Consider the following 113,431-nt stretch of genomic DNA (forward strand, 5'->3'; position numbering starts at 1 on the left):
TCCTCGTTGGGGAACACGGCTACAGTCTTGGCGCCGAGCTCGTAGCCGGCGCGGAAGGCACGGATCGCGATTTCGCCGCGGTTGGCCACCAGAATCTTGGAAAACATACTTCTCCTGCATCATCGCGGGCGTATCGGTAAGTGCTCACAGTGTCTAAGACCGGCCTAGGCAAACACAAATCATTGTGGCCACCGTCACAGCATTATGCGTCACGTATGCCCCGGCGCGCACGGCAGCCGGCTGGGCGGGCAAAGCTTCCCGAGGATCTGCCGCCCCTCCACCCGATGAAACCGGAATCGACGGACCGTCAACATATGATGAAGGAGTGGGTGGCGCATGCTCGCCCCGGCTCCTTGGAACGCAGGAGCCGGCAGGACCCGTCCCGGCAACCGGCGTTAGGTATTGGTTTTTCTCGTGCAAGTAGTCAGCATCAGCAGCCTCAAAGGCGGTGTCGGCAAGACATCGGTGACCACCGGATTGGCGTCCGCAGCGATGGCCGCCGGCATCCCTACCCTCGTCGTCGACCTTGACCCGCACGCGGATGCGAGCACGGCCCTCGGAGTCCGGCCGGCGGAGCAGCTGGATATCGGCCGGATGCTCAAGGCACCCCGCCGCGCACGCCTGGCCGAGAACGTTGTTCCCAGCGGCTGGGTGGAACGGGCCGGAAGTAACGGCTCCTCCCCCGCCGGCTCTGCTGCGTCCGTCCTTGATGTGGCTGTCGGGTCCGCCTACACCGGCATCTACGACCGGCCGGATCTTGGCCGCCGCGACCTGCGCCGGCTCGCCGCGGTGCTGGCCGGAGCCAACGGCTACGAGCTGGTTCTCGTCGACTGCCCGCCGTCCCTCAACGGGCTCACCAGGATGGCATGGTCCGCGAGCGACAAGGTGACCCTGGTGGCAGAACCGGGGCTTTTCTCCGTTGCCGGCACAGAGCGCACGATGCGGGCGATCCAGCTGTTCCGGAAGGAATTCGCCCCGAACCTGTCCCCCGCGGGCATTGTTGCCAACCGGGTGCGCAGCGGTTCCGCCGAGCACGCCTTCAGGCTGTCCGAGATGCAGTCCATGTTCGGTGACCTGCTTCTCGCCCCGCACATTCCGGAACAGGCCAACTGGCAGCAGATCCAGGGTGCGGCCCACTCCATTCACCACTGGCCCGGCGACTCGGCCAAGAACACTGCCGCGCTCTTCGACGCACTGCTGGCGAACCTGCTGAAGACCACCGGCAGCGTCCGCAACCGCAGCCAGCGCTAGGCCAGCGTCCGGCGTCTCCGTCCGGGACAGACGGCAAAGGCCGCCTTCCGGGGGAAGGCGGCCTTTGCCGTGTGTCCGGGTTGTCCGGGGGGTCAGCCCGTCTTGCGGGTGGCCCGGCGCTTGCTGAGTTCGTCGTCGGGGAAGGACTGGACCGCGGCGTGTTCGCTGGGAAGCGCCGCGAGGCTGCCCTCCACTTCACGCCAGACCCGGCCCACGGCGATGCCGAAGACTCCCTGCCCGCCCTGGACAAGGTCGATGACCTCGTCAGCCGAAGTGCACTCGTAGACGCTGGCGCCGTCGCTCATAAGCGTGATCTGGGCCAGGTCCTCGACGCCACGCTCGCGCAGGTGTTCCACGGCCGTGCGGATCTGCTGGAGTGAGACGCCCGTGTCCAGGAGCCGCTTGACGACCTTGAGGACCAGGATGTCCCGGAAACCGTAGAGCCGCTGGGAGCCCGATCCGGCGGCACCGCGCACAGCGGGTTCCACGAGCCCGGTCCGGGCCCAGTAGTCCAGTTGGCGGTAGGTGATGCCGGCGGCCTTGCAAGCGGTGGGCCCGCGATAGCCTGCGTCTTCGTCCAGGACGGGAAGATCCTCGGTGAACAGCAGACCCTGGGCACCGCTGGCGGGTACGGCCACGCCGGCCGCCGGGGTCTGCTTAAGCTCGCCCGCTTCGCCTTTCGGACTCACGTGGATCCTCCTTGTCATGGCTCCCCGAGGGAAGTTGCAGCATCACCGGTCAGCTGACCGGCTGAGTTACCAACACACGGCGCAAAATTCATCCGTGTAATTAGGCCGGGCTGCACATTCCAGTGTGACTTGCGCGGCTGTTGTATGCAATGGGAACTTGTACCTCCGACGTTAGGCCCGCCGGAGCCCAAGGTCAAAGACGTTGGGCCTATTCGGGAGGCGTGTCGAAAGTTTCATCCTCGACTTTAACCTTAACGGAACCTTTTACCGGCTCAGCCGGCGAAGTCCTCGGGCTCGACGTCGTCGAGGAACTCCCGGAAGCGCCGCAGCTCGCCTTCTTCATCGACCGCCGGGCCGGGGTGCGTGTCCTCGCCCTCGTCGTGTTCGGTGATCCGGACACCGGCCTCGTCCATGACGGCGTCGGCGCACCAGATCCGGCATTTGGCGCGGAGCGCGAGGGCCAGCGCATCGGATGCCCGGGAGCTGACGGTGGTGCCGTTCTCGAACTGGAGCTGGCCGTAGAAGATGTTGTCCTCCACCGCCACGATGTTGACGCTGACGATGCTGTGCCCCAGGGACTCCACGACGTCCACCAGCAGGTCGTGGGTCATGGGCCGCGGCGGGACCACACCCTGCTGCGCCAAGGCGATGGCGCTGGCTTCCGGCGTGCCGATCCAGATCGGCACGTGGCGTTCCCCGTGGATCTCCTTGAGCAGGACCAGCGGCTGGTTGGACGGCAACTCGATCCGCACACCTACAATCTCCACCTCGATCATCAGATGTCCATTCTCGAAATGCGGTCCTGGACCAGGGCCCGGTGCAGCGAGAGGCACAGCTCGCTGAGTTCCCGCGCAGCCTCGGCGGCGCGGGCCTGGGAGGCGGCGTCCTTCCGTGAGGTCAGAGTGGCCACCGCACGCTCCACGAGCCCGAATTCGCGGTCTGCAGCTGCCTGGAAGGGCCGCAGGTGACGTGGTTCCAGGCCGTGGGTCTCCAACTGGACGCAGGCGCGCGCCACCTGGAGGGCATTTTCGTCGAACTTTCCGTTGACGTGCCCGATCAGGCCGTAGCTCAACAGGGACTCGAGCAGCGGAACACTGGCGCCGGACTCGGCGCGGAGCTGTTCCTCGCTCAGCCGCCGCACCCGGTTCTGCAGCTCGGCGGCCAGCTCCGCGGACACAATCCGCGGTGACACCGTGACGCCCTGGGGCAGGTTGTCCGGTCGTTCGCCGCGGTCGATCGCGTCAAGGTAGTCCTTGATGACCTTCAGCGGGAGGTACTGGTCGCGCTGGAGGGACAGCACGAAGCGCAGGCGCTCAACGTCGCTTTCCGCGTACTGCCGGTACCCGGCAGGTGTCCGCCGCGGATTGATGAGGCCCTTTTCCTCAAGGAACCTGATTTTGGACGCGGTCATGGTGGGGAAATCGTCACTCAGTTGAGCCAGGACTTCCCCGATGTTCAGGACCTGGGGTCCGCGCCGTTCCGCTTGTGCCATTGCCACAGGCAGCTACCCCGGAATCAGTCGTTGCCTGCTGCGCGGGCAGGGCTCAGGTAGAAGGTGAGGCGGAACTTCCCGATCTGCACTTCGTCGCCTGACTTCAGCTCCACACTGTCGACGCGGTCATGATTCACGTAAGTGCCGTTCAGGCTTCCGGTATCCACAACTTCGAAGCTGCGTGCCGTGCGGCGGAACTCGACATGGCGGCGTGAAACCGTGACGTCGTCGAGGAAAATGTCGGCGTCCGGGTGGCGGCCCGCCGTCGTGATATCCGAATCCAGCAGGAAGCGAGCGCCGCTGTTCGGCCCGGAGTGCGCGATCAGCAGGGCGGAGCCGAACGGCAGCGACTCGACGGCCGTCCGCTCGTCGGCGGAGACTTTCGGAGGGATGGTGGGTTCGTCGCGCACTGGGGTGAGGTTGATCGACGTGGTCTCCGAAGCTTTCACTCCACCCGCGCCGCGACGGTCACCTGTGGCCTTCCGTTCGTGCCCAAACATTGAATCCTCCTCATTCGTTGCAGGTGTCCCCCCTGCAAACAACGCATACCGTCCGGAAATGCCTGGCAGATCCGGTGCGGCCCCGGGCGGGCCGTCGAACGTATCGCAAACGGCCCGGCCCGTAGACCGTTTCCTTTAGCCTACCTGCTGTTCGTACTCCGACGCACTGAGCAGCGACTCGACGGCGTCGGGCTCGGCCAGCTTGATTTCAATCAGCCAGCCCTCGCCGTACGGATCCGAGTTGATCAGGGCCGAATCGGTATCCAGCGCCTCGTTCCGGGACACCACTTCGCCGGAGACGGGGGCGTAGATGTCGCTGACGCTCTTGGTGGATTCGACTTCGCCGACGACGTCGTTCGCCTTGATCGCGCTGCCCACCTCGGGCATCTGGGCGTAGACGACGTCCCCGAGGGCGTCCTGGGCAAAATCGGTGATGCCCACGCGCACGACTCCGTCGGCGTTCGGGGCCGAAACCCACTCGTGTTCTGCTGTGTAGGACAACTCTTCGGGAATGATGCTCATGACGGGCCTTTCATCGGGTCAATCACCAATGTCAACGGCGGCCATTCGAACTGCCCGCCGCTGAAAGTATAGGCAGATGCGGCCGGCGCCCGGGAGGACTCTGCCATGATGGTGCCATGACAGAACTTGCACAGGCAGCCGTTCTGACAAGAGACGCAGGCGGCCTCGACAGCAAAGCCGATAAGGGCTAGGCGATGCCCGAGCTTCCGGAAGTGGCGGCCCTGACGGACTTTCTCGACGAGCACCTGCGAGGAGCTGTGCTGACGAAGATCCAGATCGTCTCGTTCGCGGTACTCAAGACCGCGGATCCCCGCTTCGCCGAACTCGAGGGCAGGGCGGTCACCGGGGTCCGCCGCTTTGGCAAGTTCATCAGCCTGGAGGCGGATGGATTGCATTTTGTCTTCCATCTGGCGAGGGCCGGCTGGGTCCGCTTCACCGACACCCCCACGGACATCCAGCTGAAAATGGGTAAGGGACACATAGCGGCACGGCTGTCGTTCTCCAGCGCCACCGGTCAGCTCGGCCTGGATCTGACGGAGGCCGGCACGAAGAAAAGCCTCGCGGTCTATGTGGTCAGGGACCCCTACGACGTTCCCGGCATCGGGGCGCTTGGACCGGACCCGTTCAGCGCCGGGTTCGATGTCGACGCCCTGGCGGGGATCCTGGGTTCCAGCTCCCAGCAGGTGAAGGGCCTGCTGAGGAGCCAAAGCGTGATCGCCGGCATCGGGAACGCTTACAGCGACGAGATCCTGCACGCAGCCCGGACGTCACCTTTCGCCATCGCAAAGTCCCTGGACCGGGACGCGGTCCAGGGACTTTACGACGCGATCCACAACATCCTGGGGACGGCCCTGAAGGAAGCGCACGGCAAAGCGCCATCGGAACTCAAAGACGCCAAGCGCAGCCACATGAGGGTTCACGCCCGGACCGGCGAAGCCTGCCCGGTGTGCGGTGATACCGTCCGGGAGGTTTCATTTGCGGACACTGCCCTGCAGTACTGTCCGACCTGCCAGACCAAGGGAAAGATCCTGGCCGACCGCCGGACGTCGCGCTTCCTGAAATAACCGGCGCGCGAAGTCGCGGGTGCGCCTCCGCGACTCCGTGGGGAAACAGAAAACCCCGCCATTCCCTCTTCGGGAATGGCGGGGTTTTTGTGCTGGTCGGGCTGACAGGATTTGAACCTGCGACCCCTTGACCCCCAGTCAAGTGCGCTACCAAGCTGCGCTACAGCCCGTCAGTTCCGCCGTTCTCCGCGTCGATGCCATCCTCTTGTTATCCAAAGGATTTCATCTCTGCAGTCCGGCCGAACCACCTCCAAAAGCTTACACGATCCCGGAGGGTGCCTGTGACATTTTCAAAGCGTTACCGCCCCTGGTGTGTCGGAATTAACGCTTCTTGCCGCGCTTTTCGCGGACCCGCATGTTGACCTCGATCGGGGTGCCCTCGAAACCGAAGGTCTCACGGAGCCGGCGTGTGATGAAGCGGCGGTAGCCCGGGTCCAGGAAACCGGTGGTGAACAGGACGAACTTCGGCGGACGGCTGGAGGCCTGAGTGCCGAAGAGGATGCGGGGCTGCTTGCCGCCGCGGACCGGGTGCGGGTGCGCCGCGACCAGTTCGCCCAGGAAGGCGTTGAGGCGGCCGGTGGGGATGCGCTTGTCCCAGCTTTCCAGCGCGGTGTCCAGGGCCGGGACGAGCTTGTCCTTGTGCCAGCCGGTCAGCGCCGAAATGTTGACCCGCGGCGCCCACGCCACGTGGGCCAGGTCCTGCTCGATCTCACGCTCCAGGTAGGTGCGGCGTTCGTCGTCGAGCAGGTCCCACTTATTGAACGCGAGGACCAGTGCGCGGCCCGATTCGATGGCCAGCTGCAGGATGCGGACGTCCTGCTCGCTGAGCACCTCGTCCACGGCGAGCAGCACGACGGCGACCTCGGCCTTTTCGAGCGCACTCTGGGTACGCAGCGAGGCGTAGAAGTCTGCGCCCTGTGCCATGTGCTGGCGGCGGCGGATGCCGGCGGTGTCGACAAAGCGCCAGGTGCGGCCGCCGAGTTCAATGAACTCATCAACCGGGTCACGCGTGGTGCCGGCGGTGTTGTCCACCACCACACGCTCGGAGCCGGCCAGCTTGTTCAGCAGCGAGGACTTGCCGACGTTGGGCCGGCCGATCAGCGCGATGCGGCGCGGGCCGCCGGACCGCTCCAGGCCCTCAATCGTGGAGAACTCGGGCAGGGTGTCCATGACGTGGTCCAGCAGGTCGGCAACGCCGCGGCCGTGGAGCGCCGACACGGGGTACGGTTCGCCGAAGCCGAGGCCCCAGAGCGTGGCCGAGTCGGCTTCCTGCGCGAAGTCGTCCACCTTGTTGGCCACTATGATGACGGGCTTCTTGGACTTGCGCAGCATCTTCACGACGGCTTCGTCCGTGGCCGTGGCGCCGACCGCGGAGTCGACGACGAACAGCACGGCGTCGGCGAGTTCCACGGCCATCTCGGCCTGCTCGGCCACACGGGCGTGGATGCCGCGGGCATCGTGCTCCCACCCGCCGGTGTCGACGACCGTGAAGTTCCGGCCGTTCCAGGTGGCCGAGTACATGACCCGGTCGCGCGTAACGCCGGGGGTGTCTTCCACCACGGCTTCGCGGCGGCCGAGGATGCGGTTGACCAGGGTGGACTTGCCCACGTTGGGACGGCCGATGATGGCGAGGACGGGATCCAGCTTGACCGGACCCTCGAAGTCCTCGTCGTCGTAGCGGCCGCTCAGGAGGGCGGCGTCTTCCTCGTCGAGTTCGTAGTCGTCCAGGCCGGCCCGGAGGGAAGCCGCGCGGACCTCCGCTTCCTCATCGTCCAGCGCGGCAAGATGCTCAGCCACCTGGTCCGTGCCGGTGGGCGTGTATTCGTCTTCGCCGGCGCCAAAGTTGCCGGAGGTTTGAGTCGTATCGCTCATTGCACGTTCCTTAGGTGGTGATCTGCCGGCGTCCCGGCTACTGCTTCATGACGTTCTTGCGGGGAATCCGCGTCGGGCAAGGGCTGCCCGCTGCCGGTGATGGAATCCTGGACATGGCGTGCCAATGCGGCGCGGATCTCGGTTCCCGCCCTGTCCATTGAAACACGGCCGGTCTCGCCCGGTCGGCGGCTGACATTCAGGGCCCCGCCGAAGCTGACATGCAACTGCCGGCGCGGGCGGGGAACCGCATCCAGGTCCTCGCCGCTGATCCGGGTGCCGAGAATGGCCACGGGGACCACGGTGGCTCCGGCGCTCAGCGCGAGCCAGGCGACTCCGTTGTTGATGGCGGAGGCTTCGCCGCTCCCCCGGGTTCCTTCGGGGAGGATGCCGACGCAGCGACCGGCCTCGAGCACGCGCCGGGCTTTGTGCAGGGCGGCACGGTCACCCGCGCGGTCAACCGACAGCTGGCCCGAGGCGGTGAGCACCCGGCCCAGGAAGCCGGTGAACAGTTCCTTCTTGACCAGGATGTGCATCGGCCGGGGTGCGGCGCCGAACATGACCGGACCGTCCAGGAAACTGATGTGGTTCCCGGCGAAGATCACCGGTCCCGAGGCCGGGACGTTGGCCCGCCCCGTTACCGAGGTCCGGTAGACGACGTGGTCCAGGAGCCAGCCCACGGGCCGGCTCCAGCTTGTCGTCCACGCTCCCGGCAATGCCGGCTGCGGCTCAGTCACGGTTTGCTGACTTTGTGGTTGATAACCCGGTCCACGATGCCGAGGGCGGCGTCGACGGTCTGGGCGAAGTCCAGGTCCGAGGAGTCCAGGGTGACGACGCCGTCGGCGGCCTGCATGAAATTCACCACGGTGGAGTCCCTGGCGTCGCGCTGGGTCACCTGGGCGGCGAGCTGCTCGGCGTTCTGGCTGCCGCCCAGCTGGATTCCCCGGCGGCGGAGGCGCGCCTCCTCGCTCGCGGTGAGCAGCATCCGTACTTCGGCATGCGGCGCGACGACGGTGGTGATGTCCCGCCCCTCGACCACCATGCGGCGGTGGTGCAGTTCGATCAGTTCGCGCTGGCGGCGGATCAGTTCGGTGCGGGCACCGAGGGTGGTGGCCACGGCACTCACGGCCGCGGAGATCGCCGGCTCCCGGATGGCGAGCGTGACGTCGATGCCGCCGACGCGGACGTACTCGTCCTGCGGGCTCGTGCTGACCTCCAACGGAAGGTTCTCCGCCGCGGCCTCGACCGCGGCCCCGTCCGCCAGGTCCGTGCCGGAATCCAGGCAGAACCAGGTCAGGGCACGGTACATGGCGCCGGTGTCGAGATAGGCAAGCCTGAGCCGCCGCGCGACTTCCTTGCTGACGCTGGATTTGCCCGATCCGGACGGTCCGTCGATCGCCACGACAAGGCTTTTTCCGGGCCGGACAACGTCCACCGTTTCTATGATTTCCTGTGTCATTACTGAAGTACCCGCCATCCGCGGTCGTTGAGGGCTTCGATGAGGAGGTCATGCTTGTTGGGCAGGACGGAGATTTCCACCATGCCCACGTTCTGTCCCGAGGAGTGATCGAGGCGGAGATCTTCGAGGTTGACGCCAATCTCGCCGATCTCCGTGAGGAGCCGGGCGATCTGGCCCGGGGTGTCATCCACCAGGACCGTCAGCCAGGAGTACGCCTGCGGCGGTCCGCCGTGCTTGCCCGGAATCCGGGACTGCCCGGCGTTGCCTTCGCTGATCAGCTGGGCAAGGTCGAGCCGGGCACCGGGGGCGGTCGGGTTCTCCAGCGTGCCGATCAGGCGGTTGAGGTCTTCCCGGACCCCGTGCAGGATCCCGACGAGTTTGTCCGCGTTCGCGCCGAGGATCTGGACCCAGAGCGTGGGATCGCTCGCGGCGATGCGGGTCACGTCCCGCAGGCCGTTCCCCGCGAGGGACAGCGCGTGCAGGGGCGTGCCCTGCAGCCGGCTGGCCACGAGCGAGGACATGATCTGGGGCAGGTGGGAGACGAGCGCCACGGCCTCGTCGTGTTCTTCGGCGGAAAAGTCCGCCACGACGGCACCAAGATCCGTCGCGAGGGCCCGCGCAGCCTGCAGCGCCCCGGGCGAGGTTTCCGCAGAGGGGCAGAGGACCCAAGGCATGGAGGTGAACAGCTCGCCGCGGGCGGCTACCGGGCCGGACTTCTCCCGGCCTGCCATGGGATGGGTCCCGACAAAACGGGCGAGATCCGCCCCACGCCCGCGGAGCTCGGCCTGGATGTCCGCCTTGACGCTGGCGATGTCGACGACGGTCGCGTCCGGGTAGTCCTGAAGGGCCCGGGCCACGACATCCGCGGTGACATCCGGCGGGGCGGCAACCACTACGAGTTCAGGCTGTTCTGCGTCCAGGCGCGCCAACGGCAGGCCGGCGCCGATGTCGACGGCGACGGCCTGGTTCGTGGGCGAGGGATCGGAGAGGAACACGGACACGCCGCGGCCCCGGAGCCCCAGCCCGATGCTGGTGCCCAGCAGCCCGGTCCCAATGACCACTACCGGGCCATTCAGGTGGCCGCGGCCGTGGGTGCGGAAAGCGGACATGCCCTACAGCCCTACGGATGCCAGCAGGTGACCGACTTCCTGCTTGCCGAGGTTGCGGATGCTGCCCTGGCGCTGGTCGCCCAGGCCGATGGGCCCGACCTTGACGCGGACCAGGCGCAGGACCGGGAAGCCGACGGCGTCGAAGAGCCGCCGGACGATCCGGTTCTTGCCCGAGTGCAGGACGACCTCGATCAGCACATGGCCCGGAGTCGAGTCGACGAGCTTGAAGGAGTCCACCGAGGCGATGCCGTCCTCGAGTTCAACACCGGCCTTGAGCTCGGCGCCGATGCCCTGCGGGAACGGCCCCCGGACCTGCACGAGGTAGGTCTTCGGCACTTCGTAGGAGGGGTGCGTCAGGCGGTTGGCGAGTTCGCCGTCGTTCGTCAGCAGCAGCAGGCCCTCGGTGGCGACGTCGAGCCGGCCCACGTGGAAGAGCCGTTCACCGTGGCTGTTCCGGACGAAGTCGCTGATGCAGGGGCGGCCGTCCGGGTCTTCCATGGTGGAGACGACACCCTTGGGCTTGTTGAAGACCATGTAGACCATGTTCTCGTCCAGCTGGATGCGGAGACCGTCGACGTGGATCACGGCGGTCTTCGGATCGACGCGCACGCCGAGCTCGGTGACGACCTGGCCGTCGACCTCGACGCGGCCTTCGGCGATCATTTCCTCGCAGACGCGCCGCGACGCGACGCCGGCCGAAGCCATGACTTTCTGCAGGCGGGTGCCGTCCTGGTCGTGCAGTTCAGACTGGGGCACCTCGGCGCGGGGTCCGCGCTTGCGGGCTGGCCGGCGCACGGGGCCGAGGTTCTGGCCAAAGCGTTCGCTGCCGAAGGCACGGGCGCCGGCGGTCTTGGGTGCGCCGGTGCGCGGCTTGGGCTTGAGCGCCCCGGGGGTGCCGGGGTCCTTGCCGAAGCCGGGCTTGCGGGCGCCCGGCTTGCGGGCGGCTGCCTTGCCGGTAAAACCGCCGGGCTTCCGGTCGCCGGACTTCCAGTCGCCGGACGCGGGGCGGTCGGCGGGTGCGCCCCCGGGACCCTGCAGGTCCGGATCGATGAAGGCCTCTTCGCGCGGCTTCGGGTGCTTGAATGGGCGGTCTCCGCCGGCCTTGAAACCGGCTCCCCCGCTGCGGCTTGCGCCGCCCTGGGAATTACGGCCTGCGCCGCCTTGTGCAGGGCGTCCGGCGCCCTGTGCGCCGCGGCCGAAGCCTGGCGCATTTTGTCCGGCACTGTTTTTTCCAGCACTGTTGCGTCCCGAACCGCTACGTGGTGAACCCTGGCGTCCCGCCTGTGTCATGACCCGTCCTTCGTTGTGTTGACCGGCGCGGCTTGCCTCCCGACAATGCCCGCCAGTTCGGGCAAAATGCTTCTGCCCTCGTGGATACTCGTGCGCAGGCAGTGTTCCTGCCTACATTCTTCCTGCATCGTAAAACTCTTCGATGCCTTCGAGCCCCGGAAGATGAGGTGAAAGCTGCGGTAATTCCGCTACCGAGCCGATTCCCATGCGTTCCAGGAAATACGACGTCGTGCGGTACAGGATGGCTCCGGACTCGGGATCTGTTCCCGAATCCTCAATCAGCGCCCGCTGCGTCAGCGTCCGCACGACAGAGTCGACATTGACTCCTCGAATTGCAGACACCCGCGCCCTTGATACGGGTTGGCGGTAAGCGATGACGGCGAGCGTTTCGAGCGCCGCCTGCGTCAGCCTGGCTGTCTGTCCCTCCAGCACGAAACCGCCGACAATATCGGCGAATTCAGCCCGGGAATAGATCCGCCAGCCTCCGGCGATACTCCGCAATTCAAAACCCCGGGCGGTGGAGCTGAAACCGTTGCTGCTGGCTTCGTCCACATCCGGGGCATTAACAGTATAGCCGTCATACTCCCGCTGCAGATCCGCCAGCAGTCCTTCGACGACGTCGACCGTCAGATTCAGCCCCGCCGCCAGGCCGGTGGCGGTGGCCGGTTCATCGATCACCATCAGCACCGCCTCCAGCGCGGCGCGGGCGCCGCCCGGCAGGCTGTCGAGGTCCGGACCGTCGTCCTCGACTCCGGACCGTGGCGGCTCGTCACGGTCCGGCTCGAAAGGCGTGTTACTCAAGGCTGTTCCTCATATTCTTCACTCAGGTTCGCGCTGCTCCACGCCTGTGACCCGGCCGTCCAGTGGACGGTCAGGTCCCCCAGCGGCAGCAGCTGGTCGAAGGAAACCGCGCGGTCCCGGAACATCTCGAGCAGCGCCAGGAACCGCGCCACCACGACGAGGGAGGACTCGGCGTCGGCGATGAGCGCCCGGAACGTCAGCGGGTTGCCCAGCCGCAGGCGGCGGCCAAGCAGCTCGGCCTGCTCCTTGACGCTGACGGGGCTGCCGTGGAGGTGGGCCAGCCCCACCTCCGTCGGGGCGGCTTCCTTGGGCTTGAGTGCCGTCTCGGCCAGGGCGGCGAACTGTTGCGGGGTATGCCGCCAGACGAGTTCCGGCAGCAGCGCGGAGAAGTGTTCCTCGAGCGCAACCTGACGCGGAAACCGGCGGCCCTCGAGCTCGAGGGTGGAACCCATCAGGCCGGCGACCTGCTTAAAGGCCTTGTACTGCAGCAGCCGGGCGAAGAGCAGGTCGCGGGCTTCCAGCAGCGCGATGTCCTCCTCGTCCTCGACCTCGCCGGCGGGAAGCAACCGGGCCGCCTTGAGGTCCAGCAGGGTCGCGGCGATGACCAGGAATTCGCTGGCCTCGTCCAGGGCCCATTCCTCCCCCAGTGCCTGCAGGCCCTTGATGTACTTGATGAATTCATCGGTGACCGTGGACAGGGCCACTTCGGTGATGTCCAGCTGGTGCTTGGAAATCAGGCCCAGCAGGAGGTCGAAGGGGCCGGTGAAGTTGGCCAGCCGGACCTCAAACCCCGGCCTCTTGACCGCCGGGGCGCCGGCAGGGACCGGCGGCCCGGCCGGCACCTGCTGCCCGGCCGGAAGTTCCAGCTCCGCCGGCATCTCCAGCTCCGCCGTGGGAGCGCCCGACTCTGCCATGGACCTGACTAGGGCGCGCCGCCGCGCGAAATAAGCTCTTTGGCGAGGTTACGGTAGGCCTCGGCGCCGATGTGGTTGCCCGCGTAGCTGGTGATGGGCTCGGCGGCCACCGTGGCGTCGGCAAACTTGATGGAGCGTTTGATGACGGTCTCGAAAACCTTGTCGTCGAAAGCTTCCACGAGGCGGGAGATGACCTCGCGGCTGTGCAGGGTGCGGGCGTCGTACATCGTGGCGAGCACGCCGTCGACCTGCAGCCGCGGGTTCAGGCGGTCCTGGACCTTGTCGATGGTCTCGACGAGCAGCGCCACCGCGCGCAGGGCGAAGAATTCGCAGATCAGCGGAATGATGACGCCGTGGGCGGCCGTCAGCGCGTTGACGGTGAGCAGGCCGAGTGAGGGCTGGCAGTCGATCAGGACGACGTCGTAGTCGTCCTCGACTTTCTTCAGCGCCCGGTCCAGCACCTGTTCGCGGGCCACCTCATTGACCAGCTGGACCTCCGCGGCGGAGAGGTCGATGTTGGCCGGCAGCAGGTCCACGTTTTCGACGCCGGTCTTGTGGATGGCGTCGCGGATGTCGACCTTGCGGTCCATCAGGACGTTGTAGACCGTGAGATCGAGTTCATGGGGGTTGATGCCCAGGCCGGCGGACAATGCGCCCTGCGGGTCGAAGTCGACGAGCAGCACCCGGCGGCCGTATTCTGCCAGCGCGGCGGCGAGGTTGATGGTGGAAGTGGTCTTCCCCACCCCGCCCTTCTGGTTGACCATGGCGATAACCCGCGCAGGGCCGTGGGATGACAGCGGCGCTGGCTCCGGAAAGTCGCGGTGCGGGCGCCCGGTCGGGCCCATCACGGCGTCTTCCAGATCGAGTTCGGTGCCTTCCAGAGTTGCTGAACCCTGTTCGCTGCTCACGTATCTATCCACACTTTCGATGACGGTGATTGTCGTGCTTGATATTGCTGCCTGCTTTTATTCCTGCCCTGGGCTTCCAGCGCCGATCTTATTCCTCCCAAGGTTACAGCGCCCGACACGGTATTCAACGGACCTTGACAGCCGCCGTCATTTGAGCCTTGACCTTCTGGTTGAGGTCGAGGGTTGCCTCCGAGCTGTGACAAAACCGCCCGCACAGGGTGTCCTGTGCGGGCGGTTGTCCTGGGCGCCTGGGCGCTTGCCTTATGAGGGACTAAGCGTTGACCGAAACAGGCTGGGCCGGCTGGGCCGGGGTTTCGTTGACCTCGTGGTGGCCAGCGATCATGGTCTGCTCGTCGAACGGCTCTTCGCCGGACAGGACGCGGTCAACCTGCCCGCGGTCGACCTCCTTGACCCAGGTTCCGATCAGGAGGGTGGCCACAGCGTTGCCGGTGAAGTTGGTCAATGCGCGTGCTTCGGACATAAAGCGGTCGATCCCGACGATCATGCCTACTCCGCCGAGGAGCTCGGGCTTGTGTGCCTGAAGGCCGGCGGCCAGCGTGGCGAGGCCTGCACCGGTGACACCGGCTGCGCCCTTCGAGGCGATGATCATGAAGATCAGCAGGGATACCTGGGCGCCAAGATCCAGCGGGGTTCCCATGGCATTGGCCACGAACAGCGATGCCATGGTCAGGTAGATGGCGGTGCCGTCCAGGTTGAAGGAGTAACCGGTGGGTACGGTTACGCCGACGACCGGCTTGGACACGCCCAGGTGCTCCATCTTGGCGATCAGGCGGGGCAGTGCTGCCTCGGAAGAGGAGGTGGAGAAGATCAGGAGGTATTCACGGGCCAGGTACTTCATCAGCTTGAAGATGTTCACGCCGGTCACCACCTGCAGGAGGCCGCCGAGGATCACGACAATGAAGAGCGCGCACGTGATGTAGAAGGCGACCATGAGGGTGAACATGCTCACGATTGCCGCGACACCAGTGGCGCCGACAACAGCGGCGATGGCACCGAAGGCGCCCACCGGAGCAAGCCACATGATCATGATGAGGATCCTGAACACCACTGCCTGGCCGTGGCCGATGGCCTTGAGGACAGGAGCGCCCTGCGCACCCATCTTCTGGAGGGCGAAACCTACGAGGATTGCGGCGAGGAGCGTGGGCAGAACGGGAATGTCACCCGGAATGATGCCCAGGAGGAAGGCGACGGTGCTGTCTACTTCGGCCTTCTTGTTGGGGTCGTACGCCGCCAGCTTCAAACCTTCACCGGGGTGGATGAGGTTGCCTACGACCAGGCCGATGCCCAGGGCGAAGGTGGACATAAGCACAAAGTAGCCCAGGGCCATGCCTCCCACCTTGCCCACGGTGGCCGCCTTGGCGATGGAGCCAATGCCGAGGACGATGGTGCAGAAGATAATCGGCGCGATCATCATCTTGATGAGCTTGATGAAGCCGTCGCCGAGCGGTTTCATCGATTTGCCGACCTCGGGGAACAGCAGACCGACAAGGGCGCCCAGGATCACGGCGGCAATGACGGCAATGTAGAGGTAGTGGGATTTGTCCAGCCCCTTGCGGGCGGCCTTCACAGGCGCTGCTGACTCTCCTCGTTGAGAAGCCATGATGTGTCTCCTTAGGGATAATCTGGTAGGCGCTCCGGCTCAGTCTCTGGGCTCTTCGCGTCGGTCCGGTGTGATATCCATCATTAGGTACACCGTGACTTAGCTCACTGTTGCGTTCATATTGGTCATGGGAGGTACGGATGATCCGCCGCTGGAGTATCGCCCGCAGGCTGTTCGTGGCCAATCTGCTGATCGTGCTCGCCTTCACCGCCGTCGTGGGAACCGCCACGTTCACGGATGCCCGGGACCGCGCCTACGAGGAAGCGGGGCGGCGCATGGCGGGAGTGGCCGCCGCCGTCGCTGCGAATCCCCTGGTGCTCCAAGCGGCTGACGAGCCGGACCCGTCAGCGGTGCTGCAGCCGTATGCGCTTCAGGTTATGGCGGGAGCCGGTGCGGACTTCGTCACCATCATGGCGCCGGACAGGACCCGGTGGACGCACCCCCGGGATGAGGAACTCGGAAGACCGTACATCGGTGCAATCGACGCGGCGCTTCACGGCGAGGTGTTTACCGAAGTCACGGCTGGAACCCTGGGGCCGTCGGTGCGCACCATCGTGCCGGTCAAGGATGCGGGCGGCAATGTCAGGGCGCTGGTGGCCGCCGGTGTCACCGTGCGGACAGTTGATGTGGCCTTTTCCAGCCGGCTGCCGGCACTGCTTGCCATCGGGCTCGCGTTGCTGGTGGGCGGGTCCGTGGCGTCATGGCTGCTGGGCCGCTACCTCCGCAGGGTCACCAGGGGCTGGGGGCCGGAGCAGCTGGCGCAGCTCTTTGCCTACTACGAATCAGTCCTTCACTCCGTCCGCGAGGGGCTCATCCTGATCGACACAAAAGGGCGGGTGGTCATGTACAACGACCAGGCTGCTGAGTTGCTGGGGCTCGAGCCCCGGGGATCCGGTGATGATCCGTCCCAGCCGCCATCCCTGGCCGACCTCCCGCTGGCAGAGAGCCTGAAGGAGCTCTTTGAATCGGGGCGAACGGCCCACGACGAGATCCATCTGACAGGACCCCGGATCGTGGTGGTGAACCAGGGCCCGGCCCTCGGTCCGGACTCGCCCGGCGGCCGCCGTCCGGCACTGTTCGGTACGGTGGCCACCCTCCGTGACCGGACGGAGATTGAGTCCCTGGGCAGTGAACTTCAGACCATGAAGACGCTCTCGGATGCCCTCCGCGCGCAGACGCATGAGCATGCCAACCGGCTGCACACCATGGTGTCGCTGCTGGAGCTGGGCCGGACGCGCGAGGCCCTGGACTTCGCCACCAAGGATCTTGAGCTCAGCCAGAAGCTCACCGACGAGCTGATCAGCTCGGTTGACGAGCCGGTCCTCAGCGCCCTCATCATGGGCAAGGCTTCGGAAGCCAATGAACGGGGGGTGAAACTGACGCTGCGCACGGCGGGGTCCGCTTCCGTGGCAGGACTGGCAGTGCAGGACCTCGTCACCATCCTGGGTAACCTCCTGGACAACGCGATTGACGCCGCTGCCGACGGCCGGGCACCCAAGGAAGTGGAGCTGACGGTGGAGTCCGACGCCGAGGGCCTGGACATCACCGTCCGGGATTCCGGCTCGGGAGTTGACCCGGCAGCCGTGGAACATATCTTCAAACATGGATTCAGCACCAAAAAGTCCGGGGCTTTCGGACGCGGGGTAGGCCTGGCCCTCGTGCGGCAGGCTGTACAGCGCCTGGACGGTACCATGACCATCACCGGCACAGACGGGGCACAGTTCCATGTCTTCCTGCCGGCAATGGCGCCCGGAACCGACAAAGAGGAGCAGTACCAGTGAGCGACATCCGCGTCCTCGTCGTGGAGGACGAGCCAGTGGCGTCGGCGGCCCATGCTGCCTATGTGGGCCGGCTTGAGGGATTCGTGCTTGCGGGCACGGCGCCGGACGGCCAGTCGGCTCTGCGGCTGCTCACCGAGTTCGCGGCTTCCGGCGACCCGGTGGAACTTGTCCTTCTCGATATGAACCTCCCCGATCTCCACGGGCTGGACATCGCACGCCGGATGCGGGCGGCGGGACTCTTCGCGGACATCATCGCCATCACCGCCGTGCGGGAGCTGAACATCGTCCGCAGCGCGGTGGCAACGGGAGTGGTCCAGTACCTGATCAAGCCGTTCACCTACGCAACCTTCGCGGACAAACTCGCCAGTTACCGGCAGTTCCGGCAGCAACTGGCCTCGTCCGGTACCGGGGTCTCCGGGGCCGGTGCTTCCCAAAGCGACGTGGACCAGGCTTTTGCCAGCCTGCGGGCGCCGTCCGAGCTGCCGCTGCCCAAGGGCCTTGCCGTGTCCACGCTGGAATCCGTGCAGGACTTTCTGAAACTGCAGACCGGGGCGGTGTCCGCCAGCGAGGTGATGGAGGCGCTTGGCATGTCCCGCGTGACCGCCCGTCGCTACCTCGAGTACCTCGCCGACGCCGGAACGGTCTCGCGCACGGCGCGCTACGGCGCGCCCGGCCGGCCGGAGAACGAATACCGCTGGAACCGGCCGCCGTCGTAAGCCTCCTGCTCCCCCTACCACTTCTCCTGCTACCATCAGGCCGCCACCTCCCAGGGTTAGTCTCCGCGTGCGGCGGGGCGCAGGGTTCCGAGCAGCTGGTCAATCACCCCGGCGTCCTCGATGGTGGACGGCACCACGTAGTCGTCGCCGTCGGCTATCTGGCGCATGGTTTTGCGCAGGATCTTGCCCGAACGCGTTTTCGGGAGGGCCTCCACCACGGTGACGTGCTTGAAGTCCGCGACCGCCCCGATGTCCCGCCGGACCAGGGCGATGAGGTCCTTGACCAGGACGTCCTCGGGGACGTCCACCCCGGATTTGAGCACCACGTAGCCGCTGGGGCGCTGGCCCTTGAGCGGATCCGCGAGACCGATCACGGCGCATTCGGCCACCGCGGGATGCTGCCCGATGACCTGTTCCATCGCGCCGGTGGACAGCCGGTGTCCGGCCACGTTGATGATGTCGTCGGTGCGGCCCATGACAAAAACGTAGCCGTCCTCGTCCCGGTAGCCGGAGTCGCCCGTGGCGTAGTAGCCCTCGAATGCCTGCAGATAGGACGACACGTAGCGTTCGTCGTTGCGCCAGAGCGTCGTCAGCGTGCCCGGCGGCAGCGGCAGGCCCAGGACGATGTTGCCTTCCGTGCCGGCCTCGACGTCCCCACCCGCAGCGTCGACGATCGCGAGCCTGAAGCCGGGCATCGGCACGCTGGGCGAGCCGGCCTTGATCGGCAGCCCGCCAAAGCCGCGGGGGTTGGCGCAGATGGCCCAGCCGGTCTCGGTCTGCCACCAGTGGTCCACCACCGGAACATCGAGGACCCGGGCGGCCCAGTGGAAGGTGTCCGTGTCCAGACGCTCGCCGGCCGCGAACAGGGTCCGCAGGCTGGAGATGTCGTACTTTCCGAGCAGCTGCGCCTCCGGGTCGGCTTTCCGGATGGCCCGCAGCGCGGTGGGAGCGGTGAACAGCACGTTGACCTTGTGGTCCTGGATCACCCGCCAGAACGCCCCGGCGTCGGGGGTCCCCACCGGCTTTCCCTCGTACAGGACGGTGGTGGCCCCGGCCAGCAGCGGCCCGTAGACGATGTAGGAGTGGCCCACCACCCAGCCGACGTCGGAGGCCGTCCACATCACGTCCCCGGGCCGGATGCCGTACAGATTCTCCATTGTCCAGCTCAGCGCCACGGCATGGCCGCCGTTGTCCCGCACGACGCCCTTGGGGGCGCCGGTGGTTCCCGAGGTATAGAGGATGTAGAGCGGATCCGTCGCCTGGACCTCGACCGGGGCGGCGGACCGGGCTTCGGCCATCTCGGTGTCCCAGTCCAGCCAGCCGGTGTGCTCGGCCGCCGAGGAGGCAAACCCTTCCCGTGCCTTGACCAGTACCGGGGTCTTGGGCGTTCCGGCGAGGTCCAGGGCCTCGGCAACGGCGGGCAGGTACTCGATCCGCCGCGACGGCTCGAGGCCTCCGGATGCCGTCACGATTGCGGCGGGGGCTGCGTCCCAGATGCGGGCCGCCAGCTCCTTGGGCGCGAAGCCGCCGAAGACCACGGAGTGCACGGCGCCGAGCCGGGCGGTCGCCAGCATCGCGATTGCCGCCTCGGGGATCATCGGCATGTAGATTACGACGCGGTCGCCCTTGCCCACGCCGTGGCTGCGCAGGACGCCGGCAAAGCGGGCCACCAGGTCTGTGAGTTCGGCGTAGCTGAAGCGCTGCTGCTTGCCCAGCATGGCGGAGTCGTAGATCAGGGCGTCCTGGCCGCCGCGGCCCTCCTCGACATGGCGGTCCAGGGCGTTATAGGACGTGTTCAGCGTGCCGTCCGGAAACCAGCCGTAGAGGGGTGCCCGGCTGGAGTCGAGGGCCTGCCGCGGCGGCCTGGACCATGAAATCCTGCGCGCGGCTTCCAGCCAGAACTCGGAGGGCTGTTCCAGGCTGCGTTCGTAACTGTCCCGGTAGCTCTTGGTGACCATGAAATAAATCCCGTCCACGACGTTGTGATGCAGCTCATGGTAGCCCGGAGCCCTCGGGGAACACAAGGATTTGTGTATACATTGACAGTCGATGGAGGAGGATCTGGACGGCCTTTAGGCCACATTGCTGGGCAAAAGGACGAGCCGTGTATACACTGTTGGTGTTTCATCCCGCAGTCCACCCAACGAAGGAGCCAGGATGCGCGCCAGCGACAAGGCCTACGCGGCCCTTCGCGACGACATCATTGAATGGCGTCTCCTGCCCGGAACGGTGCTCGCCGAAGTGGAGCAGGCCGAGCGGCTCGGCGTCTCGCGCACCCCGTTGCGGGAGGCACTGAGCCGGCTCACCGCGGAGGGCCTGACGACGGCGGCGGGCGGCCGCGGCGTCGTCGTGACCGACATTTCGCTGGAGGACATCGATGAGCTGTTCGAACTTCGCGAGACTCTTGAGGGCAAGGCGGCGGCCCTGGCCGCCGAGCGTGGCGACCCCGCGACCTTCGAGCAGCTGCAGGCTGAACTGCTCCAGGCCCCGGGCCTGATCAGCGGCGAGGACCCGGCCCGGCACGATTACTACGGGCTCGTCGGGCGGCTGGACGCCGCCATCGACGCCGCGATCTCCAACTCCTACCTGGCCCAGGCGATGCGCAGCCTGCGCGTCCATCTGGTCCGGGTCCGCAGGCTGGCCGCCGACGACGCCGCCCGGCTCACCGCCGCCGCCGCCGAGCACGCCGCCATCGCGGAGGCGATTGCCGCCGGCAACCCCCGGCTGGCCGAGGCCGCCACCACGCTCCACCTGCACCGCAGTCTTTCCCACGTTAAAGCCACGCACGTACCTCACTAGAAGGAGCACCATGGTTAAGGAACACCACGTCCGCGTTTACAAGAGCGAGGAAAACCTGGGCCGCGAGGACCAGCTCGCCCACAAGATCGCCAGGGTGGCCGCCGATCCCGTGGCCGTGACCGACGAAGTCACCGACATGGTGATCAACCGGGTCATCGACAACGCCTCTGTGGCGATCGCTTCGCTGAACCGCGCGCCCATCGTCGCGGCGCGCGCCCAGGCACTGACCCACGGCCCCAGCACCGGCGGCGAAGGTTCCAAGGTCTTCGGCATCGACGAACGTGTCTCCCCCGAATGGGCCGCCTGGGCGAACGGCGTCGCGGTCCGTGAACTCGACTACCACGACACCTTCCTCGCCGCGGACTACTCCCACCCGGGCGACAACATCCCGCCGATCCTGGCCGTGGGCCAGCACCTCGGTTCCAGCGGCCAGGACCTGATCCGCGGCATCGCCACCGGCTACGAGATCCAGGTCAACCTGGTCAAGGCCATCTGCCTGCACAAGCACAAGATCGACCACGTCGCGCACCTCGGCCCCTCGGCCGCCGCCGGCATCGGCACCCTCCTCGGTCTCGACGTCGAGACCATTTTCCAGTCCGTCGGCCAGGCCCTGCACACAACCACGGCCACCCGGCAGTCCCGCAAGGGCGAGATCTCCACCTGGAAGGCCCACGCCCCTGCCTTCGCGGGCAAGATGGCCATCGAGTCCGCGGACCGGGCCATGCGCGGCCAGACCTCCCCGGTGCCGATCTACGAGGGCGAAGACGGCGTGATCGCGTGGATGTTGGACGGCCCGGACGCCTCTTACGTCGTGCCGCTGCCGGAAGCCGGCGAGGCCAAGCGCGCCATCCTGGACACGTATACCAAGGAGCACTCGGCCGAGTACCAGGCCCAGGCCTGGATCGACCTGGCCCGCAAGCTGCACGGCGAGCACCCGGAGGTCACCGACCCCGCCAACGTGAAGTCGGTCCTCATCAAGACGAGCCACCACACGCACTACGTGATCGGCTCCGGCGCCAACGATCCGCAGAAGTACAGCCCCACGGCCAGCCGCGAAACGCTGGATCACTCCATCCCGTACATCTTCACGGTCGCCCTGCAGGACGGCGCCTGGCACCACATCGATTCCTACGCCCCGAAGCGCGCGGCGCGCCCGGACACGGTGGAACTGTGGCACAAGGTCACCACGGTCGAGGATCCGGAATGGACCCGGCGCTACCACTCCCTGGACATCGACGAGAAGGCCTTCGGCGGTTCCGTGGAGATCACGCTGGCGGACGGCACGGTCATCACCGACCAGATCGCCGTCGCGGATGCCCACCCGCTGGGCGCCCGGCCGTTCGCGCGCGCGCAGTACGTCCACAAGTTCCGCACCCTGGCCGCGGGCCTCGTGGCGGAAGAAGAGATTGAGCGTTTCCTCGCGGCCGCGGCGCGCCTGCCCGAGCTGGCGGCCGGCGAACTGGACCAGCTCAACATCAAGGCGGCCGACGGCGTGATCGACCCCGCCGCCGCACCGAAGGGACTCTTCTGATGCTGTATTCAAAGACCACGCCGGAGCAGAAGCGGATCCGGTTCCGGGAGCTCCTGGCTTCCGGGACCATCCAGCAGTTTCCGGGCGCGTTCAACCCGCTCTCGGCGCGGCTGATCGAGGAGAAGGGCTTCGCCGGGGTGTACATCTCCGGCGCCGTCCTGGCCAACGACCTCGGCCTGCCGGACATCGGACTCACGACGCTGACCGAGGTCGCCACCCGGGCCGGACAGATCGCCCGGATGACCGATCTGCCCTGCATCGTCGACGCCGACACCGGCTTCGGCGAGCCGATGAATGTGGCCCGCAGCGTGCAGGAACTGGAGAACGCGGGCCTGGCCGGCTGCCACATTGAAGACCAGTTCAACCCGAAGCGCTGCGGCCACCTGGACGGCAAGAACGTCGTGGACCTGGACACCGCCACCAAGCGGATCCGTGCTGCGGCCGACGCCCGCCGGGACCCCAACTTCCTGATCATGGCACGCACCGACATCCGCGCCACCGACGGTCTGCAGGCCACCCAGGACCGGGCACGCGCCCTGGTGGAAGCGGGCGCGGACGCGATCTTCCCCGAGGCCATGAAGGACCTCAGCGAGTTCCGGGCGATCCGCGACGCCGTCGACGTGCCGATCCTGGCCAACATGACCGAATTCGGCCAGAGTGCCCTGTTTACGGTGGATGAGCTGGCCGGCGTCGGGGTCAACATGGTCATTTATCCGGTCACGCTGCTCCGTAGTGCCATGGGCGCTGCGGAGCGTACTCTGGAATCGATTAGGGCCGACGGAACGCAGGAAGCACAGGTTGGAAGCATGCTGACCCGTGCGCGTTTGTATGACCTCGTTGACTACGAGGCCTACAACCGCTTCGACACCGGGGTCTTCAATTTCCAGATCCCCGGCAAGTAAGCTCCACATGGAATTCCGGCCCCGGCCGGCACAACAGGCGACAGGAACGAAGGAGTTTCAGCATGGCTGAACAAGACATCAAAAAGGGCCTCGCCGGCGTCGTGGTGGACTACACCGCGGTTTCCAAGGTAAACCCGGACACCAACTCGCTGCTGTACCGGGGCTACCCGGTGCAGGAGCTGGCCGCCAGGTGCAGCTTCGAGGAAGTTGCCTACTTGCTGTGGAACGGCGAACTTCCCACCCCGGAGCAGCTGGCCGAGTTCACCGCACGGGAACGCGCCGGACGTGCCCTGGACCCGGTGGTCAAACAGGTCATCGACGCGCTGCCGACCACCTCGCACCCGATGGATGTCTGCCGGACGGCCGCTTCCGTGATGGGGGCCCGGCACCCGCTGGCCGAGGATTCCTCGCGGGAAGCCAACCTGGCCAAGGCCATTGATCTGTTCGCTGCGATGCCCGCGGTGGTGGCCTACGACCAGCGCCGCCGTCACGGCCAGGAGCTGGTGGAGCCCCGCGAGGACCTGGGTTACGACGCCAACTTCCTCTGGATGACGTTCGGTGAGGAACAGGTACCGGAAGTAGTCGACGCCTTCAATGTCTCGATGATTTTGTACGCTGAGCACTCCTTCAACGCCTCCACGTTCACGGCCCGGGTGATCACGTCCACGCTCTCGGACCTGCACTCGGCCGTGACCGGCGCCATCGGCGCACTGAAGGGTGCGCTGCACGGCGGAGCCAACGAGGCCGTCATGCATACCTTCGACGAGATCGGCATCCGCCCGGAGGAGTCACTGGACGAGGCAGCGACGCGGGCCAAGGCCTGGATGGAAGACGCCCTGGCCCAAAAGAAGAAGGTCATGGGCTTCGGCCACCGCGTCTACAAACACGGCGACTCCCGGGTGCCCACCATGAAAGCGGCCCTGGACAAGATGATTGCGCACTACGGCCGCCCTGAACTGCTGGGCCTGTACACCGGCCTGGAGTCGGCGATGGACGAGGCCAAGGCGATCAAGCCGAACCTGGATTATCCGACCGGTCCCACCTACCACCTGATGGGGTTCGACACCGCGACCTTCACTCCCCTGTTTGTCGCCAGCCGCATCACCGGCTGGACGGCGCACATCATGGAACAGCTCGATGCCAACTCGCTGATCCGTCCGCTGAGCGAATACAACGGCGTCGAGGAGCGGCACCTGCCCTAGTCCTTTTTTGATGCAGCGCACGACGGCGGGCCGGTCACCTTTCGCGAGGTGGCCGGCCCGCCTTTTCTGCCCTAACCTGCGCTGCCTTAGCCGGCTTTGATTTTCAGCGAGGTGATCATGCGCTTCGCGTTCAAGTACTCGGGGGTCTGCATGTAGGCCCTCGCCTCGTCCAGCGAGCGGAACGTTTTGGCGCCCATACGGTTACCGATCTCGCCGGCACCGCCGGCGTTGACCTGGACGGTGTCGGCAAAGGAGTACAGCGGCGACTCTGCCGGACCACTGACCACGTTGTAGAACATGCATGACTTTCCATCCTTGCCAGCCACGCTGCCCGTAATTCCATAGGAGGCGGTGACGCGGTCCGGTTCCTGGAGGGCACGGAAGGCAAACCTGGGTGTGATGGTATCGGCTGCCCCGGTGTTGTAGGGCAACGCCAGCTCCATTGAATCCAGAACGCTGTACGGAACCTCGCCTTCGCAGCGGCCTCCGAGCCCTGCGCCGGTCGGTCCGTAGTGCAGGGAGGCCAGCACTATTCCGGCCGCATCAGACACGTCGACATCGAGGGCCGTGGACCCGGCAGCGCCTGGCGGCGCCGCAACGCTCCACTCGGCAGGATAGTCGAAGCTGACTTTTCCATCGGCACTGGTGAAGGTCCGCCATTCTCCGGCAGGGGCTGCGGTCGTCGCCGAAGGGGCAGCAACCGCCGGCACGGAAACCGACGGCGCGGTGCTCGGCATCGGTGTGACCGTCAGCGACGCCGCAGCGGTTGGAGGCGTCACACGCCCGGCGCCGTCGGCCGGCGCGGGCACTGAGCCCAGGTTGCCGGCCGCCACGATACCGCCGGTCACCACGGCCGCAGCAACTGCCGCCAATGCGGCCACCCGCGGCCATCGACGGCGGGTGGCCGTCTCCGCGGAGGAGTCTTGCGTCATTCCGTCGTCACTGAAGACTCTTCCCGTGGCGTTGTCCTTGGTCGAAGCCATGCCCGTCCCCCAGTTCTGTGTGTGCGCTACCAGTCGTTCTTTCAATCCCGCCCGTGGTGTCCTGAGCTGCAGGATACCTGTGTGTTTCCGGCCGGCGGGGAACGGTTACATCCGCCCTGAAAGTCCTTCAATCGACGCCACGGTCTCGTTGTCATCGTTGAGGACAACGACGACGTCGTGGGCCTCGCCCGCCAGGGCGGCCGGCAGCCAGTGGGCTGCGTCCTGCCACATGCGGTGCAGGGGCAGGGCCGCGGTGTCGAACCATTGCGGGGTTATTTCGAGGCTTTCGGACGGCTCGCCCTGCCAGCGCCGGGTGGTGTAGAGACGGCAGTACATGTTCCATTCCGGCCGGGCCGGGAAGACGAACTCCACCACCCCCGCGTGGGCCAGGTCCTCCTGGCGTACGACGATGCCGGCTTCCTCCCAGACCTCCCGGCAGACGGCCTCCGCATCGGTCTCCCCCGCCTCGACGTGCCCGCCGATGCCGACGATCTTGCCCGTGCCAAAGCCCGTCCGCTTGAGTCCCAGCAGCACCTCGGTGGAGCCGGCGGCCTCCTCGCGGAGCAGGAAACAGAGGGTGACCGGTGTGGACTTCATGTGCTCCACCCTATTCCCCCGAACATCGGATGACTTGTTCCCGATGGCCAAGTGTCCCGTGAAGGGCCATTCCTTACACCGGCGAGCAAGATTATTCCCACGAGCGAGGATCCTCGCACGATGAGCGGCGGGACTGTAATTTAAACGGTGTAACTCCAGAGAATTAGGAGGTTGCCGTGACTGATGTGATTAGTGATGTGACTGCTGCGACGAGCATGGTTGCGCCGGCTCCGGCGGACGCGCTGGATGAGCAGTTGGTGCAGCAGCTGAGTGAGCGGGCGCGTGCGGAAGGCCTGCGGCTGACCGGTGAGGGCGGGCTGCTGTCCCGGCTGACGAAGATGGTCGTGGAATCGGCGCTGGAGGGCGAGATGGAGGACCATCTGGGCTACGCCCGGCACGATCCGGCTGGCAGGGACGGCGGGAACTCGCGGAACGGCACCCGGTCCAAGGAGCTGTTGACCGAGGCCGGTCCGGTGCAGATCGCGGTGCCGCGGGATCGGGACGGCTCGTTCACCCCGGAGCTGGTCAGGAAGCGGCAGCGCCGCCTGTCCGGGCTCGATGACCTGGTCATCTCGCTGTCCGCCAAGGGACTCACGCACGGGGAGATCTGCGCCCACCTGGCCGAGGTCTACGGCGCGGAGGTCTCCAAGCAGACGATCTCCACCATCACGGAGAAGGTCTTGGAGGGTTTGTCGGCCTGGCAGAGCCGGCCGCTGGATCCGGTCTATCCGGTGATCTTCATCGACGCGGTGAACGTGAAGATCCGCGACGGGCAGGTCACGAACCGGCCGATCTACGTGGCGCTGGCGGTGACCTGCGAGGGCACCCGTGACATCCTTGGGCTCTGGGCCGGCGAGCACGGTGACAGGGAGGGGGCGAAGTACTGGCTGCGGGTCCTGTCCGAGATCAAGAACCGCGGCACCCAGGACTGCCTGATTGTGGTCTGTGACGGGCTCAAGGGCCTGCCCGAGGCCATCGCCACCGTCTGGCCTCAGACGATCACCCAGACCTGCATTGTTCACCTTTTGCGCAACTCGTTCCGCTACGCGTCGAAGAAGGACTGGTCCGCGATCGCGAAGGACCTCAAGCCCGTCTACACGGCGGCGTCGGAATCCGATGCCCTGGACCGGTTCGTGGAGTTCAGCGAGAAGTGGGAAAAGCGCTACCCGGCGATCATCCGGCTCTGGACCAACGCCTGGGCCGAATTCGTGCCCTTCCTGCAGTTCGACCGCGAGATCCGCACGATCATCTGCACGACCAACGCCATAGAGAGCATCAACGCGCGCATCCGGCGAGCCGTGAATGCCCGCGGACACTTCCCCACGGAGCAGGCCGCGCTCAAATGCGTCTATCTGGCGGTCATGAGTCTGGACCCCACCGGGACGGGCCGACAACGCTGGTCCAACCGCTGGAAGGCTGCGCTCAATGCCTTCGAAGTCACCTTCGACGGACGCCTGTCCGCCGGCAAGAAATAAAATCAAAACCAGTTACACCGAAAACTTGACGCTGATACTGGAAGGGTCCGGGAATGCAGTGACCCGATACTTGACTGGCGGCCCCCTTCGGGGGACCTGTCCTTGACCTGATTTGTCCTGCGTTCCCGGGACCAGCCGTGGGCTCTGCCGGTTCATGACCTCATAGGAGCATGACCGATCCCATGACCAGTTGGCCCTGCCATGGTGCGCGTCCCTTCAGCGTCCTGTCTGCGGCCGACAGGGCCAACGGTGACAACCCGAACCGTTGCTTGGAAGGACACCATATGCCACACGCGAGAGCGGATGTCGACGCGGCCGGACGCGTCGCCGGGGTCGACACCCACACCGACACTCACACCCTTGCCATTCTCACCGAGAACGGCGCGGTGGTCTCCACCGCGACGTTCACGGCGGACAGCCGTGGCTATGCCGCGCTCATCGATGCCGTAGCCTCAGCCGGCCCCGTCCGGGGGATCGGTGTCGAGGGCACCAACTCCTACGGCGCCGGCCTGACCCGGGCCCTTCAGTCCGCCGGACACACCGTGCTGGAAGTCCTGCGCCCTACCCGGCAGGTGCGCCGGATGAATGGGAAATCAGATCCTGTCGACGCAGTCGAAGCTGCCCGTACGGTGCTTTCCGGCCGTGGCATCTCCATCCCGAAAGACACCAACACCGCCGCTGAATCCATCCGATTCCTGCTCGGCGCGCGGAAACGGTTCGTCTCCTCCATGACCTCGATCTCCAACGCCATTAAAGGGCTGCTGATCACCGCTCCAGAACCGGTCCGCGCCAGATACCGGGACCTGGACACGGACGCGCTGCTGCGCCGTCTGGCCAGTAGTCGTCCTGGATCCGATCTGGCCGGCCCTGAAGACGCCGCCGGGCTGGCCCTGAAGACGATGGCTTGCGCCCACCAGGAGCTCTCAGACCGCGTCGCCGGCATCGAGACGCAATTGCATGAACTCGTCCAGGCGCACCACCCAGCATTGCTGGATGTCTACGGCGTCGGGACCCTGGTCGCCGCGCAACTCGTCGTGACCGCGGGCGGCAACCCAGAGCGGATCCGCAACGAAGCGTCGTTCGCCGCGCTCTGCGGCGCCGCGCCAATCCCGGCGTCCTCCGGGCGCACCACCCGCCACCGGCTCAACCGTGGCGGCGACAGACAGGGTAACGCCGCCCTCCACCGCATCGCACTCGTCCGAATGCGCCACGACCCCAAAACCCGCGCCTACGTCGAGCGCCGCACACAGGATGGCAAGAGCAAGAAGGAAATCATCCGCTGCCTCAAAAGGGCCATCGTCCGAGAGATCTACCGCATCCTTACCAGCCCAGCAGTAAGGACGGTCCAAGCCGACCTCCGCGCCATTCGCACGAAAAAGAACATCACCCTCAGTCAAGTGGCCGTAGCCTTAAGCACGTGGCCCGCCCGGATCTCCGATATCGAGCGCAAAGCCCGGCCGCTGCCCGAACTCGCCGATCGCTACAGAAACTGGCTCGCCACCGCTTGACACACGATAGGAGCATCAGACCCTGAGCGGCCCCTTCGTCCAGCCGCGGGCGTGCCACCCACGTGGCGGGATTGGGGCTTGGGGATTGCCTTGCCGAAAAGGGTTGCTGTTGGTCGATCAGGCGCACTGGAGCAGGAAGCTCTTCGGCAAGGGTCACCGAGGGGCGCCGGCCAGACTGCATCGTCCGTATTTATTGCGGTGCCCGGCCGTGAATTGGTGCCGGGCTGTGAATTTGTGCCAGTCCGGGAAGGGGTCCCGGGGCAGTTCCGGTTCAGGATCGCGGCCGGGGTCCTGGCCGGGGTCCCGGCCGGGGTGCCCGGTGAGCGCCGGGTTCGGCTGATGGCCTGGATCCGGGCCGGGGTCCTGGCCGGGGTGCCCGGTGGGCGCCGGGTCCGGATGATGGCCTGGATCTGCGGGCAGGCCGTGGTCCGGGCCTGGGCCTGGGCCTGGGTCGGTGTCTGTGTCTGGGTCGGTGATCGGGATGTGGTGGGGCCAGTGGGGTGGTTCCCAGTCCTGGTGTTCGCTGGGGTAGTGCCGCCGTGACGGGGAGGTCCACCCGGGTGGGTTGTCTTTGCTGGCCCCGGTTGGTTTCCAGGCGGAGCCGTGTTTGAGGCGGTGGTGCCGGGGGCAAGGTTGGCCGAGGTTGGAGATGCCGGTGGTGCCTCCGTCGGCCCAGGCCAGGAGGTGGTCTGCTTCGTTGTCCAGGGAGTGGTTGTTGCAGCCGGGGAAGGGGCACCTGCCGTCGCGGAGGCGGAGCCATTGGCGCTGGGTCTTGTTGAGGCGGTAGCTGGTCCGTCCGATTTCCAGCGGGGCGCCGTCGCGGGGGTCGGTCAGGACGCGGTAGAAGGAGTCGGCGCCGTCGGTGATCAGGCGGCGGGCCATGGACGGCGGGATCGGCCCGTACCCGTCCAGGGTGGCTGGTTCCTCGGTGACGCCCAGGAGGGACAGGACCGGGACGGTGATCAGGACCTGCGCCCGCGGGGACGGCACACCCCCGCCCCCGGCAATACCGCCCCCGGCAATACCGCCCCCGGCCATGCCGCCGGCGCCGGTGCCGGTGCCGGTGCTGTGGCTGGTGAGGAGCCAGGTGGCGGTGATGTCGGCGCGGAGCTGGGAGAGGGGCCGGGCCTCGTGGGGGCCTTGGAGGGCGCGGGCGGCGGCGGTGGTCCGTTCCCAGATCCCGGCGGGCGTGTCGGCCGGGAGGTAGGCGGAGAGCCAGGCCATGCCGTCCCGGTCCGGGAGGAAGTCGACCCGCCGGTCCCCGGCGCTTGTGCTGTGGCGTTTTTCGATGCTGACCGGGTGGTGGCGTTCGCGCCAGGCGCGGGCCTTGGCGCGGAACCGGGCCGGCACGAGGTCACCGGCCGGGGCCCCGCGGGCGGGGTTTGAGGCGTCGGGGTCCAGGAAGTGCGCTTCCAGCGCGGCCGCTCCGTCCGGGTCCAGACCGGTGGTCTCCTCGACGATGATCCGGGCGTGCTGCCAGGAGATCGCTCCGGCCTGCAGGGCCGTCAGGGTCAGCGGCAGCGCCGTCATCAGTGCCTGGCATTCGGACAGGAGGGCACCGGCGGTCCGTTCACTGACGGTCAGGACACAGGCGACCTCAGCGACCAGGGCCATCTCCCGGACGGTGCATTCCCGCGGGGACGCCGCCGGTGACGCCAGGGCCCGGGTTGCCTGCACATATTCCGCAGCCAGCCGCACCTTCAGCGCCGCGGTCCGGGCTTCCAGCCGGGCCACCTCGGCGAGAGCGTCCAGGCAATCATCCGCCAGATCCCGCAGCGGATCGGCGTCGTGCAGGGAAACGACCCCAGGCGGATCCGGGCGGTCCGCGCCGGCACCGGTGCCGGCAGCAAGCACAGCAGCGGACGCGGCGACGGCCTCCAGGGCCTCCCTGCTTTCGACACTCCAGGCTGTTCCGCTGTCCACACTGCCAGCCTAAGAGGAGGCACCGACAATATTGATGGACACGGATTTGTTGCGGCGCTACCGGGCCCAGTGCGGCTTTTAGCGCAGCCCCTTGCTGGCGCAGCCCCTTTCTAGCCCAGCCCCTTTCTAGCCCAGCGCCCGGGGATGCGCGGCGGCGTAGATTTCCCGCAACGTGTCTGCCGTTACGAGGGTGTACACCTGCGTAGTTGTGACGGAGGCGTGGCCCAGCAGTTCCTGGACGACGCGGACGTCGGCGCCGCCTTCCAGCAGGTGGGTCGCAAACGAGTGCCGAAGGGTGTGCGGCGAGACGACCTTCGTGATGTTGGCCTTCTCGGCGGACGTCTTGAGGATGGTCCAGGCGCTTTGCCGGCTGATCCTGCCGCCGCGGGCGTTCAGGAACAACGCGGGAGTGCCCTTCCCTTTGGCCGCGAGCAACGGCCGGCCGCGGACCAGGTAGGCGTCCAGTGCCCTGGCCCCGAAGGACCCCAACGGGACCAGCCGCTCCTTGGAGCCCTTGCCGAACAGCCGGACGATTGCCGGCCCGGAGTCGGCGACGGCCTCCTCGCCCTGCAACGAGATATCGTCGACGTCGAGGCCGACGGCCTCGCTGATACGGGCGCCGGTGGAGTACAGGAACTCCAGCAGCGCCCGGTCACGCAGTCCCGTTGGGGTGTCCGTGCCGGCCGCCTCGAGGATCCTCGTGACTTCATCGACGCTGATGGCCTTGGGCAGGCGCTTGCCGGGCATGGGCGGGTGGACATCGCTGGCGGGATCCGTGCCGGTGACGCCTTCCAGCGCCCAGAACTTGTGCAGGCCGCGGACGGCGACGACGGTCCGCGCCGCGGATCGGATGCCGAGGGCGGATCCGCCGTCGGAACCGTCGGACAGCGCCTGCACGAAGGCCGTCACGTCGTGCCGGGTGATCTCGGCGGGATGCTTCCGGCCCGCCTGCGCGAGGTGTCTGGCGTAGCGCGCCAGGTCCCGCCGGTAGGCCGAGAGGGTGTTGGCAGCAAGGCCGCGCTCCACGCCCATATGTTGCAGGTAGTCCGTCATGGCACGGTCAACCGCGGTCAGGGGCCGGCCCGGGGCGTTGGCTGGCTTTTGCGGGGCGGCTGCTTCTGGCGGTGCGGCCTGTTCGTGCGGGGTGCTGTCCAGCGCGGCGGGCGGCTCCGTCGCCACCAGGTCCACCATCAGCGCTGGCTGGGGTGCGCGGTCCACGGCGCGTCGGCCGGGCGGAGTCCCTTGAAGTTGTCAGCGCGCGCCGCCGCGGCGGCGAGGATCCCGACGACGGCGGAGGGGTTGTGCAGGCGTCCCTCCAGCACCGAGGCGACGGCGTCATCGAGCGGCGTCCAATGCAGCTCGATCTCGGCTTCCTCGTCCGTGCGGACGTGCAGTTCGTGGCCGGGCACGTCACTCAGTCCGCGGGCCAGATAAATCCGGATGGCCTCGCTGGATGACCCGGGCGAATTGAAGAAGTCCACGAGGACATTCCACTCCGCCGCGACCAGGTCCGCTTCCTCCGCCAGTTCGCGCGCGGCTCCGGCGACAAAGTCCTCGCCCTCGACGTCGAGCAGTCCCGCCGGGATCTCCCAGAGGTCCATCCCGACGGGGTGGCGGTACTGCTTGAGCAGCAGCACTTCGCCGGCGTCGTTCATCGGCAGCACCGCCACCGCGCCGGGGTGCTCGATGTAATCGCGGACGAGCGCGTCGCCGTCGTCGTTGAGCTGGAAGGTGTCACGGACAACATCCCAGATCCGGCCTTCATAGACCGTCCGGGATGACAAAAGAGGGCGCGGGCTCGGCTGATCCGAAACCTGCCGTGCAGCTTGGGGGGTCTCGGACCTACCGGGCATCGCGCCGTCCTTCAAGTCAGTCGGGAGTTACTTGGACGCTACTGCCGATGTCGGCTTCGCAGCGGCAGGGGCATCCTTGGCGGAAGCTGCCGTTGCCGGGGCATCCTTGGCTGCAGCCCCCTGCGGGCCGTCGGCGCGCTTCTGGTGCACCAGGGCAGCCTTGACCAGCCCGGCGAACAGCGGGTGCGGCCGGGTCGGGCGGGAGCTGAGCTCCGGGTGCGCCTGGGTGGCAACGTAGTACGGGTGGACCTCGCGGGGAAGTTCCACGTACTCCACGAGCTTGCCGTCGGGTGATGTTCCGGAGAACACCAGGCCCTCCGCGGCGATCTGCTCGCGGTATTTGTTGTTGACCTCGTAGCGGTGGCGGTGGCGTTCGCTGACCACGGTGGCGCCGTAGGTCTCTGCCACAACCGAGCCCTCGTCAAGCTTGGCCTCGTACAGGCCCAGGCGCATGGTGCCCCCCAGGTCGCCCTTGCCCTCGACGATGTCCAGCTGCTCCTCCATGGTGGCAATCACCGGGTACTTGGAGTCCGGCTCGAACTCACTGGAGGAGGCGCCTTCGAGACCGACGACGTTGCGGGCGTACTCGATCACCATGCACTGCAGGCCAAGGCACAGGCCCAGGACCGGGAGCTTGGTTTCGCGGGCGTACTTGAGGGCTCCGAGCTTGCCTTCGAGGCCGCGGATACCGAAGCCGCCGGGAACACAGATCGCGTCCACGCCGTGCAGGGAGTTGACCGCGCCTTCACGGGTTTGGCATTCGTCCGAGGGGACCCAGCGGATCTTCACCTTGGTCTCGTTCGCGAACCCACCGGCGCGCAGCGCCTCGGTCACGGACAGGTAGGCGTCCGGCAGGTCGATGTACTTCCCGACCAGGGCCACCTCGACCTCGTGCTTGGGGTTGTGGACCGCTTCCAGGAGCTTGTCCCAGCTGGTCCAGTCAACGTCCTTGAAGGGAAGATCCAGGGCGCGGACGATGTAAGAGTCCAGGCCCTGGGAGTGCAGGGTCTTCGGGATGTCGTAGATGCTCGGGGCGTCGGGGCAGCCGATGACGGCGTCGATGTCGACGTCGCACATGCGGCCGATCTTATCGCGCATGGGCTGCGGGACGTCGCGGTCCGAACGGATCACGATCGCCTCGGGCTGGATGCCGATGGAGCGCAGCGCGGCTACGGAGTGCTGCGTCGGCTTGGTCTTCAGCTCCTGCGACGGGCCGATGTACGGCACGAGTGAAACGTGGAGGAAGAAGACGTTGCCGCGGCCGATGTCCTGGCGGACCTGGCGGGCGGACTCGAGGAACGGCTGCGACTCGATGTCGCCTACGGTGCCGCCGATCTCGGTGATGATGACGTCGGGCGCGTTCTTGCCCTCGGAGGGCAGCCGCATGCGGCGCTTGATTTCATCGGTGATGTGCGGGATGACCTGGACGGTGTCGCCGAGGTATTCGCCGCGGCGCTCCTTGGCGATGACCGTGGAGTACACCTGGCCGGTGGTGACGTTGGCCGAGCCTTCGAGGTTCTCGTCGAGGAAGCGCTCGTAGTGGCCGACGTCGAGGTCCGTCTCGGCGCCGTCGTCGGTCACGAAGACTTCGCCGTGCTGGAAGGGGTTCATCGTGCCCGGATCCACGTTCAGATAGGGATCGAGCTTTTGCATTGTTACAGACAAACCGCGTGCCCGCAGCAGGTGACCGAGGCTCGAAGCCGTCAGTCCTTTGCCGAGCGAGGACGCCACACCGCCGGTGACGAAGATGTGTTTGGTCGTCTTGGACGAACCCGGGAACCGGGAATTTACACGGGAATTTGATCGCTGCACCACGGAGTTTGAGCTTATCATCAATTCTGCCTTCCAGGGGGTCTGTTCGCGGGCAGCGGCTGTGATTGTCATCCCGGTTCCAGCCCGTCTTTGTAGAGTGTCAGGCCTGCTGCGGCAGGAGCCTGGCGTCGTCGAGGAGTTCCTGGGCGTGGGCCTGGGCTGATTCCGAATCCTCCTGGCCGGCAAGCATCCGCGCCAGCTCGCGGACGCGCTCGTCCGCATCCAGCAGCTGGACGTCGCTCGAGGTGAAGCCGGTCGCGGTGGCCCCGTCCGCGCCCCGCACAGAGGTCTTGGTGACGCGGATGTGCTGGTCCGCGAAGGCCGCGACCTGGGGCAGGTGCGTGACCACAAGGACCTGGACGTGCCGGGCCAGCATCGCCAGGCGCCGGCCGATCTCGACGGCGGCCCGGCCGCCGACGCCGGCGTCGACCTCGTCAAAGACGAAGGTCGGGACCGGATCCACCGCGGCAAGCACCACTTCGATGGCCAGCATCACCCGTGAAAGCTCACCGCCGGAGGCACCCTTGCCCAGCGGGCGGGCGGGGGCGCCGGCGTGCGGCTGGAGCAGGAAAGAGATGTCGTCGGCACCGAACGGGCCCAGCTGCTCGCCCGGGTCGACGTTGATGACGAGCGTCGCATCGGCCATCGCCAGCGCTTTCAGTTCCGCGCTGACCCGGCCGGACAGGTCCTTGGCGGCCTTCCTGCGGCTCTTGCTGATGGCGGCCGCCTGCTTGCGGAGCTCGGCTTCAGTGCGGGTGACGTCGGCGTCCAGCGCTTCGATCCGGGTCGAGTCGTCCTGCAGTTCCTCGTACCGGCCCCGCGCCTCCCCGGCCCAGACCAGCACCTCGTCGATGCTAGGTGCGTACTTGCGCACGAGTTTCGCCAGGGCGGCACGCCGGTCCTCGATTTCGGCGAGCCGTTCCGGGCCCTCCGTGTCGAGGGATGCCTGGTAGCTGGCCAGTTCGGTGGCGATGTCGTTGAGCAGGAAGCCGACCTCGGCCAGCCGCGCCGCCGCGGATCCCAGCTCCTCGTCGTGTTCTGCCACGTGCTCCAGGGTGCGCTTGGCGGCGTCGACGAGGGCGGTGGCGTCGCTGCCCTCGCCGAAGTCCTCCGCGATGAGGGCCTGGTGCGCTGTCGTGGCGGCGATCCGGAGTTCCTCGACGTTGGCGAGCTTGACGGCCTCGGCCTTGAGCAACTCGTCCTCCCCCGGCTGCGGGTCGACGGCGTCGATCTCCGCGAGGGCACCTTCCAGCGACTCCGCCTCGCGCAGGCGTTCCCGGGCCGCGCTGCGGAGCGAATCCAGTTCGGCCTGGATCGCTTTCCAGTGCCCGTGCAGTTTTTGGTACGCGGCAAGGGTCCGGGCGAGGCTCTCCCCCGCGAATTTGTCCAGGGCCCCGCGCTGCGCCACCGGGCTCTTGAGCCTGATCTGCTCGGACTGGCCGTGGACCACCACGAGGGTTTCGCCGACCTCGGCGAGGACCCCCACGGGTGCCACCCGGCCGCCCAGGTAGGCGCGGCTGCGGCCGTCCGCACCGACGCTGCGGGCGAGCAGCAGCTCGGCGCCGCCGTCGAACTCCTCGACGTCCGCGCCGGCTTCCCGGGCGCGCGCCACGGCGGCGTGCCCGGAGTCGAGTTTCACAATTGCCTCGGCAGAGGCGCTCTTGGCGCCGCTGCGCACCGCACCGGCGTCGGACCGGGCGCCGAGCAGCAGCCCGACGGCGGTCACCACCATGGTCTTACCGGCACCTGTTTCACCCGTTACGACACTCAGTCCCGGCCCGAGGGGCAGCGTCGCGTCGGTGATGACGCCGAGGTCGCGGATTCTCAGTTCTTCAAGCATGGGTCACTTCGCAGTCGAGGGATCAGTTGTGTCGCCGGGCCCGGCGTGCGGTGGCCCAGCCTGCGGCGGAGTGGGCAGCGGAGGCATGGGCCGCGGGGTGCGGATTATCGGCACCGGACCGGTGTGGATGGCCGCGGCCTGCGGCATGGGGCCGCGCCAGCCCTGGATGGGGAGCTCGAATTTGCGGACCAGCCGGCCGGAGAACGGCGTCGGGTGGGTGCGGGCCAGCCGGACCGGGGTGGCCGAGCGGGTGACTTCCACGCGGGCGCCGGGCGGCAGGTCCACGGAGCGCCGGCCGTCGCACCAGAGCACCCCCTGGGCATCGGTCCGGTTCAGGATCTCGACAGCTAGCCGGGACCGCGGAGAGACGACCAGTGGCTTCGCGAAGAGCGCGTGCGCGCTGATCGGCACGATCAGCAGGGCCTCGACCTCGGGCCACACCACCGGCCCGCCGGCCGAGAAGGCATAGGCGGTGGAGCCGGTGGGGGTGGCCAGGACCACGCCGTCGCAGCCAAAGGACGTCAGGGGGCGCTCGTCGACTTCGGTGACCACCTCGAGCATCCGTTCCCGGTTGCCTTTCTCGATCGCGGCCTCGTTGAGGGCCCAGGTGTGCCAGATCTTCTGCCCGCGGACCCAGACCTGCACGTCGATCGTCATCCGCTCTTCCACGGTGTATTCGCGGCTAACGACCCATTCGACGGTCTGCGTCAGGTCGGCCCGCTCGCTTTCCGCCAGGAACCCGACGTGGCCGAGGTTGACGCCCAGCAGCGGCACATCCACTTCCCGCACGAGTTCGGCGGCACGCAGGATCGTGCCGTCGCCGCCGAGGACCATGACAAGTTCGACTTCGGGCAGCTGCACGTGGTCGTGGAGAACCTCGACGGGGTGGTCCAGGCGGCCGAAGAACCGGACCATGTCGCCGAGCTCGGATTCCTGCATGACCGGGACAATGCCGGAGGCGTGGAGCTGGGCGCACGCTTCCCACGCAGCCTTGAGGGATTCCTCGCGGCCGGTGTGGGCAAGGATGAGAACACGCCTGCTCATCGGGTTCCGCCTTCTAGTGCTGCTGGTGCTTTGGCCAGATCGTTGCGATTAACGCAGCAACGGCTGCGTCCCGCTCCTCGATCTTAGGCAGGTCTGTCCCGATCCCGCGTTTTATCCACAGGAAGTACTCGACGTTTCCGTCCTGGCCGGGCAGTGGACTGCCCGCCAGGCCTTGCAGTTCCAGGCCGGCATCGACGGCGGCGGCTGCAACTTTGCTGACCGCCAGGCGGCGTTCCCGTTCGGAGGTGACCACGCCGCTGCGGCCCAGCCGGTCCTTGCCGATCTCAAACTGTGGTTTGACCATCAGGACGAGGTCTCCGCCGGGCTCGGTGCAGGCCGCAAGGGGTGCGACGACCAGGGTCAGGGAGATGAAGGACAGATCCGCCACGGTCAGGGCGACAGGCCCGCCGATCTCCGCCGGCGTCATGTACCTCACGTTGAGGCCTTCGTGGACGGCGACCCGCGGGTCGTTCCGGATCTGCGGCACCAGCTGGTCATGGCCAACGTCGACAGCCACGACGTGGGCCGCGCCGCGGCGGAGGAGCACCTCTGTGAACCCGCCGGTCGAGGCGCCGGCGTCGAGGCAGCGTTTGCCTGCCACCTCGACGGCGGGGAAGGCGTCCAGCGCGCCGGCAAGCTTGTGCCCGGCACGGCTGACGTAGTTGTCCTCGCCGGTGGCCGCAACGTCCAGTTCCGTCTCGTCCTGCACCTGAAGCGAGGCTTTGGCAAGCACTTCGCCGCCGGAGGTGACTTTGCCTTCGGCAATAAGCCGTGCCGCGTGGGTGCGGGACCGTGCCAGCCCGCGGCCGACGAGGGCCTGGTCAAGCCTGCTCATGATGCGGGGTCCCCGGCTTCGTTCAACGCTTCCAGAAGACCGTGGTGCAGTCCCGCATATACCTCACCGTGGTCGGAAACGGGCAGCGCGGGCAATGTCCCGAGCCGTTCCAGCAGACTTTCCACGTCCGGGTCCCGGCCGGCTGCCCCGGCCGGAAGAACCGGCCAGTCCACGCGGGCAGCCGCCGTCCCGCGGTTCGCCCCGGCGGGAATTCCGCCGGCCGTTCCGGCCGCCGTCCCGGTGGCAGTCCCAAGGGGCTGGCCGGCAGCTTCAGTCTCCGGTACAGAGTTCAGCTCGGTCATGCTTCCACTCTAGTGATCCAGCCATTCAAGAACCGGCGCCAGCGCGCTGAGGGTCTCGGGGTTGGCGGCCCACCAGGCCGCGCAGGCGGCCCGCCAGGCATCCAGATCGGCGGGATCTCCACTCACGCGGACCGTCTGCCCGTCCACGACGGCGGAGGCGGCGCCGCAGCGGTACCGACCGGCGTCGTGCTCCACCGCCGGGTAGGGGCGGTAGAGATCTGTGAGGTCGTTGATCAGGAACCCGGGCCGTTCGAGGGTCCGGGCAGCAAGGATGGATTCGCGGGTGTCGACGCCGGTCAGCACTGCCACCGTCGCGAATCCGGCGTTGTTCCCGCCGAGGATGTCGGTATCGAGCCGGTCCCCGACGACGAGGGGCCGGTCGGCGGCCAGCCGCTTGGCGGCCGCGTGGAACAGCGGCGCCTCGGGCTTGCCGGCGACGAGCGGGCGTTGTCCGGTTGCCGCGGCGACGGCCGCGACGAGTGACCCGTTTCCCGGGGCGATGCCCCGCGCCTGGGGGATGGACATGTCCGTATTGGTGGCCACCCACAGAGCGCCGCCGGCAACAACATAGGAGGCCTCTGCGAGGTCTTTCCAGCCGACGTCCGGGTGGAATCCCTGCACGACGGCGACGGGATCCTCCGCCCCACTGCGGACCGGTACCAGTCCCACCAGTTCAATTTCGCGTGCCAGCGCGTCTCCCCCGGTGATCAGGACGCGGGCGCCGGCAGGCAGCAGCGAACCCAGCAGCTCTCCTGCAGCCTGCGAGGAGCTGACCACCTGATGGTCCTCCGCCGGGGCGCCCAGATCGCGAAGGTGCTGGGCCACCTGCGCGGGCGTCCGGGACGCGTTGTTGGTGACGTAGCCCAGGCCGACGCCGACTCCGGCGAGCTTGCGCAGGGACTCCACAGCTCCCGGGATGGCGTCGGGTCCTGCATAGACCACGCCATCCAGGTCGGCGAGCAGCGCGTCGAACGTTGAGATCAGTTCCTTGCCGTCCATTCGCCGCTAGTCCTCGGTGCGGTCCGGTTGCCCGGAGTCCGCTGCGTGGTCGGCGTCAAATTCCGCGGCGTCGTACGCGTCAGGGGCGTCATCTGCTGCATCCCCGGACTCATCCCCAGCCAGCAGCTCCGTGCGGTCCAGGGCGTCCCGTTCCACGGAATCTTCATCCGACTCGGCGTCGTCGGATTCGAAGAAGTCGGGCTCGACGTCGTCGGCACCTTCCTCGAGCGCAGCTATTCCGGCGTCCGCTGCGGGTGTTTCCGGAATGCCAGCCACCGCCGCGGCCGTGGCCGCGCGGGGGGCGGTTCCTTCGGCGGCGGCAGCCGACTGTTCGGCGGCCTGTTGGGCGGCCAGCCGGCGCTGCTGTTCTTCCTCGCGGGCTTCCTCTTCCTCGTCCCAGCCGAGGTCGACGATGTCCGGTTCCTCCTCGCCGGCCACGCCGAGGGCGTTCTCGGCGACGATTGCCTGGCGATTCCACTTCTCGGCCTCCGGGGCGCGGCCGGCCGCCGTCAAGGCGTCAGCGTAGGCACGGAAGAGGCGGGGGCTGTAGGAGAAGGCCCGGTTGATGTCCAGCTGTGCGATCTCCAGTTCGGAGACCGCGGCATCGAGCTGTCCCAGATCGGATCGTGCACCGGCGGCCACGATGGCCAGTTCCGCCTTGCCGGGCGCGTCAAGATCCTTGGCCTCGTCCGAGCGCGCCATGTCGAGGGCGCGGTCCGGGCGTCCGAGGCCACGTTCGCAATCCGCCATGACGGGCAGGTGCATGTTGGAGCCGCTAATACGGCGGTAGGTGCGGAATTCGCGGAGGGCCTCGCCATAGTGTCCGGCGGCGTACGCCGTCAGGCCGACTGCTTCGCGAACAGCCGCGAGGCGCCCACCGCGCCGGCTGGCGGCCAGGGCGTGCTGGAAGGCAAGCTCGGGTTCATCGTCGATGAGGCGTCCGGCCATGACGAGGTGGCGTGCCACCCACTCGGCGCTGTTGTCTTCCAGGGTCTTGATCTGGTGCTGGGTAGCGCGGTCCAGCTCTTTGCCCGTGACGTCGTCGTCGATCTGCGGTGAGCGCTCACGGTCCGGGCGGTTGGCGCTCCGGAGATCCCGGGCGTTGGGGACGCGGACCGGACGGTCCTCGGCGCGGTCGCGGCCGAACTGGCGCGGGCCCGAGTCGCCGCCGCGGTCAAAGCCGCGGGCCGGGCGCTCGTCCCGGTCGAAGCTGCGGGCCGGACGGTCGTCCCGGTCGAAGCTGCGGGCCGGACGGTCGTCCCGGCTACCGAACGGCTTCCGGTTGTCGCCGCCGCTGAAAGGCTTGCGGTCGCGGTCTCCGCCACCGAAGCTGCGACGCTCGCCGCCACCTTCACGCGGGGCACGATCACCATACGGCTTACGATCGCGGTCACCGCCGCCGGCGAAGGGCTTACGGTCGCCGCCGCCGCTGAACGGCTTACGGTCACCGGCACCGAAGCTGCGACGCTCGCCGCCACCTTCACGCGGGGCACGATCACCATATGGCTTACGATCACGATCGCCGCCGCCGGCGAAGGGCTTACGGTCGCGGTCGCCGCCGCCGCTGAACGGCTTACGGTCACCGGCACCAAAGCTGCGACGCTCGCCGCCACCTTCACGCGGGCCCCGATCACCATACGGCTTACGATCGCGGTCACCGCCGCCGGCGAAGGGCTTACGGTCGCGGTCACCGCCGCCGCTGAACGGCTTACGGTCACCGGCACCAAAGCTGCGACGCTCGCCGCCACCTTCACGCGGGGCACGATCACCATACGGCTTACGATCACGATCGCCGCCGCTGAAGGGCTTGCGGTCGCGGTCGCCGCCGCTGAACGGCTTCCGGTCGCCGTCACGCGCCGGACGGTCTCCCGAGGGCTTGCGGTCTCGATCGTTGAAGGAGGGGCGGGAACCTTCGGAGCCGCGATCCTCCCGGGCCCGGAAGCCTCGGGGGTCGCCGCCGGAGTTGCTGGTTCCGCGGAAACCACCACCGCCAGTGTTTCGTCCGCCCCCGAAGTTGCCGCGGTCTTTGCCGCCGCGGTCGTTGTGTTCAGCCATGCTGGATTCCTCCTGTTATGAGCTGACCACTGGCGCAACCGCAGCCGCTCTGTTCCGTGTTTCGTTTCCCTACGCAACCCGAAATCAAGCGCTTCGAAGTCCGTACATCTCCTCCAATTCTAGGCGAGTACCCAGTGATCGGCTAACGGCACTGGCCCTTTGAGCCCTCCCCGTGGCAAGGGTCACAGAATCCAGACCAACGCCCCTGGGACGGCGACGGGAGGTATCGGTGGGCCAGCTCAAACGTAGGGGACGTGAGGTGAACCGTCCCGGGAATCATGCGGCCATTCTGAACTGACAGTCACCTGATGCCCCTGCGCCAGCCGGGGTGGGCCGGTTTGGCGTCCGTCCGACGCCAGAGCCGGTACGGCGGGCCATGAACCTAGTCGGCGAGGATAAGGTACAGCGCCCGCCGGGTTTCATCGATTTTCTCCATGGCGGCCCGGCGTTGTTCATCGGTTGCCGAGAAACGGAACTGGTGGATGACCCCCATCAGCTTTCCCACGCTCTGGTGGAACGCCGGCCCGGATCCCTGAGGATCGGTGTCCCACGCGTTATCCAGCTCCTCGGCATGGCCGGCTACATACGCCCGTCCGGCCTCGGTGAGCGTGAATTCGGTGCGCCGGCCATCCCCTACCGGTGCGATGAGGTCTTCATCAACGAGCTGCTGCAGCGTCGGGTAAACAGAGCCCGGGCTCGGCCGCCATGCCCCGGAGGTTTTCTCGGCGATCGTCTTGATCAGCCCGTACCCGTTGGACGGTGCTTCGGCCAGGAGGGAGAGGATCGCCGAGCGGACATCGCCCCTGTTGGCCCGGCGTGAACCGCCGGGGCCAAAGCCGGGCCCAAAACCTGGGCCGAACCCGCGGCCGGGCCCGAACCCGCCGTGTCCGTGGGGCCCGCGGTGGCTCCTGCCGCGTTCGAACCGCCCCCTGTCCGGTCCGGGCCCGGGGAATTTGTTGTCCTGATTGCCTTTCATAGCGGCATCGTCCTTCCACTCCAGTTGAGTTTTCTGATGACCGCCGACCATGCGGCGATAGTTAAAGATATATCGCTAGCTATCGCCGGTCAAGAGCGGGTTTGATGCGGGCGCGCCTTACAGCGCCACCCACTATGCATGCTGCATTCAGCTAAGGGACTGGAGGAGAACCGGAAAGCCCGGTTGGATGTCGGCCGGGGATCCAAGGGCCCGCTGGCGGAAAGCTGTCGGTCGTTTCTCCTGTCGTCTTCGTGAATCGGGAAGGTCTGGACACAGGTAGAGGACCGGCTTAGCGTTCAGGGGTGGCGGTTGCCTGTTCCGGCAGGACGGCGCCGCCTCCGGTCCGCTGTTGCGGGCCGTCCCTCACTGACAGGAGGAAGCAGATGGAAACCGTTGAAGAGAGCATTGAGGTGGCCGTTCCGGTTCGCACGGCGTACGACCAGTGGACCCAGTTCGAGTCCCTTCCGGAGTTCATGTCCGGCGTTGAATCCGTCACCCAGCTGACCGACACCACCAATCACTGGGTCACCAAAATCGGTGGCGTGGAGCGGGAATTCGATACCGAGATCATCGAACAGCAGCAGCCCGATGAGCGCATCGCCTGGCGCAGCGTCGACGGGAAATCCCATGCCGGCGTCGTGTCGTTCACCCCGCTGGATCCGGGCACGACCCGAGTCTCGGTCCGCTTCCAATGGGCACCGGAAACCTTCACGGAAAAAGCCGGGGCCGCCCTGAACCTCGATGACAGGCAGGTCAAAAGCGACCTGCGCAAATTCAAGGACTTCATCGAATCCCGGGGCGCCGAAACCGGTGCCTGGCGCGGTGAAGTCGAGGACAGCGGCCCGACCGGGCAGCTCTAGACGCCCCTACCAGCTGAATTAAGGACAAATGCCATGACTACAGCACGTGAGATTATGACCGGCGGCGTTGAATGCATCGGTGAAAACGAAACGCTGGAAGCCGCCGCCCGGAAGATGAAAGACCTCAACGTCGGCGCCCTGCCAATTTGCGGAGAGGACAACCGGCTCAAGGGCATGATCACGGACCGCGACATTGTCATCAAATGCTTCGCGGAAGGTGGGGACCCGCGAACGGCAAAGGCCGGGGATTTTGGCCAGGGCAAGCCGGTGACCATCGGTGCGGACGATTCCATCGAAGAAGCGATCAGGACCATGGAGGAGCACCAGGTCCGCCGGCTGCCAGTCATCGACGGCCATGACCTGGTCGGCATCCTGACACAGGCAGACATCGCCCGGAACTACCCGGAGGACCGGGTCGGGGAGCTCGTTGAACTCATCTCCTTCTACTGAACCGGTCACCTGGCGGCAGGACGCGGCTGGAATGAGGCCGTCCTCCTCCGCCAAGGAAAATAGGGGGCCGGGGCCTGCAGCACCGGCCTCCCTTGTCCTTCAACCCGACGCTGCGCGCTCCACCCTGGCACCCACAGGACAAAGTCAAAGACGACGGTTGCCGGCCCGGCGGGACCTTCAAAGGCGGATGCCCCACGAACCCCGGGATCCGCGAATTTTCTCCTGGTCAATAGTCACGCGGTCAGGGTCTTTGACCCGCGGGGAGTCCACCGTACGGATCAACTCCAGCCACGGGAGTGGAGCAGAGCTGCCGGGGGCGCTTTACCGTCAGGCCGGGCGGGTGTTCCCGGCCTGGGCCTCCGGGCCGCGACGCGGTTCTGTTCCTGCCGGCACCTCCGGGTCCGGCATTTTTTCAGGTCCGGTCCACGGCCCCTGCCTGGCCGGCGTGACGGGCACAGTGGGCGCAGCAGTACATCCCGTCCGCGCTCTCCGTCCCGTGTCCGATGATCCGGCAGCCACAATGCGCGCAGGCCGGGGCCATGGCCTGGATGGCGCACTCAAAACTGTCGAAGGTCCCGGATGCATCGCCTCTGGTGATGGTGAAAGCCTTGTCGTAATCGTTGCCGCAGGTATCGCAGATCGCCATGATGATTTCCTTTCGAACCGGGTGCTGAGGTGGGAGCAGGTGCAGCAGCGCAAACCGGGCCGCAGCCGCCGGGCATCCCCTTCTTATCCGCCCGGCGGCGCGGCGTTGCCCTTAAGGCGAGACCGTGGGTGAGGGGGAGGACGTCTGGATGTCTGCCGGCCCCGTGACCGTCGGTGAGGCTGAATCCTCCGGTGAGGCGGTGCCGGTGGACGTCGGGCTGGAGGTTCCGCTGCCGCCGCCGGCCTTCCGGAGCACCCCATTGATCAGATCTTCGAGCTCCTGCCGGTCCGGGTCCCCCAGGTTGGCGCCGCCCTTGGTGGCGACGACCAGCAGCCTGCCCTGGGCAGCGGAGACTTGCATCAGCATCTCCTGGTTTCCCTCACCGCGGGTGCTAACCGTCGCGAAGGTCTCCTGGGCATCCGTGTCCGCCTGCAGCTCCTGGCTGGAGACCTGGTACGTCTGGCCGAGGGCCGCCACGGAGAAGCTGGCGCATTGGTCCATCTTGCCGCTGACCTCCTGCAGCACCGCCACGGCGTCCGGACCCTCGCTGCCCGACTGCGCGGACAGCGTCCGCGGCCGGTCAGCTTCGGAAATGGCGACGGCGACCTGGCCGTTCTCCACGGTGTCCAGCAACCCGGCCGTGGCAATGCCCTTGCAGTCCTCGGGGTCCACGGTGGCGGTACTCATGAGCAGGTTGGCGAGGTTCCCGCCCTGGTCCACCTGCTCCTTGGAATAAAGCTTCAGTTCGTTGCCGTCCGCATCGGTCCTGCCGGAGATCAGGTCCCGGAGCTCAGCCTCGCTGTAGACCCTGGCTGCTGCCGTTTCGGTGGCGGTGGCCGTAGCTGTTGCCGTCGTGACGGACGGGCTGGCAGTCCCGCCGCCGCCCCCGGTGCAGCCGGCCAGGGCAACCATCGCTACCGTCATCAATCCAAGCGCAGGAACTTTTCGCATCAGATACAACCCCTTCGAAACAGGAACCATAGTTAGTGTGGTGCAGCCGGCAACCCCGCCGGCTGCGGCAGGAGCCGCGTCCCCGTTGCGCACGGGTGCGGTGGCTTCCTGCAGCGTCTCCGGCGGCATGTCAGCCGGGAAAGCAAGCCGCGGCGTGGACGAGGCGTGACGCCTCCACACCTTGAGGTGATTCCTGCGGGCCCGGCCGACCCCGTCCGGAACGTCCCCGTGCACCCCCGGGCGGGTCTTCATGCGGCCGGCCTTCCGCTCCCGCCTCCGAGCCCTGCGCCCCGCCCGGTTCAACCTCGCCAGCATCAGGACGGTAAAGACGGCCCACAGGAGCGCCGTCGACAACACCAACGCGATCGATACCAGAGGGTGCATGCAGTCAGTGTAGTAGGCACCCGGCCAAATAGTAAGCAGCCTTATGAACAGTGCGGCCGCCAGGGCCCGCCCGGCCATCCGGCGCAGCCCAGGGAACCCAGGCGCGGAACGCCCAGGACCCAGGACCACGCGGCCCCGGAACCTGCCGGGACCACCGTCACAGGTTTCCGGCCCCACGACACATCAACAGGACAATTCCGGTCCCACGAGGATGAGGCGCACACCGGACAGGAGGACAAAGCCGGGCGGCAGCGGACGCCCGAGGCACGCCGGTATGGGCGTCAATTGCAGAGAGGGCGGCAACAACCGGCGCGCAAGCCGGTCCCCATACGGACGCTTCGTCGTCGCTCACGTTGCAGGTGGTGATCGCCGTATTCGAGTTGAGAATCAGACCGACTGACGATAGGGCAGGAAGCGCAGGTTTCTGGTACGGCGCGCGTGAACTCGGAGCGAGCAGCTGCCGCGCGTGATACTTCTCAAGCAGCGCCATTGCTTTCTCGAGGTCGGAGTTCCAATCAAGTTCCCACCGCTGGTGGCGGAGCCGTGAGTACGGACCAGGCGCGATCTCAACCACGAGCCATTGCGCACCAATCATGGACAGTTGGCTGACTCTAAACGTGGGAAGCCGATAGCTATCGGGAGCGATCAGTTTTTCCTCGACCGCATTGCCGAAAAGTTGCCGTGCTCCGGTGACCAAGCTGTCAAAAGCTACATGGTGAGTGTCAGGTATCGGAGGCGCACGACTATTCTTGCCGACCTCGACATGAGTGTGTTCCGGTCTCAGGATGCGCTTTGTTATGAAGCCCGTTCCCAGAGGGCAACGTGTGCACAGTTGAACCATCGGATTGAAGCTACCGCCCGTTCCTTCATCTTCCCGTAAGCCGAACGCTGAGCGGGCGGCTTTACCGCCGGATCCAAGGCGCCAAGACGCGTCAAATCTCTGGAATTGTTGCTGGCGTTTTCAGAAGTTCCGAGCATTTACAGTCAGAATTCGCATGCACCGGCTTTAGGCGCTGGGCTTCACTGGAAAATTGGTCGCGTCGGCGGAACCCATAGGCCTCGGAAGTTCGAATCAATGGAACGAACGTCTTTTGTCCGTCACCGCCATGCAGTGCTTGTTATTTAGGCCCACGCTTCGTGATCGAGAGGGAAGCGCACTACCTTCACATCGCGGCGTCGGTGATTCCGGGTGGGTCATCCGCGTCCCGTGGCTCCGCGAGCTGCTGGTCAGTAACTGGCTGGTTGCGACCCGGAAATCTTGACACCGCGACAGGAACGTCGACAACAACAAAGAGGGCGGAGCTTTCAGATCATCCAGGAACCGGTGACGCGTGAGTCCGGCAGGTAGACGCAGTAGGTCCCTGTCCGGATGGCCCGCTCGAGGTGCTCCCCCAGCGGCGGATCGTACTGACGAATCCGGCCCATGGCATGGCGGACCGCCCGGGTCACGCTGACGCGGGCGCGTTCCGACGCGGAACCGGCGCGCCGGCCATACCCGCTGAGCCCGACAGCACGCGAGAGCTCGCGGATGAGGAAGTCGCGTTCCGCCTCCGCCTGGACAACGCGTCCGCTGTCCCTCATGAGTCCCGCTTCCTCGAGGTCCTCATCGATCTCTGCAAGCCGCCGACGGTAGGCGTTCTTGGCCTGGGCATCGAGCAGCGCACCGGCGTCCCCCCATCCGGAAGTCGTCAGCTCCGGATCAGGCGTACCGGGATGGGCTGCGGCTGGATCCACCCCGCTCGCCACGAGGTCAAGCACGTGGAACTCCCGACCGGGATGCGCCAGAAGCCGCGCGAGATAGTGCAAGCCCTTAAGATCACGCAGCGCAATAGTATGTTCCTCGAACGAGATGGACCAGTAATCACCCTCCTGGCGAAAGGCGTTGGGGCCCCGCTTGCGGTCGCCGACCTGCCGCGTCCCCACCGACGGCGGCGCCGCCCCTGAAGGGCTGCCGGTCAGAAGCTCCCGGCCACCAGCCTCCGCGGTGTGCGCCGTGCGGTCCGGCTGAGACTCTACTGCCAGGTTTTCGAAGGCGGCGCTGGCTGCCGTCAGTTCGAGGCGGGCACCGACTTCATCCCCCGCGGCGCGACGTGCGTGTGCAAGCCCGGTGCGCGCCAACGCGACCTCGTGGGGAACCGCCATGAGGCTCCACAGCTGGACGGCAGTCTGGAACGCATGCCGGGCACCAGCCACCTCGCCGGCTGCCAGCCGCACCCGTCCGTCTGCCATTGCCGCACTGGCCGCCAGTGCCCTGCTCTCGAACGATGCGGCCACCCGCGCAAGTTCGTCGGCCGCGCCGCGGGCAGCTACGAGGTCTCCGGCCGCCACTTCGATCTCAACCCGCGCGGCCAGTAGCGGAGCCCGGCGCAGGTCCGTGTTCGGCGGCAGCTCCTTGGAAGGAACGGTCAGGGGATGTTCGAGCGCGTCTCGGATGGACGCTGCCGCCAAAGCCACGTCGCCCTGTGCCAGTCGCACCAACGCCAGTCCCGGCTCCGGATCCCACCCGGCCTCGCGAGCTGCGAGGAACGCCTCCTGCGCACCACGGAGATCGCCCATCTGGAACCGCACGCGGCCCAATTCGGTGAGCGGCCACCCGAACTCACGCCGGAGGTAGGGCCGGAGCTCCGCACAGGCCGCCAATGCCACTCGCTCCGCCTCAGCGGACTCCCCACGCAGCCGCAGGATCTCGGCGCGGTGGACGCTGCAGCGCCCGTGAACGCTTCCGATACCGTTTCCGCGGCTCCACCGCTCCATGGCCTCCGTCCACTCCTCAGCGAGGTCGTGCTGAGCGAGCCCCTGGAGCATGCACACCAGCTCGCAATAGACCATTCCCGTCGATAGGGCATCGAGTTCACCGGAGATAGTGGCCACCGCTGCTTCGTCGACGAGTTCGAGGCCCCGCCGGACGTCACCCTCCAGGATTACGGCGTGTGCCTCTGCCACCCTGCCGATGGCGGCCGCGGCAGGGTTGCTGGCCGATCCCATCGCGACGGCCTTGCTGGCCCATTCGCCGGCGGCACGGACGTCGCCCATCATCAGGCGCTCGTAGCTCCTGATGACCGCCAGCCATGCGTGGATCGGCGTCTCCTCGTGCCCCATCAGGAGCGTCTCTGCCCGCCTGACCCACCCGCGGATCGGCGCCAACAGCGCAGTGTCTATCAGCAGGTGCAGGGCGACGCGAGCCGCGGCGCCGGCCGCCGCGACGGGATCCCCGAGGCGCACAGCCTCGGCATGCGCACGTTCCCACGCCTCGATTGTCACGTCCAGATGTCCGGCGCCGTAGGCGACCTCGGCCAGCAGCCCCAGGTCCTCCACCGAAAGCCGGACGCGCGCGTCCGCGCCGACGAGCAGATCATACGCCTGGGACCAGCCACCGCTTGAGGCTGCCTCGCGCGCCTGCTCCACCAGCGCCGCTTCGGCTACGTCGTACATCGCTCACCGATCCAAAGGCATGCCCGCTCCGACCAGACCCCGGGTGTAACACCGGGGGTTACCCAGGTAACAGTCTTCCTCACGCATAGAGGTTTACCAAGCCCGATCCCTGGCAACGGGACACGCACCGAGCCGCGAGACGGGCCCATCACAAGGAGGATCAAAATGAACACGAACGCGACGAAGCTGCCACTATCAGGCACGGTGCAGACGAACGGGCAGGTGCTGTATTACGAGGTTCATGGTGAAGGACCTGCGCTCGTTCTGGTGATGGGGATCGGGTACGACTCGTCGCTCTGGATGCTGGCACAGGTCCCGGCCCTTTCCACGCAGTTCCGGGTGGTCCTGGTCGACAACCGCGACGCCGGCCGCAGCTCGAAAGCCAGCCACCCGTACAGCATTGCAGACATGGCAGATGACCTCGCCGGACTGCTCGATGCGCTGGGGATTCAGCGGAGCCACGTGCTGGGGCTGTCCATGGGCGGGATGATTGCCCAGGAGTTCGCCCTGCGGCACGCGGACCGGCTGGATCGGCTGGTGCTCGCCGGGACGGGAGCAGCGCCGGCACGAAGCGCGGTCGATCCGATCCAGATCTGGAGCTGGGTTAAGGCGAACGACGCGAACGGGAAGGTGTTTGGCGGCCAGCAGTTCGCGGCGCTGTTCTCCACGGCCTTCCTTCGGAACCACGAGGCGGTGCAGGACACCACCGCGCTGCTGGCCAGCAATCCCTACCCGATGAGTCCCGAGGCGTACGGGCGACAGGCAGACGCCTACCTGCAGTTCGATGCCCTGGGTCGGCTGGGCGCAATCACGGCCCCGACCCTTGTCGTCGTGGGTGAGCAGGACCTGCTGATACCACCTTGGATAGCGCGCGAGGTTGCAGACGCGATCCCCGGCGCACGGTTCGAGGTCATCCGGGGAGACGGGTCCTCGCACGTGGTGCCGATCGAGCGCCCCGAGGACTTCAACCGCCTCGTGTCGGAATTCCTTATGGAGTGACCCGATAGTCGCACGCCTCGATCAACGGCTCACGTACTTCACCATTCGCAATCAAGCCGGGTAGTCGAGCCCAAGGGCTCGACTACAGCTGTGTCTGGCGCCCGGCGAGGGATTTCTGGGCGCGGGTATCCAATCCACCTGCGGGACAGGGCGGGTGAAGCTACGGGACGAGGTTCACGTTCTCGCCCCGGATGTTAGCACGGAAGCCGTCGCCCAGGACGGCGACGTCTTGGACATCGAGGCCCTCGGGCAGGCCCTCGATGTCGTGTTCGATGGTCACGAGCCTGCGCGCGACGGCGGCGGTGGCATCTGAGAGGACGTCCGGCCCACCAAGGTCGATCGAGTGTGGCTCGACAACGAGCCTTCCGGCTTCGACTTCGACCGTGCCGGTGGCGATGACGCGCAGTTCGCGTGGCACATGGCCTGCGTCCCCACCCGGATCACCATGACCGCGATCTCCCCCACGGCGTCACCGATGCTTTTCAGCACAGCTGTGCCAACTTCCGCGAGGTGGCTCTGCGTGAGGTGCCTGCCGGCCAGGGCCAGCAGCGTGTGCCCGGGCCGGTAGCTCCCCGTCCTCCTGCACGAAGCCGTGCTCGCGGAGCTCACGGAAGTAGCGGTAGGAGGTACTGACGGGGATCCCCAGCTTCAGGGCCACGCTCTCCACGGTAGTGTCACCGCCGTCGGCGATTTCGGACAGGATCATGAGACCCCGTTCAAAGGATGTGGTTCCTGCCATGGGCCTGCCCCCCTCTCTGAAGTGCGCTTTTCTGGACTGTTCGTCCCTGCCGGTCCCGCACGGGTCGCCGCCACGGAATGATGGTGCGGGGCGCCAAGCCATTGCGACAAACTCTATTCTCACAAGGTGATAATGACGTTTATCGGCAACCCTTTGTGACCGGTACGTTGAGACCACGAGTCCGCTGAGCGGCAGTCCACCATCAACGCGAACGAGGCCCCAGATGTCAGTGACCTTCCGCCCGCAGACCATCCCGGTGATGACGGACGATCCCTACTCCGACGAGAATCTGCGCAGCCCGTACGCCTTGTTCGAGCGCATGCGCGACGTCGGCCCGGCTGCGTGGCTCGAGAAATACCAGGTGCTGGCCTTCGCCGGTTTCCAGGAATGCAAGGAGATCCTGGACGACCACCGGACTTTCATTTCCAGGTTAAATGCGGGAGAGCCTCCAACCTGGTGGTTGGAGGCTCTCGACCGTTTCTAATGAGTGTCCGGCGGTGACCTACTCTCCCACACCCTCCCGGGTGCAGTACCATCGGCGCTGTGGGTCTTAGCTTCCGGGTTCGGGATGGGACCGGGCGTTTCCCCCACGCTATGACCGCCGTAACCCTTGCTCCCGCCCCGCCTGGCTGTGCCCGGGGGTGGGAAAACTTTGGTGTTACAACATGTGCTCTGCCCTTGTTGGGGGCAGTTGTGGTGTTGTTATTTTGTTGTGGTTTCGTTCCCGTGGCAACAAAGCCCGGGGACCGGGTTTGTTGGTTGGGAACCACATAGTGGACGCAAGCAGTCTTGTTTCTTTGTACTCTCTTCATGGTGTGAACGTCTTTTGAATCCGTTCACGGAGAGGGTGTGTGGTGTAAGTTATCGGCCTATTAGTACCGGTCAGCTTCACGAGTCGTTAGTCCTCGCTTCCACATCCGGCCTATCAACCCAGTGGTCTGGCTGGGGGCCTCTCACACACAAGGTGTATGGAAATCTCATCTCGAAGCGAGCTTCCCGCTTAGATGCTTTCAGCGGTTATCCCATCCGAACGTAGCTAATCAGCGGTGCACTTGGCAGTACAACTGACACACCAGAGGTTCGTCCGTCCCGGTCCTCTCGTACTAAGGACAGCCCTTCTCAAATTTCCTGCGCGCGCAGCGGATAGGGACCGAACTGTCTCACGACGTTCTAAACCCAGCTCGCGTACCGCTTTAATGGGCGAACAGCCCAACCCTTGGGACCTACTCCAGCCCCAGGATGCGACGAGCCGACATCGAGGTGCCAAACCATGCCGTCGATATGGACTCTTGGGCAAGATCAGCCTGTTATCCCCGAGGTACCTTTTATCCGTTGAGCGACGGCCATTCCACAATGTACCGCCGGATCACTAGTCCCGACTTTCGTCCCTGCTCGAGATGTCTCTCTCACAGTCAAGCTCCCTTGTGCACTTACACTCGACACCTGATTGCCAACCAGGCTGAGGGAACCTTTGGGCGCCTCCGTTACTTTTTAGGAGGCAACCGCCCCAGTTAAACTACCCATCAGGCACTGTCCCTGACCCGGATTACGGGCCGAAGTTAGATGTCCAAAGTGACCAGAGTGGTATTTCAACGATGACTCCACCCGAACTGGCGTCCGGGCTTCAACGTCTCCCACCTATCCTACACAAGCCACTCCGAACACCAATACCAAACTATAGTAAAGGTCTCGGGGTCTTTCCGTCCTGCTGCGCGTAACGAGCATCTTTACTCGTACTGCAATTTCGCCGAGTTTATGGTTGAGACAGCGGGGAAGTCGTTACTCCATTCGTGCAGGTCGGAACTTACCCGACAAGGAATTTCGCTACCTTAGGATGGTTATAGTTACCACCGCCGTTTACTGGGGCTTGAATTCTCAGCTTCGCCTTGCGGCTAACCGGTCCTCTTAACCTTCCAGCACCGGGCAGGAGTCAGTCCGTATACATCGTCTTGCGACTTCGCACGGACCTGTGTTTTTAGTAAACAGTCGCTTCCCCCTGGTCTCTGCGGCCCCTGCACGCTCCGGACAGCAAGTGTCCATCACGATGGGGGCCCCCCTTCTCCCGAAGTTACGGGGGCATTTTGCCGAGTTCCTTAACCATAATTCTCTCGATCGCCTTAGTATTCTCTACCTGATCACCTGTGTCGGTTTGGGGTACGGGCGGCTAAAACCTCGCGTCGATGCTTTTCTCGGCAGCATAGGATCACCGAATCCCCCCATACGGGGGTCCCATCGGGTCTCAGGCATCATGAACGGCGGATTTGCCTACCGTTCGCCCTACATCCTTAGACCGGGACAACCATCGCCCGGCTCGGCTACCTTCCTGCGTCACACCTGTTAATACGCTTGCCTCCCGGGATCAGGTCCCGCGCTCCACCAAAACCCTTCCACCACAAGGGCGGTCGGGCAGGTTTCGGGCGGTTAGTATCCCCCGTTCAGCATGGGCGGTTTTTCGCCGGTACGGGAATATCAACCCGTTGTCCATCGACTACGCCTGTCGGCCTCGCCTTAGGTCCCGACTTACCCAGGGCAGATTAGCTTGACCCTGGAACCCTTGATCATTCGGCGGACGGGTTTCTCACCCGTCTTTCGCTACTCATGCCTGCATTCTCACTCGTGTAGGCTCCACCGCTGGTTTACACCGCGACTTCACTGCCCACACGACGCTCCCCTACCACTCCAGACGCCTGAACCAACCCCACAACGGGGGCGGCTTGGCTATCATCTGAAATCCACAACTTCGGCGGTGTACTTGAGCCCCGCTACATTGTCGGCGCGGAATCACTTGACCAGTGAGCTATTACGCACTCTTTTAAGGATGGCTGCTTCTAAGCCAACCTCCTGGTTGTCTTCGCAACTCCACATCCTTTCCCACTTAGCACACGCTTAGGGGCCTTAGTTGGTGGTCTGGGCTGTTTCCCTCTCGACTATGAAGCTTATCCCCCACAGTCTCACTGCTGCGCTCTCACTTACCGGCATTCGGAGTTTGGCTGACGTCAGTAACCTTGTAGGGCCCATTAGCCATCCAGTAGCTCTACCTCCGGTAAGAAACACGCAACGCTGCACCTAAATGCATTTCGGGGAGAACCAGCTATCACGAAGTTTGATTGGCCTTTCACCCCTACCCACAGCTCATCCCCTCCATTTTCAACTGAAGTGGGTTCGGTCCTCCACGACGTCTTACCGTCGCTTCAACCTGGCCATGGGTAGATCACTTCGCTTCGGGTCTAGATCACGCCACTGCAACGCCCTATTCAGACTCGCTTTCGCTACGGCTTCCCCACACGGGTTAACCTCGCGACGTAACACTAACTCGCAGGCTCATTCTTCAAAAGGCACGCCGTCACCCCAACACAGCAAGCTGCGGAGGCTCCGACGGATTGTAAGCACACGGTTTCAGGTACTGTTTCACTCCCCTCCCGGGGTACTTTTCACCTTTCCCTCACGGTACTGGTCCGCTATCGGTCATTAGGGAGTATTTAGGCTTATCAGGTGGTCCTGACAGATTCACACGGGATTTCTCGGGCCCCGTGCTACTTGGGATACTTCACCAGGCGGTACACAACATTTCGGTTACGGGGCTCACACCCTCTCTGGCCGGCCTTTCAAGACCGTTCACCTATGCCTGTACTACTCACCTTCTCAGTCCGGCAGAACTGAAGCGGGAAGTCCCACAACCCCGACCATGCAACGCCCGCCGGCTATCACACATGGAACGGTTTAGCCTGATCCGCGTTCGCTCGCCACTACTGACGGAATCACTATTGTTTTCTCTTCCTGCGGGTACTGAGATGTTTCACTTCCCCGCGTTCCCTCCACGCACCCTATGTGTTCAGATGCGGGTCACCAGGCAGCTCGCGCCCCTGGCGGGGTTTCCCCATTCGGACACCCTGGGATCACAGTCCGGTTATCGACTCCCCCAGGCTTATCGCAGATTCCTACGTCCTTCTTCGGCTCCTAATGCCAAGGCATCCACCGTGTGCTCTTAAAAACTTGACCACAAAAGATCAAAAAACTAATTCACGAGAGAACCATGAAAACCATCACCCCGTCCCCGAAGGCACGGAACAACAGATCCAGGTTCATATTCTTGGAAATTGCTTCTTATAAAAGATGCTCGCGTCCACTATGTAGTTCTCAAACAACAACCCCGTACCACACCCCCACACACCAGCCCTCCCAAACGGAAGAGCCCCACGTGCATGCCCGGTGCAGCCAGGAAACCAGAAACACAAGTCCCACACCACCACCACATCCCCGCAAGGGAACCCGGCCGTGCCATGGTCCTGTTGTCTCAGGACCCAACAGTGTGCCAAACACTAAACCGTCTCCCTCTCCTCCCGGGACCGTTCCAGGACCTGCTCCGAAGAGCTGGTCCGTACTGGGTCAGGAAGAGACGATGACGGCCGCTATTCGTTGATATTCCACCCGTGAGCACCCGCCGCAGAACAAACGTCTGCGCAACGGGCGTACTCCTGACAAACCCTCCACACTCACATACATGAGGCAAGGTGATTGTAGGTGCTCCTTAGAAAGGAGGTGATCCAGCCGCACCTTCCGGTACGGCTACCTTGTTACGACTTAGTCCCAATCGCCAGTCCCACCTTCGACAGCTCCCTCCCACAAGGGGTTAGGCCACCGGCTTCGGGTGTTACCAACTTTCGTGACTTGACGGGCGGTGTGTACAAGGCCCGGGAACGTATTCACCGCAGCGTTGCTGATCTGCGATTACTAGCGACTCCGACTTCATGGGGTCGAGTTGCAGACCCCAATCCGAACTGAGACCGGCTTTTTGGGATTAGCTCCACCTCACAGTATCGCAACCCTTTGTACCGGCCATTGTAGCATGCGTGAAGCCCAAGACATAAGGGGCATGATGATTTGACGTCGTCCCCACCTTCCTCCGAGTTGACCCCGGCAGTCTCCTATGAGTCCCCGCCATCACGCGCTGGCAACATAGAACGAGGGTTGCGCTCGTTGCGGGACTTAACCCAACATCTCACGACACGAGCTGACGACAACCATGCACCACCTGTAAACCGACCGCAAGCGGGGCGCCTGTTTCCAGGCGTTTCCGGTTCATGTCAAGCCTTGGTAAGGTTCTTCGCGTTGCATCGAATTAATCCGCATGCTCCGCCGCTTGTGCGGGCCCCCGTCAATTCCTTTGAGTTTTAGCCTTGCGGCCGTACTCCCCAGGCGGGGCACTTAATGCGTTAGCTACGGTACGGAAAACGTGGAATGTCCCCCACACCTAGTGCCCAACGTTTACGGCATGGACTACCAGGGTATCTAATCCTGTTCGCTCCCCATGCTTTCGCTCCTCAGCGTCAGTTAATGCCCAGAGACCTGCCTTCGCCATCGGTGTTCCTCCTGATATCTGCGCATTTCACCGCTACACCAGGAATTCCAGTCTCCCCTACATCACTCTAGTCTGCCCGTACCCACCGCAGATCCGGAGTTGAGCCCCGGACTTTCACGGCAGACGCGACAAACCGCCTACGAGCTCTTTACGCCCAATAATTCCGGATAACGCTTGCGCCCTACGTATTACCGCGGCTGCTGGCACGTAGTTAGCCGGCGCTTCTTCTGCAGGTACCGTCACTTTCGCTTCTTCCCTACTGAAAGAGGTTTACAACCCGAAGGCCGTCATCCCTCACGCGGCGTCGCTGCATCAGGCTTGCGCCCATTGTGCAATATTCCCCACTGCTGCCTCCCGTAGGAGTCTGGGCCGTGTCTCAGTCCCAGTGTGGCCGGTCACCCTCTCAGGCCGGCTACCCGTCGTCGCCTTGGTGAGCCATTACCTCACCAACAAGCTGATAGGCCGCGAGTCCATCCAAAACCACAATAAAGCTTTCCACCCCCCACCATGCGATGAGGAGTCATATCCGGTATTAGACCCAGTTTCCCAGGCTTATCCCAGAGTTAAGGGCAGGTTACTCACGTGTTACTCACCCGTTCGCCACTAATCACCGGTGCAAGCACCGGGTCATCGTTCGACTTGCATGTGTTAAGCACGCCGCCAGCGTTCATCCTGAGCCAGGATCAAACTCTCCGTTGAAGTAAAACAAAAACAGACACAACCAACACCCCCGGGAAAACGGGAGAAACCGGCTGCACAAAATTTGAAACCAGCTGTAAAAACCAGACCACACCACGGGGTGGCGGGCCCGGCAAAACAACCAATCCATATAAATAAATTGGTATCAACAAACTTGGCACACTATTGAGTTCTCAAACAACAGACACATTCGGATACTTGCCGAAACAATCCATCTAAATTCAATGAATTCTTTTGTTTCGCTTTCTTCGCTGCGATATCTAAAGCTTATTTCATTCATATCCACTTTGCAAATCCGGGATATTCACCCGAAATTCGCATTGGCGACTGAATCCGCCCAGCAAAATAAGAAGCAAAGTTCCTTTTCTGCGTCTCGTACTGGACGAGTCGAAGAGCAAGATTATCGCTTCTGTCGTTTTCTTGGGGGTTTGTCACCACTCAGCGGCGGCGACTCAGAAGACATTACACGCTCCTCCCCTGCTGTGCAAATCAGCCGGGAAGGAGCGTGCAGATGATGTTCTTGACCGGGCTAAGACCCGGAGACTTCCACAGTGGCCAGGTTCTTCTTTCCCCGGCGCAGCAGCAAGTACCGTCCGTGCAGCAGCCGGCCAGGCTCAATAACAGCGTCGGGATCAGTCACCTTGGTGTTGTTCACATAGGCTCCGCCTTCGCCGACCGTCCGGCGCGCCGCGGACTTGCTCTCTGAGAGCCCCGAAGCGACCAACAGGTCTACGATCCCCAGGGACCCGGCGTCGACGGTGGCGGATGGCAATTCCGAGGTGGCCGCCTTGAGGGTGGCCTCGTCCAGGACGGTGAGGTCCCCGTTCCCGAACAGCGCAGCCGAGGCGGCGATAACCTTTTCCGTGGCGTCCACGTCGTGGACAAGGGAGGTCACTTCGAACGCAAGCTTCCGCTGGCCCTCACGGGCGAACGGCCGTTCCGCAACGGCCGCTTCCAGGGCTTCGATCTCGGTCCGGTTCAGGAACGTGAAGATCTTGAGGCGTGCGACGACGTCGTTGTCCGCCGTGTTGAGCCAGAACTGGTAGAACGCGTAGGGGCTGCACATCTCCGCATCCAGCCAGATCGCGTTGCCTTCGCTCTTGCCGAACTTCGTGCCGTCGGAGTTGGTGATAAGCGGCGTCCCCAGCGCGTGGACATGCTTTCCCTCAACCTTGCGGATGAGGTCCGTTCCGCTGGTCAGATTGCCCCACTGGTCCGAGCCGCCGGTCTGCAGCACGCAGCCGTAGTCGCGGAAGAGCTGGAGGTAGTCCATGCCCTGCAGGATCTGGTAGCTGAACTCGGTGTAGCTGATCCCTTCATCGGAATTCAGCCGGTTGGCGACAATGTCCTTTTTGATCATCGTCCCGACGCGGAAGTGCTTGCCGATGCCGCGAAGGAAGTCGATAGCGCTCAGGGGGGCGGTCCAGTCCAGGTTGTTGACCATCCTGGCCGCGTTGTCCCCTTCGAAGCTGAGGAAGCGCTGGACCTGTACCTGCAGCTTGCCCACCCATTCCGCAACGGTCTCGGGCGTGTTCAGCACCCGCTCGGCGGTCTGCCGGGGGTCCCCGATCAGGCCGGTCGATCCGCCCACGAGGCCGAGGGGCTTGTGGCCAGCGAGCTGGATGCGCCGCATGAGGAGCAACTGGACCAGGTTGCCCAGGTGCAGGCTCGGCGCGGTGGGGTCAAAGCCGCAGTAGTAGGTGGCGGGGTCCCCGGCGAGGAGCTTTTCCAGCTCCGCCTCGTCCGTGGAGACGTGGACGAGGCCGCGCCATTTCAGCTCCTGCCAGATATTGGCGAAGCTCGGGTCATTCTGCTGGGAACGGAGATCATTTAGCTGGGACACGCAATCTAAGTTAGCAGGATCACGACCCGCCCAGCACGTGCGACCGCCGGGAGCACAGCATCACCGAGGCCACCGCCGCCCCACGGCCCCCGCCACCGCCGTGCGCCCCACGGCCCCCGCCACCGCCGTGCGCGCCACCGGGCAACCGCCCCGCCGCCCGCGCCACCGGGCAACCGCCCCGCCGCCCGCGCCGACGGCGGCGGCTCCTCAGTCTTCGATGCCCGCCGGGATGCCGGCCGCAGCGATGAGCCGCAGCCGCTGGGTGGGCCTCGTCATGGCCACGTAGAGGTCGCCGACGCGTCCGTGTTCGTGGTTGAGCATGGCCGACGGCTCCAGCACCACGACGCCGTCGAACTCCAGGCCCTTGGCCTCGCGGGGGCTGATCACCACAATGTCCTGCACATAGCTGCCGGCATCGGTGCCGACACGGCGGCCATAGACGGCGCGCAGCGCGGCGGTCGCCTCCGGGAGGAGGTCGCCGTCGGCAATAACGGCCAGCAGGCCGCCGTCGAGGGCGGCCACCTCCTGCGGCAGCACTTCCACGAGCCTGCGGACGATCTGGCCCGGCTCGACCCGGTCGATGATCGGGGACCAGCGTCCCTCCCGGACCGCCTTGGGCGCCGAAACAACCAGTCCCGCTGCGTTAGCCATCCGGGCGGCCGCTTCGGCGATCTGGGAGGGTGTCCGGTAGTTGACGGTGAGTTCCTCGAGCTGCCAGCGGTCCCCGAACATCGGGGCGAGGGCGCTCTGCCAGGAATTGGCTCCCGCAACGGAACTCGTCTGGGCAATGTCGCCCACGATCGTGAAGGACTTCAGCGGGCAACGGCGGACCAGCAGGCGCCACTGCATCGGCGAAAGCTCCTGCGCCTCGTCCACCACGATGTGCCCGAAAGCCCAGTTGCGGTCGGTCGTGGCGCGCTCCGCGGCCGTCAGCCGGGACTCGCGCTCCTGGTTCTGGTCCACGAGCTCCTCGGCGGAGACCAGGACATCCACGCCGGCGGTTTCCATGTTGACCAGGGTCTGCTTGGCGTTGGCGAGATCGCGGGCGCGGTCGTGTTCCTGCTGGGCCAGTCCCCTGCCGGCCGCCGCATCAGGCTCGCCGAGCAGCTCGGCGGCTTCGTCCAGCAGCGGCACGTCGGCTTCGGTCCACGGCGCATCGGCGGGCCGGAGCAGCAGGGCGCGCTCGGCGGCGCTGAGGTTCGGAGTGCAGGCCTCCAGCAGGGCCGGTTTGCTCAGCAGCTCCCCCACGAGCTTCGCCGGCGTCATCGGCATCCAGCAGAGGTTCAGCGCGATGCGGACGTCCCGCGCGGCGCGGACGTCCTCGGCGAGGTAGGAGCGGTCTGCGTTGTTGCCGATGCTGCCGGCCTCCACCAGCTCGGTCATCTGTTCGGTCAGCTCGCGCAACAGGATCTTGACGAACAAGACCCTGGCTTCGTTGTGCGGCTTCCCCGTGGCGCGCGCCCTGTCGCGGGCACGGCGGACCTGGCGCGGAGTCAGCAGCAGCTTCCGCCCGTCGACTTCGAGGACCCGGTTCCCGGCCGGGAGGCGCTGCCGGTTGGCCACGGCGTTCGCCACCACCTGGGCCATGTCCAGCCGCCCCTTGATGGCTGCCACGGCTGGTTCCGGCTCGGCGACGGCATGGATGCCGGGCATCAGGCGGCCGACACTTGCCATCACGACGCCGGTCTCGCCCAGTGAGGGCAGCACCCGTTCGATGTACTTCATGAACGACGACGACGGGCCCACCAGGAGCACCCCGGCGGTCTTGAGGCGTTCGCGGTGGGTGTAGAGCAGGTAGGCGGCGCGGTGCAGCGCGACGGCGGTCTTGCCGGTGCCCGGGCCGCCCTGGACGACGAGGGCGCCGGAGATGGAGGAACGGATGATCCGGTCCTGCTCGGACTGGATGGTCCCCACGATGTCCGACATCCGGCCGGTCCGCTTGGAATTGAGTGCAGCCAGCAGCGCGCCTTCACCCTGGAGCGAATCGTCGTCGGAGAGCATGTCCGCGTCGAGCACGTCATCCTCGATCGCCTTGACTTCACGGCCCTGCAGGATCAGGTGCCGGCGCCGGCGGACACCCTGCCGGTCGAAGGCGGTCGCCTGATAGAAGTGGCCGGCCTCCGGGGCGCGCCAGTCCACCATGAGACGCTGCAGGTCCTCGGTGGTCAGGCCGATGCGGCCGATGTACTGCGCTTCCCCCGAATCGAGGTCGAGCCGGCCGAACACCAGCCGGTCGTCGACGGCGTCGAGCTGGGCCAGCCGGTCCTCGTACAACGCGGCAAACGCGTCACGCTCGGAGACGTTCTGCATGGTGCCCACCGCACCGGCGCGGCGGACCTGGGCCAGCTGGGCGCGCTTCTCTGCCCGCAACTCATCCAGCCGGGCATAAAGTCCCGCCACGTAGTCGCGTTCATGGGCCAAATCAGCGTGGTGCATCGAACGTTCCCCTATCGAAAAAGACAGACCAACCATTCTACAACCATTTCGGCAAACACTGGCATGTGTCCGTTTTTGCAGGCATTCTACCGAGACGTCACCAATGGTTTGGGGTACTCAGGGATGTGGCGCAGAGGCTGCTGATCAGCTCATCCACCGGCGATGCGTTCTTCGTCCGGTTCAGGTCCTGCTGGCGTTGATTCACGGGTGAACCCTACTGGCTGGGATCAGACGGCCCTGGTCCGCACTTTCCCCGCCTTGTAGCGGGAAACGGTGGGGTCGCCGCTGAGCCAGAAGCGCCAGGGATAATCGTGCGTTCCGCCGGCGCCGGATACTCCGACCCGAGGCCCCGAGCTGATGTCCCCGGCCGGGGTCTGCGGCAGCTGCAGGTGGAACGGGGTGCAGAGCGCATCCCGGCCGCTGTCCGCCGTCGTCAGTCCGAGCGCGGTGGCCAGCCGGGCCGGTCCGCTGGCCAGGTCCTTGGGGGATTTCGACGTCGGGCGCCGGGCGAGTGCCAGCTCCTCCCCCGCAACGACCTCACCGGCGCGCAGCAGTAACGCCGAGGCCATGCCTTCCGGACCGCAGACGATGTTGGCGCAATGGTGCAGGCCATAGGTGAAATAGACATAGAGGTGACCGGCCGGGCCGAACATCGGCGCATTGCGCGCCGTCGCGCCGCGGAAGGTGTGCGAACCCGGATCGGGGTGCAGGGAGTCGCGCGGACCCAGATACGCCTCCACCTCCGTGATCCGCACCGATACCGTGCCGTCCCGCCCCTCATGCGTCAGCACCGCGCCCAGCAGCAGCGGCGCCACGTGCCGGGCATCGGCGGAAAGCAGTTCGCGCACGCTGGAGGTCATGGTCCGACTTTAACAAATGCCGCGCCGGGCCCTCCACGCCCGTGTCCGATTTCCGCTAGCAGCGGCATCGCGATGCTGGCAGGATGAACTCATGGACTTCTGGCAGCGCTACCGGGCAATCGACGCCCGGGACACCCGTTTCGACGGGCAGTTCTACACGGCTGTCCGGACCACCGGCATCTACTGCCGGCCCTCCTGTCCCGCGCGGACCCCCAAAGCGGGGAATGTCACGTTCTACGAGACGTCCGCGGCCGCCCACGACGCGGGCTACCGGGCCTGCAAGCGCTGCCTGCCGGAGGCCGTCCCCGGCACGCCGGCGTGGAACCTCCGCTCGGACATCGCGGGCCGGGCCATGCGGCTGATCAACGACGGCGTGATTAACCGCGACGGCGTCGAAGGGCTCGCTGCCCGGCTGGGCTACTCGTCGCGGCAGCTGAACCGGATCCTGAGTTCTGAACTCGGCGCAGGTCCGCTCTCGCTGGCCCGGGCCAGCCGGGCCCAGACCGCCCGGACCCTGCTCGTTTCCACGTCCATGAAGGCCGCCGACATCGCATTCGCCGCCGGGTTCAGCAGCGTGCGCCAGTTCAACGAGACAATCGGCGAGGTCTTCGCGATGACGCCGTCGGCGCTCCGGGCCACCGCCCGGCACCACCGGGGCCCGGCCTCGACCGCGGTGTCGTCGACGGCCCTGACCTTGAACCTTCCCTACCGGGAACCGTTCGACCCGGGCGTCTTCGACTTCCTCGCCGTCCGCGCCATCCCCGGCATCGAGGAAGGCACTCCGCATTCCTACGCCCGCACGCTGCGGCTGGCCCACGGGGACGCCCGGTTCCGGGTGGACTACGACGCCGGGGCCCCGGGACGGCCGCTCGTTCTCACGATCGGGGCGGTCGACCTGCGGGACCTGGCTCCGCTGCTCAGCCGGGTCCGCCGGCTGCTGGATCTCGACGCCGATCCGGTCGCGATCGACGCGGCCCTGGCCGCGGATCCTCGGCTGGCTGCCAGCGCCGCCGCAGCCCCCGGGATACGGATGCCGGGGGCGGTGGACCCGCAGGAGCTCCTGGTCCGGGCCATGATCGGGCAGCAGGTCACCGTAGCCGCTGCCAGGACCGCCCTCGTCCAGCTGTCCCGGGCGGGCAGCGACAGTGCGGTGCCCGCGGACGGCCTGCACCGTATCTTCCCGACCGCGGCGCAGATCGCGGAGTCGGGTTTCGAACTGCTCCGGGGCCCCCGGCGCCGCCTCGACTCGGTCCGCGGGGCGGCCGCGGCAATGGCCTCAGGAGACCTGGACTTCGGTTACGGCGATGACGTGCCAGGGCTCGAGGCCAAGCTGCTTCCGCTTGCCGGGGTCGGGCCCTGGACGGTGGGTTATGTCGCGATGCGGGTGATCGGGGCCCCGGACGTTTTCCTCGCTAATGACGCCGCCGTGCGGAACGGCATCCGGGCCCTGGAACCGCAACCTGCCGGCCCGGCTCCGGACCCCGACTTCCGTGGGCTGAGTCCCTGGCGTTCCTACGCCACCATGCACCTCTGGCGCGCGGCCGCACACGCGCCCTCGCGCGCTGCACCGCGGCCGGCCGCGCCCGCAAAGACCACCACCCTGAACACGAAAGCGACGCAATGAAAGCCCAGCTGTTGACCATGTCCACCCCCGACGGCCCCTTCACCATCATTGCCCGGGACGGCACGGTGCTGGCCTCGGGCTGGACGGCGGTTCCGGGGGAACTGACCGGCCAGATCCATCCGGAGCTGCTCCCCGGCGACTACGGGACTGTTCCGGAGCTTGGCGGGATCTCGGCCGCCGTGGAGGAGTTCTACGCCGGCAATCCCGCCCCCGCTATGGAAGTTCCGGTGCTGCAGAAGTCCGGCCCGTTCCGCAGCCATGCCTGGGAGATGCTGCGGACGGTGGCGCCGGGGCACCCGGTGACGTATACGGAGTACGCGGAACTGTCCGGCAATGGAAAGGCCGTGCGGGCCGCGGCCAGTGCCTGCGCGTTCAACGCGGCGGCACTGTTCGTGCCCTGCCACCGGGTGGTCCGGACCGACGGCAGCCTGGGCGGCTTCCGCTGGGGACTGGCCATTAAGGAAAGCCTGCTGGACCGGGAACGTCAGGCAGTCCTGGCCCTTATGTGAGCCGCCCGGCGAGCCTGCCGGCGCCTATTTGTTGACGCTGGTGACGGGCGTTCCGGCCGGCCAGGGCAGCAGCTCCGGAAGGTCGACGCCGTCGGCCGCTGCCGTGGCGCGCAGGCTCCCGAGGGTGGGGGTGCGGCCGGCGAGCCAGGCCGCGATGTCCGTCAGCATGCCGCTGATCACCGTCGAGCTGCCCCCGCCGCCGATGGTCACCGGCGGCAGTCCGAGCGGCTGGAGCACGTACTTTTGGCCGTCGGGAACCCGGGCGGCCAGGAAGTCGAAGAGGTGCTCACAGAACGGGCGGCCCCAGGTTTCCGGACCGCGGCCCGTGCCGAGGTCGGTGGCGTGGATGACGAGCTCGCGCCAGAGCGCCAGCCCGCCGTCGAACACCACACCCCCGCGATAGCTGATGGGCCGTTTCCAGCCCGCGGTGTCCAGTGTCCCGAAGGCCCGCAGCGCGCGTTCCAGCGCAGCGTCCACGTCGGCCCGGTGCTCCGCCAAGCTGTGCCCGGCGGCCATCTCGATGGCCCTGGTGCGGCCCTCGAAGCCGCCGTCGTACAGCTCGATGGCTTCGCCGCGGGCAGCGTATTCAAGCTGGCGGGCCATCGCGTTGGCGATGCCCGTAACGTGTGCCAGAACATGGCCGCGGGTCCAGCCCGGCAATTCCGAGGGCGCCTCGACGTCCTGTTCGGTCAGTTTCGCGACGATTCCGGTCAGCACGTCGGCGGCGCGGCGGAGTTCGTCCAGCAGTTGTTCCGGGGTAATTGCGGTCATGGCGCCATCCTAGCCGAGCTCCCGGGCTAACCGGGATTAACTCAGCACAGCCGGGCCATAACGGTGCCGGACAGCATTCGATCTCCAACGCGAGAAGGCACTTCAGGGCAGTGTTCTCGAAAAACGTTGCCGTGAAGTGCCTTCTGGTGTGCAGTTACGCCGCGTACTCGCGGACGCCGTCGAGCTCCGTTTCAAGCGCCAGCAGCTGGCGCTCGACGGCGGCCGGCGCGGTGCCGCCCTGGGAGTTCCGGCTGTTCAGCGAGCCTTCCGTGCTCAGGACGCTGCGGACCTCCGGCGTCAGATGCGCCGAAATGGCGGCGTATTCCTCATCCGTCAGGTCCCAGAGCTCGACGCCGCGGCTTTCGGCGTGCTTCACCGCGGCACCGGAGAGCTCATGCGCCTCACGGAACGGGACGCCCTGGCGGACCAGCCACTCGGCGATGTCCGTGGCCAGCGCGAAGCCCTGGGGTGCCAGCGATTCCATCCGTCCGGTGTTGAACGTCAGCGTCGCGATCATGCCGGACACTGCCGGGAGCAGGACCTCCAGCGTGTCCGCGGCATCGAAGACCGGCTCTTTGTCCTCCTGCAGGTCCCGGTTGTACGCGAGCGGCAGCCCCTTCAGCGTGGCCAGCAGCCCGGTCAGGTTGCCGATCAGCCGACCGGCCTTGCCGCGGGCGAGTTCGGCCACATCCGGGTTCTTCTTCTGCGGCATGATCGAGGAGCCGGTGGAGTAGGAATCGTGCAGGGTGACGAAGGAGAACTCCTTGGTGGCCCACAGGATCACCTCCTCCGAGACCCGGGACAGGTCCACGCCGATCATGGCGGTGATCCAGGCGAACTCGGCGAAGACATCACGCGAGGCGGTGCCGTCGATCGAGTTGTGCGTCGCCGAGAAGAAACCCAGGTCTGCTGCGACGGCCTCCGGATCCAGGCCCAGCGAGGAGCCCGCGAGGGCGCCCGAACCGTAGGGCGAGACGCCGGCGCGCTTGTCCCAGTCCTGGAACCGCTGCACATCGCGCAGCAGCGCCCAGGCGTGGGCCAGCAGGTGGTGGCTGAGCAGCACCGGCTGGGCGTGCTGGAGGTGGGTGCGGCCGGGCATGGCCACCCCCTGGTGCGCCTTGGCCTGCTCCACCAGCGCGTCCACCGTGGCGAGCACGCCGCGGGCGATGATCCGGGCGTGGTCGCGCAGGAACATCCGCCCCAGCGTGGCCACCTGGTCGTTGCGGGACCGGCCGGCCCGGAGCTTGCCGCCAAGCTGGGTGCCGGCGCGCTCGATCAGTCCGCGTTCCAGCGAACCGTGCACGTCCTCGTCGGACTCTGCGGGCAGGTAGGCGCCGGAGGCGACGTCGTCGTCCAGCCGGCTCAGGGCGTCGAGCATGCCTTCGAGCTCGGTGTCGTCCAGCAGCCCGGCCTTGTGCAGCACGCGGGCATGCGCCTTGGATCCGGCGATGTCGTAGCGGGCCAGCCGCCAGTCAAAGTGCGTGGACTTGCTCAGGGCCGCGAGGGCGTCCGCGGGGCCGCCGGCAAACCGGCCGCCCCACAGCGCACCTTCATTCGTCCCCGAGCGCACCCCAGCCTCGCTTCGCTTGGCCGGGGACCCCTGCGCGCGTGGGCCCCGCTCCTCCATCACTGTCCTGCGACGCGGATGTCGCGGCCGGAGGCAACCTTGGCGGACATGCCCCACAGCTCGATGAAGCCACGGGCCATGGACTGGTCGAACGTGTCGCCGGTGTCGTAGGTGGCGAGGTCGAAGTCGTAGAGCGAGGTCCCGGAGCGGCGTCCGTTGACGATGGCCTGGCCGCCGTGCAGCACCATGCGGATATCGCCGGTGACGTAGCGCTGGGTGTCTTCGATGAAGGCGTCGAGCGAGCGCTTGAGCGGGGAGAACCACTGTCCGTCATAGACCAGCTCGGCCCAGCGCTGGCCGACGGTCGCCTTGAACCGGGCCTGCTCGCGTTCGATCGTGATGTCTTCGAGGTGCTTGTGCGCGGTGATCAGCGCCATCGCGCCCGGTGCCTCGTAAATCTCGCGGGACTTGATGCCGACCAGACGGTCCTCGACGACGTCGATCCGGCCGACGCCCTGGGCGCCTGCGCGGCGGTTCAGTTCCTTGATGGCCTGCAGCGGGGTGACCTTGACGCCGTCGATCGCGACCGGCACGCCGGCTTCGAAGGAAATGATGACCTCATCCGGGGCCGGCGGGAATTCCGGGGCGGCGGTGTAGTCGTAGATGTCCTTGGTGGGCGCGTTCCAGATGTCTTCGAGGTAGCCGGTTTCGACGGCGCGGCCCCAGACGTTCTGGTCGATCGAGTACGGGTTCTTCTTGGTGGTTTCGATCGGCAGTCCCTTTTCCTCGGCGAAGGCGATGGCCTTGTCGCGGGTCAGGGCGAGGTCGCGGACCGGTGCGATGCACTTCAGGTCCGGGCCGAGGGTCTGGATGCCGACTTCGAAGCGGACCTGGTCGTTGCCCTTGCCGGTGCAGCCGTGGGCCACGGTGGTGGCGCCGAATTCGCGGGCCGCCTTGACCAGGTGCTTGACGATCACCGGGCGTGAGATGGCGGAGACCAGCGGATAGTGGCCCTGGTAGAGGGCGTTGGCCTTCAGCGTGGGAACGCAGTATTCATTGGCGAACTCGTCGCTCGCGTCGGCCACATAGGCTTCGACGGCGCCGCAGCCCAGGGCGCGCTGGCGGATCGTCTCGAGCGACTCGCCGCCCTGTCCGACGTCGACCGCCACGGCGATGACCTCGGCACCGGTGGCTTCACCGATCCAGCCGATGGCTACGGAAGTATCCAGGCCACCGGAGTAGGCCAGCACAATACGCTCAGTCACGGAAATGCTCCTTAGTTGTTTGGTGATTCGTGTTGTCGGGAAATCTGTCTGCTGAAAGCCTGTCACATCGCTGCGGCCGGCCAAATCGGGAAAGCTGCAGGCTGCCGGCCCCTCTTCAATTGCTCACTGGCCGGCTTCTTCGGCGAGCTGCAGGAAACGCGCCGCGAGGGCCGCGCCGCCGAGCGGTTCCCGGGTGACCAGCAGCACGGTGTCGTCCCCGGCGATGGTGCCCAGGATCGAGGGCATCACGGAGTGGTCGATCGCGAGGGCCAGGAAGTTGGCCGCCCCCGGCGGGGTCCGGAGCACCACGATGTTCGCGGATGCTTCGGCCGTGACGAGGAGCTCCCCGCAGAGCCGGGCGAGCCGGGAGTCGAGGATTTCCTGGGTTACGCCGCTCTTGGCCGCGCGCTCCCCGCCCTCCCCCGGAACGGCGTAGACGAGCACACCGTCCTTGCCGCGGACCCGGACCGCGCCGAGTTCGACGAGGTCCCGGGACAAGGTGGCCTGGGTGACCTGGACGCCGTCGTCCGCCAGCAGGGCCGCCAGGTCGGCCTGTGAGCGGACCGACTCACCGGTGAGGATCGCGGTGATCCGCGCCTGCCGGGCGGTCTTGGTGGCGGGGCTGGCCCCCGGCGTCGCCGGTTGGGCGGACATCAGACCGGCCCATGGACCGGCGGCAGCCCGTCCACCACGGCGAGGCCCGAGCGGTGCATCAGCCAGGCCATCAGCGCCTTCTGGGCATGCAGCCGGTTTTCGGCCTCGTCCCACACGACGGACTGCGGGCCGTCGATGACGCCGGCCGCGATCTCGTACCCCCGGTACGCCGGCAGGCAGTGCAGCACGACGGCGTCCGGCGCCGCGAGCTGCATCGCCGCCTCGTCCACGGCGTAGTCGCGGAACAGCTTGAGCCGGGCTTCCTTCTCGTCCTCCTGGCCCATCGACACCCAGGTGTCCGTCGCGACGACGTCGGCACCGAGCAGGGCCTCGGCGGCGTCGACGGTGACGAGCACCGATCCGCCGGTTTCCGCGGCGCGCTCCTCGGCTGCGGCGATGATCTCCGCGGACGGCAGGTAGCCGTCGGGGCCGGCGATGCGCACGTGCATGCCTGCCGTGACGCCGGCCAGCAGGTAGGAGTTGGCCATGTTGTTGGCGGAGTCGCCGAGGTAGCTCATGGTGAGGCCCTTGAGCGATCCCTTGTGTTCCTTGATGGTCAGCAGGTCGGCGAGCAGCTGGCAGGGGTGGTAGTCATCGCAGAGGGCGTTGATCACCGGAACCTTCGAGTTCTCCGCCATCGCGACGAGGCCGGAATGCGCCCCGGTCCGCCACACGATGGTGGACACCATCCGCTCCAGCACCTTGGCGGTGTCCTCGACCGACTCCTTGTGGCCGATCTGCGCCTCGCCCGGGTTGATGATGAGCGCGTTGCCGCCCATGTCCGCCACCCCGGCGGCAAAGGAGACCCGGGTCCGGGTGGAGGTCTTGTCGAAGATGACGGCAACGGTCTTGCGGCCGCTCGCGTCGGCGGCGAAGGGCTGAACGCTGTACGGCGCGGCCTTCATCCGGACGGCGAGTTCGAGGACTTCGGCCTGCTCGGCCGGGCTGAGATCCGTGTCCTTGAGGAAGTGGCGGGCCCGGCCCTTCGAAAGATCAGTCGCGTTCACTGGGCGTCCTTTGCGGTCTGGAGGAGGGCGGGCAGCGCCGCGAGGAAGCGGTCCGCCTGGCCGGTGGTGAGGATCAGCGGCGGCGCGAGGCGGATGGTGCGCGGGCCGGGGCTGTTGACGATGTAGCCCGCCTCGAGTCCGGCGGTGACCACGCCGGGGGCGACGTCGGCATCGAGGTCGAAACCGATCAGCAGCCCTTCGCCGCGGACCTCGGTCACGCCGTCGACCTTGGCGAGGCCGGTGCGCAGGTGCTCCCCCAGCTCGCGGACGTGGGCCAGGACGTGCTGGTTTTCGAGGACGTGCAGGGTGGCAAGCGCCGCGGCGGTGGCCACCGGGTTGCCCCCGAAAGTCGAGCCGTGCTGGCCCGCGGACAGCAGCGCGGACACGTCCGGGCCGAAGGTGAGGAGGGCGCCGATCGGGAAGCCGCCGCCCAGGCCCTTGGCGAGGGTCACGGCGTCGGGCACGATTCCGGCGTCCTCGCTGGCGAGCCACTTGCCGGTGCGGCCGATCCCGGTCTGGACTTCATCGAGGATCAGCAGGGCGCCGGCCTGGCTCGTGGCCTCGCGGGCGGCCTGCAGGTAACCGGCGGGCAGCGGCCGGACACCGGCCTCGCCCTGGATCGGTTCGAGGAACACCGCGGCCGTGGTGTCATCCACCGCGGCGCGCAGCGCATCAACGTCGCCGAACGGGATGTGCACGACGCCGGCGGGCAGCGGCGCGAACGGTGCCCGGTAGGCCTCCTTCGCGGTGAGTGCGAGGGCGCCCATGGTGCGGCCGTGGAAGGCCCCTTCGAGCGCCACGATCTTGGTGCGGGGCTGTCCGGTACCGTCCGGGCTTGCGTTGCCCGGGCCGGCGCCGGTGTTCCGGCGGGCCAGCTTGAAGGCGGCCTCGACGGCTTCGGTGCCGGAGTTGGCGAAGAACACTTTGGATCCGGCCGGGGCCTTGCTCAGCTCCAGCAGCTTCTCGGCGAGGGCGATCTGGGTGGGGCTCGTGAAGAAGTTGGAGACGTGGCCGAGGGTGGCGAGCTGGCTGGAGATCACCGAGGTGACGAACGGGTGCGCATGGCCGAGGGCGTTGACGGCGATCCCGCCGAGCAGGTCCAGGTACTCTTTCCCGTCCGCGTCCCAGACGAGGCAGCCGGAGCCGCGGACCAGGACCCGTTGCGGGGTGCCGAAGACGCCCAGCAGCGAGGAGGAGTAGCGGGACAGCCATTGCGCTCCGGTGGCGTGGCCCTTGCTTTCGACCATCCCCAGCAGCTCAAGATCCGCAGAGGGCCCAAGATCCGCCGTCGTTTCCGTCTTTTCAACCTGGCTCATGCGTTCATTTCCTCGTCCGGGACGACCTGCGTGCCGATGCCCGCGGTCGTAAAGGTTTCCAGCAGCATCGAGTGGGCGAGGCGGCCGTCGACGATATGCGCGCGTTCCACTCCGCCCTCGACGGCCCTGAGGCAGGCCTCCATCTTCGGGATCATGCCGGACTCCAGGCTCGGCAGCAGTTCGCGCAGCTCGGAGGCCGTCAGCGAGGAGATCAGCGAGGAGCGGTCCGGCCAGTTCGCGAAAAGGCCCTCGACATCGGTGAGGATCACGAGCTTGGAAGCGCCCAGCGCTTCGGCGAGGGCCGCGGCCGCGGTGTCCGCGTTGACGTTCAGGACCTGGCCCGTGGTCTGGGCTTGTTTTGCTCCCATGTCGCGGCTGCCATCATCGAAGATCTCCGGGGCCACCGTCGAAATCACCGGAATCCGACCGGCCGCGATGATGTCCAGGATGCCCTCGGGGTTCACGCCGACGACTTCGCCGACGAGGCCCAGGTCTATCTGTTCGCCGTCCACGACCGTCCCCGTGCGGACGGCCCGGAGCAGGCCGCCGTCCTCTCCGGACATCCCGACGGCGTAGGGGCCGTGGGAGTTGATCAGGCCCACGAGCTCACGGCCGACCTGGCCGGTGAGGACCATGCGGACCACGTCCATGGCCTCCGGGGTGGTGACCCGGAGGCCGCCCTTGAACTCGGATTCGATCCCGAGCCGGCTGAGCATGGCGTTGATCTGGGGACCCCCGCCGTGCACCACAACGGGGTGGATGCCGACGTGGTGCAGGAAGACGACGTCCTCGGCGAACGCGCGGCGGAGTTCATCGTTGACCATGGCGTTCCCGCCGTACTTGATCACCATGGTGGTGCCGGCGAAGCGCTGGATCCAGGGCAGTGCCTCGATCAGCGTGCCGGCCTTGTCCTGGGCGTCGGCCATGGACGTGTTCTCGCGTGTCTGGGTGTTCATACTGTTCGTCCTTCTGTTCGTCCTTCCAGGAGGATTAGCTGGAGTAGGCGCTGTTTTCATGGACGTAGTCGTGCGTGAGGTCGTTGGTCAGGATCGTGGCTTCGGCGTCGCCGGCCTGCAGATCGATCTCGACGATGACCTCGCGCGGTTCAAGGTCCACGAGGCCGCGGTCATCGCCGATGCTGCCGTTGCGGCAGATCTGCACGCCGTTCATGGTCACGTTCAGCTGGTCGGGATCAAAGACCGCGTCCGTGGTGCCGACGGCCGAGAGCACCCGGCCCCAGTTGGGGTCCTTGCCGAAGATGGCGGTCTTGAAGAGGTTGGAGCGGGCCACGGCGCGGCTGACGATTTCCGCGTCCCGCTCACTGGCCGCGTTGAAGGTCCGAATCGCGATGTCATGGCTCGCGCCCTCGGCGTCGCCGATCAGCTTGCGGGCCAGCTCCGCGCAGACCCGGGTGAGGCCTGTGCCGAACTCGGCGGCGGACGGCACGGCTCCGGACGCTGCCGAGGCCAGCAGCACCACGGTGTCGTTCGTGGACATGCAGCCGTCCGAGTCCGCCCGGTCGAAGGTCACCCGGGTGGCGTCGCGGAGGACGCCGTCGAGCATGTCCGGCTGCACGTCGGCATCCGTCGTGAGGACCACCAGCATGGTGGCAAGGCCGGGGGCAAGCATGCCGGCGCCCTTGGCCATGCCGCCGATGGTGAAGGCGTTTCCGGCAGCGTCCGTGCCGGTGTAGACCGCCTCTTTGGACACGGAGTCTGTCGTCATGATCGCCGTTGCGGCGGCGGCTCCGCCATCCGGGGCCAGTGCCGCCGAGGCGGCACCGATGCCGGCAAGGATCTTGTCCATCGGGAGCTGTTCACCAATGAGTCCGGTGGAGCAGACGACGACGTCGGTGGCGGAGACGCCGAGTGCTTCGGCGGTCTTTTCCGCCGTGGTGTGGGTGTTCTGGAAGCCCTGCGGGCCGGTGCAGGCGTTCGCGCCGCCGGAGTTCAGGATGACGGCGTCGACGCGGCCGTCCTTGACGACCTCGCGGGACCAGTGCACCGGGGCTGCGGCCACCCGGTTGGAGGTGAACACGGCCGCGGCGGCCTTGGAGGGTCCGTCGTTGACGACGAGGGCCAGGTCAGGGTTGCCGGAGGCCTTCAGCCCGGCGGTGACGCCGGCGGCGCGGAATCCCTGGGGGGCGGTGATGCTCACGGTGCAACTCCCTGCAGTTCGAGGCCGGCCGTTTCCGGCAGGCCGAGGGCAATGTTCATGGACTGCACGGCGCCGCCGGCGGTCCCCTTCGTCAGGTTGTCGATCGCGCAGGTGACGATGACGCGGCCGGTATGTTCATCGAGTGCCAGTTGCATCACGGCGTGGTTGGACCCCTGCACCGACTTGGTCGCGGGCCACTGGCCCTCGGGGAGCAGGTGGACGAACGGTTCGTCGTCGTAGGCGTCGCTCCAGGCGCTGCGCAGCTCCCCGGCCGTGACACTGCGTCCTGGCTGGCGCCGGATCCTGGCGGTGGCGGTCGTGAGGATGCCGCGGCTCATGGGCACCAGCGTGGGCGTGAAGGAGACGGTGACCGGCCCGCGCGCGGCCTTGGACAGGCCTTGCTCGATCTCCGGCGTATGCCGGTGCCCGCCGCCGACTCCGTACGGGCTCATGGAACCCATGACCTCGGAACCGATCAGGTTGACCTTGGCTGCCTTGCCGGCCCCGGACATGCCGGAGGCGGAGACGATCACGACGTCGTCTGCCTCCAGCAGGTCGTTGCTGAAGCCGGGAGCGAGGGCCAGCAGGGCCGACGTCGGATAGCAGCCGGGGACGGCGATCCGGGTGGCGCCTCGGAGCGCTTCGCGCTGGCCGGGCAGTTCGGGCAGCCCATAGGGCCAGGATCCGGCGTGCGATGATCCGTAGAACTTTTCCCAGGCGGCCGGATCCTCCAGGCGGTGGTCGGCTCCGGCATCGATCACGAGGGTGCCGGGCGGGAGCTGGGCCGCGATCTCGGCCGAGGCACCGTGCGGCAGGGCAAGGAACACGACGTCGTGGCCGGACAGGTTCTCCACCGTGGTGTCTTCAAGGATGCGGCTGGCCAGACCATGGAGATGCGGCTGCGATTCCCCTAGTCTGGAACCGGCGTTGCTGTGCGCCGTGACGGCGCCGATCGTAACGTCGGGGTGACCGGCCAGGAGCCGCAACAATTCGCCGCCGGCATAACCGCTTGCGCCGGACACGGCAACAGAAATAGTCATGACTCCGACTATACAGCAAGAATATGCATAGGTGCCGATATTTATGCATTCATCTCGGCGTGTCCGGACGCCACCCGGAAGTGACGGCCTCAGCGAGTCCGGGCCTCGGCGGGCCTGCAGCGTAAATCTACTGCGTATGCTGAGTAGAGGGTGATCCAGACCGTGCAGTCCGAGTGTCGGCTGCAGCGTTGCCCGTAACAGTTATGAGGCACGCGTTACATGACCCTCACCACCGCTTCGCCTGAGCGCCCCCAAACGCGCGTCCGGCAACCCAACGCCGTAGTCCTGAGCTACTCAGAGCTCCTTAAGAGCGTGAAGGGTGCCGGCCTGCTCGAACGCCGCGTCGGTTTCTACATCACGGTGTTTTCCGTGCTGGTGCTCCTGATGACTGCCACCTGGTTCGGTTTCGCCCTCATCGGTGACAGCTGGTTCCAGCTCCTGATCGCAGCCGCCGTGGGCGTCCTCTGCACTCAGCTGAGTTTCCTCGCCCACGAGGCCGGTCACCGCCAGATCTTCTCGTCCCGCCGCGCCAACGACTGGGCCGCCCGGCTGCTCGCCACGTCGGTGGCCGGGATCAGCTACTCCTGGTGGGAGCAGAAGCACGGCGCCCACCACAACCACCCCAATGTCATCTCCAAGGACCCGGACATCGCCACCGGCGCGATCGCGTTCCACTCCGAGGGCGCCGCCACCCGGCAGGGACGTTTCTCCTTCCTGACCCGTAAACAGGGCTGGTTCTTCTTCCCGTTGCTGTTCCTCGTGGGCCTGGGCCTTCAGCTCGATTCGATCAAGTTCATCTTCCGCCGCGCCAAGGTCACCCACCGCTGGGTTGAAATCCCCATCCTCGCCGCACGGCTGAGCCTGCTGCCGGTGCTGGCCTTCACCTTCCTGCCGCTGGGCATGGCCTTCGCCTTCATCGGCGTCCAGCTCGCCGTTTTCGGCTTCTACATGGGCGCTTCCTTCGCCCCGAACCACAAGGGCATGCCGGTGCTGCCGGCGGACAGCCGGGTGGACTTCTTCAGCCGCCAGGTCCTGACCTCCCGGAACATTTCCGGCGGCCGTTTCATGGACATCCTGCTCGGTGGCCTCAACAGGCAGGCCGAGCACCACCTCTTCCCGGACATGGCCCGTCCGCAGCTGGACAAGGCCGCCGTGATCGTCCGCGCGTACTGCGCCAAGCACCAGGTTCCCTACGCCGAAACCACGCTGCTGCAGTCCTACGGCATCATCGTCCGCTACCTCAACGACGTCGGTCTTGCCGCGGGCCGGCACTTCGAATGCCCGATGGCTACCGTGACCCGCCGCTACTAACCGGCCACTCCAGCGGCCTGCAGGCCGCTCCTTAGTGTTTGACCCGAAGTGACGGCCGGATTCCGGCCGTCACTTCGCCGTTGGTGCGCAGGTCCCTAGGATGGACCGAGGATCCGGCCAGGAAATCCCCGGCCGAAGAAGGAGACGCAAATGATGCATGCAACCGTCGCCCGCCAGGCGGGAGGACCCGGGGTCCTGGAGCTGGCCGAGGTGGAGCGTCCGGAACCCGGTCCCGGCCAGTTGCTCGTGAAGGTCGCCGCCGTCGGCGTGAACTTCATCGACACCTACAAGCGCAGCGGAGCGTACAAGGTGGCCTATCCCTTCACTCCCGGTTCCGAGGCGGCCGGCACCGTGGAGGAAGTCGGCGAGGGCGTGTCCGTGTTCTCCCCCGGCGACCGGGTTGCCACCGCGGAGGGCGTGAACTGCTACGCCGGGTACATCCTGGTCGACGAGGACAAGGCGCTGCCGGTTCCCCGCGGTGTTGACGATTTCACCGCGGCCGCCCTCCCGCTGCAGGGGATCACGGCGCATTACCTGATCAACTCCTCGTTCCGGGTCGAGCCGGGCCAGACCGTGTTGCTCCATGCTGGCGCCGGCGGGGTCGGCCTGCTGCTGATCCAGCTGCTCAAGGCCAAGGGCGCCCGCGTTATCACCACGGTCTCGAGCGACGAGAAGGAGCATCTCGCCCGCGAAGCCGGCGCCAACCACGTGCTGCGCTACGAGGGCTTCTCCGCCCGGGTGCGGGAACTGACCGACGGGACCGGCGCTGATGTGGTGTACGACGGCGTCGGCAAGGACACCTTCGATGATTCCCTCGCCGCGCTGCGTGTCCGCGGCACGCTCGTGCTTTTTGGTGCCGCCTCCGGCCCTGTCCCGCCGCTCGACCCGCAGCGGCTCAATTCCGGCGGCTCCCTGTACCTGACCCGGCCGACGATCGCGCACTTCCTGCGCAACGCGCAGGAACGGCGCTGGCGCTCCGATGAGATCTTCGCCGCGGCCGCCAACGGCAGCCTCAAGGTACGGATCGGCGCCCGCTACGACCTCGCCGACGCGGCCCGCGCCCACGAGGACCTCGAGCAGCGCCGCACCACCGGCAAGGTCATTCTGGTCCCGTAGTTTTGTCCGGACCGGGAGACAAAAGACTCCCCGCGGCCGGCAGGCTGCAGGGAGTCTTTTGTCTCGCGGAGTCAGGTCAGCGCTGGACCGCTCCGAAGCGCTCATGGGCAACCGCCACGGCGCTTTCGCGGGCGGCAGACGCTTCGTCCGCCGTCAGCGTACGGTCCTCGGCACGGAACCGCAGGCTGAACGCCAGCGACTTCTTGCCCTCCTCGATGCCCTTGCCCGCATACACATCAAACAGCGCGACGTCTTCGAGCAGTTCGCCGGCGCCTTCGCGCAGGGCAGCGAGCACCTCTTCTGCCGGGACCTCGCCCGGCACCACGAGGGCGACGTCCTGCGTCGCCACGGGGTAGGTCGAGATGTGCCTGGCAACGATCACGTCCGCGGCGGCCTCGAAGAGGGCGTCCGCGTTGAACTCGACGGCCACCGACCGAGCCGGCATATCGTGCGCGGCCAGCAGCTTCGGGTGCAGTTCGCCGGCGTAGCCCAGGACTTCGCCGGTGCGCAGCGCCAGTTGCGCGGCGCGTCCCGGGTGGAACGCCTGGTGCTGACCCTGGCTGATGACAATATCGACGCCGAGCACCTCGCCGGCGAGCCGGGCGATGTCCAGGGCGTCCGCCCAGTCCCAGGCACGCGGCGCGTGGCCGGGGGCCGCGGGGGAATCGTGGCCGGTCAGCACGGCCGCGAGGAACAGCGGCTGCTCCGGGACGCCGTCGTACAGGGCATCGAGCACCTCATCGCCGGGCTTGGCCCCCAGCGGCGGGATCGAGGCGGTGCCGAGCGTGTCCCCCGGCAGGAAGACGAGCCCGGCCTCGAACAGTGCCAGGTCGCGGAAACCGCGGGAGTGGTTCCGCTTGGCCGTATCGATCAGGCCCGGCAGGATCGAGGTCCGCAGGTAGCCCTGCTCCTCGCTGATCGGATTGGCGAGCTTGAGCGCCTTGCGCGCCACGCCCGCCTCGGGGCCGCCGAAGGTGTCGTTGGCGGCCTTGGAGACGAACGGGTAGGCCAGGACCTCGGTCAGGCCGGCGGCGGCCAGGGCCTGGACCAGGCGCCGGCGCTGCTGCTGGACGCGGGTCAGGCCGCGGCCCGGCGGCGCCACCGGCAAGGACGCCGGGATGTTGTCGTAGCCGACCAGCCGGGCGATTTCCTCGGAGAGGTCTTCCTTGGTTTCCAGGTCGTTGCGCCAGCTCGGGGCGGTGACCGTCCAGCCGTCGCCCGTTTTCAGCACGACGGCGCCCAGGTCCTCCAGCGAGGTGACAATCTGCTCTTCGCTGAAGTCGATGCCGATCCGTGCTGTGGCGAACGCCGCCGGCAGTTCGATGGTCACGGCGTCCGGTGCGGTGCCGACGTCGGTGCCTGCTTCATCGGCGGAACCGCCGGCCAGCTCGACCAGGAGGTCAACCACCCGCTGCGCGGCAATGCCCGCGACCTGCCAGTCAACCCCGCGTTCGAAACGCTTGGAGGCTTCGGAGGGCAGCTTGTGCCGGCGGCGCGAGCGTCCGATGGACACCTCGTCGAAGTGCGCCGCCTCGACGAGGACGTTCGACGTCGAATCGCTGACCTCGGTGGCGGCGCCGCCCATGACGCCGGCAATGCCGATCGCACCGGAACCGTCGGTGATCAGCAAGTCCTCGACGTCGAGCGTGCGCTCCTTGTCGTCCAGGGTGGTGATCTTCTCCCCCGCCACGGCGCGACGGACCACGATGTCGCCGGACAGCTTGTCCAGGTCGTAGCAGTGCGTGGGCTGGCCGAGTTCGAGCATGACGTAGTTCGAGATGTCCACCGGCAGCGAGATGGAGCGGATGCCGGCAAGCCGGAGGCGTGAAACCATCCACAGCGGGGTGGGCCGGGTCGCGTCCACGCCGCGCACGGTGCGGGCCACGAAGCGGTCGCAGCCGGGCTTGCCGTAGATCGGGGCGTCGTCGTTGAGCTTAACGCCGTGGCCGCCGGACAGTTCAGCCGGTGCCTGCACCTTCGCGGCCGGATCCGTGAACGACGTTCCGGTGGCGTGGGCGTATTCGCGGGCCACGCCGCGGATGGAGAACGCGTAGCCGCGGTCCGGGGTGACGTTGATTTCCGCGGCCTGGTCGTAGAGGCCGAGGAGCTCCATCGCGTCCGTGCCGATCTCCGGATCCAGCCCGATCCGCGAGAGCACCAGGATGCCGTCGTGGTCCTCGCCGATGCCGAGTTCGCGGACGGAGGCGATCATGCCGGCGGACAGGTGCCCGTAGGTCTTCCGTGCGGAAATGTGGAAGTCGCCCGGCAGCACGGCACCCGGAAGGGTCACCACCACCTTGTCGCCTTCAACGAAGTTGTGGGCGCCGCAGATGATGCCCTGCACGCCGGAGGGGTCGATGCCGTCGCCGGTGAGCGTCTGCTGCTGGCCTTCGGGGACTACCCGGACCTGGCACCAGTTGATGGTCTTGCCGTTGGTCTGGGGTTCCTTGACGATGCTCAGCACCTGGCCCACCACGATCGGGCCCTTCAGGCCGTCCGTGGGGCGGTGGACCGCTTCTTCCTCAAAACCGACCTTGACCAGCTCGGCCATGACGTCTTCGGCCGTTGCGCCGGCCGATACCTGTGCGAATTCTCGCAACCAGGAAAGTGGGATACGCACGGTTAGATCTCCATCCCGAAGTGCTCGCTGAAACGTACGTCGCCCTCGATCATGTCGCGCATGTCGCCGACCTCGTTGCGGAACATGAGGGTCCGCTCGATGCCCATGCCGAAGGCAAAACCTGAATAGATGTCCGGATCGATGCCGGCGGCGCGGAGCACATTGGGGTTGACCATGCCGCAGCCGCCCCATTCGATCCAGCGGGGGCCGCCCTTGGCGCCCGGGTGCCAGATATCCAGCTCCGCGGAGGGTTCGGTGAACGGGAAGTAGTTGGGGCGCAGCCGGATCTGGGCCTGGTCGCCGAACATCTGGCGGGCGAAGTGCTCCAGGGTGCCGCGGAGGTCCGCCATGCTGAGCTTCTTGTCGATGGCCAGGCCCTCGAACTGGTGGAAGACCGGGGTGTGGGTCGCGTCCAGCTCATCGGTGCGGAAAACCTTGCCCGGGCACAGCACGTAGATCGGCAGCTCGCGTTCCAGCATGGAGCGGACCTGCACCGGGGAGGTGTGCGTGCGCATCAGCAGATGGGCTTCGGGCGGCTCCACGAAGAAGGTGTCCTGCATTTCGCGGGCCGGGTGGTCCGGCTTGAAGTTCAGCGCGTCGAAGTTGAACCATTCCGATTCGACCTCCGGGCCTTCGGCGACCTCCCAGCCCATGCCGACGAAGATGTCAGCAACGCGTTCCTGCAGGGTGGACAGCGGATGGCGCGCACCGGCACGACGGCGGCGCGGAGCCGCGGTCACATCGACGGTCTCCTCGACCAGGATCCGCGCGTCGTTCTCGGCCTCGAGTTCGGCGGCGCGGTCCGCGAGCGCCTTGTTGACGCGGCCGCGGGAGCCGCCCATGAGCTTTCCGGCGGCGGCCTTCTGGTCCTTCGGCAACCCGCCGATCCCGCGGTTGGCGAGGCTCAGGGCGGACTTCTCGCCGGTGTGTGCGAGACGCACGGCTTTGAGTTCATCGAGCGTGGAAGCGCCCGCAATGGCGTCAACGGCCCGGTCTACGGCGGCAGTGATGGCGGCTTCATCCAGAGGATTCGGGATGGCGGCGCCCGGCAAAGTTTCAGTCATCTACTGTTCTTAGCTACGAGTCGGTTCATGCCAACGGCACGGCGCCATCAAAAGTGTTCTGGCGCTGGCCTTTGACAAAGGGCAGGGCTCCCCGGAATCCGTCCGGCGGGCGCTCCCCTCCAGTCTAGTTGAAGGCACCGCGGCGCCCGAACGGAACGGGGCTTCCGCGGACTTCCCACGGGCCGGGTTTCCCCGGCTAGCATGGCCCCATGACGTCCGGACAACGGCTGCGGCAGATCGCGAACGTGCTGAACGGGTCGACCCCGCTGGGTTTGCTCCTCGCCGCCTCTGCGCGCACCCCGGTCCGCCGCGGTCCCCGGGGCCTGCTGATCGCCACGGGCTACCGCTGGCGCCTGCCGTTCGCCGGGGCCTTCACTCTCGGCAATGTGGTGCTCTTCCGGGTCGGACCGGAGCGGGCGCTGGCTGACCCGGTCCTGCTCCGGCACGAGGAGCGCCACAGCACCCAGTACGCCTGGTGCCTCGGCGTGCCCTTCCTGCCGCTGTATTTCCTCGCGGCCGGTTGGTCCGTCTTGCGGACGGGCAACCCCGGCTCGGCCAACGTCTTCGAGCGGCACGCCGGACTGCAGGCAGGCGGTTATCCGGATCCGAAGTCTGCACCAACAACCACGGCACGGCGCGGCGGGCACTGCGTCCCACGAGCGGAACGAGGCATGACATGACAGAGAGCCCGAGGAGTATTTCGGTCAGCGGCGCTGGCAGCGCCGACGCCGCACCGGACCTGCTCACCCTCCTGGTCGGCGTCGAATGCCGCCGCGAGAACGTCGGCGACGCGTACGGGGACGCCGGACGCGTCTCCGCCGCGATCACGGCGGCGCTCCGGGGCCGGGGTGTGGACAGCAGGGACATCAGCACGTCCGGACTCAATGTCCGCGCCGAAGTCAACTGGCAGGAGGGCCGGGGACAGACAGTGTCAGGCTATCTGGCCTCCAGCATGCTCAGTGTCCGGATCCGTGCGCTGGCCGCGTCCTCCACGATCATCGCCGAGGCCGTGGCGGCCGGCGGCAACGATGTCCGGCTCAACGGCCTCGAACTCGGCTTCGCGGACCCCGCCGCCGTCACGGCCCGCGCCCGCGAGGCGGCGTGGGCCGATGCCCTCGCTGCGGCGGTGCACCTCGCATCCCTTGCCGGAGCCCGCCTGGGCAGAGTGCTCTCAATCGCCCAGCACCCGGGCTATCCGCCGCCCATCCCGGTTGCCAGGATGCAGCGCGCCGTCGCGACGGATTCGCTCACCATCGAGGCCGGTGAGTCCAGCGTCAGCGCAACGGTGGACGTCGTCTGGGAACTGCTCGACTACGTCCGCGTCCCTTAACGCGCTAGTGCGTCGCCGGCCTGCCCGGCGCAAAGCACGACGTCGGGCCGGCAGCGTTCCAGCGCCGCCCCGGCACCGCGTGGGAGCCGCCAAAGGCAAACAGCAACCGAATCACCCTCAGCGATGCTTGACTTAAATTAGAACATAGATTCGAATGAAGGCATGAGATGGGACGCACAGGCACTCACCCCGGCCGGCACGAAAACGGGCCGCCAGGTCGGGAACGGCCCCACAGCGGGCGGAGGCGCTAATGGAGGCGACGGATCCCCGGCCGCCCCGGCCACCGATGCACTCCTGCCGCTGCTGGGGCTGGTGCGTTCCGTGTCCACCCCTGAGTTTGCCGGGGTCACCTTCCATGAGGTCACCGCCAAATCGGTGCTCAACAAGGTGGTCGCCGGTTCCCGGATGCCGTTCGAATGGACCATCAACCCGTACCGTGGCTGCAGCCACGCCTGCGTCTACTGCTTTGCCCGCAAGAGCCACACCTATCTGGACTTCGACGCCGGCCTGGACTTTGACAGCCAGGTGGTGGTCAAGATCAACGCTGCGGAAGTCCTGCGCCGCGAACTCGCGAAACCTTCCTGGCGTCACCAGCACGTAGCCCTCGGCACCAATACCGATCCCTATCAGCGGGCCGAGGGCCGCTACCAGCTGATGCCGGGCATCATCGGCGCCCTCGCTGATTCCGGCACTCCCCTCTCTATCCTGACCAAGGGAACCCTGCTCTCCCGGGACATCCCGCTCCTGAAGCATGCCGCCGCCCAGGTTCCCGTGGGGGTGGGCATCTCGCTCGCAATGACCGATGAGCATCTCTCCGAAGCCGTGGAACCCGGCACGCCCGGGCCCCGGGCGCGGCTGAAGCTCATCTCCCGGCTGCGCGACGCGGGGCTGCCGTGCGGGGTCATGGCCATGCCCATCCTGCCGTGGCTCTCGGACAGCGACGAGGCGCTGGATTCCCTGTTCGGCTCCCTCGCGGCGGCCGGCGCCACCGGCGTCACGGCCGGCGCCCTGTACCTCAAGCCAGGAACGCGCGAATGGTTCATGCAATGGATCGCGCGGGAGCACCCGCAGCTCGCCGGCAAATACCGTCGCCTCTACGGCGGCGGCTCCTATGCCTCGAAGGAGTACCGGGCCTGGCTCGCCGGCCGGATCCGCTTTTTCAAGGCCCGGCACGGCATTTCCGGCTCGCACGGCTTCAGCCACCGCGACCTCAACGGCAATCCCACTCACGATGATCCGCGGGACGAGGAAGCCCAGTACCCGGCGGGGAGCATCCCCGAGACGGCGGGCTTCTCCGGGCAGCACGAAGGCGTAGCAGCCCAGGCCGCCCAGCCGACGCTGTTCTGACCCGACCTCCGTTCTGACCAGAGCCTGTTCTGCAGGCCGCCTGCTACAGGGCCTTCACCGCACCCAGGACCTTGGTCAGCGAGTCTTTCGCATCCCCGAAGAGGAGCGTGGTCTTTGGGTCATACAGCAGCTCGTTCTCGATCCCCGCGAATCCCGGACGCATCGAGCGCTTCAGGAACACCACCTGGCCGGCCTGGGCGACCTCGAGGATCGGCATGCCGTAGATGGGAGCCCCCGGAGTGGACTTGGCCGCGGGGTTGACCACGTCGTTGGCACCCACCACCAGGGCGATGTCGGTGTTCGGGAATTCCGGATTGACTTCCTCCAGCTCCCGGAGCGCCTCGTAGCTCACGTTCGCTTCGGCCAGGAGCACGTTCATGTGCCCCGGCATGCGCCCGGCCACGGGATGGATCGCGAAGACCACCTCGATACCGCGGGCCTCCAGTGCGGTCGCGAGCTCGGCAACGGTGTGCTGGCCCTGCGCCACGGCTAACCCGTAGCCGGGGACGATCACGACGCGCTGGGCGTAGCCGAGCTGCACGGCCACGTCCTGCGGCGAGGAGGAGCGCACCGGGCGGTCGCTCTGAAGGGTCGAGCCCGCCGTCGAACCGCCGCGGAAGGCCCCGAACATGATGCCCCCCACACCCCGGCCCATGGCGGAGGCCATCGCCTTGGTCAGGATGGTGCCGCTGGCACCCACGAGCGTCCCGGCGACGAGCAGGAGCACATTGCCCAGCACGATCCCGGAGGCCGCCACCGCCAACCCGGTGAAGGCGTTGAGCAGCGAGATCACGATCGGCACGTCGGCGCCACCGACGGGCAGGACCAGGAGCAGCCCGGCGGCAAGGCCCAGCACCAGCACTGCCATGGCCCAGCCAGCAGAACCGGTAAGGATCACCAGGACGCCGGACGCGATGGCACCGGTCAGGGCAGCGGCCATCACCACAGGCATGCCGGGGAAGAGCAGCGGGCGGGTGCTGATCAATTCCTGCAGCTTGCCCACGGTCACCGCGGAGCCGGCGAAGGACACCGCCCCGACCAGCATGGTGAAGACCACCGCCAGGCGCACCCAGGGGCTGTCGCTGTGGCCGAGTTCCAGCACCGCAACAAGGGCGGCGGACCCGCCGCCGACACCGTTGAACAGCGCGACGAGCTGCGGCATCTGGGTCATCTGCACGCGCCGGGCCACCGGGACGGCAACGGCAGAACCGGCGGCGATGGCGGCCAGGATGAGCGGGACGTTCTCCAGCTTCGCGGAGACGAAGACGGTGGCCACGGCCACGAGGGCGCCCGCGGCGCCGACGGCATTTCCGCGGCGGGCGGTCCGCGGCGAGCTGAGGCCCTTGAGCGCGAGGATGAAACAGACGGCCGCGGCCAGATAGAAAAGCCCCGTCCATTCGGGGGCGAGGAGGCTCATCTGCCGTCCTCCCCCGCGGTGCCCCCGGAGCGGGGCCTGACGCGTGGTTTGGGCGCCTTGCGTCCGCCAAACATCTCCAGCATCCGGTCGGTAACCACGAATCCGCCCACCAGGTTGGCCGTCGCCAGAATCACCGCGATGAGGGCGATCGTCAGCAGCCACGGATCGCTGGCCTGGCCCGCGACGAGGATGGCTCCGACCAGGATGATGCCGTGGATGGCGTTGGCACCGGACATCAGCGGCGTGTGCAGCTTGCTGGTCACCTTGGAGACAACTTCGAAGCCGACAAAGACAGAGAGCACCACGACAGTCAGCAGTGTGATTGGATCCATCATTTCAGTGCCTCCATGGCGCTCGCGGTCGCGGCGTGCCGGACCATGCCGGCATGGGTCAGGCACGCCCCGGCGACGACTTCGTCGTCGAAGTCCGGCGTGACCTGTCCGGCGGCGGTCATCAGGGCCAGCAGGTTAGCCACGTTCTTGGCGAAAAGCCGGGAGGCGTCCGAAGGCATCGCGGAGGCGGCGTCCCGCAGTCCCACCAGGGTCACGGATCCGCCGGCAACCGGGATCTGGAGGTCCTGCCCGGCTTGAACACCTTCGACGTTTCCGCCGGATTCCGCGGCAAGGTCCACGACGACGGAACCGGCCCGCATACCGGCCACCATGTCCCGGGTCACGAGCAAGGGAGCCGCGCGGCCGGGAATGGCTGCCGTGGTGATGAGGACATCCGCGGCCGCGACGTGCGGGGCGAGCAGCGCGCGCTGGCGCTTGGCCCGGTCCTCTCCGAGCTCCCGCGCATAGCCCCCGCTGCCTTCTGCGGCGGCGTCGAGGTCCAGATGGATGAACGTCCCGCCCATCGAGGCGACTTCGTCAGCCGACGCCGTGCGGATGTCGTTCGCCGAGACCCGGGCGCCGAGGCGTTTTGCGGTACCGATTGCCTGCAACCCCGCGACCCCGGCTCCGAGGACCAGGACCCGGGCCGGCGGAATCGTGCCGGCGGCGGTCATGTACAGCGGGAAGAACCGGGGATAGCGCAGGGCTGCCTCCAGCACAGCGCGGTAACCGGAGACGAGCGATTGGGAACTCAGCGCATCCATGCCTTGGGCCCGGGAGATCCGCGGGACGAGTTCCAGCGCGAAGGAGGTGACGCCGGCGTCGGCAAGTGCCCGGACCGCCGGCAGCTCGGAGGCGGGCGAGCCGAAGCCGACGGTGATGGAACCCGGCCGCAGCCGCGCGGCGGTCTCCGGCGCCAGCGGCCGGACGTGCAGGAGCACATCCAGCGTCTCGGGCGGCAATTCCGGAACAACCGTGGCCCCGGCCGTCGCGAACGCGTCATCCGAGTAACCGGCTGCAGTCCCTGCACCGCTCTCCACGGCAATCTGGAGCCCGAGACCGGTCAGCTGCTGCACCGTCTCCGGTGTGGCAGCGACCCGGCGTTCGCCCGCACACCGCTCCCGTCTGACACCGACCTGCACGGCCCACTCCTCTCAATTCGCTTCAGCGTAGTTCCAAGCTTCACGCTTTGGCGAGGGGCAGGCCTTGAGGTTGACCTGCGGCCGGGCGGCAGCCCGCTGTCCAGGCCGAGCGGCAGTGGGGTCAGCGCGCCGGCAGGGCGGGACGCCCAGCGTCATTCAGCACGGCCAGGAGCGCTTCCACTATGGGCAGGTCGGCCGGGATCCACGGCAGCGCCAAAACCTCGGGGCGGTTCCCGAGGTCGATCCAGCGGAGCTCGTCGTGGTCCTGCAGGGGACGCGGTTCGCCGTCAACCAGCTCCGCGAACCAGACCCGCATTGCGGCGCGGTCGTTCAGCGGCCACCCGGAGGCGGAGCCGGCTTCGAGTTCGACGCCGAGCCGGACGTTGACGCCGAGCTCCTCCAGCAGTTCGCGGTGCAGGGCCTGCTCGGCCGATTCCCCGGACTCCACCTTGCCACCAGGGAACTCCCACATGCCGGCAAATTGCGGGGGCGCGGTCCGTCGCGCCACGAGCAGCCGGCCGGGGTTTTCCAGCGAATCCAGCACGGCACCACCAACGACACTAATAAGTCCAGTCACGACCCCAAGTCTAGGGCGATGGCCGGTTAAGCGGGAACGGCCGGTTAAGGGAGAATGGAGACGCCCGCCCTTCTCCGACCCGGAATACCGGGCGCGCCCCTGACGTTGTATAAATCAGATTTAAGATGCCGCGTTCCCTGGCCCACCGGGCGGGAACTTCCTCGAAAAGCAGGCGAATGACTACCATCAAACAGGCCCCGGCGACGCCGAAGACGGGCACCCGCCACCTTGCCCTAGCGATCGTCTCCCTGGCGATGGGCGGTTTCGGCATCGGCACCACGGAATTCGCAATGATGGGCCTGCTCAAGGAAGTGGAGCAAGGCCTCGATATCGGCACTCCGGAGGCCGGGCACCTGATCTCGGCCTACGCGCTCGGCGTCGTTATCGGTGCCCCGTTGCTGGCCGCTGCCGGGGCCAAGTTGCCGCGGAAATACCTGGCCCTGGGACTCATGCTGCTCTTCAGCATCGCCAACCTCTCGTCGTTTCTCGCACCGGACTACGGCACCATGCTGTTCTCCCGCTTCGCTTCGGGGCTGCCGCACGGCGCCTTCTTCGGCGTCGCGGCGGTCATTGCCGCATCGCTGGTGGCCCCGACCCGGCGCGGCTGGGCGATTTCCATGGTGATGGCCGGCCTGACCATCGCGAATGTCATCGGCGTGCCTTTCGCCACCTGGCTGGGCCAGGCCTTCGGCTGGCGGCTGCTCTTCCTGGTGGTGGGCGTGATCGGCATCATCACTCTCGGCATGCTGTGGAAGTTCGTACCGTTCCAGAAGCCCCACGCCGATGCCAGCATCCGCCGCGAGCTGGGCGCGCTCAAACGCCTTCAGGTCTGGCTGGCGCTCCTCATCGGCGTGGTCGGATTTGGCGGCTTCTTCGCCACGTACACATACATTGCGTACACCATGACCTCCGTGGCCGGCATCCCGTCGGGGTGGCTGCCGCTCGTCGTAGCGCTCTACGGTCTGGGCATGGTGGCGGGCAACATTGTCGGTGGCCGGATCGCCGACAAGTCCGTCATGGGGACCATCTACTGGGTGCTGCCCGGCATCGCGGTGGCACTCGTGGTCTACGCCGTGGCGGTGCACTGGCCGTGGTCCGCCCTTGTCATGGTCTTTGTGGTGGGCGGGACAGGTTCGCTGCTGGTCCCTGCCCTGCAGACCCGTTTGCTGGACGCCTCCCCGGACGCCCCCTCGTTGGCCTCCTCGCTCAACCATGCCGCGCTCAACGTCGCCAACGCCCTCGGAGCCTTCCTCGGCGGCCTTGTGATCGCGTGGGGCTGGGGCTATGTGGCCCCCGCCCTCGCGGGCGCGGTCCTGGCCCTCCTCGGCTTCGGCGTCGCCGTTCTCAGCGGCCTGGTGGAACGCAAGAGGCCGCTGGCACCGTAACCGCAACGCGGCTCCGGCCCGGCGGCCTCTGTCAAGGACTCCCGAGGTCAGCGGGGCAAGCGGTCAGGGTGTGGTGACGCGCTGGACATCCGGCTCAAGGTAGATGACCCGGGCAATCGGCACTGCCTCACGGATCCTGGTCTCGGCGTCGTCAATCACCTTGGCGATGTCCTGGCCGGTGTCCGCCCTGCCGATCCCGATCTTGGCCGCGACCAGCAGTTCCTCCGGGCCCAGGTGCAGGGTCTTGAGGTGGATGATCGAGGTATCGTCGGATTCGATGGCCTCCTGGATCCTGACGACGTCATCCTTGGTCGCGGATTCGCCGAGCAGCAGGGACTTCGTTTCCACCGCCAGTACGGCGGCGATGACCACGAGCAGGAGGCCGATCATCGCCGTTCCCACGGCGTCCCAGATGCCGTCACCGGTGATGAGCGTGAGCCCCACACCGAAGAGGGCGAAGACCAGGCCGACGAGGGCGCCGCGGTCCGGAAGGAGAACGACTCGGCGATGATGGCGCCCACCAGCACGGCCAGCGGCACCCACCAGGAGTCGCCCTCGATGGCGCGCGGGTGCTGGATCTTGCCCCACGCCTCATACAGCGCGAAGAGACCACCGACGCTGAACAGCACGATCGAGACGATTAAGGCGTAGATGTAGCGCTCACGTCCATAGCCGAAGGGATGCTCCGGGCATCGCCTTGGTACCGCCATTTGCAGCCAACTGGACTTCTCCTTCGGGGTTCTGCCGGGGTGCTCGCGGGCACCGGAACAGCCTGTGCCCGGAAGGAATACCGTACTCCGCTGGACCGGGCCGGCGCACCGCCGCTGACGCCGCAACCCGGTGACATCACCGCCAGATCACTGCAGGTAACAATTGGATGTGACCCTGCTGACATTTAATGTCGCAGGTGTTAGCTTGAAGCCATAATCGGGATTCACAATTTGAATGCCGACGAATATGTAGGAGGAGACATGGGCTTTTTAGGCTGGATCATTCTCGGACTCATAGTAGGTGCAATCGTTAAGGCAGTCATGCCCGGCAGGGTCGGCGGCGGCTGGGTCACCAGCCTCGCGCTCGGCGTCGTCGGTGCCATAGTCGGTGGCTGGATCGGCGACCTGCTCTTCGGCGGCGGCAGGATGGAATTCTGGAATCTCGGTTCCTGGCTCCTGGCCATTGTCGGCGGCCTGGTGGTAGCCGGCATCTACGGCGCCGTCACCGGACGCAACAAGACCACCTGATCACGCCGGATTAATTGCCAAGGCGAATTTCCCGGTCTCGACAATTTCTCCGATAAGACAACTGCACAGTTCAGACATTGCACGGATACGACGGCGGGAGCCCACTCCTTGGTGGACCCCCGCCTTCATTATGTCCGGGCTAACGTGCCGGGGCTCCGGCCAGCTGGGAGCGGGCGCTGGCGTAGAGGCAAACGGTCGCGGCGGTGCCCAGATTAAGGCTCTCGGCTGCCCCGTACACTGGCACCGCCACGCGGTGGTCCGCCAGCGCGAGTTCTTCTTCGGACAGGCCCTGGGCCTCGTTCCCAAACAGCCAGGCCGTCGGGTTTTCCAGGGCGTAGTCCGAGCCGGCGGCGGAGGCGCCGAGTCGTCGGGCCGCGTTCTCGTCCTGGAGCCGGTCCAGGTTGAGCTGGCCAGAGCCGTCGGCAGCCAGTACACCGATCCCACGTTCCTTGCACCGGGCCACGAGCTCCTCCACTTCGGCACCGAGAACCACGGGCAGATGGAAGAGGGACCCCGCCGTCGAGCGCACAGCTTTGGGATTGTAGATGTCCACGCTGGAGGCGGTCAGCACCACCGCGTCCGCGCCGGCGGCGTCCGCAGCGCGCAGCACGGTGCCCGCGTTGCCGGGATCGCGGACCTGGCAAAGGACGGCGATCAGCCTGGGGCCGGAGTCGAGCACGTGTTCGAGGCTGACGTCCAGGAACGCGCAGACCGCTATGACGCCCTGCGGGTTCACGGTGTCGGCCATGGCGGCCAGCACTTCGTCGGTGGCCAGGTGGGCGTTGGTCCCCTCGGCCAGCTTCTCGAGCTCAGGGTGCCGGTCGAGGCAGGCCTCGCTGGCGTACACCTCCCGGACGACGCCCGGCTCCCCCGCCGCGACCCTCTTCTGGTGCAGGGCCAGGGCTTCCCGGACGGCCTGGGGACCTTCGGCCAGGAACTCCCGGCGCCTTAAACGGGCCGGGCGCCCGGCAAGCTTAGCCACGTCCCTCACCCGATCAGCTCGGGGATTGGACAGTGGAAAGTCTTGCGGGCGCCCGGTTTCGTTCATATAAGAACCTTAGTTGCTCTCGCAGCCAGTTCTTGAACCACGCAGTTTTTGAGCGACTACGGGGACTACTTAGCAGCCTCGTCAGCAGCGACCTTCTTGGCGACAGGCTTCTTGGCGGCGTTGGCTGTCGGTGCCGCAGCGGCCTCAGCCGGAGCGGAGGTGTCGGCGGGCAGGGAGTCCTTGGCGATCTTCACCAGCGCGGCGAAGGCATTGGCGTCGGAAACGGCCAGCTCGGCGAGCATACGGCGGTCAACCTCGACCTCAGCGGCCTTCAGGCCCTGGATCAGACGGTTGTAGGTCAGGCCGTTGGCGCGGGATGCAGCGTTGATGCGCTGGATCCACAGGCGGCGGAAGTCGCCCTTCTTCTTCTTGCGGTCGCCGTAGCTGTACACAAACGAGTGCAGCAGCTGCTCTTTCGCCTTGCGGTACAGGCGTGAACGCTGTCCACGGTAGCCCTTTGCGCGTTCAAGGATAACCCGGCGCTTCTTGTGGGCGTTGACCGCCCTCTTCACACGTGCCACGTGCGTACTCCTTTAGAATTCTGATCCCAAGCATCTACTGCCGGAACAACCGGCTGGCCTGAGAAGCCTTTTTGGTAGTTGACTGCTGCCGGGTGGCAGGCAGTCAGAGAACTTGGAACTTAGATGCCGAGCATCTTCCGGATGACCTTGGCGTCGCCCTTGAAGACGATCTTGTCGCCGGCGAGGCGGCGGGTCAGCCTGGAGGACTTGTGCTCGAGGTAGTGGCGGCGGTTGGCCTGCTGGCGGCGCAGCTTGCCGCTGCCGGTCAGCTTGAAGCGCTTCTTAGCACCACTGTGGGTCTTCATCTTCGGCATGGGAACCGATCTCCTTACGTATCCGCAGACAAGGCCTGCAGTTCTTTCGTGCAGCCACCCCTGCGGGCGGCATGCTGGTTGCTTGCCGCCGGACATTACTGTCCGGCAGCCGTGAACTAGTTGGTCTTCTTGGTGCCCGGCTTGGCGGCGGACCGCGGAGCCGCGGGCCGTGCCGCAGGCTTGGGAGCCGCGGGGCGCGGCACCGGCTTCGGGGCAGCTACCGGCTTCGGTGCTGCTGCCGGAGCGGCGTTCGCGGCCTCAGGAGCCTTCGGAGCCTCGGGAGCCTTGGCGGCTGCAGCCTTCGGCGCTGGGGGCGCCTTGGCGACTGCCGGCTTCTCCGCGGCCTTCGGAGCTTCACGCTTTGGAGCGGCCTGCTTGGCGACCTTGGGTGCCTCCTGCTGGGGCGCTTCGTGCTGGGGCGCTTCCTGGACGGGAGCCTTCTCGGCCGCAGCTTCCTCGACCTTAGCCTCGGCGGCCGGGGCCTCCTGGGCTTCGGCTTCCGGGGCTGCGGTCTCTTCGGCCGGGGCCTCGACAACGGCCGGGGCCGCTTCGGTAACCGGAGCCTCCGTTGCCTCGGTCCTTACCTGGAATCCTTCCGGCAGGAGATCGGCCAGGGACTGCGTCAGCGGCGCGTTGTCGTCGCCGGAAACGTCCACGCGGCCCGAAGCCTTGGCCTCGTTCTCCGCCTTGGCTTCCGCACGCTGCGTTGCGCGGCGCGCCTCAGCCTTGGCTTCGGCCTTGTTCTTCAGGGGACCCACCACCATGACCATGTTGCGGCCGTCGATCCGCGGGCTGGACTCCACGACGCCGACTTCGGCGACGTCGTCGGCAAAGCGCTGCAGCAGGCGGATGCCCATCTCGGGGCGCTGCTGCTCACGGCCGCGGAACTGGATCATTGCCTTGACCTTGTCACCGGCACCCAGGAAGCGGAGCGCGTGGCCGCGCTTGGTCTCGTAGTCGTGGGTGTCAATCTTCAGGCGGAAGCGGATTTCCTTCAGGACCGTGTTGGTCTGGTTCTTCCGAGCCTCGCGTGCCTTTACCGCAGCTTCGTACTTGTACTTGCCGAAGTCCATCAGCTTGCACACCGGAGGCTTGGCCTGCGGTGCAACTTCAACGAGATCAAGATCGGACTCGGCAGCCAAACGCAGGGCATCCTCAATGCGGACAACTCCTACTTGTTCGCCTGCAGGGCCGACCAGCCGCACCTCGGGGACGCGGATACGCTCATTGATTCTTGGCTCGCTAATGTTAAGGCTCCTGTGTTCGTGAGGGGTATTCCACCGGCAAATAGAGAAGGCCCCCAATTGCCGGAGCAATCGAAGGCCTCGAAGATCGGAACTGCCTGCCTCCTAAGAGGCGGCATGCCTTCCCCGCCAAGCTGATGCCCAGGGGAAATGCCCGACCAGGTACCCGGCAACCTTGCTTCTTGCGAAGCTTCCCGAAGGAGAGCGGCTGACGCGGGTGGGAGAGAACTCCGCTTGCAAACTGAAAAACGATTCTATCCAAAGAATCCCTCCGGCGCACATACCCGACTCAGCAGGCATGGATCGGAGGGCTTCCAACGGCAGTTCCTCTCACTCCGGCGGTGTATCAGCCACAGTGAAAACAACGGGTGAAATAACGTCATCCAGTCGGTCTGTGACAAGCTTACCAGCATGAGCACTTCAGACAGCAATTCACACGTTTATGAGCCCGCCGGCGCCCAGGCGGACGTCTCGCAGCAGATCCGCGATATCTCCGAGGTCCCCGCGATCGAAGTCATCACCACCGCAGCAGTGCACCTGATGAGCGCCTCAGCGGTAAAGCTCGGCCTCGCCGCCGAGGAAAACGCAGAAGAGCTCAAGGACCTGGATGAGGCCCGCAAGCTGATTACCGCCCTTGCCGGCCTGGTCACCGCGGCGGCACCCGAGATCGGTTCCCAGCACGCCGGACCGTTGCGCGACGGCCTGCGGTCCCTGCAGTTGGCCTTCCGCGAGGAATCCACCATCCAGGATGCTCCGGGCAAGGGCCCGGGCGAGAAGTACACCGGCCCCGTCAACTAGGAAGCCGACCAGCCAGTCAGGCTGCACCCTTAGCCACGACGCTGCGGCGGGCGGACCCCTCGGTCCGCCCGCCGCCGCCGTTAAAGGGCGCCGTCGTCAGCGGGCGCCGTCGTTAGCGGCCGTCGTCAGCGGGCGCCGGGGTCAACCGTCCCCTGCCGGCCTGCGGCGGCGAGCCGCTGCCGGCGTCGGCGCTGCAGGCCCAGCCCCAGCAGGCACAACAGGACGCCGCCCACTCCCACGGCGACGAATCCCGCGGAGGGCCCGACACCGTCGATGAAGACCCCGGCGAGCGGCGCCCCGAGTGCGACACCACCGGTGAGCGCGGATCCGTACCAGCCCATCGCCTCGCCACGGCGTCGCTCGTCGACGAGTTCGGCGACCTTCTCGGAGGCAGCCGACAGCACCGGCGCGCACAGCAGGCCCGGCAGGAGCGCGAGCAGGCTCAGGGTCCAGGTGTCTTGCGCAAAGGCCATCGGAACGGTGAGGGCGGACATGCCAAGCAGCAGGAGGATCGGCGAAATCGGCCGGTGCATGGCGCCGTAGATCAGGCCGCCCAGGACAGATGCCCCGCACCAGAAGAGGAACACGAGCCCGATTTCGGCCTGGTGTCCGCCGGTTTCGAGGGCGGCGACTATGCCTACGTCGGTGCCGCTGAGCACCATTCCGGCCCCGGCCGCGGCGGCGAAGACGGCTGCCACCGCGGCGCTGAACCAGGCAAAGTTGTGTTTGACCTTGTGCCGGAGGCCGGATCGGGCCTGCCGCCGCCGTTCTGCGGCGGCGAGCGGGGCGAACTCGGCGGCAGCTTCCTGCAGGTGCGCCGGGGCGGCCGCGACCACGGCGGCCTCCGCGGCTTCCTGCTGGCCTGCCTCGAAGGCCGCGTCGGACGCTGCATCCGACGGAAGGCCAGATTCTGCGCTGCGGGTCGGCGGGTTGAACCACATCAGGAACAGCCCGGAGACGGAGGTGGCGATGCCGATGATGGTCAGGCCCAGGACCGAGAATCCGGCGGTGGCGACGAGGGCGCCGACGGCAGGACCGATCATGAAGACCAGCTCGGTGGAGATTGCGTCCAGGGCGAACGCGGTGCGCCGCTGCTCCCCCGTGGCCAGGACGCCGAGGGACTGGCGTACCACGCTGAAGATCGGGAGGGTCAGCAGCCCGCCCACGAATACCAGCGGCAGCAGCGCCTCGTAGGACAGGTGCGGCACGATCGACCAGATGACGGCCTCCGCGATGACGGACGGGATGAGCGCCCGGCGCAGGCCCACGGTGTCGACGCGCCGGCCGCGCCATGGTGCGCCGACGGCGATGCCGATCGTCATCACGGCAGCCGCGGCCCCGGCAGCCGCATAGCCCTGGCCAAGGGTGAGGACGATGTGCAGGGTCAACAGCACGCCGGCTGCCGAGTGCGGTATGCGGGCAATCATGCCGACCAGCAGGAGCCGCCTGATCGGCCGGACTGACAGCAGCTCCCGGTAAAGGGCGAAATTCACGGACCACATCCTTCTGGTACTGCCCCCGGCAGCACCAGGGTCTCCCCCGCTGGCCGTCAGCTACTGTGCTGCGCGCTGCAACTTGACCTCGATCGAGTCAACCCGGTCAGCAAACATTTCATTCCGTGCCCAGGCACTTTTGAGGCCGGCCACGAGGGACTGGACGCCGGCGGCGTCGAGTCCGTCTTCCAGGTACAGCAGGACCCGGAGCTCGGGCCCGGAGCCGCCGCCGGGAAGCTGCCTGCCATCTGCACTCAGCGAGGCAACTCCACTGCCTGGATGAATTTCAACACGGCGGACGGCAGGAAAGCCAACCGCGGCCTCGCCGAGGTTCCGGGCCAGCTCCGGATCGGCGTACGACGGCGTCCAGGTCCGCTGCTGCGCAAGGGCCCAGACGGCGGGCCGTCTGACCACGAAGGTGAAGTCGGAACCCGGGTCCAGGACCAGCAACTCGGCACCCTCCGCGACGGCGGACAGCGCAGCGCGGGCCGCGTAGACGGCCACCGGCCTGGCGTCGGGGTGCCATGCCTGGAGCGTGGCGGCCGCTGTGAACACCGGCATCGCGGTCCGCCCGTCAGGCGCTTTGAGGGTCACCAGGGCCATGTCCGCCTGCTTGTCCCCGTGCAGCGTGCCGCCATCCGCGCCCACGGCGCCTTCGCCTTCTTCGGCGAGCCGGGCGAGGATCGGCACGAAGACCCGCGCGGTGGCGAGGGACGCCACGATGCCGGCCTCGCCGCCGCCGCCGGACAGCAGCTCCGCCCGGGCCGCGAGGTAGCCGGCGTCGGCCGTGCCGTCGTCGTCCTCGAAGCTGTGGATCCTGGCGTCGTCCCCGGACAGGCTCCGCCCGGCCCACGGCCGGCCTGCCGAGTCGGTGGCCCCTCCCGCGCCGGCCAGGGCCGCCGCGATGTGCCCGGGAAGGTGGCGCGGAGGCTCGGCGCTGCCGCCGGCCTTGGTGCCGGGCACCGGGCCGGTACCGGGCAGCTGGGATTCCATCGTTGCGGTCCGGCTAGCGTCGGCCGGCGACGTCGAGAGCCTCAGGCAGCGTGAAGTTGCCGTTGTAGAGGGCCTTGCCGACGATCGCGCCCTCGACGCCGAGGGGGACGAGGGAGCGCAGCACCTTGAGGTCGTCGAGGCTGGAGATGCCGCCGGAGGCCACGACGGGCTTGCCGGTCTTTTCCACCATCTGGCGCAGCAGTTCGACGTTGGGACCCTGCAGCGTTCCGTCCTTGGTCACGTCGGTCACGACGTAGCGGGAACAGCCGGCCTCTCTTCCAGCCGGCCCAGGACCTCCCAGAGGTCGCCGCCTTCCTTGGTCCAGCCGCGGCCGGCCAGGGTGGTGCCGCGGACGTCCAGTCCGACGGCGATCTTGTCGCCGAAGCGTTCGATCACGCGGGACGTCCACTCCGGGTTCTCCAGGGCCGCGGTGCCGAGATTGACCCTGGCGACGCCCAGGTCGAGGGCCCTCCAAAGCGATTCATCGTCGCGCAGGCCGCCGGAGAGCTCGACCTTGATGTCGAGTCGTCCCACGACGTCGCGGAGCAGCTCGGCGTTGGAGCCCCGGCCGAAAGCAGCATCGAGGTCCACGAGGTGGACCCATTCGGCCCCCTGCTGCTGCCAGTTGAGGGCCGCCTCCAGCGGGGTGCCGTAGCTCGTTTCGCTGCCTGCTTCGCCTTGCACGAGGCGCACGGCCTGACCGTTGACGACGTCGACGGCGGGCAGCAGCTCAAGCACGGGCAGCGGGGTTTCGGTGGTCATCGGGGATCCTCAGCTTCTTTCGGTGGCGCGGATGAACGGGGTGAGCTGCGGGGCCGCTACGCGGCGGGCAGCGTCAAAAGATAGGCGGCCAGCAGCGACATCCCGGCCAGGACGTAGAACACGATCTGGATCCAGCGCGGACTTTTTTGCTGCCGGAAGGACAGCGCCCCGCCGACCAGCAGGCCGGCAAGGCCCATCAGGACCAGGGACCACATCTAGGCGGTCTGTTCCGGTCCGGTACCGGGCGCGCCGGCCGGGGCGGCCGCGTCCGGAGACCCCTTGCGCAGGGCCCCGACCCAGTTGCGCAGCAGGCGTGCGCCCGCGTCGCCTGACTTCTCCGGGTGGAACTGGGTGGCGCAGAGCGGACCGTTTTCGACGGCCGCAATGAAGGGCGCGCCGTGTTCGGACCAGGTGACAAGCGGAGCGGCCATCCGCGGCTGGATGACATCGAAGTCCCACTCCTGCACGCCGTAGGAGTGCACGAAGTAAAAGCGCTCGTTCTCAACGCCGGCAAAGAGCCTGGAGCCGTCGGGAACGGACACCGTGTTCCAGCCCATGTGCGGAACCACTTCGGCAGGCAGGAGCTCCACCTTGCCGGGCCATTCCCCCATGCCGGGCGCCTCGGTGCCGTGTTCCACGCCCGCTTCGAAGAGGACCTGCAGGCCAACGCAGATAGCGAGCACGGGACGGCCGCCGGCGACGCGGCGTCCGATCATCCGAATTCCGTCCACCGCCTTGAGCTCGTTCATGACGGTCTCGAAGGCGCCCACGCCGGGAACCACCAGGCCGTCGGCGTTCAGTACGTCTTCCGGCTTGGCGCTGAGGATGACCTCGGCGCCGGCGCGCTCCAGCGCACGGACCGCAGACCGGATGTTGCCGGAGCCGTAGTCCAGCACCGTCACGGTGGGCTTGCCCTCCGGGGAGGCGGGCTTCCGGCCGGCATCGGGGTTGACGACGGCGCCGTCCTGCACCACCGGGCCGGTCACAGTGCACCCTTGGTGGACGGGATGCCTTCAACGCGGGGATCCGGTTCGACGGCGGAACGCAGCGCACGGGCGAAGGCCTTGAACTGGGCTTCGACGATGTGGTGGGGGTCCCGGCCGGCCGTGACGTTCATGTGCAGGCAGATCCCGGCGTGCAAGGTGATGGCCTCGAAGACGTGCCGGGTCAGGGACCCGGTGAAGTGTCCGCCGATCAGGTGGTACTCCTGGCCTGCCGGTTCGCCGGCGTGGACGAGGTAGGGCCGGCCGGAGACGTCGACGACGGCGTGCGCCAGGGCTTCGTCCAGGGGGACCGTCGCCTCACCGAAGCGGCGGATGCCGGCCTTGTTGCCCAGTGCCGTGCGCAGCACCTCGCCGAAGGTAATGGCGACGTCCTCGACGGTGTGGTGCACATCGATGTGCGTATCGCCCGTCGCCTTGACCGTCATGTCGATCAGGGAGTGCTTGCTCAACGCCGTCAGCATATGGTCATAGAAGGGAACCGACGTGCTGATCTCCGAGACGCCGGTACCGTCCAGGTTGATCTCGACCAGCACGGATGACTCGCTGGTGGTCCGTTCCATGCGTGCGGTCCGGCCCTCGGCAGCAGTTGATCCGGTGTTGCTCATGTGGGGGTGTCCTTTGGTGATGAAGGCGGTGCTGGGCGTTCTGGCGACGTTCTTGTCCCGAAGTTAAGTCTAGGCCCGCTGGTTCGTCGGGCCGCTCAGGATCCGTTCGAGGGCCTCAAGGAAGGCTGTGGTTTCCGTCTCAGTGCCGGCCGTGACACGCAGGTGGCCGGGAATACCGACGTCGCGGATGAGTACCCCGGCGTCCAGCAGCCCCTGCCAGACAGAGTGCGGGTTCGCGAGACCGCCGAAGAAGACGAAGTTCGAATCCGAGGCGGCGGGCTTGAGCCCCATCCGCTGCAGTTCGGAGACGATCCTGTCCCGCTGGCGCTTGATGTCCTCAACGTCGGCCATGAGCGCAACGCGGTGGTGCAGCGCGGCGAGGGCGGTTGCCTGCGTGATGGCGGAGAGGTGGTACGGAAGCCGGACCAGCCGAAGGGCGTCCGTTACTTCCGGGGCTGCCGCCATATAGCCCAGGCGGGCGCCGGCGAGGGCGAAGGCCTTGCTCATGGTGCGCGAGACGATCAGACGTTCCCGGCCCGGCAGCAACGTCAGTGCGCTCGGCGTTCCGTCGTGGGCGAACTCGTGGTAGGCCTCGTCGACGATCACGATGGTCTGGCTGGCCTCCCCCGCCTCGTACACTGCCTCCACGACGTCGAGGCCGAGGTCCGTGCCGGTGGGATTGTTCGGGGAGCACAGGAAGACGATGTTCGGCTGAAGTTCTCGGACCTGGCGGGCAGCCGATTCTGCACTCAGGCCGTAGCCGTCCGCCCGCAGCCCCGCGATGTACTCCGTGTCCGTCCCCGCGGCGAGCAGGGGGTACATGGAGTATGTGGGCGGAAAGCCCAGGGCGGCGCGTCCCGGCCCGCCGAACGCCTGGAGAATCTGCTGGAGTACCTCGTTGGAGCCGTTGGCTGCCCAGATGCTGTCCGCGCCAAGTCCGTGGCCGAGGTACTCCGCCAGGGCTTTGCGCAGTTCGGTGAACTCGCGGTCCGGGTACCGGTTCAGGCCGGCCGCAGCCTCCGTCACGGCCCCGGAGATGGCTGCGCGGACGTCTGCGGGGACGCCGTGCGTGTTCTCGTTGACGTTGAGCAGGATGGGGACGTCCAGCTGGGGCGCCCCATAGGGGATCATGCCCCGCAGATTGGTCCGGAGGGGAAGTCGGTTCAGGCGCTCTAACTGGTCAGTCACTGGCCTAGTTTAAGTGAGGCTGCGGCGGGGCCTGAAACTGTGACGCCCGGCGCCCGGGCTTCCGCCCCTCGAACCGGCGGGCAGCGCCTGGGCCGGAGCGCTACTTGGCCGGGACGAACAGCGTCTGCCCGGGCAGCACGCGGGCGGCCTCAAGGTTGTTGAGCTGGACGATGTCGGCGACCACGTCGCGGGGGTCGCGTTCAGGTGCGACGGATCCGGCGATGGCCCACAGCGAATCTCCGGGTTGCACCGTAACGGAGACGGTCGGAGTCAGTGACAGCTCCGCAGCCGATTCTGAGGCTTTGGCGGGAGCGTTCAAGAAGCCGCTGAACGACAGGACAAATGCGGCCAACAGGATCAGCGGCAGGCCGAAGAAGACGAACCGTCCCCGACGGGTCAACCGCAGCGGCGCCGGCCGGGCACCGCCCGCGCGGCCGGCCGAAGCGGTGCCGCCGGCCGAAGCCGTGCGGCCGTCCGAAGCGGCGGGAACGGGGCGGCCGTATTCGCCGGATGCGTTCCGGCCAAAAGTGTCGTGAAACGCGCTTGAAGCTGACATGAACTGAGCCCTCCTGGACCATACTGTGCCGCCCGGCGTACTCCACGTACCTGCCGCCAACCGGCTTAACCTTCGAACGTAGACCCGAACGCCCTGCTGGGATCGAAACCGGAGCTTTCATCCGGACCAGCGACATTCGAACACATATTCGAACTTCTCCTGTCCAGTTTTAGCACCTAATAACGAACATTGTCGAGACTCGCTAGAACAAATGTTTGAAAAAGCTGCATGGCTGGCCTACGTTTGAGGAACAGGACAACACTTCTGCAGCCGATCATCAGTAGTTGATCAGCAGGGTCTGACATTCAGGCCGGAGGGTCCCGGTAGCTGCAGCCACGGCAGCCGGGCGGAATGAAAGGCAATGGCACATATGGCAGCACAAGCCACCGGCGGCAGGGCATCGCAGCGGAGCCCGCAGTCAGCCAGGCCGCCCAAGAGCCTCACCGTCCGGCAGAAGAAAATCCTGGAAACCATCCAGCGTTCGGTGGCGGACAACGGCTACCCGCCTTCAATGCGCGAGATTGGCGACATTGTCGGTCTGGCGAGCCTGTCCAGCGTGACCCATCAGCTTTCCCAGCTGGAGAAGCTCGGCTACCTGCGCCGCGATCCCAAGCGGCCGCGCGCCATGGAGGTCCTCATGCCGCTGACCCTGGATGAGGGCAGCATAAAGGTGTCCGGAGTGGAGAAGTCCAGCGGTCTGCGTGCCGTCGGCGGGCTCTCCGTCTCGGAGCTTGCCAGCGCCACGGATACCGCGATGGTGCCGCTCGTGGGCCGCATCGCGGCCGGCGGTCCGATCCTCGCGGACCAGGTCGTGGAGGACGTGATGCCGTTGCCGCGCCAACTGGTGGGCCACGGAGAGCTCTTCATGCTGAGGGTGGCGGGCGACTCGATGATCGATGCCGCCATCTGCGACGGCGACTGGGTGGTCGTGCGCAGGCAGGGCGACGCCGTCAACGGTGACATTGTTGCCGCGCTGCTCGACGACGAAGCGACCGTAAAGACCTTCCGCCAGCGCGACGGCCACACCTGGTTGTTGCCGCAGAACACGCAATACGAGCCGATCCTCGGCGACCACGCCGTCATCATGGGCAAGGTCGTCTCGGTCCTGCGCTCCCTCTGACAGCTGCGGTCAGGAACACCTGGGATCGCCAATGCCTGAAGCAATGGTCCGCGCCGGCATCCGGACGCGGACCTTTGCGTACCAGGCCCCCGCCCTACTCCCCTGCCCTACCTGACGGCCTGGGCCGACGCCTGGGAGAGCCGTGCCAGTGCCGCGACGGCGACTGCCGGATCGGTGGTCGGCCAGAACGGCGGCAGGGCTGCCCGGAGGAATCCGCCGTAACGTTCCGTGGACAGCCGTGAGTCCAGCACCGCCACCACGCCCTTGTCCGTCGTCGTGCGGATCAGCCGGCCGGCCCCCTGGGCCAGCCGGATCGCGGCGTGGGTGGCCGAAACACTCATGAAGCCGTTGCCGCCGGACTGGGCCACGGCCCGGGAGCGCGCCGTCATGAGCGGGTCATCCGGCCTGGGAAACGGGATCCTGTCGATGACCACGAGCCGGCAGGAGTCCCCGGGGACGTCGACGCCCTGCCACAGGGACATGGTGCCGAAGAGGCAGGTGTCCGGTTCATCGGCGAACTGGCGCACGAGCGCCGTCATGGTCGAATCCCCCTGGCACAGGATGCTCATGTCCAGCCGGCGTCGCATCGCTTCGGCGGCCTCCTCGGCAGCGCGCCGGGATGAGAAGAGGCACAGGGCCCCGCCGCCGGAAGCGCGGATCAGTTTTTCAAGCTCGTCGAGTGCTTCCGGGGAAGTGCCTCGACCGGGTTTGGGCAGGTGCTTGGCGACGTAGAGGATGCCCTGCTTGGGGTACTCGAAAGGCGAGCCGACGTCGACTCCGGTCCAGCTGGGCGCGCCGGGGCCGACCAGGCCGAGGCCGCCGGCGGCCGGTTCGAAAGCCGAGCCGATCGCCAGGGTGGCCGAGGTCAGGATGACCGTGTGCTCCGCGAAGAGTCCCTCGCGGAGCCGTCCGGCGACGCTCAGCGGGGCCACGTTGATCAGGGCAGGTGCCGTCTCGTCCGGCTGGGAATACCCCTGGGCGGGGTCGAAGGTGCTGTTCCGGGAGAACCAGACCACCTCGCGGTTTTCCCGGGCGGCAAGGAGCCGCTCGCAGAGTTCCAGGATGACCATGAGGCGGGAGCGCGCGAGCTGACGCCCGCCGTCGGCGGTGTTGGCGCTGTCGCCCTTGGAATCGGAGAGCGCGGCCCGGCAGGCGTCACGCAGCTGGTCCACGCAGTCCAGCTGCTCGCTGTTGAGGCCGTTGGGCATCAACCCGCTGGGGACGCCTTCAATGGCCAGTTCAAGGTTGGAAGCGGCGTTGTTGAGGGCGTCCACGGTGATGGCGGTGTGCTTCCGGGCGCCGGACGCGGCGACATGCACCATCGCCACTGAGAGCTGGCCGGACACCGCGCCGGTGACGCGGTCCTGAAGTTCGTGCGCCTCGTCCACCACCACGACGTCGTACTCGGGCAGCACGGCGAGGCCTTCGAAGGCGCTGACGGCCAGCATGGCGTGGTTGGTGACGACGACGTCGGCGTCGGCGGCGTTCTGCCGGGCCAGTTCACTGAAGCATTCGGCCGCGAGGGGGCATTTCTGCGAGCCGAGGCATTCCATGGAAGTGACGGAGACCTGGCGCCAGGCACGGTCCGTCACGCCGGGCATAAGCTCGTCGCGGTCCCCGGTGGTGGTCTCCTCGGCCCATTCCCGAAGCCGGACGACTTCCTTGCCAAGCTGGGAGGACGGGCCGCCCATCGCCGCGGCGAAGTGCGGCACGGACGTGTCCTCCCCGAGGGAGAACAGCTGGCCCTCGGAGGGTTCTTCGGAGGGGAAGCCGCCCTCGAGCTTGTGGCGGCAGACGTAATTGGCGCGGCCTTTGACGAGGGCCACCTTGACCGGGCGCTCCAGGGCAGGGGTGATGGTCTTGAGCAGCCGGGGCAGGTCGCGGCCCACGATCTGGGTCTGCAGGGCCAGGGTCGCGGTGGAAACGAGGGTGGGTTTGTCACTGACCAGGGAATGCGCGATCAGCGGGATCAGGTAGGCCAGGGACTTGCCGGTGCCGGTGCCGGCCTGGACCAGGAGATGGTCGCCGGTGTCGATGGCGTGGGCCACCTGGCGGGCCATTTCGTGCTGGCCGGTGCGGCTCTGGCCGCCCATGCCGGACACCGCCCGGTCGAGCAGTTCGATCACGAACTCCTCGCCGGCCGGGCCGCCTTTTCCGGCCGGGTCCTTGCCTGCCGGACCCTCAGCCGCGGGGTCCGCTCCGCCGGAGGGATCCCTTTCGGGGACCTCCTCCGGCGGACCCTGCTCAGCCGCGCGGCCCTTGGCCGCAGCGTCCGCAGCCGGACGGTGCTCGCCGGTGTCCCCCTCGGTTGCCGCTGGTTCAGTCATTGCTGATGAACGAGTCCAGTTCGGCGGCCAAACCCTCGCGCACCATCACGACGGCGCGCGTGCCGGTCTCCTCGTGGTCGAGGCTGAGGATCTCCGCGTCAGTCTCGTGGAGTTTGCTGAGCAGGTCCCCGCGGTTGTAGGGGATCATCAGTTCCAGCTTCACACTGGGCCGCGGGATGCCTTCGCTGATGGCCTTGAGCAGTTCCGGAATGCCCTCTCCGGTCCGGGCCGATACCACAACGTGGCGCGGTTCGCGCTGCTTGAGCCGTTCAATCACGAACGGGTCCGCAGCATCGGCCTTGTTCAGGACGATGATTTCCGGCACCTTGCGTGCATCGACCTCGCTGAACACCGAGCGGACGGCCGCAATCTGGCCCTCCGGGTCCGGGTGGGAGACGTCGACGACGTGCAGGATCAGGTCCGAGTCCGCGACCTCCTCCAGGGTGGAGCGGAAGGCCTCCACGAGCTGCGTGGGCAGCGAGCGGACAAATCCCACCGTGTCGGCGAGTGTGTAGCCCAGCCCATCCGCGGTTTCTGCCTTGCGGACCGTCGGGTCCAGGGTTGCGAACAGGGCGTTCTCCACCAGCACACCGGCGTCGGTCAGCCGGTTCAGCAGTGAGGACTTGCCGGCGTTCGTGTATCCGGCGATCGCCACCGACGGCACGGCATTACGACGGCGGTTGGCGCGCTTGGTTTCCCGGGCCGGCTTCATCGCGGCAATTTCGCGCCGCAGCTTGGCCATCCGGGTACGGATCCGGCGGCGGTCCAGTTCGATCTTGGTTTCACCGGGACCACGCGAGCCCATGCCGGCACCGGCACCGCCCACCTGTCCACCGGCCTGTCGGGACATTGATTCACCCCAGCCGCGCAGGCGCGGGAGGAGGTATTCGAGCTGGGCCAGTTCGACCTGGGCCTTGCCCTCGCGGCTCTTGGCGTGCTGGGCGAAGATGTCCAGGATCAGGGCCGTACGGTCAATCACCTTGACCTTGACGATGTCTTCCAGGGCACGCCGCTGTGAAGGTGCCAGTTCGGCGTCGACCACGACGGTGTCCGCGCCCGTGGACATCACGATGTCCTTCAGTTCCTGGGCCTTGCCGGACCCGAGGAAGGTGCCGGGGTCGGGCTTGGCCCGGCGCTGGACGATCCCGTCAAGGACTTCCGAGCCGGCGGTTTCGGCCAGGGCTGCGAGCTCGCGGAGGGAGTTTTCCGCATCGGCCAGCGTGCCTTCGCTCCAGAGGCCGGCCAGCACAACACGCTCCAGGCGGAGCTGCCGGTATTCGACTTCGGTGACGTCTTCGAGTTCGGTGGACAGGCCGGCGGTGCGGCGCAAAGCGTGCCGTTCCGCGAGATCCTGCTGATCGCCGTCGTGATTGCGGTAGTCCTCGTCCAGCCCGGAGATGGCCTGGGCCTTGCCGAGCACCGACTGGGGCTCGTCGGCAGCAGGGGCAGCGCTCCGGGCAGGGGTGTCCTTGGAGAGGATCCGGTCGATGACAGCCTGGATTTCCGCAGGACTCATGTCCTGGGCGGCTGGATCGGATCCGGTGTTGGGCTGACTGGTCATGGTCTCCTTTGAAGGTTCGGCAATTTCAGAATAGTGCGGATTCGAAGTCTGCGGGGCGGTATTCGCGCTGGGCTGACGACTATTGGTCATTCGGGTCTCCTGGATGCCGGCGGCAGCGATGGTGCCGGCAAAGGTGGGCTCCGCTCGGGAGCGGTGAACAGCGAAGTTGGAAAATGAAGGAAGAAACAGGGCGGACGTCGCCGGACTGTGGAATGGACAGTCTCGGGGCTGTCCGCTGAGCTGGACTCAGATGAGCACTGCTGGACTCCAAGGGATCGGGCGCCAATGGGGACTCCTGCAAGGAGCACCAGTGGGGTGGCGCGCTGAGCGGAAGGTAGGTACCTGCGTCGCTGCGGGGACGGGACTTAACCCGTGCCGGCTACTTGAAGTTCAAGAACATGTGTTTAAGACTAGCAGACGGGAATTCTCCCTTGGACCGGCCGGACGGCACCGGACGGGAGAGCTTGCCCACCGGTTTCCCATCGGTTTCCCATCGGTTTCCCATACAAGCCGAGAGCCAACTAATCTGGCCAGTTATGGAGTCTGCACACTATTTCAGCGCCCAGCCGGCCGGGCCCTTCACCCGCAAGCCATTGACCGTGGAGCTGGCGGGCGAGACACGCCACCTGCAGACGTCCTCGGGCATCTTCAGCCCGGACGGCATTGACAAGGGAACGGCCGTCCTGCTGGCCGAAGCGCCCGCCCCGGCGGCACAGGGAAACCTTCTGGACATCGGCTGCGGCTGGGGCCCGATCGCGCTGACCCTTGCGCTGCGCGCACCGGACACGCGCGTCTACGCCGTCGACGTCAACGAGCGCTGCGTGACCCTGACGAACGAGAACGCGCACCTCCTGGGGCTGGGAAATGTCACCGCCAGCACGCCCGACGCCGTTGATCCGGAGTTGCGCTTCGACACCATCTGGTCCAACCCGCCCATCCGGATCGGCAAGGATGAGCTACACGCCCTGCTGCTCCGGTGGCTGCCGCGGCTCGCCCCGGGCGGGTCAGCGTGGCTCGTGGTCCAGAAGAACCTGGGGTCCGATTCGCTCCAGCGCTGGCTGGCGGCCGAGCTGGACGACAGCTTCACCGTGACGCGGGAAAGCACCTCGAAGTCCTTCCGCATCCTGCGGGTCAGGAAAGCGTCCCACTAGCCACGATCACGGCCGGACCGCTGAGCTCGACGTGCTCGTGGCCTTCCGTGCCGAGGAAGAACTTTACTCCGACCACGCCGCCGGGCACCTGGACGTTCCAAATGTCGGGGGCGCCCTGGCCGGCCCAGTACCGGATGGCGACGGCGGCGGCGCAGGCGCCGGTGCCACACGACTGCGTCTCCCCCACGCCACGCTCGTGGACGCGCATAGTGATCGTTCCGACGCCGTCGTGGACCAGCGGCTCCGACGGCACGACGAACTCGACATTCGTCCCGTGGGGCGGGATCGGGTCCACACGCGGGGCAGTGAACAGCTGCGTGGCCGCCAGTTCGGCCAGCTCGGCCAGTGCCACGACGGTGTGCGGGTTCCCCATGCTCACCGAGAGAGCGGGCCGGGCGACCTCCAGGCCCTCCGCATGAACGAGCGAGTCCATGGCGCGGGCGGTGGCTTCCCCCGGAAAGATGAACTCCCACGGGCCCATGTCGACAGCGTAGCCGGCGGCGGTGCGGACGATCGTCTTTGCACCTCCCCGGGTGCCGATGGTCAGGGATTCCCCGGCGGGCAGCTCCACCAGGCCCTCGGTGATCAGGAAGTGCACAAAGACGCGGACCCCGTTGCCGCACATTTCCGACAGCGAGCCGTCACCGTTGCGATAGTCCATGAACCACTCGGCGTCCGGGTGTTCCCGAAGCAGTTCCTGGCCTTCGGGGAGCAGGCGGGACGGAACAGCGCGGATCAGGCCATCGCCTCCGATGCCGCGGTGCCGGTCGCACAGCGTGGCCACCTGCTCCGGGGTGACGGAGAGCGTGCCGTTCGGGTCCGCGAGAAGCACGAAGTCGTTGCCCGTGCCGTGGCCTTTGGAAAACTTGAGACCGCTGAGCGCTGCCGGGTTGGTTTCCGTGTTCCGGTCAGCGGCCACGGCAAGGGTTTCGTCCATCCTCCAAGGTTACCGTTCCGGTTGCTGCGCCGGGTCCGGCCCGCCCGACGCTCCGGGGGTGCAGGCCGCGGCGGCCTTGGCCACGAGTTCCGGATCCTGCCAGTCCAGCCACTGGATGCGGGGGTCCGCGCGGAACCAGGTCAGCTGCCGGCGGGCGAACTGCCGGGTCGCGATGATGGTCTCCTCGGCTGCCTGCCCGACGTCGGCCTCGCCGTCGAGGACTTTGAGGAACTGGGCGTAGCCGAGGGCGTGCGGGGCTGTCCTGCCGAGACGCAGTCCGGCGGCGTCAAGGTGCCGGACTTCATCGAGCAATCCGTGCTCCACCATGGTGTGCACGCGGCGGGCGAGCCGCTCCCGGAGCTGTTCGCGGTCCACCGCGAGGCCGATCTGAACGGCAGGCTGGAAGTACTGGCGGGTGGGCATGAAGGAGCTGAAGGGCCGCCCGGTCAGCTCATGGACCTCGAGGGCGCGGATGATCCGGCGTGCGTCGCCCAGCCGGCCGGCGGACACCGGATCCACGGCCTCCAGCCTGGCCCGGAGCGGGGCGAGTCCGGCGGTTTCCAGTTCCGCCTCCAGCCGGCTGCGGACGGCAGGGTCGGTGCCCGGGAATTCCAGCACGTCCAGCGCGGCGCGGACGTAGAGCCCGGAGCCGCCGGCCAGGATGGCGCGTTTGCCGCGGGCATGGATGTCGGCGATGAGGGCGCGTGCCTGCTGCTGGAAGTCCGAGACGCTGGCTTCCTCGGTCACCTCCAGGGTGTCCAGGAGATGGTGCGGCACTCCCCTGCGTTCGGCCTCGGTGATCTTGGCGGTGCCGATGTCCATGCCGCGGTAGAACTGCATCGAATCGGCGTTGATGATTTCGCCGTCGAGTTCCAGCGCGAGCGAGACGGCGAGGTCTGACTTGCCGGATCCCGTGGGCCCGACGACGGCGACCACCGGCGGGGCGGCCGGTGCGGCCGGTGCGCCCGGCGTAGTGTCCGGTGCTCCCGGCGGAGCGCCCTGACCTTGGCCGCCGGGGCTGTCCTGCGGACCTGCCACCGGTTTAGCGGCCGCGGACCGGAAGGGCCGGCATACCCAGGGATACGCCGGTCTTGCCGGCGGCGGCGTCCGGCACGGGAGCGCCGCAGGAATCCGCCTGGAACCTGTCCCAGGCATCCCCGGCGCGGGAACGGCGGAGGCTGTAGTCGTCCGCCGAGGCCGGATCGGCGACGAGGTGGAAGGCCGCGGCCTCGGTAATGGTGACGGTCACGAGATCGCCGGGGCGGGGCACCCCGGCGCCGGCGGGAACAGAGAAATGCACCAGCCGCTGGTCCTGGGCACGGCCGGAGAGCCGGTGGGTTTCCTCGGCTTTGCGGCCGGAATGGGCGGTGACCATGACCTCGACGCGGCGGCCGAGCTGGCGGGCGTTTTCCTCGGCGGCGATCCGGTCCTGCAGTGCGGTGAGGCGTTCGAAGCGTTCCTGGACTACCGCTTTCGGGAGCTGGTCCGGGAGGTCCGCTGCCGGGGTGCCGGGACGCTTGGAGTACTGGAAGGTGAAGGCGGTGGCGAAGCGTGACTGCTCCACGACGTCGAGCGTGGCCTGGAAGTCCTCCTCGGTCTCACCGGGGAAGCCGACGATGATGTCGGTGGAGATGGCGGCGTGCGGGATCTTTTCGCGGACCTTGTCCAGAATGCCCAGGAACTTCGTCGAGCGGTACGAGCGCCGCATGTCCTTGAGTACCTTGTCCGAGCCGGACTGCAGCGGCATATGCAGCTGCGGCATGACGTTGGGGGTCTCTGCCATGGCGTCGATCACGTCATCGGTGAAGGCGGCCGGGTGCGGACTGGTGAACCGGACGCGTTCCAGCCCGGGAATGTCCCCGCAGGCGCGCAGAAGCTTGGAGAAGGCCTGCCGGTCGCCGAATTCGACGCCGTAGGAGTTCACGTTCTGGCCCAGCAGGGTGACTTCGATGGCGCCGTCGTCGACGAGGGCCTGGATCTCGGCCAGGATGTCCCCGGGACGGCGGTCCCTCTCTTTGCCGCGCAGGGCCGGGACGATGCAGAAGGTGCAGGTGTTGTTGCAGCCCACGGAGATCGACACCCAGCCGGCATAGACCGAGTCGCGTTTGGTGGGCAGGGTGGAGGGGAAGACGTCGAGCGATTCGAGGATTTCCAGCTGCGCCTCGTTGTTGTGGCGCGCCCGGTCCAGCAGGGCCGGCAGGGCGCCGACGTTGTGCGTGCCGAAGACGGCGTCCACCCACGGCGCCTTCTTCAGGATGGTTTCGCGGTCCTTCTGCGCCAGGCATCCGCCGACCGCGATCTGCATGCCGGGGTTGGCGGCCTTGATCGGCGCGAGGATGCCGAGGTTGCCGTAGAGCTTGTTGTCGGCGTTTTCCCGGACCGCGCAGGTGTTGAAGACCACGACGTCGGCCAGTTCCCCGCCGGCCGGGACGTAGCCGGCGGCTTCGAGCATCCCGGACATCCGCTCGGAATCGTGGACATTCATCTGGCAGCCGAAGGTGCGTACCTGGTAGGTGCGGGCCTGTGCGGCGTCCTGGGCCGGCGCGGCGTCCTGCACCGGCATGGATGCCGGCGCGGTGTCCATGGAAGGGATGGTGCCGGATGCTGGGGAAGGAATGGTCAAACTCACCTGTTAAGGGTAACGGGTCCGCGCCCTGCCCGTGGGCTCCGGTAGGCGCCGATCCCTGGCCGTTGATCCCTGCGGCCTCCCGTTGCGGACTCAGGGGCCGGCTAGGCTTGGGCTTCCTCGCGCGCCGCGGCGGCGTCGAGGACTTCGCCCACGATTCGGAAGGCCTGCGAGGGCTGGTAGCCCTTGCGCGCAAGCATGGAGGCCAGTCGGCGCGTGGCCTTGTCCCGGAGCTCGCGGTCCCCGAGCCCGGTAGCGCCGCGCAGTTTGCGCTCGACGAGCTCCCTGGCCGCGGCCTCCTCGTCCTCGTCGCTGAGCTGTTCCAAAGCCACGGCGGCCACCTCGGGGTCGATGCCTTTGTCCGCGAGCTCCCGACGCAGTGCGCCCTTGGCAAGCTTCCGGCTTTGGGACCTGCCGCGGACCCACATGTCGGCAAACTCCGCGTCGTCGACCAGCCTGACTTCTTCGAAGCGGTCCAGCACGGCCTCGGCGACGTCTTCGGGAACGTTGCGCTCGGCCAGTTTGCGGGCGAGCTGAAGCCTGCTCTTGGGCGAAGAAGTCAGCTGACGCAGCACGATGGCACGGGCAACCGCCGCCGGATCGGCGTCGGGGTCCTGTTCGGGCGAGGGGCCCGAGCGCCGGCGCCGGCCGTCAGCGCCGGGGCGTGCGGGTGCGGGTGCACCATCCTCGTCGAAGCCGGGGGCAGGATCCGGCGATGGGAATCCTGCCCCTTGGCGCCGTTGGCGGTTAGAAGCCGTCAACGGCCTTCAGCTTCGGTGATGCTTCGGTCTCGGCCGGAGCCTTCACGCCGACGCCGAGCTTTTCCTTGATGAGACGCTCGAGCTCGGAGGCAAGCTCAGGGTTGTCGCGCAGGAAGCGGCGCGAGTTCTCCATACCCTGGCCCAGCTGGTCGCCGTCGTAGGTGAACCAGGAGCCCGACTTCTTGATCAGGCCGTGCTCGACACCCATGTCGATGATGCCGCCCTCGCGGGAGATGCCCTGGCCGTAGATGATGTCGAATTCGGCGATCTTGAAGGGCGGGGCCATCTTGTTCTTGACGATCTTGGCCTTGGTGCGGTTACCGACCGAGTCCGCGCCCTCCTTGAGGGTCTGGATCCGGCGGACGTCGATGCGGATGGAGGCGTAGAACTTCAGGGCCTTACCACCGGTGGTGGTTTCCGGGGAGCCGAAGAACACGCCGATCTTTTCGCGCAACTGGTTGATGAAGATGGCCGTGGTCTTGGTCTGGCTAAGGCGCCCGGTGATCTTACGCAGGGCCTGGCTCATCAGGCGGGCCTGGAGTCCGACGTGGCTGTCGCCCATGTCGCCTTCGATTTCCGCGCGGGGAACCAGCGCGGCGACGGAGTCAATGACGATGACGTCCAGCGAGCCGGAGCCGATCAGCATGTCCATGATTTCCAGGGCCTGCTCGCCGGTGTCCGGCTGCGAAACCAGGAGGGCGTCGGTGTCGACGCCGAGCTTGGCGGCGTATTCCGGGTCCAGGGCGTGCTCGGCGTCGATGAAGGCAGCGATGCCGCCGAGACGCTGGGCGTTGGCCACCGCGTGCAGGGCGACCGTGGTCTTACCGGAGGATTCCGGACCATAGATCTCGACGACACGGCCGCGGGGCAGCCCGCCAATTCCCAGCGCCACGTCCAGTGCGATGGAGCCGGTCGGGATGACCTCGATGGGAGCTCGGACTTCGTCACCCAGGCGCATGACCGAGCCCTTGCCGAACTGCTTGTCAATCTGGGCAAGCGCTGCGTCGAGCGCTTTCTGGCGATCCGGGGCTGCGGCCATGGTTCACACCTCTAATGCTTTCTCGCTGTGGAGTGGCCGGTTCGGCCCTTCGTCTGTCATCCGTCTGTCATCGCTGACCTGTCATCACTGACGCTACTTCTACCCACCGACAGAATTGCCGGCCGGCGTCGCGTATGTGGAAAACACTCTAGAAAAAGCATAGTCCCATCCGAACAGGTATTCGAACAAATGGGGCGGCGTGTCAGCGGCGGACCTGGTCTTCGAGCCGCTCTTCGCCCGCCGGTCAGCGCGGTTTGATATCGCGGCCCAGGCGGCGCTCGGGCGGTACATCCTGGACGTCGCACAGTGCCAGCCACACCTGCCGTGGCGGTATCCCGGCGCTGAGTGCCTGGTCCGCGGTCCGGCCGCCGACACCGGCGAGGACCAGGCTGCTGCTAAGAACCCGGGAGTAGCCTGCTCCGAATTCATCGTCCATGAGCCGCCAAAAGTCACTGATCCGCACCCATAAAGTCTCTCACGGTGCGGGACTCTAGAATGGTTGCCATGAGCAACCCGGCCGAGGCACCAGGAAATTCAGCTGAGTTTCCGGGCAGCGCCGGGGATCCCGCAGACGCGGCCCTGACCGCTGTTGAGCATCAGTTGAGCCTGCTCTTGCGCAGCGCCCGTTCCTCTCCCAGCAGCTCTCGCGTCAGGTCCATCCGGAGATGGAACCGGCCGCCTACGGCCTGCTGAGCGTGGTCCGCCGGAAGGGTCCCATCCGCTTGACCGATCTGGCCTCCTGCATCGGCGTGGGCAAGCCTTCCGTGAGCCGGAAGATCGCCTTCCTGGAGAACCTCGGCCTGGAGTTCCAGGGGGCTGATCCCCTCGATGGCCGGGCGCAGTCGATCCGGCTGAGGCCAAAGGCGAGGACAAGATGCATCAGGTCCAGGACGCCCGCCGCGAGGTCTTCCGGGAGCGGCTCTCCGAGTGGCCGCCGGAGGACCTTCAGGCACTCGCCGCGTACATGGGCATGCTCAACGCCACCTATGAACGCGACGGCTTCCCGCGGAACGAGTCCGCGTACGTGCCTCCGGGCCCGCCGCCACGCGAGACCGCACTTCACGGCAGCGCCGCCGCGAAACACGGGTGCGAACTGTTACGGACGCCGCGAAACACGGCTGCAAACTGTTACAGCCGCCGCGAACGGGCACGCAAAAGGTCCCCGGCACACCGCCGGGGACCTTCGGATCGAATTGTGGGTCGGGGGCTAACGTGCCCCGGAGAGAAGGCCCTTGGTCAACTCGTCGGTCAGGTCCGAGTTGAGCTCACGGTCCAGGTCACGGCCGTAGCGCTGGGCGAACTCCTGCGGAACGGTGTCCGGAACTGCCACACCCTCGGCGACGGCGACGCGGTCGCTGACTTCGCGGAGCATGCTGGAGAGCGGAACATCGAGGGCCGAGCAGATCGAGGAAAGGAGCTCCGAGGAGGCTTCCTTTTGGCCGCGTTCCACTTCACTCAGGTAGCCCAGGGAAACACGGGCACTGTGCGAGACTTCGCGGAGGGTACGGCCTTGGCGTTGGCGGACATCGCGCAAAACATCGCCGATTTCGTGACGAAGTACAACCATTTTGCGCTCCTTCTGTTCGCTCTTAGCCTGATCGGCGAGGCCCACATCCTTCCAGCGGACAACGCCGTTTACGGATACGGGCTGCTTTACCATCTGTATCGCCTTGCTCCCTCGTTTGTTGAATTCGCCGCTTGAGGCGAACTGTTGATTCCTTCATCCTAGGCGCCTCCCATATTCGGAGGCGACACAATCTAACAACTATTAGGAATCAACTTTTGTTCCCGGCAACTTTACGCAGGGTAACGTCCCGGCGCCAGTACTTCCAGCAGGCGCTCCAGCGCCGCCGCACACGCCAGGGCGCGGATTTCCAGCCGGTTTCCGTCGAACCTGTACGAATACGCGGTCGATCCGTCCGCCGTCGCAATGCCGACATAGACGGCGCCGACGTCCTTGCCGCCGTGCGGCTCGGGTCCGGCGACCCCGGTGGTGGACACGCCAATGTCGGCAGCGCAGATCCGGCGGGCGCCGTCGGCCATCGCCGCGGCAACCTGCCCGTCGACGGCGCCGACGGCGTCGAGGAGGTCCCGGGGCACGCCGAGCACATCGGCCTTGACCGAATTCTGGTAGGACACCACCCCGCCCTGCAGCATCCCGGAGGCCCCCGGGATATCGGCCAGGACAGCGGCGACCATACCGGCTGTGAGCGATTCGGCGGTCGCGACGGTCAGCCCCCGTTCGATTGCCCCGGCCACGGCCTCGCCGGCGATGCGGTGGAGATTCGGATGCGGAGTGGTCATTTCTTGCCCT

100 protein-coding genes, 1 tRNA gene, 3 rRNA genes and 3 pseudogenes (2 of these 107 running past the window's edge) are annotated in these 113,431 nt (G+C 66.8%); 27 read left to right on the plus strand and 80 right to left on the minus strand.

Going from position 1 to position 113,431, the window contains the following annotated elements; all coding sequences use genetic code 11:
- On the minus strand, positions 1 to 107 hold the 5' portion of the coding sequence (locus QFZ69_RS13135) for a pyruvate carboxylase (protein ID WP_306918758.1). Its footprint begins 3,289 nt before the window's first position; 107 of the gene's 3,396 nt are visible here — the first part of the coding sequence; the start codon lies at positions 105 to 107; its stop codon lies off the left edge, out of view.
- Between the two features lie 307 nt (positions 108 to 414).
- On the opposite strand from QFZ69_RS13135, the gene QFZ69_RS13140 reads away from it, so the two are divergent.
- A complete protein-coding gene (locus tag QFZ69_RS13140) occupies positions 415 to 1,251 on the plus strand; it encodes a ParA family protein (RefSeq protein ID WP_306918759.1) in 837 nt (278 codons plus the stop codon).
- A 92-nt stretch (positions 1,252 to 1,343) separates the two neighbouring features.
- On the opposite strand, the gene QFZ69_RS13145 is transcribed toward QFZ69_RS13140, so the two are convergent.
- From QFZ69_RS13145 to gcvH, 5 genes are all read right to left on the minus strand, one after another.
- Positions 1,344 to 1,940 carry a MerR family transcriptional regulator gene (locus tag QFZ69_RS13145; RefSeq protein ID WP_306918760.1) on the minus strand — a complete coding sequence of 199 codons (597 nt, stop codon included), beginning with the start codon at positions 1,938 to 1,940 and terminating at the stop codon, positions 1,344 to 1,346.
- Positions 1,941 to 2,212: 272 nt separating this feature from the next.
- A complete protein-coding gene (locus tag QFZ69_RS13150) occupies positions 2,213 to 2,716 on the minus strand; it encodes a bifunctional nuclease family protein (RefSeq protein ID WP_306918761.1) in 504 nt (167 codons plus the stop codon).
- Positions 2,716 to 3,432: a MerR family transcriptional regulator gene (locus QFZ69_RS13155; RefSeq protein WP_306918762.1), complete on the minus strand. Its 717-nt coding sequence runs from the start codon at positions 3,430 to 3,432 to the stop codon at positions 2,716 to 2,718. Before QFZ69_RS13155 ends, QFZ69_RS13150 begins: the two co-directional genes overlap by 1 nt.
- A gap of 23 nt (positions 3,433 to 3,455) precedes the next feature.
- Positions 3,456 to 3,932: an FHA domain-containing protein gene (locus QFZ69_RS13160; protein WP_306918763.1), complete on the minus strand. Its 477-nt coding sequence runs from the start codon at positions 3,930 to 3,932 to the stop codon at positions 3,456 to 3,458.
- A gap of 135 nt (positions 3,933 to 4,067) precedes the next feature.
- Entirely contained in the window at positions 4,068 to 4,454 is a 387-nt protein-coding gene (gcvH, locus tag QFZ69_RS13165; protein ID WP_306918764.1) for a glycine cleavage system protein GcvH, read from the minus strand.
- 194 nt (positions 4,455 to 4,648) lie between these two features.
- On the opposite strand from gcvH, the gene QFZ69_RS13170 reads away from it, so the two are divergent.
- Complete coding sequence (locus tag QFZ69_RS13170; protein ID WP_306918765.1) at positions 4,649 to 5,518, plus strand: Fpg/Nei family DNA glycosylase; 870 nt, start codon at positions 4,649 to 4,651, stop codon at positions 5,516 to 5,518.
- Positions 5,519 to 5,611: 93 nt separating this feature from the next.
- On the opposite strand, the gene QFZ69_RS13175 is transcribed toward QFZ69_RS13170, so the two are convergent.
- The 10 genes from QFZ69_RS13175 to QFZ69_RS13220 all read right to left on the minus strand — a co-directional run bounded on the left by QFZ69_RS13175 (position 5,612) and on the right by QFZ69_RS13220 (position 15,489).
- Positions 5,612 to 5,688: transfer RNA gene (locus QFZ69_RS13175), tRNA-Pro, on the minus strand.
- A gap of 151 nt (positions 5,689 to 5,839) precedes the next feature.
- The gene (der, locus tag QFZ69_RS13180) at positions 5,840 to 7,390 is read right to left on the minus strand and encodes a ribosome biogenesis GTPase Der (RefSeq protein WP_306918766.1); all 1,551 of its coding nucleotides are present in this window, start codon (positions 7,388 to 7,390) and stop codon (positions 5,840 to 5,842) included.
- Positions 7,387 to 8,124 carry a 1-acyl-sn-glycerol-3-phosphate acyltransferase gene (locus tag QFZ69_RS13185; RefSeq protein WP_306918767.1) on the minus strand — a complete coding sequence of 246 codons (738 nt, stop codon included), beginning with the start codon at positions 8,122 to 8,124 and terminating at the stop codon, positions 7,387 to 7,389. The genes der and QFZ69_RS13185 overlap by 4 nt, the downstream gene beginning before the upstream one ends.
- Entirely contained in the window at positions 8,121 to 8,846 is a 726-nt protein-coding gene (cmk, locus tag QFZ69_RS13190) for a (d)CMP kinase (protein WP_306918768.1), read from the minus strand. The genes QFZ69_RS13185 and cmk overlap by 4 nt, the downstream gene beginning before the upstream one ends.
- Positions 8,846 to 9,955 carry a prephenate dehydrogenase gene (locus tag QFZ69_RS13195; protein ID WP_306918769.1) on the minus strand — a complete coding sequence of 370 codons (1,110 nt, stop codon included), beginning with the start codon at positions 9,953 to 9,955 and terminating at the stop codon, positions 8,846 to 8,848. Before QFZ69_RS13195 ends, cmk begins: the two co-directional genes overlap by 1 nt.
- 3 nt (positions 9,956 to 9,958) lie before the next feature.
- Positions 9,959 to 11,245, minus strand: a complete 1,287-nt coding sequence (locus QFZ69_RS13200; RefSeq protein WP_306918770.1) for a pseudouridine synthase — start codon at positions 11,243 to 11,245, stop codon at positions 9,959 to 9,961.
- 111 nt (positions 11,246 to 11,356) lie between these two features.
- A complete protein-coding gene (locus tag QFZ69_RS13205; protein WP_306919681.1) occupies positions 11,357 to 11,965 on the minus strand; it encodes an SMC-Scp complex subunit ScpB in 609 nt (202 codons plus the stop codon).
- 77 nt (positions 11,966 to 12,042) lie between these two features.
- Positions 12,043 to 12,960: a ScpA family protein gene (locus QFZ69_RS13210; protein WP_306918771.1), complete on the minus strand. Its 918-nt coding sequence runs from the start codon at positions 12,958 to 12,960 to the stop codon at positions 12,043 to 12,045.
- Between the two features lie 8 nt (positions 12,961 to 12,968).
- A complete protein-coding gene (locus tag QFZ69_RS13215) occupies positions 12,969 to 13,868 on the minus strand; it encodes a ParA family protein (RefSeq protein ID WP_306918772.1) in 900 nt (299 codons plus the stop codon).
- Between the two features lie 271 nt (positions 13,869 to 14,139).
- Entirely contained in the window at positions 14,140 to 15,489 is a 1,350-nt protein-coding gene (locus QFZ69_RS13220) for a cation:dicarboxylate symporter family transporter (RefSeq protein ID WP_306918773.1), read from the minus strand.
- Between the two features lie 140 nt (positions 15,490 to 15,629).
- Here QFZ69_RS13220 and QFZ69_RS13225 point away from each other — a divergent pair, with 140 nt between their 5' ends.
- Both QFZ69_RS13225 and QFZ69_RS13230 read left to right on the plus strand, forming a co-directional pair.
- Entirely contained in the window at positions 15,630 to 17,270 is a 1,641-nt protein-coding gene (locus tag QFZ69_RS13225) for a sensor histidine kinase (protein WP_306918774.1), read from the plus strand.
- Positions 17,267 to 17,986 carry a response regulator gene (locus tag QFZ69_RS13230; protein ID WP_306918775.1) on the plus strand — a complete coding sequence of 240 codons (720 nt, stop codon included), beginning with the start codon at positions 17,267 to 17,269 and terminating at the stop codon, positions 17,984 to 17,986. Before QFZ69_RS13225 ends, QFZ69_RS13230 begins: the two co-directional genes overlap by 4 nt.
- A gap of 56 nt (positions 17,987 to 18,042) precedes the next feature.
- Here QFZ69_RS13230 and QFZ69_RS13235 read toward each other — a convergent pair whose 3' ends face one another.
- On the minus strand, positions 18,043 to 19,944 hold the full coding sequence (locus QFZ69_RS13235) for a propionyl-CoA synthetase (RefSeq protein ID WP_307000177.1): 1,902 nt from the start codon (positions 19,942 to 19,944) through the stop codon (positions 18,043 to 18,045).
- Between the two features lie 199 nt (positions 19,945 to 20,143).
- Here QFZ69_RS13235 and QFZ69_RS13240 point away from each other — a divergent pair, with 199 nt between their 5' ends.
- The 4 genes from QFZ69_RS13240 to QFZ69_RS13255 all read left to right on the plus strand — a co-directional run bounded on the left by QFZ69_RS13240 (position 20,144) and on the right by QFZ69_RS13255 (position 24,420).
- Positions 20,144 to 20,785: a GntR family transcriptional regulator gene (locus tag QFZ69_RS13240; RefSeq protein WP_306918776.1), complete on the plus strand. Its 642-nt coding sequence runs from the start codon at positions 20,144 to 20,146 to the stop codon at positions 20,783 to 20,785.
- Positions 20,786 to 20,795: 10 nt separating this feature from the next.
- Complete coding sequence (locus QFZ69_RS13245) at positions 20,796 to 22,316, plus strand: MmgE/PrpD family protein (protein WP_306918778.1); 1,521 nt, start codon at positions 20,796 to 20,798, stop codon at positions 22,314 to 22,316.
- The gene (gene prpB, locus QFZ69_RS13250) at positions 22,316 to 23,218 is read left to right on the plus strand and encodes a methylisocitrate lyase (RefSeq protein WP_306918780.1); all 903 of its coding nucleotides are present in this window, start codon (positions 22,316 to 22,318) and stop codon (positions 23,216 to 23,218) included. Before QFZ69_RS13245 ends, prpB begins: the two co-directional genes overlap by 1 nt.
- 62 nt (positions 23,219 to 23,280) lie before the next feature.
- The gene (locus QFZ69_RS13255; RefSeq protein ID WP_306918782.1) at positions 23,281 to 24,420 is read left to right on the plus strand and encodes a bifunctional 2-methylcitrate synthase/citrate synthase; all 1,140 of its coding nucleotides are present in this window, start codon (positions 23,281 to 23,283) and stop codon (positions 24,418 to 24,420) included.
- Between the two features lie 86 nt (positions 24,421 to 24,506).
- Here the strand turns inward: QFZ69_RS13255 and QFZ69_RS13260 are convergent, their stop codons facing one another.
- Entirely contained in the window at positions 24,507 to 25,403 is an 897-nt protein-coding gene (locus tag QFZ69_RS13260) for a hypothetical protein (protein ID WP_306918784.1), read from the minus strand.
- Positions 25,404 to 25,508: 105 nt separating this feature from the next.
- Positions 25,509 to 26,000, minus strand: a complete 492-nt coding sequence (locus tag QFZ69_RS13265) for an 8-oxo-dGTP diphosphatase (RefSeq protein WP_306918786.1) — start codon at positions 25,998 to 26,000, stop codon at positions 25,509 to 25,511.
- A gap of 215 nt (positions 26,001 to 26,215) precedes the next feature.
- Between QFZ69_RS13265 and QFZ69_RS13270 the strand changes: the two genes are divergently transcribed.
- On the plus strand, positions 26,216 to 27,475 hold the full coding sequence (locus tag QFZ69_RS13270; RefSeq protein WP_306919682.1) for an IS256 family transposase: 1,260 nt from the start codon (positions 26,216 to 26,218) through the stop codon (positions 27,473 to 27,475).
- Between the two features lie 284 nt (positions 27,476 to 27,759).
- On the plus strand, positions 27,760 to 28,983 hold the full coding sequence (locus QFZ69_RS13275) for an IS110 family transposase (protein WP_306912914.1): 1,224 nt from the start codon (positions 27,760 to 27,762) through the stop codon (positions 28,981 to 28,983).
- A 153-nt stretch (positions 28,984 to 29,136) separates the two neighbouring features.
- Here the strand turns inward: QFZ69_RS13275 and QFZ69_RS13280 are convergent, their stop codons facing one another.
- The 11 genes from QFZ69_RS13280 to QFZ69_RS13330 all read right to left on the minus strand — a co-directional run bounded on the left by QFZ69_RS13280 (position 29,137) and on the right by QFZ69_RS13330 (position 42,622).
- Positions 29,137 to 30,906: a DUF222 domain-containing protein gene (locus QFZ69_RS13280; RefSeq protein ID WP_306918788.1), complete on the minus strand. Its 1,770-nt coding sequence runs from the start codon at positions 30,904 to 30,906 to the stop codon at positions 29,137 to 29,139.
- A 126-nt stretch (positions 30,907 to 31,032) separates the two neighbouring features.
- Positions 31,033 to 32,097 carry a site-specific tyrosine recombinase XerD gene (gene xerD, locus QFZ69_RS13285; RefSeq protein WP_373461940.1) on the minus strand — a complete coding sequence of 355 codons (1,065 nt, stop codon included), beginning with the start codon at positions 32,095 to 32,097 and terminating at the stop codon, positions 31,033 to 31,035.
- A complete protein-coding gene (locus QFZ69_RS13290; protein ID WP_306918790.1) occupies positions 32,097 to 32,759 on the minus strand; it encodes an NUDIX hydrolase in 663 nt (220 codons plus the stop codon). Before QFZ69_RS13290 ends, xerD begins: the two co-directional genes overlap by 1 nt.
- Positions 32,760 to 32,786: 27 nt before the next feature.
- Positions 32,787 to 34,592: a CTP synthase gene (locus QFZ69_RS13295; protein WP_306918792.1), complete on the minus strand. Its 1,806-nt coding sequence runs from the start codon at positions 34,590 to 34,592 to the stop codon at positions 32,787 to 32,789.
- 79 nt (positions 34,593 to 34,671) lie between these two features.
- Positions 34,672 to 36,411: a DNA repair protein RecN gene (gene recN, locus QFZ69_RS13300; protein WP_306918794.1), complete on the minus strand. Its 1,740-nt coding sequence runs from the start codon at positions 36,409 to 36,411 to the stop codon at positions 34,672 to 34,674.
- A 3-nt stretch (positions 36,412 to 36,414) separates the two neighbouring features.
- A complete protein-coding gene (locus tag QFZ69_RS13305; protein WP_306918795.1) occupies positions 36,415 to 37,455 on the minus strand; it encodes an NAD kinase in 1,041 nt (346 codons plus the stop codon).
- A gap of 13 nt (positions 37,456 to 37,468) precedes the next feature.
- Positions 37,469 to 38,290 carry a TlyA family RNA methyltransferase gene (locus QFZ69_RS13310; RefSeq protein WP_306918797.1) on the minus strand — a complete coding sequence of 274 codons (822 nt, stop codon included), beginning with the start codon at positions 38,288 to 38,290 and terminating at the stop codon, positions 37,469 to 37,471.
- Positions 38,287 to 38,592, minus strand: a complete 306-nt coding sequence (locus tag QFZ69_RS13315; protein ID WP_306918799.1) for a hypothetical protein — start codon at positions 38,590 to 38,592, stop codon at positions 38,287 to 38,289. Before QFZ69_RS13315 ends, QFZ69_RS13310 begins: the two co-directional genes overlap by 4 nt.
- 9 nt (positions 38,593 to 38,601) lie before the next feature.
- Positions 38,602 to 39,591, minus strand: coding sequence for an HAD-IIA family hydrolase (locus QFZ69_RS13320; protein ID WP_306918801.1), 990 nt, complete (start codon positions 39,589 to 39,591; stop codon positions 38,602 to 38,604).
- Between the two features lie 6 nt (positions 39,592 to 39,597).
- Positions 39,598 to 41,646 (minus strand): hypothetical protein, encoded by a 2,049-nt coding sequence (locus QFZ69_RS13325; RefSeq protein ID WP_306918803.1) that lies wholly within the window; start codon positions 41,644 to 41,646, stop codon positions 39,598 to 39,600.
- A gap of 382 nt (positions 41,647 to 42,028) precedes the next feature.
- Positions 42,029 to 42,622 carry a PadR family transcriptional regulator gene (locus QFZ69_RS13330; RefSeq protein ID WP_306918805.1) on the minus strand — a complete coding sequence of 198 codons (594 nt, stop codon included), beginning with the start codon at positions 42,620 to 42,622 and terminating at the stop codon, positions 42,029 to 42,031.
- Between the two features lie 383 nt (positions 42,623 to 43,005).
- On the opposite strand from QFZ69_RS13330, the gene QFZ69_RS13335 reads away from it, so the two are divergent.
- Positions 43,006 to 43,482: an SRPBCC family protein gene (locus QFZ69_RS13335; protein WP_306918806.1), complete on the plus strand. Its 477-nt coding sequence runs from the start codon at positions 43,006 to 43,008 to the stop codon at positions 43,480 to 43,482.
- Positions 43,483 to 43,515: 33 nt separating this feature from the next.
- Positions 43,516 to 43,932 carry a CBS domain-containing protein gene (locus tag QFZ69_RS13340; RefSeq protein WP_306918808.1) on the plus strand — a complete coding sequence of 139 codons (417 nt, stop codon included), beginning with the start codon at positions 43,516 to 43,518 and terminating at the stop codon, positions 43,930 to 43,932.
- Positions 43,933 to 44,344: 412 nt separating this feature from the next.
- On the opposite strand, the gene QFZ69_RS13345 is transcribed toward QFZ69_RS13340, so the two are convergent.
- The 3 genes from QFZ69_RS13345 to QFZ69_RS13355 form a co-directional block, all read right to left on the minus strand.
- The gene (locus QFZ69_RS13345) at positions 44,345 to 44,578 is read right to left on the minus strand and encodes a hypothetical protein (protein WP_306918810.1); all 234 of its coding nucleotides are present in this window, start codon (positions 44,576 to 44,578) and stop codon (positions 44,345 to 44,347) included.
- A gap of 111 nt (positions 44,579 to 44,689) precedes the next feature.
- Positions 44,690 to 45,502 carry a hypothetical protein gene (locus QFZ69_RS13350; RefSeq protein WP_306918812.1) on the minus strand — a complete coding sequence of 271 codons (813 nt, stop codon included), beginning with the start codon at positions 45,500 to 45,502 and terminating at the stop codon, positions 44,690 to 44,692.
- 1,716 nt (positions 45,503 to 47,218) lie between these two features.
- On the minus strand, positions 47,219 to 49,345 hold the full coding sequence (locus tag QFZ69_RS13355; RefSeq protein WP_306918814.1) for a hypothetical protein: 2,127 nt from the start codon (positions 49,343 to 49,345) through the stop codon (positions 47,219 to 47,221).
- A 165-nt stretch (positions 49,346 to 49,510) separates the two neighbouring features.
- On the opposite strand from QFZ69_RS13355, the gene QFZ69_RS13360 reads away from it, so the two are divergent.
- Entirely contained in the window at positions 49,511 to 50,344 is an 834-nt protein-coding gene (locus tag QFZ69_RS13360; protein WP_306918816.1) for an alpha/beta fold hydrolase, read from the plus strand.
- 160 nt (positions 50,345 to 50,504) lie between these two features.
- Here QFZ69_RS13360 and QFZ69_RS13365 read toward each other — a convergent pair whose 3' ends face one another.
- Positions 50,505 to 50,762, minus strand: a complete 258-nt coding sequence (locus QFZ69_RS13365; RefSeq protein WP_306918818.1) for an LmeA family phospholipid-binding protein — start codon at positions 50,760 to 50,762, stop codon at positions 50,505 to 50,507.
- A 51-nt stretch (positions 50,763 to 50,813) separates the two neighbouring features.
- Positions 50,814 to 51,335, minus strand: a complete 522-nt coding sequence (locus tag QFZ69_RS13370; RefSeq protein WP_306918820.1) for a helix-turn-helix domain-containing protein — start codon at positions 51,333 to 51,335, stop codon at positions 50,814 to 50,816.
- On the opposite strand from QFZ69_RS13370, the gene QFZ69_RS13375 reads away from it, so the two are divergent.
- Positions 51,307 to 51,567 (plus strand): hypothetical protein, encoded by a 261-nt coding sequence (locus tag QFZ69_RS13375; protein WP_306919731.1) that lies wholly within the window; start codon positions 51,307 to 51,309, stop codon positions 51,565 to 51,567. The two genes, QFZ69_RS13370 and QFZ69_RS13375, sit on opposite strands and share 29 nt — an antisense overlap.
- Positions 51,568 to 51,572: 5 nt before the next feature.
- Here the strand turns inward: QFZ69_RS13375 and rrf are convergent.
- The 6 genes from rrf to QFZ69_RS13405 form a co-directional block, all read right to left on the minus strand.
- Positions 51,573 to 51,689, minus strand: a 5S ribosomal RNA gene (rrf, locus tag QFZ69_RS13380).
- Between the two features lie 245 nt (positions 51,690 to 51,934).
- Positions 51,935 to 55,082 (minus strand): 23S ribosomal RNA (locus QFZ69_RS13385).
- A gap of 533 nt (positions 55,083 to 55,615) precedes the next feature.
- A 16S ribosomal RNA gene (locus QFZ69_RS13390) occupies positions 55,616 to 57,141 on the minus strand.
- The 16S, 23S and 5S rRNA genes sit together here, the layout of an rRNA operon.
- 529 nt (positions 57,142 to 57,670) lie before the next feature.
- The gene (gene tyrS, locus QFZ69_RS13395; RefSeq protein WP_306918822.1) at positions 57,671 to 58,984 is read right to left on the minus strand and encodes a tyrosine--tRNA ligase; all 1,314 of its coding nucleotides are present in this window, start codon (positions 58,982 to 58,984) and stop codon (positions 57,671 to 57,673) included.
- 207 nt (positions 58,985 to 59,191) lie between these two features.
- On the minus strand, positions 59,192 to 61,420 hold the full coding sequence (locus QFZ69_RS13400) for an AAA family ATPase (RefSeq protein WP_306918824.1): 2,229 nt from the start codon (positions 61,418 to 61,420) through the stop codon (positions 59,192 to 59,194).
- Positions 61,421 to 61,647: 227 nt separating this feature from the next.
- The gene (locus QFZ69_RS13405) at positions 61,648 to 62,280 is read right to left on the minus strand and encodes a DNA-3-methyladenine glycosylase (protein ID WP_306918825.1); all 633 of its coding nucleotides are present in this window, start codon (positions 62,278 to 62,280) and stop codon (positions 61,648 to 61,650) included.
- A gap of 91 nt (positions 62,281 to 62,371) precedes the next feature.
- Here QFZ69_RS13405 and QFZ69_RS13410 point away from each other — a divergent pair, with 91 nt between their 5' ends.
- Positions 62,372 to 63,904 carry an AlkA N-terminal domain-containing protein gene (locus QFZ69_RS13410; RefSeq protein ID WP_306918827.1) on the plus strand — a complete coding sequence of 511 codons (1,533 nt, stop codon included), beginning with the start codon at positions 62,372 to 62,374 and terminating at the stop codon, positions 63,902 to 63,904.
- Positions 63,901 to 64,413 carry a methylated-DNA--[protein]-cysteine S-methyltransferase gene (locus QFZ69_RS13415; RefSeq protein ID WP_306918830.1) on the plus strand — a complete coding sequence of 171 codons (513 nt, stop codon included), beginning with the start codon at positions 63,901 to 63,903 and terminating at the stop codon, positions 64,411 to 64,413. Before QFZ69_RS13410 ends, QFZ69_RS13415 begins: the two co-directional genes overlap by 4 nt.
- Before the next feature lie 24 nt (positions 64,414 to 64,437).
- On the opposite strand, the gene QFZ69_RS13420 is transcribed toward QFZ69_RS13415, so the two are convergent.
- The 9 genes from QFZ69_RS13420 to argC form a co-directional block, all read right to left on the minus strand.
- Positions 64,438 to 65,184, minus strand: a complete 747-nt coding sequence (locus QFZ69_RS13420; protein ID WP_306918832.1) for a maleylpyruvate isomerase family mycothiol-dependent enzyme — start codon at positions 65,182 to 65,184, stop codon at positions 64,438 to 64,440.
- Between the two features lie 154 nt (positions 65,185 to 65,338).
- Positions 65,339 to 66,811: an argininosuccinate lyase gene (argH, locus tag QFZ69_RS13425; RefSeq protein ID WP_373461895.1), complete on the minus strand. Its 1,473-nt coding sequence runs from the start codon at positions 66,809 to 66,811 to the stop codon at positions 65,339 to 65,341.
- Positions 66,811 to 68,016, minus strand: a complete 1,206-nt coding sequence (locus QFZ69_RS13430) for an argininosuccinate synthase (RefSeq protein ID WP_306918835.1) — start codon at positions 68,014 to 68,016, stop codon at positions 66,811 to 66,813. The genes argH and QFZ69_RS13430 overlap by 1 nt, the downstream gene beginning before the upstream one ends.
- 123 nt (positions 68,017 to 68,139) lie before the next feature.
- Complete coding sequence (locus QFZ69_RS13435) at positions 68,140 to 68,670, minus strand: arginine repressor (RefSeq protein ID WP_306918836.1); 531 nt, start codon at positions 68,668 to 68,670, stop codon at positions 68,140 to 68,142.
- A complete protein-coding gene (argF, locus tag QFZ69_RS13440; RefSeq protein WP_306918838.1) occupies positions 68,670 to 69,677 on the minus strand; it encodes an ornithine carbamoyltransferase in 1,008 nt (335 codons plus the stop codon). The genes QFZ69_RS13435 and argF overlap by 1 nt, the downstream gene beginning before the upstream one ends.
- Positions 69,674 to 70,924: an acetylornithine transaminase gene (locus QFZ69_RS13445; protein ID WP_306919684.1), complete on the minus strand. Its 1,251-nt coding sequence runs from the start codon at positions 70,922 to 70,924 to the stop codon at positions 69,674 to 69,676. The genes argF and QFZ69_RS13445 overlap by 4 nt, the downstream gene beginning before the upstream one ends.
- Positions 70,925 to 70,989: 65 nt before the next feature.
- Positions 70,990 to 71,949 carry an acetylglutamate kinase gene (argB, locus tag QFZ69_RS13450; protein WP_306918840.1) on the minus strand — a complete coding sequence of 320 codons (960 nt, stop codon included), beginning with the start codon at positions 71,947 to 71,949 and terminating at the stop codon, positions 70,990 to 70,992.
- Positions 71,950 to 71,983: 34 nt separating this feature from the next.
- Positions 71,984 to 73,150, minus strand: coding sequence for a bifunctional glutamate N-acetyltransferase/amino-acid acetyltransferase ArgJ (gene argJ / locus QFZ69_RS13455; protein ID WP_306918841.1), 1,167 nt, complete (start codon positions 73,148 to 73,150; stop codon positions 71,984 to 71,986).
- Entirely contained in the window at positions 73,147 to 74,190 is a 1,044-nt protein-coding gene (gene argC / locus QFZ69_RS13460; RefSeq protein WP_306918842.1) for an N-acetyl-gamma-glutamyl-phosphate reductase, read from the minus strand. The genes argJ and argC overlap by 4 nt, the downstream gene beginning before the upstream one ends.
- Before the next feature lie 219 nt (positions 74,191 to 74,409).
- On the opposite strand from argC, the gene QFZ69_RS13465 reads away from it, so the two are divergent.
- Both QFZ69_RS13465 and QFZ69_RS13470 read left to right on the plus strand, forming a co-directional pair.
- On the plus strand, positions 74,410 to 75,501 hold the full coding sequence (locus QFZ69_RS13465) for an acyl-CoA desaturase (RefSeq protein WP_306918844.1): 1,092 nt from the start codon (positions 74,410 to 74,412) through the stop codon (positions 75,499 to 75,501).
- A 150-nt stretch (positions 75,502 to 75,651) separates the two neighbouring features.
- The gene (locus QFZ69_RS13470) at positions 75,652 to 76,617 is read left to right on the plus strand and encodes a quinone oxidoreductase (protein WP_306918846.1); all 966 of its coding nucleotides are present in this window, start codon (positions 75,652 to 75,654) and stop codon (positions 76,615 to 76,617) included.
- A 76-nt stretch (positions 76,618 to 76,693) separates the two neighbouring features.
- Here QFZ69_RS13470 and pheT read toward each other — a convergent pair whose 3' ends face one another.
- Complete coding sequence (gene pheT / locus QFZ69_RS13475) at positions 76,694 to 79,237, minus strand: phenylalanine--tRNA ligase subunit beta (RefSeq protein WP_306918848.1); 2,544 nt, start codon at positions 79,235 to 79,237, stop codon at positions 76,694 to 76,696.
- 2 nt (positions 79,238 to 79,239) lie between these two features.
- Positions 79,240 to 80,301 carry a phenylalanine--tRNA ligase subunit alpha gene (gene pheS, locus QFZ69_RS13480; protein WP_306918850.1) on the minus strand — a complete coding sequence of 354 codons (1,062 nt, stop codon included), beginning with the start codon at positions 80,299 to 80,301 and terminating at the stop codon, positions 79,240 to 79,242.
- Between the two features lie 209 nt (positions 80,302 to 80,510).
- Here pheS and QFZ69_RS13485 point away from each other — a divergent pair, with 209 nt between their 5' ends.
- The 3 genes from QFZ69_RS13485 to QFZ69_RS13495 all read left to right on the plus strand — a co-directional run bounded on the left by QFZ69_RS13485 (position 80,511) and on the right by QFZ69_RS13495 (position 82,978).
- The gene (locus QFZ69_RS13485; RefSeq protein WP_306918851.1) at positions 80,511 to 80,981 is read left to right on the plus strand and encodes a hypothetical protein; all 471 of its coding nucleotides are present in this window, start codon (positions 80,511 to 80,513) and stop codon (positions 80,979 to 80,981) included.
- Complete coding sequence (locus QFZ69_RS13490; protein WP_306918853.1) at positions 80,978 to 81,631, plus strand: SIMPL domain-containing protein; 654 nt, start codon at positions 80,978 to 80,980, stop codon at positions 81,629 to 81,631. The genes QFZ69_RS13485 and QFZ69_RS13490 overlap by 4 nt, the downstream gene beginning before the upstream one ends.
- Before the next feature lie 162 nt (positions 81,632 to 81,793).
- Positions 81,794 to 82,978 carry an Rv2578c family radical SAM protein gene (locus QFZ69_RS13495; protein WP_306918855.1) on the plus strand — a complete coding sequence of 395 codons (1,185 nt, stop codon included), beginning with the start codon at positions 81,794 to 81,796 and terminating at the stop codon, positions 82,976 to 82,978.
- Positions 82,979 to 83,021: 43 nt separating this feature from the next.
- Here QFZ69_RS13495 and QFZ69_RS13500 read toward each other — a convergent pair whose 3' ends face one another.
- From QFZ69_RS13500 to QFZ69_RS13515, 4 genes are all read right to left on the minus strand, one after another.
- The gene (locus QFZ69_RS13500) at positions 83,022 to 84,395 is read right to left on the minus strand and encodes an NAD(P)(+) transhydrogenase (Re/Si-specific) subunit beta (RefSeq protein WP_306918856.1); all 1,374 of its coding nucleotides are present in this window, start codon (positions 84,393 to 84,395) and stop codon (positions 83,022 to 83,024) included.
- Positions 84,392 to 84,727 carry an NAD(P) transhydrogenase subunit alpha gene (locus tag QFZ69_RS13505; protein ID WP_306919685.1) on the minus strand — a complete coding sequence of 112 codons (336 nt, stop codon included), beginning with the start codon at positions 84,725 to 84,727 and terminating at the stop codon, positions 84,392 to 84,394. Before QFZ69_RS13505 ends, QFZ69_RS13500 begins: the two co-directional genes overlap by 4 nt.
- On the minus strand, positions 84,727 to 85,869 hold the full coding sequence (locus tag QFZ69_RS13510) for a Re/Si-specific NAD(P)(+) transhydrogenase subunit alpha (protein WP_306918859.1): 1,143 nt from the start codon (positions 85,867 to 85,869) through the stop codon (positions 84,727 to 84,729). The genes QFZ69_RS13505 and QFZ69_RS13510 overlap by 1 nt, the downstream gene beginning before the upstream one ends.
- A gap of 121 nt (positions 85,870 to 85,990) precedes the next feature.
- On the minus strand, positions 85,991 to 86,446 hold the full coding sequence (locus QFZ69_RS13515; protein WP_306918861.1) for a (deoxy)nucleoside triphosphate pyrophosphohydrolase: 456 nt from the start codon (positions 86,444 to 86,446) through the stop codon (positions 85,991 to 85,993).
- A gap of 176 nt (positions 86,447 to 86,622) precedes the next feature.
- Here QFZ69_RS13515 and QFZ69_RS13520 point away from each other — a divergent pair, with 176 nt between their 5' ends.
- Positions 86,623 to 87,831, plus strand: a complete 1,209-nt coding sequence (locus QFZ69_RS13520) for an MFS transporter (protein ID WP_306918863.1) — start codon at positions 86,623 to 86,625, stop codon at positions 87,829 to 87,831.
- A 63-nt stretch (positions 87,832 to 87,894) separates the two neighbouring features.
- Here QFZ69_RS13520 and QFZ69_RS13525 read toward each other — a convergent pair.
- Positions 87,895 to 88,520, minus strand: a pseudogene (locus QFZ69_RS13525) (cation diffusion facilitator family transporter); the annotation flags it as partial.
- 282 nt (positions 88,521 to 88,802) lie between these two features.
- On the opposite strand from QFZ69_RS13525, the gene QFZ69_RS13530 reads away from it, so the two are divergent.
- Complete coding sequence (locus QFZ69_RS13530) at positions 88,803 to 89,069, plus strand: GlsB/YeaQ/YmgE family stress response membrane protein (protein ID WP_306918865.1); 267 nt, start codon at positions 88,803 to 88,805, stop codon at positions 89,067 to 89,069.
- Between the two features lie 139 nt (positions 89,070 to 89,208).
- Here QFZ69_RS13530 and QFZ69_RS13535 read toward each other — a convergent pair whose 3' ends face one another.
- From QFZ69_RS13535 to infC, 4 genes are all read right to left on the minus strand, one after another.
- Positions 89,209 to 90,117: an RNA methyltransferase gene (locus tag QFZ69_RS13535; RefSeq protein ID WP_306918866.1), complete on the minus strand. Its 909-nt coding sequence runs from the start codon at positions 90,115 to 90,117 to the stop codon at positions 89,209 to 89,211.
- Positions 90,118 to 90,182: 65 nt separating this feature from the next.
- Positions 90,183 to 90,638, minus strand: coding sequence for a 50S ribosomal protein L20 (gene rplT / locus QFZ69_RS13540; protein WP_306918868.1), 456 nt, complete (start codon positions 90,636 to 90,638; stop codon positions 90,183 to 90,185).
- A 119-nt stretch (positions 90,639 to 90,757) separates the two neighbouring features.
- Positions 90,758 to 90,952, minus strand: a complete 195-nt coding sequence (gene rpmI / locus QFZ69_RS13545; RefSeq protein WP_009358635.1) for a 50S ribosomal protein L35 — start codon at positions 90,950 to 90,952, stop codon at positions 90,758 to 90,760.
- Between the two features lie 116 nt (positions 90,953 to 91,068).
- Positions 91,069 to 92,157, minus strand: a complete 1,089-nt coding sequence (gene infC / locus QFZ69_RS13550) for a translation initiation factor IF-3 (protein WP_306918870.1) — start codon at positions 92,155 to 92,157, stop codon at positions 91,069 to 91,071.
- A gap of 450 nt (positions 92,158 to 92,607) precedes the next feature.
- On the opposite strand from infC, the gene QFZ69_RS13555 reads away from it, so the two are divergent.
- Positions 92,608 to 92,994 carry a DUF1844 domain-containing protein gene (locus QFZ69_RS13555; protein ID WP_306918871.1) on the plus strand — a complete coding sequence of 129 codons (387 nt, stop codon included), beginning with the start codon at positions 92,608 to 92,610 and terminating at the stop codon, positions 92,992 to 92,994.
- A gap of 125 nt (positions 92,995 to 93,119) precedes the next feature.
- On the opposite strand, the gene QFZ69_RS13560 is transcribed toward QFZ69_RS13555, so the two are convergent.
- The 8 genes and pseudogenes from QFZ69_RS13560 to QFZ69_RS13595 all read right to left on the minus strand — a co-directional run bounded on the left by QFZ69_RS13560 (position 93,120) and on the right by QFZ69_RS13595 (position 99,595).
- Complete coding sequence (locus QFZ69_RS13560; protein ID WP_306918873.1) at positions 93,120 to 94,487, minus strand: MFS transporter; 1,368 nt, start codon at positions 94,485 to 94,487, stop codon at positions 93,120 to 93,122.
- Positions 94,488 to 94,547: 60 nt separating this feature from the next.
- A complete protein-coding gene (locus tag QFZ69_RS13565; protein ID WP_306918875.1) occupies positions 94,548 to 95,480 on the minus strand; it encodes an SseB family protein in 933 nt (310 codons plus the stop codon).
- A gap of 13 nt (positions 95,481 to 95,493) precedes the next feature.
- A pseudogene (gene priA / locus QFZ69_RS13570) lies at positions 95,494 to 96,242 on the minus strand (bifunctional 1-(5-phosphoribosyl)-5-((5-phosphoribosylamino)methylideneamino)imidazole-4-carboxamide isomerase/phosphoribosylanthranilate isomerase PriA).
- A gap of 56 nt (positions 96,243 to 96,298) precedes the next feature.
- A complete protein-coding gene (locus tag QFZ69_RS13575) occupies positions 96,299 to 96,457 on the minus strand; it encodes a hypothetical protein (RefSeq protein WP_306918878.1) in 159 nt (52 codons plus the stop codon).
- On the minus strand, positions 96,458 to 97,228 hold the full coding sequence (hisH, locus tag QFZ69_RS13580) for an imidazole glycerol phosphate synthase subunit HisH (protein ID WP_306918880.1): 771 nt from the start codon (positions 97,226 to 97,228) through the stop codon (positions 96,458 to 96,460).
- Positions 97,225 to 97,851, minus strand: a complete 627-nt coding sequence (hisB, locus tag QFZ69_RS13585; RefSeq protein WP_306918882.1) for an imidazoleglycerol-phosphate dehydratase HisB — start codon at positions 97,849 to 97,851, stop codon at positions 97,225 to 97,227. Before hisB ends, hisH begins: the two co-directional genes overlap by 4 nt.
- Positions 97,852 to 97,920: 69 nt before the next feature.
- Positions 97,921 to 99,039 carry a histidinol-phosphate transaminase gene (locus QFZ69_RS13590; protein WP_306918884.1) on the minus strand — a complete coding sequence of 373 codons (1,119 nt, stop codon included), beginning with the start codon at positions 99,037 to 99,039 and terminating at the stop codon, positions 97,921 to 97,923.
- 100 nt (positions 99,040 to 99,139) lie between these two features.
- Complete coding sequence (locus QFZ69_RS13595; protein ID WP_306918886.1) at positions 99,140 to 99,595, minus strand: LysM peptidoglycan-binding domain-containing protein; 456 nt, start codon at positions 99,593 to 99,595, stop codon at positions 99,140 to 99,142.
- Positions 99,596 to 99,965: 370 nt separating this feature from the next.
- On the opposite strand from QFZ69_RS13595, the gene lexA reads away from it, so the two are divergent.
- On the plus strand, positions 99,966 to 100,715 hold the full coding sequence (gene lexA, locus QFZ69_RS13600) for a transcriptional repressor LexA (RefSeq protein ID WP_306918887.1): 750 nt from the start codon (positions 99,966 to 99,968) through the stop codon (positions 100,713 to 100,715).
- A 107-nt stretch (positions 100,716 to 100,822) separates the two neighbouring features.
- On the opposite strand, the gene QFZ69_RS13605 is transcribed toward lexA, so the two are convergent.
- Together QFZ69_RS13605 and hflX are read right to left on the minus strand one after the other, a co-directional pair.
- On the minus strand, positions 100,823 to 103,042 hold the full coding sequence (locus QFZ69_RS13605; RefSeq protein ID WP_306918888.1) for an ATP-dependent DNA helicase: 2,220 nt from the start codon (positions 103,040 to 103,042) through the stop codon (positions 100,823 to 100,825).
- On the minus strand, positions 103,035 to 104,603 hold the full coding sequence (gene hflX, locus QFZ69_RS13610; protein ID WP_306918890.1) for a GTPase HflX: 1,569 nt from the start codon (positions 104,601 to 104,603) through the stop codon (positions 103,035 to 103,037). Before hflX ends, QFZ69_RS13605 begins: the two co-directional genes overlap by 8 nt.
- Before the next feature lie 536 nt (positions 104,604 to 105,139).
- Here hflX and QFZ69_RS13615 point away from each other — a divergent pair.
- Positions 105,140 to 105,754, plus strand: coding sequence for a class I SAM-dependent methyltransferase (locus QFZ69_RS13615; protein WP_306918891.1), 615 nt, complete (start codon positions 105,140 to 105,142; stop codon positions 105,752 to 105,754).
- Here the strand turns inward: QFZ69_RS13615 and dapF are convergent.
- From dapF to QFZ69_RS13645, 6 genes are all read right to left on the minus strand, one after another.
- Positions 105,735 to 106,691, minus strand: coding sequence for a diaminopimelate epimerase (gene dapF, locus QFZ69_RS13620; RefSeq protein WP_306918893.1), 957 nt, complete (start codon positions 106,689 to 106,691; stop codon positions 105,735 to 105,737). The genes QFZ69_RS13615 and dapF overlap by 20 nt on opposite strands.
- Positions 106,692 to 106,700: 9 nt before the next feature.
- Entirely contained in the window at positions 106,701 to 107,627 is a 927-nt protein-coding gene (gene miaA / locus QFZ69_RS13625; RefSeq protein WP_306919686.1) for a tRNA (adenosine(37)-N6)-dimethylallyltransferase MiaA, read from the minus strand.
- Between the two features lie 106 nt (positions 107,628 to 107,733).
- Entirely contained in the window at positions 107,734 to 109,320 is a 1,587-nt protein-coding gene (gene miaB, locus QFZ69_RS13630; protein WP_306918895.1) for a tRNA (N6-isopentenyl adenosine(37)-C2)-methylthiotransferase MiaB, read from the minus strand.
- Between the two features lie 101 nt (positions 109,321 to 109,421).
- Positions 109,422 to 109,895, minus strand: coding sequence for a regulatory protein RecX (locus QFZ69_RS13635; RefSeq protein ID WP_306919687.1), 474 nt, complete (start codon positions 109,893 to 109,895; stop codon positions 109,422 to 109,424).
- Positions 109,896 to 110,064: 169 nt separating this feature from the next.
- The gene (gene recA / locus QFZ69_RS13640; protein ID WP_264356754.1) at positions 110,065 to 111,117 is read right to left on the minus strand and encodes a recombinase RecA; all 1,053 of its coding nucleotides are present in this window, start codon (positions 111,115 to 111,117) and stop codon (positions 110,065 to 110,067) included.
- Positions 111,118 to 111,361: 244 nt separating this feature from the next.
- Positions 111,362 to 111,553 (minus strand): DUF3046 domain-containing protein, encoded by a 192-nt coding sequence (locus tag QFZ69_RS13645; protein ID WP_306919688.1) that lies wholly within the window; start codon positions 111,551 to 111,553, stop codon positions 111,362 to 111,364.
- A 68-nt stretch (positions 111,554 to 111,621) separates the two neighbouring features.
- On the opposite strand from QFZ69_RS13645, the pseudogene QFZ69_RS13650 reads away from it, so the two are divergent.
- Positions 111,622 to 112,132 (plus strand): annotated as a pseudogene (locus QFZ69_RS13650) (MarR family winged helix-turn-helix transcriptional regulator); the annotation flags it as partial.
- A gap of 192 nt (positions 112,133 to 112,324) precedes the next feature.
- On the opposite strand, the gene QFZ69_RS13655 reads toward QFZ69_RS13650, so the two are convergent.
- The 3 genes from QFZ69_RS13655 to pgsA form a co-directional block, all read right to left on the minus strand.
- On the minus strand, positions 112,325 to 112,777 hold the full coding sequence (locus QFZ69_RS13655) for a helix-turn-helix domain-containing protein (protein ID WP_306918897.1): 453 nt from the start codon (positions 112,775 to 112,777) through the stop codon (positions 112,325 to 112,327).
- 137 nt (positions 112,778 to 112,914) lie between these two features.
- Positions 112,915 to 113,421: a CinA family protein gene (locus tag QFZ69_RS13660; RefSeq protein WP_306918899.1), complete on the minus strand. Its 507-nt coding sequence runs from the start codon at positions 113,419 to 113,421 to the stop codon at positions 112,915 to 112,917.
- Positions 113,418 to 113,431: the final stretch of a CDP-diacylglycerol--glycerol-3-phosphate 3-phosphatidyltransferase gene (gene pgsA / locus QFZ69_RS13665; protein WP_306918900.1), read on the minus strand. It continues 625 nt past the right edge of the window; the window shows 14 of its 639 coding nt (coding positions 626-639); the start codon falls outside the window, past its right edge; its stop codon occupies positions 113,418 to 113,420. Before pgsA ends, QFZ69_RS13660 begins: the two co-directional genes overlap by 4 nt.

This window comes from Arthrobacter sp. V1I7 (assembly GCF_030817015.1).
Taxonomy (GTDB): domain Bacteria; phylum Actinomycetota; class Actinomycetes; order Actinomycetales; family Micrococcaceae; genus Arthrobacter.

Bases quoted from the DNA above. Each gene is read 5' to 3' on its own strand.
- QFZ69_RS13505 (WP_306919685.1), bottom strand. From the start codon at position 84,727: ATGGATCCAATCACACTGCTGACTGTCGTGGTGCTCTCTGTCTTTGTC.
- QFZ69_RS13325 (WP_306918803.1), bottom strand. From the start codon at position 41,646: ATGGCTGAACACAACGACCGCGGCGGCAAAGACCGCGGCAACTTCGGG.
- QFZ69_RS13310 (WP_306918797.1), bottom strand. From the start codon at position 38,290: ATGAGCAGGCTTGACCAGGCCCTCGTCGGCCGCGGGCTGGCACGGTCC.
- QFZ69_RS13335 (WP_306918806.1), top strand. From the start codon at position 43,006: ATGGAAACCGTTGAAGAGAGCATTGAGGTGGCCGTTCCGGTTCGCACG.
- QFZ69_RS13400 (WP_306918824.1), bottom strand. From the start codon at position 61,420: ATGCACCACGCTGATTTGGCCCATGAACGCGACTACGTGGCGGGACTT.
- QFZ69_RS13295 (WP_306918792.1), bottom strand. From the start codon at position 34,592: ATGATAAGCTCAAACTCCGTGGTGCAGCGATCAAATTCCCGTGTAAAT.
- recN (WP_306918794.1), bottom strand. From the start codon at position 36,411: ATGCTTGAAGAACTGAGAATCCGCGACCTCGGCGTCATCACCGACGCG.
- hflX (WP_306918890.1), bottom strand. From the start codon at position 104,603: ATGACCAGTCAGCCCAACACCGGATCCGATCCAGCCGCCCAGGACATG.
- QFZ69_RS13445 (WP_306919684.1), bottom strand. From the start codon at position 70,924: ATGGTCGAAAGCAAGGGCCACGCCACCGGAGCGCAATGGCTGTCCCGC.
- QFZ69_RS13435 (WP_306918836.1), bottom strand. From the start codon at position 68,670: ATGTCCGCCCAACCGGCGACGCCGGGGGCCAGCCCCGCCACCAAGACC.
- QFZ69_RS13495 (WP_306918855.1), top strand. From the start codon at position 81,794: ATGAGATGGGACGCACAGGCACTCACCCCGGCCGGCACGAAAACGGGC.
- QFZ69_RS13470 (WP_306918846.1), top strand. From the start codon at position 75,652: ATGATGCATGCAACCGTCGCCCGCCAGGCGGGAGGACCCGGGGTCCTG.
- QFZ69_RS13655 (WP_306918897.1), bottom strand. From the start codon at position 112,777: ATGGTAAAGCAGCCCGTATCCGTAAACGGCGTTGTCCGCTGGAAGGAT.
- QFZ69_RS13240 (WP_306918776.1), top strand. From the start codon at position 20,144: ATGCGCGCCAGCGACAAGGCCTACGCGGCCCTTCGCGACGACATCATT.
- QFZ69_RS13490 (WP_306918853.1), top strand. From the start codon at position 80,978: ATGACAGAGAGCCCGAGGAGTATTTCGGTCAGCGGCGCTGGCAGCGCC.
- argH (WP_373461895.1), bottom strand. From the start codon at position 66,811: ATGGAGGAGCGGGGCCCACGCGCGCAGGGGTCCCCGGCCAAGCGAAGC.
- QFZ69_RS13375 (WP_306919731.1), top strand. From the start codon at position 51,307: ATGTCAGTGACCTTCCGCCCGCAGACCATCCCGGTGATGACGGACGAT.
- QFZ69_RS13360 (WP_306918816.1), top strand. From the start codon at position 49,511: ATGAACACGAACGCGACGAAGCTGCCACTATCAGGCACGGTGCAGACG.
- QFZ69_RS13225 (WP_306918774.1), top strand. From the start codon at position 15,630: ATGATCCGCCGCTGGAGTATCGCCCGCAGGCTGTTCGTGGCCAATCTG.
- QFZ69_RS13345 (WP_306918810.1), bottom strand. From the start codon at position 44,578: ATGGCGATCTGCGATACCTGCGGCAACGATTACGACAAGGCTTTCACC.
- argB (WP_306918840.1), bottom strand. From the start codon at position 71,949: ATGAACACCCAGACACGCGAGAACACGTCCATGGCCGACGCCCAGGAC.
- QFZ69_RS13220 (WP_306918773.1), bottom strand. From the start codon at position 15,489: ATGGCTTCTCAACGAGGAGAGTCAGCAGCGCCTGTGAAGGCCGCCCGC.
- QFZ69_RS13530 (WP_306918865.1), top strand. From the start codon at position 88,803: ATGGGCTTTTTAGGCTGGATCATTCTCGGACTCATAGTAGGTGCAATC.
- QFZ69_RS13370 (WP_306918820.1), bottom strand. From the start codon at position 51,335: ATGGTCTGCGGGCGGAAGGTCACTGACATCTGGGGCCTCGTTCGCGTT.
- der (WP_306918766.1), bottom strand. From the start codon at position 7,390: ATGAGCGATACGACTCAAACCTCCGGCAACTTTGGCGCCGGCGAAGAC.
- QFZ69_RS13615 (WP_306918891.1), top strand. From the start codon at position 105,140: ATGGAGTCTGCACACTATTTCAGCGCCCAGCCGGCCGGGCCCTTCACC.
- QFZ69_RS13605 (WP_306918888.1), bottom strand. From the start codon at position 103,042: ATGACTGAACCAGCGGCAACCGAGGGGGACACCGGCGAGCACCGTCCG.
- dapF (WP_306918893.1), bottom strand. From the start codon at position 106,691: ATGGACGAAACCCTTGCCGTGGCCGCTGACCGGAACACGGAAACCAAC.
- QFZ69_RS13660 (WP_306918899.1), bottom strand. From the start codon at position 113,421: ATGACCACTCCGCATCCGAATCTCCACCGCATCGCCGGCGAGGCCGTG.
- QFZ69_RS13415 (WP_306918830.1), top strand. From the start codon at position 63,901: ATGAAAGCCCAGCTGTTGACCATGTCCACCCCCGACGGCCCCTTCACC.
- QFZ69_RS13405 (WP_306918825.1), bottom strand. From the start codon at position 62,280: ATGACCTCCAGCGTGCGCGAACTGCTTTCCGCCGATGCCCGGCACGTG.
- QFZ69_RS13465 (WP_306918844.1), top strand. From the start codon at position 74,410: ATGACCCTCACCACCGCTTCGCCTGAGCGCCCCCAAACGCGCGTCCGG.
- QFZ69_RS13500 (WP_306918856.1), bottom strand. From the start codon at position 84,395: ATGAGCCTCCTCGCCCCCGAATGGACGGGGCTTTTCTATCTGGCCGCG.
- QFZ69_RS13330 (WP_306918805.1), bottom strand. From the start codon at position 42,622: ATGAAAGGCAATCAGGACAACAAATTCCCCGGGCCCGGACCGGACAGG.
- QFZ69_RS13195 (WP_306918769.1), bottom strand. From the start codon at position 9,955: ATGTCCGCTTTCCGCACCCACGGCCGCGGCCACCTGAATGGCCCGGTA.
- QFZ69_RS13265 (WP_306918786.1), bottom strand. From the start codon at position 26,000: ATGAAGTCCACACCGGTCACCCTCTGTTTCCTGCTCCGCGAGGAGGCC.
- lexA (WP_306918887.1), top strand. From the start codon at position 99,966: ATGGCAGCACAAGCCACCGGCGGCAGGGCATCGCAGCGGAGCCCGCAG.
- QFZ69_RS13595 (WP_306918886.1), bottom strand. From the start codon at position 99,595: ATGTCAGCTTCAAGCGCGTTTCACGACACTTTTGGCCGGAACGCATCC.
- QFZ69_RS13210 (WP_306918771.1), bottom strand. From the start codon at position 12,960: ATGGCAGAGTCGGGCGCTCCCACGGCGGAGCTGGAGATGCCGGCGGAG.
- cmk (WP_306918768.1), bottom strand. From the start codon at position 8,846: ATGACACAGGAAATCATAGAAACGGTGGACGTTGTCCGGCCCGGAAAA.
- prpB (WP_306918780.1), top strand. From the start codon at position 22,316: ATGCTGTATTCAAAGACCACGCCGGAGCAGAAGCGGATCCGGTTCCGG.
- QFZ69_RS13350 (WP_306918812.1), bottom strand. From the start codon at position 45,502: ATGACGGTAGCGATGGTTGCCCTGGCCGGCTGCACCGGGGGCGGCGGC.
- QFZ69_RS13260 (WP_306918784.1), bottom strand. From the start codon at position 25,403: ATGGCTTCGACCAAGGACAACGCCACGGGAAGAGTCTTCAGTGACGAC.
- recA (WP_264356754.1), bottom strand. From the start codon at position 111,117: ATGGCCGCAGCCCCGGATCGCCAGAAAGCGCTCGACGCAGCGCTTGCC.
- QFZ69_RS13270 (WP_306919682.1), top strand. From the start codon at position 26,216: ATGGTTGCGCCGGCTCCGGCGGACGCGCTGGATGAGCAGTTGGTGCAG.
- QFZ69_RS13235 (WP_307000177.1), bottom strand. From the start codon at position 19,944: ATGGTCACCAAGAGCTACCGGGACAGTTACGAACGCAGCCTGGAACAG.
- QFZ69_RS13575 (WP_306918878.1), bottom strand. From the start codon at position 96,457: ATGTGGTCCCTGGTCCTGATGGGCCTTGCCGGCCTGCTGGTCGGCGGG.
- QFZ69_RS13520 (WP_306918863.1), top strand. From the start codon at position 86,623: ATGACTACCATCAAACAGGCCCCGGCGACGCCGAAGACGGGCACCCGC.
- QFZ69_RS13485 (WP_306918851.1), top strand. From the start codon at position 80,511: ATGACGTCCGGACAACGGCTGCGGCAGATCGCGAACGTGCTGAACGGG.
- QFZ69_RS13255 (WP_306918782.1), top strand. From the start codon at position 23,281: ATGGCTGAACAAGACATCAAAAAGGGCCTCGCCGGCGTCGTGGTGGAC.
- QFZ69_RS13290 (WP_306918790.1), bottom strand. From the start codon at position 32,759: ATGCCCGGTAGGTCCGAGACCCCCCAAGCTGCACGGCAGGTTTCGGAT.
- QFZ69_RS13320 (WP_306918801.1), bottom strand. From the start codon at position 39,591: ATGGACGGCAAGGAACTGATCTCAACGTTCGACGCGCTGCTCGCCGAC.
- QFZ69_RS13410 (WP_306918827.1), top strand. From the start codon at position 62,372: ATGGACTTCTGGCAGCGCTACCGGGCAATCGACGCCCGGGACACCCGT.
- QFZ69_RS13160 (WP_306918763.1), bottom strand. From the start codon at position 3,932: ATGTTTGGGCACGAACGGAAGGCCACAGGTGACCGTCGCGGCGCGGGT.
- QFZ69_RS13645 (WP_306919688.1), bottom strand. From the start codon at position 111,553: ATGGACGATGAATTCGGAGCAGGCTACTCCCGGGTTCTTAGCAGCAGC.
- QFZ69_RS13275 (WP_306912914.1), top strand. From the start codon at position 27,760: ATGCCACACGCGAGAGCGGATGTCGACGCGGCCGGACGCGTCGCCGGG.
- QFZ69_RS13200 (WP_306918770.1), bottom strand. From the start codon at position 11,245: ATGACACAGGCGGGACGCCAGGGTTCACCACGTAGCGGTTCGGGACGC.
- rpmI (WP_009358635.1), bottom strand. From the start codon at position 90,952: ATGCCGAAGATGAAGACCCACAGTGGTGCTAAGAAGCGCTTCAAGCTG.
- QFZ69_RS13150 (WP_306918761.1), bottom strand. From the start codon at position 2,716: ATGATCGAGGTGGAGATTGTAGGTGTGCGGATCGAGTTGCCGTCCAAC.
- QFZ69_RS13535 (WP_306918866.1), bottom strand. From the start codon at position 90,117: ATGAACGAAACCGGGCGCCCGCAAGACTTTCCACTGTCCAATCCCCGA.
- QFZ69_RS13305 (WP_306918795.1), bottom strand. From the start codon at position 37,455: ATGAGCAGGCGTGTTCTCATCCTTGCCCACACCGGCCGCGAGGAATCC.
- QFZ69_RS13420 (WP_306918832.1), bottom strand. From the start codon at position 65,184: ATGACCGCAATTACCCCGGAACAACTGCTGGACGAACTCCGCCGCGCC.
- QFZ69_RS13355 (WP_306918814.1), bottom strand. From the start codon at position 49,345: ATGTACGACGTAGCCGAAGCGGCGCTGGTGGAGCAGGCGCGCGAGGCA.
- gcvH (WP_306918764.1), bottom strand. From the start codon at position 4,454: ATGAGCATCATTCCCGAAGAGTTGTCCTACACAGCAGAACACGAGTGG.
- QFZ69_RS13340 (WP_306918808.1), top strand. From the start codon at position 43,516: ATGACTACAGCACGTGAGATTATGACCGGCGGCGTTGAATGCATCGGT.
- QFZ69_RS13170 (WP_306918765.1), top strand. From the start codon at position 4,649: ATGCCCGAGCTTCCGGAAGTGGCGGCCCTGACGGACTTTCTCGACGAG.
- QFZ69_RS13565 (WP_306918875.1), bottom strand. From the start codon at position 95,480: ATGGAATCCCAGCTGCCCGGTACCGGCCCGGTGCCCGGCACCAAGGCC.
- QFZ69_RS13155 (WP_306918762.1), bottom strand. From the start codon at position 3,432: ATGGCACAAGCGGAACGGCGCGGACCCCAGGTCCTGAACATCGGGGAA.
- hisB (WP_306918882.1), bottom strand. From the start codon at position 97,851: ATGAGCAACACCGGATCAACTGCTGCCGAGGGCCGGACCGCACGCATG.
- xerD (WP_373461940.1), bottom strand. From the start codon at position 32,097: ATGGTGGACCTGGTGGCGACGGAGCCGCCCGCCGCGCTGGACAGCACC.
- pheS (WP_306918850.1), bottom strand. From the start codon at position 80,301: ATGACTGAAACTTTGCCGGGCGCCGCCATCCCGAATCCTCTGGATGAA.
- QFZ69_RS13245 (WP_306918778.1), top strand. From the start codon at position 20,796: ATGGTTAAGGAACACCACGTCCGCGTTTACAAGAGCGAGGAAAACCTG.
- argC (WP_306918842.1), bottom strand. From the start codon at position 74,190: ATGACTATTTCTGTTGCCGTGTCCGGCGCAAGCGGTTATGCCGGCGGC.
- QFZ69_RS13555 (WP_306918871.1), top strand. From the start codon at position 92,608: ATGAGCACTTCAGACAGCAATTCACACGTTTATGAGCCCGCCGGCGCC.
- QFZ69_RS13315 (WP_306918799.1), bottom strand. From the start codon at position 38,592: ATGACCGAGCTGAACTCTGTACCGGAGACTGAAGCTGCCGGCCAGCCC.